This window comes from Paenibacillus barengoltzii NBRC 101215, from assembly GCF_004000745.1.
In the GTDB taxonomy this organism is placed as follows: Bacteria; Bacillota; Bacilli; order Paenibacillales; family Paenibacillaceae; genus Fontibacillus; species Fontibacillus barengoltzii.
In genome coordinates, this window is record NZ_BILV01000007.1 from 1 (window position 1) to 115,343 (window position 115,343).

Annotated in this window: 110 protein-coding genes and 2 pseudogenes (1 of these 112 running past the window's edge); 28 read left to right on the forward strand and 84 right to left on the reverse strand. The window is 51.7% G+C overall.

Annotated elements, in window-relative coordinates; genetic code table 11:
* Positions 1-60: 60 nt before the first annotated feature.
* The 33 genes from xylB to terS all read right to left on the reverse strand — a co-directional run bounded on the left by xylB (position 61) and on the right by terS (position 26,147).
* Positions 61-1,557 (reverse strand): xylulokinase, encoded by a 1,497-nt coding sequence (gene xylB / locus PBA01S_RS02545; protein WP_127575241.1) that lies wholly within the window; start codon positions 1,555-1,557, stop codon positions 61-63.
* 103 nt (positions 1,558-1,660) lie between these two features.
* Positions 1,661-2,977, reverse strand: coding sequence for a xylose isomerase (gene xylA, locus PBA01S_RS02550; protein WP_028537509.1), 1,317 nt, complete (start codon positions 2,975-2,977; stop codon positions 1,661-1,663).
* Positions 2,978-3,616: 639 nt separating this feature from the next.
* A complete protein-coding gene (locus PBA01S_RS02555; RefSeq protein WP_127575242.1) occupies positions 3,617-4,252 on the reverse strand; it encodes a hypothetical protein in 636 nt (211 codons plus the stop codon).
* Entirely contained in the window at positions 4,252-4,962 is a 711-nt protein-coding gene (locus PBA01S_RS02560) for a DUF3800 domain-containing protein (RefSeq protein WP_127575243.1), read from the reverse strand. Before PBA01S_RS02560 ends, PBA01S_RS02555 begins: the two co-directional genes overlap by 1 nt.
* A gap of 193 nt (positions 4,963-5,155) precedes the next feature.
* Entirely contained in the window at positions 5,156-5,878 is a 723-nt protein-coding gene (locus PBA01S_RS02565) for an N-acetylmuramoyl-L-alanine amidase (RefSeq protein WP_127575244.1), read from the reverse strand.
* Positions 5,875-6,336 carry a phage holin family protein gene (locus PBA01S_RS02570; RefSeq protein WP_127575245.1) on the reverse strand — a complete coding sequence of 154 codons (462 nt, stop codon included), beginning with the start codon at positions 6,334-6,336 and terminating at the stop codon, positions 5,875-5,877. The genes PBA01S_RS02565 and PBA01S_RS02570 overlap by 4 nt, the downstream gene beginning before the upstream one ends.
* A gap of 141 nt (positions 6,337-6,477) precedes the next feature.
* Positions 6,478-7,512 carry a tail fiber protein gene (locus PBA01S_RS02575; protein ID WP_127575246.1) on the reverse strand — a complete coding sequence of 345 codons (1,035 nt, stop codon included), beginning with the start codon at positions 7,510-7,512 and terminating at the stop codon, positions 6,478-6,480.
* Position 7,513: 1 nt separating this feature from the next.
* Complete coding sequence (locus tag PBA01S_RS02580; RefSeq protein ID WP_127575247.1) at positions 7,514-7,798, reverse strand: ketopantoate hydroxymethyltransferase; 285 nt, start codon at positions 7,796-7,798, stop codon at positions 7,514-7,516.
* Positions 7,795-8,379, reverse strand: coding sequence for a putative phage tail protein (locus tag PBA01S_RS02585; protein WP_127575248.1), 585 nt, complete (start codon positions 8,377-8,379; stop codon positions 7,795-7,797). Before PBA01S_RS02585 ends, PBA01S_RS02580 begins: the two co-directional genes overlap by 4 nt.
* A complete protein-coding gene (locus PBA01S_RS02590) occupies positions 8,372-9,451 on the reverse strand; it encodes a baseplate J/gp47 family protein (RefSeq protein ID WP_127575249.1) in 1,080 nt (359 codons plus the stop codon). The genes PBA01S_RS02585 and PBA01S_RS02590 overlap by 8 nt, the downstream gene beginning before the upstream one ends.
* Positions 9,444-9,839: a DUF2634 domain-containing protein gene (locus tag PBA01S_RS02595; protein ID WP_127575250.1), complete on the reverse strand. Its 396-nt coding sequence runs from the start codon at positions 9,837-9,839 to the stop codon at positions 9,444-9,446. The genes PBA01S_RS02590 and PBA01S_RS02595 overlap by 8 nt, the downstream gene beginning before the upstream one ends.
* Positions 9,836-10,177: a DUF2577 domain-containing protein gene (locus PBA01S_RS02600; RefSeq protein ID WP_127575251.1), complete on the reverse strand. Its 342-nt coding sequence runs from the start codon at positions 10,175-10,177 to the stop codon at positions 9,836-9,838. The genes PBA01S_RS02595 and PBA01S_RS02600 overlap by 4 nt, the downstream gene beginning before the upstream one ends.
* The gene (locus tag PBA01S_RS02605; RefSeq protein WP_127575252.1) at positions 10,177-11,130 is read right to left on the reverse strand and encodes an XkdQ/YqbQ family protein; all 954 of its coding nucleotides are present in this window, start codon (positions 11,128-11,130) and stop codon (positions 10,177-10,179) included. The genes PBA01S_RS02600 and PBA01S_RS02605 overlap by 1 nt, the downstream gene beginning before the upstream one ends.
* A 10-nt stretch (positions 11,131-11,140) precedes the next feature.
* A complete protein-coding gene (locus tag PBA01S_RS02610) occupies positions 11,141-11,827 on the reverse strand; it encodes a LysM peptidoglycan-binding domain-containing protein (protein ID WP_127575253.1) in 687 nt (228 codons plus the stop codon).
* Entirely contained in the window at positions 11,824-13,902 is a 2,079-nt protein-coding gene (locus PBA01S_RS02615) for a sensor domain-containing protein (protein WP_127575254.1), read from the reverse strand. The genes PBA01S_RS02610 and PBA01S_RS02615 overlap by 4 nt, the downstream gene beginning before the upstream one ends.
* 56 nt (positions 13,903-13,958) lie before the next feature.
* A complete protein-coding gene (locus PBA01S_RS02620) occupies positions 13,959-14,468 on the reverse strand; it encodes a hypothetical protein (RefSeq protein ID WP_127575255.1) in 510 nt (169 codons plus the stop codon).
* Between the two features lie 231 nt (positions 14,469-14,699).
* Positions 14,700-15,113, reverse strand: coding sequence for a phage tail assembly chaperone (locus tag PBA01S_RS02625; protein ID WP_127575256.1), 414 nt, complete (start codon positions 15,111-15,113; stop codon positions 14,700-14,702).
* A gap of 21 nt (positions 15,114-15,134) precedes the next feature.
* On the reverse strand, positions 15,135-15,602 hold the full coding sequence (locus tag PBA01S_RS02630) for a phage tail tube protein (RefSeq protein ID WP_127575257.1): 468 nt from the start codon (positions 15,600-15,602) through the stop codon (positions 15,135-15,137).
* A gap of 1 nt (position 15,603) precedes the next feature.
* Complete coding sequence (locus PBA01S_RS02635; protein ID WP_127575258.1) at positions 15,604-16,920, reverse strand: phage tail sheath family protein; 1,317 nt, start codon at positions 16,918-16,920, stop codon at positions 15,604-15,606.
* Positions 16,920-17,099, reverse strand: a complete 180-nt coding sequence (locus tag PBA01S_RS02640; RefSeq protein WP_127575259.1) for a YqzN/YkzM domain-containing protein — start codon at positions 17,097-17,099, stop codon at positions 16,920-16,922. The genes PBA01S_RS02635 and PBA01S_RS02640 overlap by 1 nt, the downstream gene beginning before the upstream one ends.
* The gene (locus PBA01S_RS02645) at positions 17,092-17,529 is read right to left on the reverse strand and encodes a phage tail terminator family protein (protein WP_127575260.1); all 438 of its coding nucleotides are present in this window, start codon (positions 17,527-17,529) and stop codon (positions 17,092-17,094) included. The genes PBA01S_RS02640 and PBA01S_RS02645 overlap by 8 nt, the downstream gene beginning before the upstream one ends.
* A gap of 4 nt (positions 17,530-17,533) precedes the next feature.
* Complete coding sequence (locus tag PBA01S_RS02650) at positions 17,534-17,971, reverse strand: HK97 gp10 family phage protein (RefSeq protein ID WP_127575261.1); 438 nt, start codon at positions 17,969-17,971, stop codon at positions 17,534-17,536.
* Positions 17,971-18,324, reverse strand: coding sequence for an ABC transporter ATP-binding protein (locus tag PBA01S_RS02655; protein WP_127575262.1), 354 nt, complete (start codon positions 18,322-18,324; stop codon positions 17,971-17,973). The genes PBA01S_RS02650 and PBA01S_RS02655 overlap by 1 nt, the downstream gene beginning before the upstream one ends.
* Positions 18,321-18,689, reverse strand: a complete 369-nt coding sequence (locus PBA01S_RS02660) for a hypothetical protein (protein ID WP_127575263.1) — start codon at positions 18,687-18,689, stop codon at positions 18,321-18,323. The genes PBA01S_RS02655 and PBA01S_RS02660 overlap by 4 nt, the downstream gene beginning before the upstream one ends.
* 29 nt (positions 18,690-18,718) lie before the next feature.
* Positions 18,719-18,874, reverse strand: coding sequence for a hypothetical protein (locus PBA01S_RS22660; protein WP_164744068.1), 156 nt, complete (start codon positions 18,872-18,874; stop codon positions 18,719-18,721).
* 4 nt (positions 18,875-18,878) lie between these two features.
* On the reverse strand, positions 18,879-19,796 hold the full coding sequence (locus tag PBA01S_RS02665; protein ID WP_127575264.1) for a hypothetical protein: 918 nt from the start codon (positions 19,794-19,796) through the stop codon (positions 18,879-18,881).
* A 25-nt stretch (positions 19,797-19,821) separates the two neighbouring features.
* The gene (locus tag PBA01S_RS02670; RefSeq protein ID WP_127575265.1) at positions 19,822-20,403 is read right to left on the reverse strand and encodes a phage scaffolding protein; all 582 of its coding nucleotides are present in this window, start codon (positions 20,401-20,403) and stop codon (positions 19,822-19,824) included.
* Positions 20,404-20,510: 107 nt separating this feature from the next.
* A complete protein-coding gene (locus PBA01S_RS02675) occupies positions 20,511-20,777 on the reverse strand; it encodes a hypothetical protein (RefSeq protein ID WP_127575266.1) in 267 nt (88 codons plus the stop codon).
* A 57-nt stretch (positions 20,778-20,834) separates the two neighbouring features.
* Entirely contained in the window at positions 20,835-21,035 is a 201-nt protein-coding gene (locus PBA01S_RS02680; RefSeq protein ID WP_127575267.1) for a hypothetical protein, read from the reverse strand.
* A complete protein-coding gene (locus PBA01S_RS02685) occupies positions 21,035-22,789 on the reverse strand; it encodes a minor capsid protein (protein WP_127575268.1) in 1,755 nt (584 codons plus the stop codon). Before PBA01S_RS02685 ends, PBA01S_RS02680 begins: the two co-directional genes overlap by 1 nt.
* A complete protein-coding gene (locus PBA01S_RS02690) occupies positions 22,776-24,200 on the reverse strand; it encodes a phage portal protein (RefSeq protein ID WP_127575269.1) in 1,425 nt (474 codons plus the stop codon). Before PBA01S_RS02690 ends, PBA01S_RS02685 begins: the two co-directional genes overlap by 14 nt.
* 17 nt (positions 24,201-24,217) lie before the next feature.
* Complete coding sequence (locus PBA01S_RS02695) at positions 24,218-25,462, reverse strand: PBSX family phage terminase large subunit (RefSeq protein ID WP_068786628.1); 1,245 nt, start codon at positions 25,460-25,462, stop codon at positions 24,218-24,220.
* The gene (terS, locus tag PBA01S_RS02700; protein WP_127575270.1) at positions 25,455-26,147 is read right to left on the reverse strand and encodes a phage terminase small subunit; all 693 of its coding nucleotides are present in this window, start codon (positions 26,145-26,147) and stop codon (positions 25,455-25,457) included. The genes PBA01S_RS02695 and terS overlap by 8 nt, the downstream gene beginning before the upstream one ends.
* 152 nt (positions 26,148-26,299) lie before the next feature.
* Here terS and PBA01S_RS02705 point away from each other — a divergent pair, with 152 nt between their 5' ends.
* Complete coding sequence (locus PBA01S_RS02705) at positions 26,300-26,575, forward strand: CRISPR-associated protein Cas2 (protein WP_127575271.1); 276 nt, start codon at positions 26,300-26,302, stop codon at positions 26,573-26,575.
* Here the strand turns inward: PBA01S_RS02705 and PBA01S_RS02710 are convergent.
* The 20 genes from PBA01S_RS02710 to PBA01S_RS02800 form a co-directional block, all read right to left on the reverse strand.
* A complete protein-coding gene (locus tag PBA01S_RS02710; protein ID WP_127575272.1) occupies positions 26,547-26,864 on the reverse strand; it encodes a hypothetical protein in 318 nt (105 codons plus the stop codon). The genes PBA01S_RS02705 and PBA01S_RS02710 overlap by 29 nt on opposite strands.
* Positions 26,865-26,991: 127 nt before the next feature.
* A complete protein-coding gene (locus tag PBA01S_RS02715) occupies positions 26,992-27,414 on the reverse strand; it encodes a hypothetical protein (protein WP_127575273.1) in 423 nt (140 codons plus the stop codon).
* A 208-nt stretch (positions 27,415-27,622) separates the two neighbouring features.
* A complete protein-coding gene (locus PBA01S_RS02720; protein WP_127575274.1) occupies positions 27,623-27,889 on the reverse strand; it encodes a hypothetical protein in 267 nt (88 codons plus the stop codon).
* Between the two features lie 7 nt (positions 27,890-27,896).
* Complete coding sequence (locus PBA01S_RS02725) at positions 27,897-29,288, reverse strand: DEAD/DEAH box helicase (RefSeq protein ID WP_127575275.1); 1,392 nt, start codon at positions 29,286-29,288, stop codon at positions 27,897-27,899.
* A complete protein-coding gene (locus PBA01S_RS02730) occupies positions 29,276-29,566 on the reverse strand; it encodes a PDDEXK family nuclease (RefSeq protein WP_068786635.1) in 291 nt (96 codons plus the stop codon). Before PBA01S_RS02730 ends, PBA01S_RS02725 begins: the two co-directional genes overlap by 13 nt.
* A gap of 290 nt (positions 29,567-29,856) precedes the next feature.
* Entirely contained in the window at positions 29,857-32,265 is a 2,409-nt protein-coding gene (locus PBA01S_RS02735) for a virulence-associated E family protein (protein ID WP_127575276.1), read from the reverse strand.
* Positions 32,266-32,288: 23 nt separating this feature from the next.
* Positions 32,289-32,969 (reverse strand): DUF3310 domain-containing protein, encoded by a 681-nt coding sequence (locus tag PBA01S_RS23025; RefSeq protein WP_255315272.1) that lies wholly within the window; start codon positions 32,967-32,969, stop codon positions 32,289-32,291.
* Positions 32,970-33,228: 259 nt separating this feature from the next.
* Positions 33,229-35,211: a DNA polymerase gene (locus tag PBA01S_RS02745; protein ID WP_127575277.1), complete on the reverse strand. Its 1,983-nt coding sequence runs from the start codon at positions 35,209-35,211 to the stop codon at positions 33,229-33,231.
* A 57-nt stretch (positions 35,212-35,268) separates the two neighbouring features.
* Entirely contained in the window at positions 35,269-36,054 is a 786-nt protein-coding gene (locus PBA01S_RS02750) for a DUF2815 family protein (protein ID WP_127575278.1), read from the reverse strand.
* Between the two features lie 29 nt (positions 36,055-36,083).
* The gene (locus PBA01S_RS02755; protein WP_127575279.1) at positions 36,084-37,271 is read right to left on the reverse strand and encodes a DUF2800 domain-containing protein; all 1,188 of its coding nucleotides are present in this window, start codon (positions 37,269-37,271) and stop codon (positions 36,084-36,086) included.
* The gene (locus PBA01S_RS02760; protein ID WP_127575280.1) at positions 37,268-37,753 is read right to left on the reverse strand and encodes a hypothetical protein; all 486 of its coding nucleotides are present in this window, start codon (positions 37,751-37,753) and stop codon (positions 37,268-37,270) included. Before PBA01S_RS02760 ends, PBA01S_RS02755 begins: the two co-directional genes overlap by 4 nt.
* Positions 37,754-37,777: 24 nt before the next feature.
* On the reverse strand, positions 37,778-38,053 hold the full coding sequence (locus PBA01S_RS02765) for an AbrB/MazE/SpoVT family DNA-binding domain-containing protein (protein ID WP_127575281.1): 276 nt from the start codon (positions 38,051-38,053) through the stop codon (positions 37,778-37,780).
* On the reverse strand, positions 38,050-38,955 hold the full coding sequence (locus PBA01S_RS02770; RefSeq protein ID WP_127575282.1) for a hypothetical protein: 906 nt from the start codon (positions 38,953-38,955) through the stop codon (positions 38,050-38,052). Before PBA01S_RS02770 ends, PBA01S_RS02765 begins: the two co-directional genes overlap by 4 nt.
* 65 nt (positions 38,956-39,020) lie before the next feature.
* On the reverse strand, positions 39,021-39,143 hold the full coding sequence (locus tag PBA01S_RS23030; protein WP_255315273.1) for a hypothetical protein: 123 nt from the start codon (positions 39,141-39,143) through the stop codon (positions 39,021-39,023).
* A 15-nt stretch (positions 39,144-39,158) separates the two neighbouring features.
* Entirely contained in the window at positions 39,159-39,416 is a 258-nt protein-coding gene (locus PBA01S_RS02775) for a hypothetical protein (protein ID WP_127575283.1), read from the reverse strand.
* A 289-nt stretch (positions 39,417-39,705) separates the two neighbouring features.
* On the reverse strand, positions 39,706-39,888 hold the full coding sequence (locus PBA01S_RS02780) for a hypothetical protein (protein ID WP_127575284.1): 183 nt from the start codon (positions 39,886-39,888) through the stop codon (positions 39,706-39,708).
* Positions 39,875-40,099: a hypothetical protein gene (locus tag PBA01S_RS02785; protein ID WP_127575285.1), complete on the reverse strand. Its 225-nt coding sequence runs from the start codon at positions 40,097-40,099 to the stop codon at positions 39,875-39,877. Before PBA01S_RS02785 ends, PBA01S_RS02780 begins: the two co-directional genes overlap by 14 nt.
* Positions 40,068-40,268 (reverse strand): hypothetical protein, encoded by a 201-nt coding sequence (locus PBA01S_RS02790; RefSeq protein ID WP_255315274.1) that lies wholly within the window; start codon positions 40,266-40,268, stop codon positions 40,068-40,070. Before PBA01S_RS02790 ends, PBA01S_RS02785 begins: the two co-directional genes overlap by 32 nt.
* A 40-nt stretch (positions 40,269-40,308) precedes the next feature.
* On the reverse strand, positions 40,309-40,563 hold the full coding sequence (locus PBA01S_RS02795) for a helix-turn-helix domain-containing protein (protein ID WP_164744069.1): 255 nt from the start codon (positions 40,561-40,563) through the stop codon (positions 40,309-40,311).
* A 73-nt stretch (positions 40,564-40,636) separates the two neighbouring features.
* The gene (locus PBA01S_RS02800; protein ID WP_127575287.1) at positions 40,637-40,822 is read right to left on the reverse strand and encodes a helix-turn-helix domain-containing protein; all 186 of its coding nucleotides are present in this window, start codon (positions 40,820-40,822) and stop codon (positions 40,637-40,639) included.
* Between the two features lie 219 nt (positions 40,823-41,041).
* Between PBA01S_RS02800 and PBA01S_RS22665 the strand changes: the two genes are divergently transcribed.
* From PBA01S_RS22665 to PBA01S_RS02820, 4 genes are all read left to right on the forward strand, one after another.
* Positions 41,042-41,659: a helix-turn-helix domain-containing protein gene (locus PBA01S_RS22665; protein ID WP_164744070.1), complete on the forward strand. Its 618-nt coding sequence runs from the start codon at positions 41,042-41,044 to the stop codon at positions 41,657-41,659.
* The gene (locus PBA01S_RS02810; protein WP_127575288.1) at positions 41,652-42,041 is read left to right on the forward strand and encodes a hypothetical protein; all 390 of its coding nucleotides are present in this window, start codon (positions 41,652-41,654) and stop codon (positions 42,039-42,041) included. The genes PBA01S_RS22665 and PBA01S_RS02810 overlap by 8 nt, the downstream gene beginning before the upstream one ends.
* An 81-nt stretch (positions 42,042-42,122) precedes the next feature.
* A complete protein-coding gene (locus PBA01S_RS02815) occupies positions 42,123-43,400 on the forward strand; it encodes a tyrosine-type recombinase/integrase (protein WP_127575289.1) in 1,278 nt (425 codons plus the stop codon).
* Between the two features lie 183 nt (positions 43,401-43,583).
* A complete protein-coding gene (locus PBA01S_RS02820; RefSeq protein ID WP_028537508.1) occupies positions 43,584-44,783 on the forward strand; it encodes an ROK family protein in 1,200 nt (399 codons plus the stop codon).
* A 58-nt stretch (positions 44,784-44,841) separates the two neighbouring features.
* Here the strand turns inward: PBA01S_RS02820 and PBA01S_RS02825 are convergent, their stop codons facing one another.
* Both PBA01S_RS02825 and PBA01S_RS02830 read right to left on the reverse strand, forming a co-directional pair.
* Positions 44,842-47,889 carry an EAL domain-containing protein gene (locus PBA01S_RS02825; RefSeq protein WP_085169503.1) on the reverse strand — a complete coding sequence of 1,016 codons (3,048 nt, stop codon included), beginning with the start codon at positions 47,887-47,889 and terminating at the stop codon, positions 44,842-44,844.
* Positions 47,890-48,060: 171 nt separating this feature from the next.
* Complete coding sequence (locus PBA01S_RS02830) at positions 48,061-48,864, reverse strand: formate/nitrite transporter family protein (protein ID WP_028537506.1); 804 nt, start codon at positions 48,862-48,864, stop codon at positions 48,061-48,063.
* Positions 48,865-49,104: 240 nt separating this feature from the next.
* Between PBA01S_RS02830 and PBA01S_RS22670 the strand changes: the two genes are divergently transcribed.
* Positions 49,105-49,260, forward strand: a complete 156-nt coding sequence (locus tag PBA01S_RS22670; protein WP_016313775.1) for a hypothetical protein — start codon at positions 49,105-49,107, stop codon at positions 49,258-49,260.
* A gap of 282 nt (positions 49,261-49,542) precedes the next feature.
* A complete protein-coding gene (locus PBA01S_RS02835) occupies positions 49,543-51,270 on the forward strand; it encodes a putative bifunctional diguanylate cyclase/phosphodiesterase (RefSeq protein WP_127575290.1) in 1,728 nt (575 codons plus the stop codon).
* A 29-nt stretch (positions 51,271-51,299) separates the two neighbouring features.
* Here the strand turns inward: PBA01S_RS02835 and PBA01S_RS02840 are convergent, their stop codons facing one another.
* From PBA01S_RS02840 to PBA01S_RS02870, 7 genes are all read right to left on the reverse strand, one after another.
* Positions 51,300-52,589: an MFS transporter gene (locus tag PBA01S_RS02840; RefSeq protein WP_028537504.1), complete on the reverse strand. Its 1,290-nt coding sequence runs from the start codon at positions 52,587-52,589 to the stop codon at positions 51,300-51,302.
* 36 nt (positions 52,590-52,625) lie between these two features.
* On the reverse strand, positions 52,626-53,537 hold the full coding sequence (locus tag PBA01S_RS02845; protein ID WP_016313778.1) for a polysaccharide deacetylase family protein: 912 nt from the start codon (positions 53,535-53,537) through the stop codon (positions 52,626-52,628).
* Positions 53,538-53,618: 81 nt separating this feature from the next.
* Positions 53,619-54,104 carry an RDD family protein gene (locus PBA01S_RS02850; RefSeq protein ID WP_085169505.1) on the reverse strand — a complete coding sequence of 162 codons (486 nt, stop codon included), beginning with the start codon at positions 54,102-54,104 and terminating at the stop codon, positions 53,619-53,621.
* A 216-nt stretch (positions 54,105-54,320) separates the two neighbouring features.
* On the reverse strand, positions 54,321-55,319 hold the full coding sequence (locus PBA01S_RS02855; RefSeq protein ID WP_028537503.1) for a glycosyltransferase: 999 nt from the start codon (positions 55,317-55,319) through the stop codon (positions 54,321-54,323).
* A gap of 278 nt (positions 55,320-55,597) precedes the next feature.
* Entirely contained in the window at positions 55,598-56,569 is a 972-nt protein-coding gene (locus tag PBA01S_RS02860) for a phosphotransferase family protein (protein WP_085169507.1), read from the reverse strand.
* A 143-nt stretch (positions 56,570-56,712) separates the two neighbouring features.
* Entirely contained in the window at positions 56,713-59,859 is a 3,147-nt protein-coding gene (locus PBA01S_RS02865) for a copper amine oxidase N-terminal domain-containing protein (protein ID WP_254899731.1), read from the reverse strand.
* A 235-nt stretch (positions 59,860-60,094) separates the two neighbouring features.
* Positions 60,095-60,754 carry an MOSC domain-containing protein gene (locus PBA01S_RS02870; protein WP_254899732.1) on the reverse strand — a complete coding sequence of 220 codons (660 nt, stop codon included), beginning with the start codon at positions 60,752-60,754 and terminating at the stop codon, positions 60,095-60,097.
* 213 nt (positions 60,755-60,967) lie between these two features.
* Here PBA01S_RS02870 and PBA01S_RS02875 point away from each other — a divergent pair, with 213 nt between their 5' ends.
* Positions 60,968-61,387: a hypothetical protein gene (locus PBA01S_RS02875; protein ID WP_085169512.1), complete on the forward strand. Its 420-nt coding sequence runs from the start codon at positions 60,968-60,970 to the stop codon at positions 61,385-61,387.
* 68 nt (positions 61,388-61,455) lie between these two features.
* On the opposite strand, the gene PBA01S_RS02880 is transcribed toward PBA01S_RS02875, so the two are convergent.
* Both PBA01S_RS02880 and PBA01S_RS02885 read right to left on the reverse strand, forming a co-directional pair.
* Positions 61,456-63,396, reverse strand: a complete 1,941-nt coding sequence (locus tag PBA01S_RS02880; RefSeq protein WP_085278597.1) for an LTA synthase family protein — start codon at positions 63,394-63,396, stop codon at positions 61,456-61,458.
* Between the two features lie 85 nt (positions 63,397-63,481).
* Positions 63,482-66,037, reverse strand: coding sequence for a beta-mannosidase (locus PBA01S_RS02885; protein WP_164744071.1), 2,556 nt, complete (start codon positions 66,035-66,037; stop codon positions 63,482-63,484).
* 266 nt (positions 66,038-66,303) lie between these two features.
* On the opposite strand from PBA01S_RS02885, the gene PBA01S_RS02890 reads away from it, so the two are divergent.
* The 5 genes from PBA01S_RS02890 (at position 66,304) to PBA01S_RS02910 (ending at position 72,818) form a co-directional block, all read left to right on the forward strand.
* Positions 66,304-67,632, forward strand: coding sequence for an ABC transporter substrate-binding protein (locus PBA01S_RS02890; RefSeq protein WP_009223876.1), 1,329 nt, complete (start codon positions 66,304-66,306; stop codon positions 67,630-67,632).
* A gap of 101 nt (positions 67,633-67,733) precedes the next feature.
* Entirely contained in the window at positions 67,734-68,630 is an 897-nt protein-coding gene (locus tag PBA01S_RS02895; RefSeq protein WP_036644381.1) for a carbohydrate ABC transporter permease, read from the forward strand.
* On the forward strand, positions 68,627-69,457 hold the full coding sequence (locus tag PBA01S_RS02900; RefSeq protein WP_009223874.1) for a carbohydrate ABC transporter permease: 831 nt from the start codon (positions 68,627-68,629) through the stop codon (positions 69,455-69,457). The genes PBA01S_RS02895 and PBA01S_RS02900 overlap by 4 nt, the downstream gene beginning before the upstream one ends.
* Before the next feature lie 35 nt (positions 69,458-69,492).
* Positions 69,493-71,295, forward strand: a complete 1,803-nt coding sequence (locus PBA01S_RS02905) for a cache domain-containing sensor histidine kinase (protein ID WP_009223873.1) — start codon at positions 69,493-69,495, stop codon at positions 71,293-71,295.
* Between the two features lie 17 nt (positions 71,296-71,312).
* Positions 71,313-72,818, forward strand: coding sequence for a response regulator (locus tag PBA01S_RS02910; RefSeq protein WP_009223872.1), 1,506 nt, complete (start codon positions 71,313-71,315; stop codon positions 72,816-72,818).
* Between the two features lie 24 nt (positions 72,819-72,842).
* Here PBA01S_RS02910 and PBA01S_RS02915 read toward each other — a convergent pair whose 3' ends face one another.
* Together PBA01S_RS02915 and PBA01S_RS23035 are read right to left on the reverse strand one after the other, a co-directional pair.
* Complete coding sequence (locus tag PBA01S_RS02915) at positions 72,843-73,523, reverse strand: tellurite resistance/C4-dicarboxylate transporter family protein (protein ID WP_255315275.1); 681 nt, start codon at positions 73,521-73,523, stop codon at positions 72,843-72,845.
* Positions 73,493-73,882, reverse strand: coding sequence for an SLAC1 family transporter (locus PBA01S_RS23035; protein ID WP_255315276.1), 390 nt, complete (start codon positions 73,880-73,882; stop codon positions 73,493-73,495). The genes PBA01S_RS02915 and PBA01S_RS23035 overlap by 31 nt, the downstream gene beginning before the upstream one ends.
* A 218-nt stretch (positions 73,883-74,100) precedes the next feature.
* On the opposite strand from PBA01S_RS23035, the gene PBA01S_RS02920 reads away from it, so the two are divergent.
* The 9 genes from PBA01S_RS02920 (at position 74,101) to PBA01S_RS02960 (ending at position 85,200) form a co-directional block, all read left to right on the forward strand.
* Complete coding sequence (locus tag PBA01S_RS02920) at positions 74,101-75,099, forward strand: substrate-binding domain-containing protein (RefSeq protein WP_016313787.1); 999 nt, start codon at positions 74,101-74,103, stop codon at positions 75,097-75,099.
* Positions 75,089-77,014, forward strand: a complete 1,926-nt coding sequence (locus PBA01S_RS02925) for a cache domain-containing sensor histidine kinase (protein ID WP_028537497.1) — start codon at positions 75,089-75,091, stop codon at positions 77,012-77,014. Before PBA01S_RS02920 ends, PBA01S_RS02925 begins: the two co-directional genes overlap by 11 nt.
* A complete protein-coding gene (locus PBA01S_RS02930; RefSeq protein ID WP_028537496.1) occupies positions 77,011-78,252 on the forward strand; it encodes a response regulator transcription factor in 1,242 nt (413 codons plus the stop codon). Before PBA01S_RS02925 ends, PBA01S_RS02930 begins: the two co-directional genes overlap by 4 nt.
* Positions 78,253-78,463: 211 nt before the next feature.
* Positions 78,464-79,522 carry a multiple monosaccharide ABC transporter substrate-binding protein gene (gene chvE / locus PBA01S_RS02935; protein ID WP_198032009.1) on the forward strand — a complete coding sequence of 353 codons (1,059 nt, stop codon included), beginning with the start codon at positions 78,464-78,466 and terminating at the stop codon, positions 79,520-79,522.
* Between the two features lie 95 nt (positions 79,523-79,617).
* Positions 79,618-81,147, forward strand: coding sequence for a multiple monosaccharide ABC transporter ATP-binding protein (mmsA, locus tag PBA01S_RS02940; RefSeq protein ID WP_028537494.1), 1,530 nt, complete (start codon positions 79,618-79,620; stop codon positions 81,145-81,147).
* Between the two features lie 4 nt (positions 81,148-81,151).
* Positions 81,152-82,315, forward strand: coding sequence for a multiple monosaccharide ABC transporter permease (gene mmsB, locus PBA01S_RS02945; RefSeq protein WP_028537493.1), 1,164 nt, complete (start codon positions 81,152-81,154; stop codon positions 82,313-82,315).
* Positions 82,316-82,435: 120 nt separating this feature from the next.
* Positions 82,436-83,035 carry a TetR-like C-terminal domain-containing protein gene (locus PBA01S_RS02950; protein ID WP_255315277.1) on the forward strand — a complete coding sequence of 200 codons (600 nt, stop codon included), beginning with the start codon at positions 82,436-82,438 and terminating at the stop codon, positions 83,033-83,035.
* 171 nt (positions 83,036-83,206) lie between these two features.
* Positions 83,207-84,787, forward strand: coding sequence for an oleate hydratase (locus PBA01S_RS02955; protein ID WP_127575294.1), 1,581 nt, complete (start codon positions 83,207-83,209; stop codon positions 84,785-84,787).
* A gap of 26 nt (positions 84,788-84,813) precedes the next feature.
* The gene (locus tag PBA01S_RS02960; RefSeq protein WP_127575295.1) at positions 84,814-85,200 is read left to right on the forward strand and encodes an RpnC/YadD family protein; all 387 of its coding nucleotides are present in this window, start codon (positions 84,814-84,816) and stop codon (positions 85,198-85,200) included.
* Between the two features lie 31 nt (positions 85,201-85,231).
* Here PBA01S_RS02960 and PBA01S_RS02965 read toward each other — a convergent pair whose 3' ends face one another.
* The 5 genes from PBA01S_RS02965 to PBA01S_RS02985 form a co-directional block, all read right to left on the reverse strand.
* Positions 85,232-85,417, reverse strand: coding sequence for an aspartyl-phosphate phosphatase Spo0E family protein (locus tag PBA01S_RS02965; RefSeq protein WP_127575296.1), 186 nt, complete (start codon positions 85,415-85,417; stop codon positions 85,232-85,234).
* 269 nt (positions 85,418-85,686) lie between these two features.
* Complete coding sequence (locus tag PBA01S_RS02970; RefSeq protein WP_255315278.1) at positions 85,687-87,096, reverse strand: XRE family transcriptional regulator; 1,410 nt, start codon at positions 87,094-87,096, stop codon at positions 85,687-85,689.
* A gap of 196 nt (positions 87,097-87,292) precedes the next feature.
* Positions 87,293-88,186: an aldo/keto reductase gene (locus PBA01S_RS02975; protein ID WP_036644378.1), complete on the reverse strand. Its 894-nt coding sequence runs from the start codon at positions 88,184-88,186 to the stop codon at positions 87,293-87,295.
* Between the two features lie 25 nt (positions 88,187-88,211).
* Complete coding sequence (locus PBA01S_RS02980) at positions 88,212-88,544, reverse strand: L-rhamnose mutarotase (RefSeq protein ID WP_232228253.1); 333 nt, start codon at positions 88,542-88,544, stop codon at positions 88,212-88,214.
* 52 nt (positions 88,545-88,596) lie between these two features.
* Positions 88,597-90,030 (reverse strand): aldehyde dehydrogenase, encoded by a 1,434-nt coding sequence (locus PBA01S_RS02985; protein ID WP_084628779.1) that lies wholly within the window; start codon positions 90,028-90,030, stop codon positions 88,597-88,599.
* Positions 90,031-90,573: 543 nt separating this feature from the next.
* Between PBA01S_RS02985 and PBA01S_RS02990 the strand changes: the two genes are divergently transcribed.
* Both PBA01S_RS02990 and PBA01S_RS02995 read left to right on the forward strand, forming a co-directional pair.
* A complete protein-coding gene (locus PBA01S_RS02990; RefSeq protein WP_028537486.1) occupies positions 90,574-91,806 on the forward strand; it encodes a nitrate/nitrite transporter in 1,233 nt (410 codons plus the stop codon).
* Complete coding sequence (locus PBA01S_RS02995; RefSeq protein ID WP_255315279.1) at positions 91,778-94,057, forward strand: molybdopterin oxidoreductase family protein; 2,280 nt, start codon at positions 91,778-91,780, stop codon at positions 94,055-94,057. The genes PBA01S_RS02990 and PBA01S_RS02995 overlap by 29 nt, the downstream gene beginning before the upstream one ends.
* Before the next feature lie 67 nt (positions 94,058-94,124).
* Here the strand turns inward: PBA01S_RS02995 and PBA01S_RS03000 are convergent, their stop codons facing one another.
* Both PBA01S_RS03000 and PBA01S_RS03010 read right to left on the reverse strand, forming a co-directional pair.
* On the reverse strand, positions 94,125-94,571 hold the full coding sequence (locus tag PBA01S_RS03000) for an Hsp20/alpha crystallin family protein (RefSeq protein WP_028537485.1): 447 nt from the start codon (positions 94,569-94,571) through the stop codon (positions 94,125-94,127).
* A gap of 531 nt (positions 94,572-95,102) precedes the next feature.
* Complete coding sequence (locus PBA01S_RS03010; RefSeq protein WP_255315280.1) at positions 95,103-95,786, reverse strand: DsbA family protein; 684 nt, start codon at positions 95,784-95,786, stop codon at positions 95,103-95,105.
* A 484-nt stretch (positions 95,787-96,270) separates the two neighbouring features.
* On the opposite strand from PBA01S_RS03010, the pseudogene PBA01S_RS03015 reads away from it, so the two are divergent.
* The 3 genes and pseudogenes from PBA01S_RS03015 (at position 96,271) to PBA01S_RS03025 (ending at position 100,046) form a co-directional block, all read left to right on the forward strand.
* Positions 96,271-97,928 (forward strand): annotated as a pseudogene (locus PBA01S_RS03015) (LytS/YhcK type 5TM receptor domain-containing protein).
* A gap of 6 nt (positions 97,929-97,934) precedes the next feature.
* Positions 97,935-98,702 (forward strand): LytR/AlgR family response regulator transcription factor, encoded by a 768-nt coding sequence (locus tag PBA01S_RS03020; RefSeq protein ID WP_085169540.1) that lies wholly within the window; start codon positions 97,935-97,937, stop codon positions 98,700-98,702.
* A gap of 120 nt (positions 98,703-98,822) precedes the next feature.
* Positions 98,823-100,046: an L-lactate MFS transporter gene (locus tag PBA01S_RS03025; protein WP_028537481.1), complete on the forward strand. Its 1,224-nt coding sequence runs from the start codon at positions 98,823-98,825 to the stop codon at positions 100,044-100,046.
* Between the two features lie 29 nt (positions 100,047-100,075).
* Here PBA01S_RS03025 and PBA01S_RS03030 read toward each other — a convergent pair whose 3' ends face one another.
* Together PBA01S_RS03030 and PBA01S_RS03035 are read right to left on the reverse strand one after the other, a co-directional pair.
* Entirely contained in the window at positions 100,076-101,029 is a 954-nt protein-coding gene (locus PBA01S_RS03030) for an aldose epimerase family protein (protein WP_085169542.1), read from the reverse strand.
* A 665-nt stretch (positions 101,030-101,694) separates the two neighbouring features.
* Entirely contained in the window at positions 101,695-105,048 is a 3,354-nt protein-coding gene (locus PBA01S_RS03035; protein WP_127575300.1) for a DUF5107 domain-containing protein, read from the reverse strand.
* A gap of 132 nt (positions 105,049-105,180) precedes the next feature.
* Here PBA01S_RS03035 and PBA01S_RS03040 point away from each other — a divergent pair, with 132 nt between their 5' ends.
* Positions 105,181-106,092, forward strand: a complete 912-nt coding sequence (locus tag PBA01S_RS03040) for an AraC family transcriptional regulator (RefSeq protein WP_127575301.1) — start codon at positions 105,181-105,183, stop codon at positions 106,090-106,092.
* Positions 106,093-106,136: 44 nt separating this feature from the next.
* On the opposite strand, the gene PBA01S_RS03045 is transcribed toward PBA01S_RS03040, so the two are convergent.
* The 9 genes and pseudogenes from PBA01S_RS03045 to PBA01S_RS03080 form a co-directional block, all read right to left on the reverse strand.
* Positions 106,137-106,505, reverse strand: coding sequence for an MmcQ/YjbR family DNA-binding protein (locus PBA01S_RS03045; protein ID WP_028537477.1), 369 nt, complete (start codon positions 106,503-106,505; stop codon positions 106,137-106,139).
* Positions 106,495-106,686, reverse strand: coding sequence for a hypothetical protein (locus PBA01S_RS23040; protein ID WP_255315282.1), 192 nt, complete (start codon positions 106,684-106,686; stop codon positions 106,495-106,497). The genes PBA01S_RS03045 and PBA01S_RS23040 overlap by 11 nt, the downstream gene beginning before the upstream one ends.
* 46 nt (positions 106,687-106,732) lie before the next feature.
* Positions 106,733-106,867: pseudogene (locus PBA01S_RS23045) on the reverse strand (glycoside hydrolase N-terminal domain-containing protein); the annotation flags it as partial.
* A complete protein-coding gene (locus PBA01S_RS03055) occupies positions 106,864-109,317 on the reverse strand; it encodes a glycoside hydrolase family 95 protein (protein WP_127575302.1) in 2,454 nt (817 codons plus the stop codon). The pseudogene PBA01S_RS23045 and the gene PBA01S_RS03055, both read right to left, overlap by 4 nt.
* 25 nt (positions 109,318-109,342) lie before the next feature.
* A complete protein-coding gene (locus tag PBA01S_RS03060) occupies positions 109,343-111,061 on the reverse strand; it encodes a right-handed parallel beta-helix repeat-containing protein (protein WP_127575303.1) in 1,719 nt (572 codons plus the stop codon).
* 228 nt (positions 111,062-111,289) lie between these two features.
* Complete coding sequence (locus PBA01S_RS03065) at positions 111,290-112,957, reverse strand: extracellular solute-binding protein (RefSeq protein WP_127575323.1); 1,668 nt, start codon at positions 112,955-112,957, stop codon at positions 111,290-111,292.
* Positions 112,958-113,102: 145 nt separating this feature from the next.
* Positions 113,103-114,008 carry a carbohydrate ABC transporter permease gene (locus PBA01S_RS03070; RefSeq protein ID WP_127575304.1) on the reverse strand — a complete coding sequence of 302 codons (906 nt, stop codon included), beginning with the start codon at positions 114,006-114,008 and terminating at the stop codon, positions 113,103-113,105.
* A gap of 15 nt (positions 114,009-114,023) precedes the next feature.
* On the reverse strand, positions 114,024-114,908 hold the full coding sequence (locus PBA01S_RS03075; protein ID WP_127575305.1) for an ABC transporter permease: 885 nt from the start codon (positions 114,906-114,908) through the stop codon (positions 114,024-114,026).
* A 339-nt stretch (positions 114,909-115,247) separates the two neighbouring features.
* Positions 115,248-115,343, reverse strand: the 3' portion of a protein-coding gene (locus tag PBA01S_RS03080) for a helix-turn-helix domain-containing protein (RefSeq protein WP_127575306.1). It continues 2,019 nt past the right edge of the window; 96 of the gene's 2,115 nt are visible here — the last part of the coding sequence; its start codon lies off the right edge, out of view; its stop codon occupies positions 115,248-115,250.

Genomic DNA, 115,343 nt, shown 5'->3' on the forward strand with positions numbered 1-115,343 from the left:
AATGAAAAAACGCCTATTCCCCAGGGGAACAGGCGTTTATGGACAGATCCTTGTGCAAGCTTATCCGCGGAATTCCTGCAGCCCTTCGTTCAGCGAGCGAGTTGCTGCATAAACTTGCTGATACAGCTTAAATAAGCGAGCATATTTCTCTACATTAGCCGGAATCGGCTCATATGTCTTCGCATACCCGATGAAGGCATCAGCGCATTCCTTCAGGCTGCCGAACCAGCCGCTGCCAACCGCCGCCATCATCGCTGCGCCCATCGCCGGACCTTGCTCGTTCTTGAGTGCCACGACCGGCTTGCCGAAGATATCGGCTTGCATTTGCAGCCAAACTGGATTCTTCGCGCCGCCGCCGATGGAGATGACGCGTTCAACCTCGATACCAGCTGCATGAAATAGATCAAACGATTCTTGCAGCGAGAAGGTGATCCCTTCCATCACAGCGCGGGCCAGATGCTCGCGGCGATGTGTGCCGGACAAGCCGATGAAGCTGCCACGAATGACGCTGTCCGCGTGCGGTGTACGTTCCCCGACCAGATACGGGGTGAACAACAGACCTTCCGAACCCGGTGCGATGTCGCCCACCGGCTTCAGCAGCTCGTCAAAGCTAAGCTCCGGTGCCAGCGAATCCTTGAACCAGCTTAAGGAATACCCTGCAGCCAGCGTCACGCCCATTGCATAAAAAGCGCCCGGATGCGCATGGTTAAAGAAATGCACCTTGCCGGCAAAATCTTTGTTCTTATCTTCTTCGTAAGTCAGCACTACGCCAGACGTTCCCACGCTGCACAGCGCGTCGCCTTTACGGACGATGCCCGCACCAACCGCGCCACAGGCGTTGTCAGCACCGCCGCCGAACACTTTCGTGCCCGCTGCCAGGCCGGACTCAGCGGCAAACTCCGGCAGCAACGTGCCGGTAAACTCGGTGCTGCCCACAATCGGCGGGCAGAAGCCAGTGGGAAGACCGAAGGCGGCAGCGATCTCCTCGCTCCATTTCCCCTCCGGCACATTCAGCAGCAGCGTTCCCGCGGCATCGGAGATTTCCATATGCACTTGGCCGGTCATACGATAACGCAAGTAATCCTTCGGCAATACAAAACGTGCAGCTTTGGCAAACAACTCCGGCTCATGCTCCTGTATCCAAAGGATTTTTGGCAACGTAAACCCTTCCAACGCAGCGTTGCGCGTAATATCGAGCAGCTTGTCGCCCAGCTTCGCTTCAATATCGCGGCATTGCTTGGTCGTACGGGTGTCGTTCCACAGAATCGCGTTGCGCAGCACATTGTTCTGCTCATCCAGCAGCACTAAACCGTGCATTTGACCGGAGAAGGAGACACCTTCGATGTCTTCGGCCGCTACGCCGCTTTCCTTGAGCAATTGCTGCAAGCAAGCAACGGTCCCTTTGACCCATTCCTCCGGATTTTGTTCGCTATACCCCGGACGCTCTTGGATCAGCGGATATGCTGCGGACGCCTCCCCGGCGATATCGCCGTTTTGATTCACAAGCAACGTCTTCACCGAGCTGGTCCCCAGATCGATGCCAATCACATACTTCATTGCGATACTCTCCCTTCGCATGTCCCCTAAGGGGCCTTATACCACAAAAAGGGACGGCAGGCGTCCCCTTTTGGATAGTTGTGAAACAAGTCTCTCTCTAAGCTTATTTCGTGCCGAAAATGTATTCGTTCAGGCGGGCTTTCACCAGCTCGAGGTGGTTCGATTTGTTCACGATGTTGCTGTGTTCCAGAGCATAAGCTTCCAGCGTTTTGAAGTTCGCTTTACCGGACACGATATCCGCACCGATGCCGGATTTGAAGCTTGCATAACGTTCTTCAATCAGGTTTTCAATGAAGTTGTCCTCGATCATTTTGCCGGCTACTTTCAAGCCTTTCGCGAAGGTGTCCATACCAGCGATATGAGCATAGAACAGATCTTCCGGTTCGAAGGAAGTACGTCTTACTTTCGCGTCGAAGTTCACCCCGCCGGAGCCCAAGCCGCCGTTTTTCAGGATTTCATACATCGCGAGCGTTACAGCATACAGGTCTGTTGGGAATTCGTCCGTATCCCAGCCGAGCAGCATGTCGCCTTGGTTCGCGTCGATCGAACCCAGCATGTTGTTGATGCGGGCTACGCGCAGTTCATGTTCGAACGTATGGCCAGCCAGCGTCGCATGGTTTGCTTCCAGGTTCAGCTTGAAGTGATCTTGCAAGCCGTATTTTTGCAGGAATGCAATCGTCGTAGCAGCATCGAAGTCATATTGGTGCTTGGTAGGCTCTTTTGGTTTTGGCTCGATCAAGAATTGACCTTTGAAGCCGATTTCTTTGGCATAGTCGATTGCCATTTGGAAGAATCTTGCCAGGTTGTCGAGTTCCAGAGCCATATCGGTGTTCAGCAAGGACTCGTAACCTTCACGACCGCCCCAGAACACATAGTTTTCAGCGCCCAGCTCAACAGCAGTTTCCAGACCTTTCTTCACTTGTGCTGCAGCATAAGCGAATACGTCAGCGTTGGAGGTTGTTGCCGCACCATGCACGTAACGCGGGTTGGAGAACATGTTAGCTGTGTTCCACAACAGCTTCACGCCGGTTTGCTTCATGCCTTCTTTGATTTTAGCTACGATGACGTCCAAATTTTCATTGGATTCTTTCAGGGTTGCGCCTTCAGGAGCAACGTCTACGTCATGGAAGCAGAAATACGGAGCGCCAAGCTTCTCCAAGAATTCAAAGTTAACTTCAACGCGAGCTTTTGCCAGATCCATGCCGCTTACTGTTTCCCAAGGACGAATCATGTTGCCTTGACCAAATGGGTCGCTGCCGTTCATCGTCAACGTGTGCCAGTAAGCCACGGCGAAACGCAAATGCTCCTTCATTGTTTTGCCGAGTACAACTTCATTCTCGTTATAATGTTTAAATGCTAGCGGATTGTCGGAACCTGCGCCTTCATACTGAATTTTGCTAATGTTCTTGAAATAACTCACCACGTATTCCTCCCACCAGAGATTTAATTAAAGTAAGCCTTTACATCCTGTCGATTTTAAGTAGCATGCCCATTTACTTGTGCGAGCATGCCGTCTACACTAAGATCGTATCACGTTCCACTTAGTTTGTCTAGTAAACTAACAAAGTTTACTCGATAACGCATAATGACGCAGGTCTTGCTATCCAGCATACACCATAAAACATGCCTTTACTCCATATGTTTGTGGGCAAGTTGTGGGCAAAGGCGCTGAAAGGAGTTACTTAGATGGATCTGGAAGACCTTAGACCAGGAATGCTGGTCAGGATCCTGCCGCCTCATCCGTACGCTGGTAGCTGCGGTCGCATCCTCGAAATTGGGATCTCTGCTAAAAAGAAAACGCACCGGCGCCAAAGTTGATATCGGCCAGTCTGGGTTGCTGGTTGTGTCACCGGAACACTGGTAACGAGCCTGGTCGTTTCCGAGCGCAAAAAAAAAGCCAAGAACGGTTCGCTCTCGGTTTTTTGGTTATATATGTAAATTAAGTGAATTGTGTGAAATGAACAATTGACACCCCATGGCGTTTTAGCTAAAATAAATGTAGCTCATCTACCTAGTCGTAGAAGGAGAATCCGGTTTTCGCAAAGCGATTACCGGTTTTTTATTTTTTTTCTAAGGTGTTTATAAAGTTCAGATAGTCCTTATCGTAGAGCCTTTTTTTATTCAAATAAAATACAGGAAAAGCAGTTATAAAGTGATAATTATTCAATTCCCCGTTATCATTATATTTTTCAGCTAAAACTATTAAATAGTCAACTGTTTCGTGTTTGAACCTAATGTAGGTTTTCCCCTCCCTCATTCTTTTTTTAAAATTATATTCTTGTTTTCTCCAATACTGTATATTTGGATCTTGCTTATTCGCCAATTCTATCACTGGAGATATCCAATTAATTCTAGCACCTCTATACAAGCACAAATCTCTTTTTTTAGTATTTAGTTCAATACTAAATTGTTTGATTATGCAGTTCTCAGGACATATCTCTTGAGCAACATCATTATTACAAGGCAATATATTAAAAGATTCTGATTCCCCTTCATCAAAGGCAATCAAATGCCAAAATGTATCAGATTTCTTCTCAATCCAATTTCTACAATTGACATAGATAAATTTTCCAAAGAGTCGAGGCCTTTTATTCTTATCCATAAATCCAACTTTAAAATTTTCATAAAAGTGTTCTATCGAGACATTATAGTCATCATCAATTATTAGTGGAGGGGGAAGTTTAGTCGAATGCATTATCTTACCCTCCTAGGATTCCATATAAAGATGTTAAATTTTTTTTCACTCAATGCTGAACTTCTATTAAATTCAACAGGGTAAAGATCATGGATATGGTCTATCAGTATATTTTTGGCTGCGCTACTCCCCTCTTTATAAAATAGATTTCTATGATAATACGAAAGTGCACCGATAAATATATCCGTAATTTGCATTAATTCAGATTCGTGGGATCTAATTTGCTTTATATCCTTAATAATTTCATTACTGAAATCATATTTACTGTTTGCTAAAACCTCTTGCAGCTTCCTCACCTTTTTCCCACCACAAGTATCTTTAATATCAAGAAAAATTCGATATTGTCCCTTTCGAGTAATAGGCTCCAAAAGTCTATAGTAGATTTTATAGTACCAAGTGTTATAGTCCCCATCATTGTAAATTGAATGGTCAAGTAAAGATTTCTCTTTCGCAACAATAGCTCTAAATTGCAAATCTTTATTTTCAAAAAAATAATTTACCAGAGCCAAATATACTGTAAGTTTTGCAGGGGATATTTTTGTCCACTTTAACTCAGTCCAGCTACTTATCCCATGTTGTTCTTTAATATGCCTAATATCAGAAAAAACTTGTTTTTTCTTCTCCGAAGGACATGTTATTGCACCAAGCACCATAACGTCAGAAGAATCATTCTCTAAATGACAACTTTCATCACAATATATATTAAACAATCTAAAAACCCTCTCAATTGATTAATAGATATTAGGTAGCTAGTGTACCTATAATTATACTATTTTTTCACATTTACGGCGTATTTTCGCATACAAAAAAAAAGCTCTGCTAGCATACAGCTAGCAGAGTTCTCACCGATGCTTCCGGATTTCTATAGCAAGTATAGTTCAAATGGGGAAAATTGTAAATGCCCTATCTTTTGACCGCGGCTGTCTTCGTTTTATTATCCCAAGTAACCTTTGCCCCAAGAGCCTCTCCAACAGCTCGGAGCGGCACCATAGTAACGCCGTCGATCAGTATCCCGTCTTCGACTTTCTTTCCATTCACGATCACAGTCACCTTGTCGCTAACCGGTTCCGCCTCCCTCTTCTTCAATCCCAGGTATTTTGCAATCCCGCTGACATGACCGGCCACGATCGCATCGGTTACGTCAGACCGTTTAAGCTTCGCAGCATCAGCGGTAACGTCGATAAACAAGTTTTCGGTCAGCACAGCCGGCATTTTGCTCTCACGAACCATATGCAGGTTGGCCGCCTTTTGCCCCCGATCTGTCACGCCAAACGGCTTGAGTGCAGCCATGATCTCGGTGTGCAAGACGTTTTGGAATGCCCTAGATGCAGCTGAGGCATTCGTATACCTGAACGATTCGAAGCCCCCCGCTCCGCCTCCGGCGTTACAGTGGACGGATACGAGCAGATCCGCTCCGGCTGCGTTCGCTTTGTCTGTTCGCTCCTTAAGTTCAAGAAAAACATCCGTGTTGCGGGAGAGCAGTACCTGTACTTCTTCATACGCGCTTTCCAATCTTGCTTTGATGGCCAAGGATACCGCAAGCGCGATGTCCTTCTCCTTCAATCCATTCGCCGCTGCGCCCGGGTCCTTTCCGCCGTGGCCAGCATCGATCCATACCTTTTTCATTGCGATACACCATCCTTTCTTGATTCCGCCCGCTGAATCTTCTTATCCAGCTCACTCTTAACCCAGTCTATTAATGCGTTAAGCACCGGCAGGGGCAGCCAATCCCCCCAGCCAGCACGAATACTATTTGCCGTCATGCTCTGCAGCACATGGTAAAGGAGACCAAAAGCAAAAGCGCCAAAGATGATCCCTGGGAGATTAAATACAACATCAAGAAGATGACCTCCGGCAGGGAGAAGGAGCATGAAGAGCGTACGAACCACCCCGTCGATGCCGTACCGGCTAGCGTAAGTATCATCCTTTTTTGCCGCTCGGATGCCTGAAATCCAATCCATGATAATGAAGAAAATAACTGCTGCCATAATTGCTCTCACTGGCTCACCGCTTCCGTAGAGAAATTCAAAAGCCGGAACCAAAAAGGCCCCGGCCGTCGATACTGCATATTTTGTTTTATCCATGCTCTTTTCATCCTCTCAAATGTAATATCCCCCGGATCGGCTCCGAGGGCAAAATAAAAACGCCTATTCGGCGGTAATGTGTACAGTATCTTTGCTCTTAAACATCCTGATCATTGTCAGCACCCTTCATCTAAACATTTGTTATGCGTAAACCAAACGACCGGTTAGATTTATAATGTACTGCGGTAAAGGAGTTGTTGAGTTTCCGATTAAAAAGTACATCTTGTCAGTTGGTTTTCCTACCGGTATGTCAACCGTTCCGTATAATAATTGACCCTGCGAGTTGCTGGCTAAGTAGTAAAATTTTCTCAATTCCAAGTCAATAGTAAACGAATGAATGTACCTAGCTTGGTTTGCAACGGAGTTTGACGATATTAACGCGGTGTAGTTTGAGCTTGAAATTGTTCCATCTCCTAAAGCCAAATAAATTATTGGACCTGTTTCTGATGTACTACCAAAAACCATGGAAGAATTTCCTACTGCTCCCATTGTCATAAACGTAACTTTCTTTGTTCCACTAGGAATTGTAAGAAACGGTTCAGTTGCAAACCACCCGTTAATCATACTACCTGCCTCGTGAACATCAACATCGATAGATCCGCCAGGTTGGAGCGCTCCAACGACTCCGCCGATATTAACATTTTTCTTTACATTCTCCGGCACAAGATTCGCAAAATTCGCCGTCACCTTCCCGCTACCGTTATGGCAGCCGGCTGGAATTGTGTACTGCCCACCTTGCGTTGTAATGGTCTGATTGACGGCTCCACGGTTTGGCATTGAGCCTGCAATATTATTTCCTGATGCATTACTAAAAGTTTTCCCGGCCAAAACATCCGCCGCCGTGGCGTTACCCGTGGCCTTGATGAGAGAAGTCAATTTACTTAGCAGCGAATCCCAACTTTCTGAAGTGGATGCCGAAATCCCTTTGGCAACGAGCGCGGCAACCACTTCTGATTTTCGCTCATTGCCAGCTTGCTTTGCCGCTTGGGCTTCCTGCATGACCAGCCCTACAGCTTTTTCCGACGCCGCTACATCGCTGCGTGTCCCATCCGTTGCGTCGGACAGCGGAAAGTCCATATTATCGACATCCTCGCGGAGTTGATTAATCTCCTGGCCGATGCCATTTAAGTCCGACGGCTGCACAACGTCATTCAGGCCCCAATTTGTTTTGGCCATACTATGATGCCTCCTTAACTTCAACTGTTTGCAAAATTAACGTATCCGAGGTAATCGGTACGTACACGTCATTACTGCTGACCACTTGATCGGAGCTGTTTTTTAACTCGATCTTGGTGACCACCGACACCGCCGAGGCAGGGACGACATATTGCATCCCTACCGTAGACCCGGTCACGGCTTTGACTTCAAACGTATCGATCTCGTACGTCTCATTTAGGACAACCTTAGCAATCTTGCTGTCCACCAGCTCGGCGATTTCCGACAAAAGCGTGCTTGCGATCATTTATAAACCACCTCCATACCAAGGTCCGCAAACGGCTTCTCGCCAAGTTTCCACGAACCATCCAGCTTGTAATTCCAGCTAACCGACCGCGCCTTAATGCGCTCTTTGAGTTCGAGTGTGTCCTGCAGTGAGGTCTTTTGCTGGTAGATCATGTTGGCCGGCTTCGTGACTTTGACTGTGCGCTCAACCTCTTTAAAAATCGCAGCGTTGTCGATATTCGTGGTCACGGTCAGTGTGAAGTTCTGCGGGTCAACCGACACGATCGTCAGGCCGGCGCCAACTAGGAAATCCAAGCGCTGCTGCAGGTATCTGACGGTAAAAGGCGGCTTGGTCGAGTACCGGTTGATCAACCGTTTCCGCCGAAATTCCAACGTCTCCGTCGTCGGATCGGCCTGGATGCCGAGCAGCTTTTCACGCCGCCGGATCGCCTGCTCGGATGCCTCAGTCACAAACTGGTCATCAAACAGTGTCTTGATGGCCTGCTCGGCGGATATGACCTCCTCTGCCCCCGTCTCGGTCAGTTCCACAAAATCGATGACGTCGTGGTAGATGGATGGAAGATATTCCAGCAGCCTATTCATTCAGTGTCACCGTCCCCATGACCGGAATCTGATCATCTCCGAGAACGACATTGCCCGCGCTACCATTCAGCTGCGTCCCGGTAATATCGACCACGCCGGGCACGGCCAAGATGCGCGACTCGATCTGTGCGGTGCGCACGATGAGGGCTGATTCATCCGCCCACGCCTGCCTGAGCGACAACAAATAAGCTCGGATCGCATCCTCGACGTCACTCTGCACTTGGCCGATTGTCGTATCAGCTGATAGCGTCAGCGTAGCCACGACATCGATCGTAACCGGCTGCGCGCCGGTGATGGTGACCTGGTGCCCGATCGGAGCCAAGCCGATGCCCTGACCGCTGTTAACGAGCGGGTCAATTAAGGTCTGTACCTCATCAACCAGCGTCGGCGACGGAGGGTTAAAGTCAGAGGCAATGATCGTGCATTTCACCGTGCCGCCGCCGTTCCAGACCGGAAACACCTTTACGCCGCCCACGCCGTTAATCGCGTTGATCTCCTGCTTGTAGTCCGCAACGTTACCGCCAAAAGCCTGCTCGTTAATGGCCGACGTGTAGCGCTGCCGGAGCGACTCGTCCGTTTCCGCATCCTCCCCGGGCACCAGCACATCGGCCAGTTCCGCCCGTGCCAGCCCCTCGATATAATCGATCGGCAACAACAGCCCAAAATCCTGATTACCGATGACGCCGACCGTCTCACACTCCAGCAGCCACTGCCCCGCAGCGATCCGGCTCACAGCCGTATAATTGAGGTCGCCCAAGGAAAACCGGCTGCCGACCGGCACGTCCATAGGCACGTCACCAGACGCGTAAAATAGGCCTTTGCGCCACGCCTTCGTCGCTGGCTTCCGCTGGACGCCAAACTCGGCCGTCCGGCGCTCCAGGTACTCCCCGGTCGCTGTGTCGGCAAAGGACAAAGCAAGGTTAATGTCCAGCTCCATGTAAAGCTGCGCCAGCTCGGCAGCTGCTGGCGCCAAGGCGTCGTAAATAATACTCCCGGGCCTCTTGTCAACGCTGTCTGGCACCCGGGCCAACATCCGATTAAGGATCACTTCAAAGGTTTGCCCCTCATACACTCGCGGTTACCTCCTCCTTAAAATCTCCGTAGGTAGACACCACAGTAAAGGTTACCAAGGCCTCATCTCCGGTGATATTGATCTGCATATCCGCGACCTCAGATATACGGTCGTCCTGCAGCAGGGCTTCCCGGATCCTTCGTTCAATCTCCGACCGGACATACCCTTGGCTCCTGCCCTGCAGGCTGCTGATCTCGCTGCCATAGTTGGCATCGTAGATCAGGTGAGCAAACCGGTCTGTATGCAGGATCTTGTAGACTGCCTGCCGGACCGCTTCCAGCCCATCCACCATACCGGTCGCCTTGCCCACAGCAAAGTCGATGCCATATGTGCGACTGGTTTGCTGCGTCTCCGCCGCGTCCTGTATAGATCCACCAATCGGTATCATCCGCCCACCACCTTATCCAAGACAACGTACTTCTGGCCACCCTGCACCCGGAGCAGCAGCACGGTATCGCCAGCCTTGAGCCCTTCCCGGATCACGACTTTCTCCGTCAGAGCCTCCCCGGTGTCCTCGCTGCTTGTGGTATGCTTATGCTTCAGATCGACTTCGTAGCGGGTCAACTGCTCCGGGACAATTAAAAAATCCTCGTCGAGAGTAAAACGCTGATCCACGTTTACCTCAAGAGGATTTGTCTTTGTGACCTTGCCAAACATGACTGCTACCGGATTGCCGGCCTCGATTGCCCCGGCCCCCAGCCGCTTGATAGTATCGCTTAACGCCATTAAACCACCTTCAATTCAATTTGGACTGTGTAGTCATCGCCTGCAAAGTTATGAGAACATTCCTCAATCAAAAACAGTTGGTCGATCGCCAGCTCCCCAATCTCGATCTTCAGATAGCTGCCGACCCGGACCGTTGGATCGCCAAGAGCCGTTATTTTTAGACTCTTGGTCTCCCGATTTTTCAGCTTAGAGAGCTGATCCAGGAGCGCTTTGATCTGCGCCTCGTTTTGGTTATCGTCGACCTGTTGGTAATATTGCAGCCGGCCCCATTTGGCAATGTTGTTGCTGTCCTGAGCAATATACACGTCACGCTTGCCGCTCTTCTTGTTGTCCCGTACCAGCTTGATACGGTTATACGTGTCACTGTCGATCGATTGTTGATACGTAAAGTCCGTCATCAGGCTACCGTCACCGATCACGAGCTCCAGCACGCGGTCCTTAACGTTTTGCACGGCCAGCTTGCCGTAGTCGTCGTAAAACACGTAAATACTGCCGGTGTTAATCGTGGTCAGGGCAAAGGCCTTGTCGATGATGTCGAGCAACTTCTGGCCGTCCTCCACCATGGATGGGATTTTATATTTCGTGTCTACGACATGCCCCCATTTGAGCCCGAAGTCATCCGCGATTTGCTTGACGATCGCCGCGGCGGTTTTGTTTTTGAATACATAAGTATCGGTTGCAGCTAGATACCGGATCTGATCATAAGCCTTGATGGTCAGCGTATCTGCTTCGCTGCGGCCAATCGTAAAGACATAACCATAAAACAAAGGGACATCATCCCACTTGAGCGCGATAATGTCCCCATTGCTGACCATGTAATTGGCATCTTGCAGGATAGTGAGGTCTACACTGCCGGGCTTGCCGATCCGGGACGTCTTCCACGTCGCTCCGGTGACGATCTCGGATATGTCAAAGACTCCGCCCTGCTTGTTATCTGTGATGACTTGCAGCATATCGCACCCCCTATGGCAGTTTGATGACTTTCCCGACCGGCAGCCGCTTCAGCTCGCTGTCCTTGATGCCGTTCAGCTTCTGGATCTCCTTGTACCTCGCACCGTTACCGAGAAACTTCTGAGCCACTTTCCAGAGGTTATCTCCGGCAACGAGGGTGTACGTCTTAGGTTGTACCCGCGTATCCGCGCGAGCTGGAGTTTTGGCGCTCAGCAGCTTCGGCATAGCCACGCTAACCGAACCAGATTGCTTAGCGATCTGTACCTTGCGTGCTGCGTAAAAACGATATTCTTTCAATGCGAGTTGAAAAGCGATATCCCCGACGGCGCCGCCGGACTCCGACCAAATAAAGCGCTCGATAGTGACCGGCAGGTTAATATTCATAGTTGACCCAGTGAAGACGAGCCGTACAGGTCGCTTTTCCTCGCGCCATTTCTCGATACGATCAACGATATAATGAGACGGTACGAATAGAGCTGACTGAGCCACATTGCAGCCGGGGAACCAGTTTGCCGGGAAAATCCCCTCAAAAGCAATCTCGGTCAGCTTGGTCGATTTGATTACGTTGACCTCCCCAAGCTGCGAGACGTCATAAGTCTTGTTCCCGCTGGACGTTGATACTTCTATTTTTTCCGGCAGGACGGGGAACTCGATAGCCTCGGATTCGTTGTTAAATGATAGGGTCAATGAGTAGGTCATGCATACACCCCCGCGGCGTTGGCTGCCAGGTCTTCCTCAAGTGTTTGTTCAATTCGAGCCACAACCTCATCAATATCAACATCCTTTGATACGGGTCCTGTAGTGACTTGCACAGTTGGCGTGTAGGTCACAAAGTTCTGGATCGATTTCATTTCGGCCAGCTCGCGCATGAGCTTCAAGTCTTCGCTGGAAATGTCGACCTTATCCTTGATCTTCCCAACTTCACCGACCTTGTCGATGTTTGAAATATTATCAGCAAAATCTGAAAAGCCGTTACTATTAGTCCCAATGCCCTTAAAGGCGTTACTTAACTTGCTGAGGGCCTTATCCGTTACATTAAATCCGGCCTTATACCCGGTATCGAACGAGTCTTTTAGATTCTTCTGCTGCATCCGCTCGATGGATACAATGTTCTTGTTGCTAACCGGCTTTTCAAGTGTATCCATGATTTTCTTCATGCCGTCGCTAACGGCGTGGATGTTATTCTCGTCAAATAAAGCCGCTTTACCGAAATCCGTCCCGAACATATCGTTTACTTTGTCGACTAGCCAGTTAAAACCTTCGAGAGTCTTATTGATCGCTTTAAGAATGGTCTTCATAAAGTTTCCGGCAAAGTCCTCAGCTGATCTCGCCATGTTATACATGTAGTTGCCGAAAGTCATTGCAAGATCGTAAAATAATTTCTTTACCGCATACGTCGGGTCGATAAATACGTTTATCAAGAACTCCGCATAACTGGCGACCAGATTCCAAAGCAAAGCGAATTGGTTGTATACCACAGCGTACAATGAATAAAACAACCCTATAACAAAGCCTATGGCCTCTTGTGCTGAAACTCCAAAATGCACGAGTGCTGCTATTAATAGCCCTACAGCTGCAACTACGAGGAGGATAGGCCAGTTAGCCATCATCCACGCGCCGGCCTGTGCGAGTATCGGGGGAACCATTAACCATAGCTTTGCTACAAGCAATGGGATCTGTCGTACGCCCAATATAGTCAGATAAGTCAGTAACGCCGCAAAAAGCCCAGAAATAATAGGCCAGTTGTAGCGGACAACCTGCGCAAACCAAGTCGCGCCGTCAACTACTCCACCAAATAGTCCGACTAAAATCGACAAACCAACACTGAGCCCGTCAATAAATTGGTCAAAAGCTTTGCTATTGATTATTGCATATATTTTATCAAAGACTGTACCTAATTTTTTGGCTGCCCCCATACCTGCGTCTCCTAATTTGAACTCGAGAGTCTGAATGATTTTATTCCATTTTGCCGAGGGTGTGTCCAGCATCTTTTCAAAGGCGGCCTGTGTCATGTTCTGCTGATTCAGCAACTTGTCCATCCCTTTAATGAATCCCTCAACGTCCCCTCGTAAACCTGCGGCCCTCGCTTCGCTGTCCTTAAGCATTGACCGAGAAATATTAAACCTTTCTGAGATAGACGTATAGTCTCCGGATAGAAGTTCTTTTAAAGAGAATACAGCACCCTCAAGCCCTTCCGAAGGGTTAAGCTTAGACAAGCGCATTGCCAGCATATTCAATTCAGTGATCGTTTTTGGATTCATTGTAGCTGACATAAACGATTGGGATCCGGCCAATGCAGCATTTACATCTTGTCCGTACTTGAGCGCTTGCTTTGTTACTGCATCAAAAATCGCCTGACCGTGCGGCACGCTCCCCGTTCTAGCTGCTAGTGTATCGAGTATAGTTTGCCGGTTCATAGCTTCCCCGACCGTTCGCTCATAGAGTGTTTTGCCAGCGGAGAAAGTAAGGTATGTTGCCCCTAGAGTCTTAATGGTATTCAGAAGTGATTTCGCACCTTGATTGGATTCTCTGGTGCGTCTATTGAACTGCTCCTGTGCCTTCGTAGCTCTTTCGATCTCGGCATTAATGCTGGCTTCGGCAGACGCGATCTGCTGTTTGGCCAACTTCAGGCTCTTGTCAATATTTACGTTTTTGTTGGTCGCGCTCTGCATCTCGTGCATCGTTGAGATCATAAGATTCATTCCGGAGGTGATATTCTTAAGCGGTTTAGACATCGCATCAAAAATTTTAAGCGTAGAAGCAACCGTGGTCATAAACTCACCTTCTTTCCGGACAAAATAAAAAAGCACCGCTCTAAGGGTGCTTAGATTTATAATATAGTTTCTCTCGTGCCGTCCGAAGAAAATAACCTTTGTACATCAGGACTCTTAGGCACTAGTTTATGGTGTTTTGAAAAAGCCTTATCAAATTTTTCAGTCACGCCAACCATCATCTTGTTCATGCCAAATGTGATGTTTTTGACTTCTTTGTCGGAACCCACATAAGACACGATGTAGATTTTACTTTTCTCCACCTTACTCTTTTTTCCTATCCCCGATAGACCGCCTAGAAACAACCCTGCGGGGCCGAAAACTAGTCCTCCGACAACACCGCGCCCAATGACGCTTTTATTTTTTTCTACTACTTCCTTTTCGGTGGTTAGCAACGTATCTATGACGTTTTCAAGAGGGATCTTAAACAGGTTATCCGTAACCATCTTGAATCCTTGGGGCCTAGTCTCGGCAATAAGTAAAAACTGTTCATCGAAGGTGAGTTCAATATTCGCATCCTGGTTTTTTAACGGCAACCCATCAATTAACTTTACGATTGCTTTAGCCATATACTCCTCCGAGATTTCATCATTTTCACAATTATACTATATGGTTACGGACAATGGGTTACTTTCGCTTCAATTTTGCCGCTTCTTTTTTCTCGTTTTCGAGTTTTACTTTAATTGAGCCTATAATAAAAGCCCGTTCTTCACGAGGAAGCGACAAAAGAGTACCCGGCAAAATGTGAAGCTGATGGAGGGCGTAGTGAGCTATCACGGCCTCACCATCGCCCTCCTTGATCAGTTTTTTGCTTCTTCGGAAAGTTCATTAATGTCCTTATCAAATCCATTGATTTCTTGGACCTTTTGAATAAGTGTAGCGTACTCTCCCGGTAGCAGCATACGTTTGATCAATTGATCGGCTCCTACAACCCCGTAAGATTTTTGGAGTTCAGCATCTTTCAGATCTGGGTATACAACACTAGCAACGGCCAGTTTTGCGAGGTATTCATCAGTATTAGTCTCGGTCGTCACAACACCTTTGTCTTTCACCTTGCGTTGTGCCGATTTACGGATTGCTTCATTTTCTCCTTCAGTCATGCTACGCAACTTCCAAGGAATTGGCTTGCCTTTCTCCTTGAAGCGTTCAGATACTACGACCTCCTCTACAATCTCAGCAGGTGCGTTTTGTGCAAAAAAAGCAGACAAGCTCATATTCTATCCCCTCCAATTATTTTAGCCCAATACAGGCGTTGCAAAGCTATCTGGCATATCGACATCATCAAACGTAAAATCGCAATCCTCATCCAAAAACTCAGCATCGACATCGAGCTTGGCCATAATCACGCTGTCCAGGTTGACGTTGCGCAAGATGACTGTCTGCCGGCCAAGCGAGCTGTTGGGGTCCTCATTGACTACAGTCAAGTCAAAATAGGTGTCCTTGCCTGTTTTGATATAATCCAGCATCATTTGCCGGAAAACCGGGGTAGCATAATAGATCGTCATGCTACCCGTGCCAGTCCATCCAATCGCTTTAGACTGAGTTCCACGCCGACCGAGCGCCTTAAAATCGGACTTATTTTTCTCAGCCCGGGCTTCGATCGATTTAGCGTAAAACAGTTCTTCGACCCTGCCATTGATCGTTGCATAAGCGCGGCCCTCTTGGCCTGAAATCGCGTCGCCCGCTTTAAAAAATCCTGCCATCTTACTTCACCCGCACTTTCAAATAAGTCTTTTCAATCGAATCCACCGACTGCGCCCCGATCTCGCCATAAACGGCATCCGACTCGTTACCGGCCACAATGGTGACATCGCTTTGCGCGTCGAAGTTCTGAATCGCATTGATGGCCTGCAAGGTGTTCATGTAGGCAATCGCCTCACTCTTTAACAGGTTCCGACCATCTGCATTGTTGTCCACTTTCCCCAAGTAGAATGATTCAAAAATCCGCTTAAGATCGTTCGCGATACCATCCAGCACCCGCAGCACGCGATTCTTGCGGAACTGCTTACCCTTTTCCGGCGTAAACGAGTGCAGTGTATTAATGTCCTGCTCGACGATCGCGCGGCCGTTGGACGGCGTGAAAACAAACTCGCCGCTCAGCAGCGCCGCCTCTATCTGGCTGTTGGTGTAACGTGGCGACACGTCCACAGCATCGTCGTAGGCGGTGTAGGTGAGCGCCTGGCTCACGGTAGCCCCGGCGGTAGCTCCGGCCACCCAGGCGACCGCTTGCGCCGCTGTGAGAGTCGTTCCGTCGGACAGTACCACGCCGTTTTTGACGCTGATCACGCCCTCATAATCAGCTGCCGGGTAATTGGGTACGACAGCCTGCACCTTTTTACCCTCGTCCTCCCGCAGACGCCGGACGAACGCCGTATACAGCGGCTTGAGCGTCGCATCGTCAACGGTCAGGCCGACCGTGTTAAAATCAAGCAGCTCCAGCGCCGTCAAAAACGCGGTATGATCGGCATTGGTCACCGCGCCGTCGGTGCCGCCCGTGAGATTGACTCCTGCAGTGGCCGTCAGGTCACCGGTGCCGGACCATGTAACCCAGCCATTGGCCGCCAGCTCCGAGATCGCGGTAACAGTCTGGCTGTCAACCACGACACCCGAAACCAACGTTTTGACGTCAAACTTGTCGGGATCGTCGATATTGGCCTGTACCACAATTGAGATATCATTGCCGCGCGTCCCGGAATACTTTGCCGTTGCCGTCAGGTCCCCGACATTTGCAGTTGCTTTATCGCCGCTATTTAGCCGGTACAGTAGCAGCGTCTTTGCCCGCTTAAGCGATTCTCTTACGAGCAAGAGCGCCGGATCGTTGATATCAAAGCCGAGCACGTCCATCGTGTCCGCTCCGGCCTCGACCGTAACAATCTGCTTTTCAGGTCCCCACGGCAGTGACAGCGCCAATGCTACTACGCCGCGCTCGCCGACCGCCCCAAGTGCCTTCGGCTCCGATACCGTATTGACGTAAACGCCAGGACGGACTTTATTTTGGGATGTCCATGTTCCTCCTGCCATTACCCTTTCACCTGCGCTTTCTTAAATTCTTCGACTAGCCGTTTGGCTTCTGCGATCGTGTATGTTTTGCTTGGCTCCAGCACCACGGACAAAATGTCCTTATCAATCCCTTGCCACTGGCGGGACTGTAAAAACTGCTCCTTGGTAAACCCTGCGGCAATATCCTTTTGTTTAACCATTTTTCAAATATCCCTCCTGATTGAGAGTTTGCATTTTGATTCCCGGCGGCTTCTCGGAATAGACCATAAAGTTAAAATCCACGAAGAAATGTAGCACGCCGTCCACGATCTCGTGGCTCGTGCCGGAAGTTCGGTACAGCTCACCATCAACCTCGATCTGTCTAAGCTTGTCGTATAGCTGTTCGGCCATCCCGTGAGCTTCTTCATTGGGATCAGGGCCTGCCGGGAAATAATGAATGTCGAAAGAATAGGACCGACGATAGCGCCGATCTAGTTCTCGATCCTGTGCCACGATTAGGAGCTTTACAAAAAAGCACGGCGCTTTGAAGTCTTGTTCGATACTCTCCCCGTAGATACCCATCGCCGGGAAGAGTTCCGACAGAGCGATAATAACGCCGCTGCGGATACTGTTAATGGTCACCGTTGTCACGGCGTCACCCCTTCCTGCCGTTCATGAGCTGTTCCAGCAGCTCGACTTGCTTTTTCTCGATAAACTTGGGCAGCTCTCGCTCGATTTCTTTCATCGCGATCGTCATCATAAAGCGGCCCTCAACCCATCGCGTAGAGTTCCTACCGGCGCGGTGCCCAAACTCAACGTAGCCGGCATACTCGGTGCTGTTGTAGATTTCAACTTCGTAGGCGTTGCCCTTTTTGACGACGTTCCCTACCTGCCAATTTCGACGCAGATTACCCGGTGATGCAGTCCCCACACCAACCGGTGTACGCTTCTTGATCTTCCGCTCTGCACGGAATGCCATCTCAAGTAAAAACTCCCGAATCCAGCGGTCGATAATTCGCTGATCGAGAGCCGTTTTAAACGTCTTGGCCAACCGCTCAAACTCACCGAATTCAAAGCTTCCCCACTTCGCCATCAGGCATTTTCCTTCCGCTGGATGCTAATTTCTTGGTGAGACTCATACAGAAACGGTTCGCCAGCGGTGTAGGTACGGTTGAGCTTCCCCCGTGTCACAGTCAACGTGTCACCCTGTCTGATCTCCAACTCCGGAGCGGCAAACAGCTTCGTCTCGTAGGCGATACGGTTCACGGACTCAGTTTGGCCGTTGGTCCCGAGTGCCTTCTGCGAGAGCCGGCACGGCTGCTGCTCATGCACAGTAACAAGCCGCTGCTTCGTCTCACCATTGACCTTTACTTTCTCGATCCTCTGCACCGTAACCCGATCTGTATAGGTGCGCTCCAGCGCTAAGCGGTACCGTCGGATATTCATGAATACCACCTCATCCGGCGGTAACGGTTCAGATCAGATGCGTACAACATCATCAGCGTGGCCATGCCAGCACCACCGCCGCCGGCGGACTCCTTAACCGATGTGTCGCCGATTTTTAGATCAACTCCCACTGCAAGGATATCGTCCATTTCTGGCAGATGGGACTGTTCGGCCTTAAAGGCAGACATGGCGATATTGGCCCAGGTAAAAGTCAACGCAGCGGGGATCTCCTCCACCGTGTCCCGGCCAATGTAATTGGCGATATGGGCGCCCGCCTCGTCGATGTAAGAGCGGATCAGTGAGTCAAGGCTATCCGGCAGGTTCCATCGGCGCTTAATGATTGCCGCGACATCTTCCTGCAGCATCGTAACCCCTCCCAACAAAAAGAGAGCGGTTATTCACCGCCCTCCGGTTTCTTAGCCTTACCCTTTGTTTCCTTCTCGAGCTCAGGCTTTGGAGCCACTCTCTTAAACCCCTTGCGCTCAAGGGCCTCTGCCTCGAATTCTTCCGCCACCAGTTTCACCACATTCAACTTTTGCAGCTTAATCATAGGATCATGCCCCCAAGGAAACCTGTACAGTTGCCAGCTTATTGTCAGGCACAATCAGGTCATGATATTTACGATAATCCAGTTTCCAAGCATTCGCTTTTTGGTTGGTTTGCGGGTCAAAAATACGCACAACATCGGTTTTGCTAATGCCAATCGGCGTGTTGCGCGATGAGATAATCCAGTTGATGTCCTTGGCGTCCGCATCTGGTACAAAGCCCCCGGCCGTTTGACCGGCTGTCGATCCATCATTAAACACATAAGCGGATTTCATCCGACTAGCCACAACCGGCACCAGCGGAATCCCTTCCAGCGATTTTACTGTCAGGTTAATTCCGCCTTGTCCGAACTGCGTCACATCCAGCTTTTTCTGGAGTTGCGAATTTTTCGTCAACACCTGGTAAGCCGGATAGCTAATAGAGATAACCATATTGGCCAAGTCTACGCCACGTCCAGCAATAGCAAAGATATCGTCATACAACTTATCCAAGATGTCTGCTTCGTCCGGAGTATAGGTCCCAGAGTTACCTGCATCTGCTGCCAATGCGGCCAGCTTACTGTATCGGTATGCGTCGATCTCCGGGATGACGTGCAGCCGTTGGAACTCCGACATTACATTTGCCGCCGTAGTGCCGAAATTGGTCTCATCTACGTCCATAGCGTCAAGCTGGAAGGTCCGACCGCGATCTTGGGTCAGCGTGTGCGTCTGGTACTTAAACGTCACACTGCCTTGATTAAAGCCGTTGTCGCGGTCATAATCGGCCAAGCCTTGTACCACGATATCCGGAATTTTGATCTCGTCACCGCCGTTGTATTTGACTTGCCCTGCGTTACTCTCCATCCAGCCGGATGTAGCCTGTTGTGCTACCTGCTTATCCAGCTCAGTTTGAAATAGTTTTGCGTACTCCAATGTGTTAATTGGCATTGTTCAAATCCCTCATTTCTAAAGATTATTTTTGTGCAAAAATGCTACTGATTGCTGCGGCATCGGTCAGCGAGCTTGCACCAGATCCCGCCCCTGCTCCAGGATCCGCCGGATTCGCCCCCTTGAACGTGGGCTTATTTTCGGCAAACAAAAAAGCCTTGCTTTCCCGCAGGGCTTTGATCTGGTCATCCAGACCGGCTTTGATGCTGCCGTCCTCGGCAAGCTCGATTTTCGTTTTGTCGATCAGCCCCGTGACCAAATCCGCGTCGTGTACCTGACCAGCTAAGGCAAGCTTCAGCGCATTGCTGAGCCGCAAATCCTTCAGCTCTGCCTCGTATTTCTCCTGGGCCGCCTTGTTGTCCTTCTGAAGCGTTTCGATTTGTTGCTTCAAGGCTTCGGCATCACCGCTGGACTTCTTCAGGTCCTCCAGCTGCTTATCACGCTCCTTTAGGCTATCCTCGGCCTTCTTGCGTGCTTCAGTCACCTCGTTATACTGCGACTTGGGCACAAAGTGCTTCGGCAGCTCCTTATTCACATCGCCGATCAATCCGTCGAGCTTCGATTCATCGATTCCTGCAGCCTTAAGTATTTCTTTCAACCAATCCATTTATCTCGACCTCCATAGATTTTTATAGCTGCTCTCCAGCTAAGGGAGTGGGCCGCTATGCTCCGGCCAAAGCACGCCTAGTTTTACGCCATGCGACAGGGCGGCTATTAGTCAGTCACCATGTCGTAATTTTCGGCCAAGTCGGCCGCGGTCAATACGATTAACGTGCCGTCATCAGCTTTGGCAATGTACTCGCCAACTTTGACGATAATCACGTTGTACGGTGTCCGGACAATCCGCATCTGCACCCCGGTCGATGTATATTCGACCGATACCGGCAAACCAACAAAGCCGATAATCTCCGTGATGCGCTCGTAGGTGTTTTCAAATTGTACAGCGTCGATAAACTTCTTCTCTCGATACCGCTGAATCATCGCTCCCCCTCCTTTCCGGACAAATTAAAAGCACCCTCGCATATCGGAGAGTGCTTATTAATAAATTTGGCTGCCGTCAAACTTCCAGCCGTATTCGGTTTGCAAGATGTCCTCGCCTGACTCCAGGCTCCTGTCAATTTTATCGATTAGCCCTTCGGTGGTCTCGTTGCTTGGAACCATCTCCAAAGGGACGATATCTCCAAACTGGTCAAAGTAGGCCTGCATCTTCGATTTCAACTTTTCCGTAACTTCAACCATCAGATCACCTCCAGTATTTTCTCAAATAAAGCAAATGACTTCGGCAAGTATTCGCGCATCAACTTCGCGCGTTTGCCCGTCGGGTCAAAGCTTGCTTCAAACATATGAGCAAAGGCTTCCTTTTCAAGCGCATTCGGAAGTTGTTCCCAGTATTTAATCGTATGGCCATATAGGCCGCGGATCCGGTGCCTCGTTGCGCCGCCATAAATATCCGAGATAGCCGAATGCAATGCGCCGTTCCCCTGAGATAGATCCAGAGAAATTTGAAGCTGTGCTTCTCTTAACTTCAGCCCTTTCGCTTTGGCGTAATTCTGCATATAATCCTGCACGTCTCGTAGAATCGCCTTCTTGAATTCACTCTTTGTTATTCCATCAAGATCAATATGCGAAACGCCGTCATACGTCGCCTTGCCCAATTTGCGTATAGCAGCCATGTTATCAACATAGTGGCCAAATTCATGGAAAAATGTTGCCGCAGGACCTCTTGGGTTCTTCAGATCCTCATCAAAGTCCATGTTGATGACTTGCTCCACAGGATTATAGTGCGCTCCGCCTTTGAACTGACTATCCTTAACTACATTATCTGAAACGTAATCAAGGTAAACACGCTGAGCCGTACTAGATCCGGCAGCAAACCGATCTTCAAGAGCTTTTTTGTAATCCGGATTTAGGCTCGGGATCTTGCCTATGAGCGACTCGAATTTCCCTTTAATTATAGCATCATCTGAGGATTCAACATACTGTTTTTTCCATTCCTCATAAGTGATGTTCCCAGGTACATAATAGACCTTCCCGTCCAGATCCCGCGCGATCCGCTCACCCAAGTCCTCGTCATCATCAAAATAGGCCACGGTTGTACTGCGACAATTCGCATGCAGCGGCGGCCAGTTGATTCCGACTTCCTTCTCAGACAGATCAAATATGCGGTCATCCATGCTCCGGCAAATCTCACTCGTGCGTAAATCAAGTGTAGCGAGGAATTGATACTGCTTAACCACTCCGCTCGCTTTGTAACCGTCATAGGTTCCTTCAGCGGCAATGTGGGCGCTTTCGGTGCGTACCAAGCGCGCGGCGTTCGACTTGGAAACCTCGAAGCGGTCGCGTAAGGTCTTGACTACCTTGTCTAGGCTATCCCCGCGGATAAATGCTTGCGACAAATTAGTCTGGATCTCCCTCGCCAACTTATCCCGATTACCCCATATTCGTTTACTGAAATTACTTCCGGCCCAATCGGTGTACAGGACTTTCTCAAGCTGCTTGTCATCCACCTTGGCGAATGTCGTTCCGAAACCCGTGCCCCGATGAATGTCAAAGAGGGTACGGTAGTACGAATCCGTATAATTGCCGCTCAGCAGCCCCCGAAAGCCCACTTGCTGCTTTCCCGTTAACATCTCTAACTCATGTTTAATCTGGGTCAGCAGCGCCTCATATCGGCTGATACGGGTCCGATAGTAGACGTTGTTTAGCTGTTGGGTCCACCGGCCATCTGCATTGTCCTTAGCCTTCTCGATAAACTCCTCCAACGTCATTTTAAACTCGGCCAGCTCGCCTTTTTCAAGCTGCTTCTTCGCCTCGGTCATCGAGACCTGATTTTCGCTAGCATACCGAGCGTAAAAGGCTTCAATGTCCCTGACGATGGTATTAACCGATTTGCGGTACTCCTTCGCAAGTTGGCTAATGTACAAGTCCGCTTTGGCATGCTCGGCGCGGGCGTTGATCTCAGCACGTTTACGCCAGTATTCAGCTGGTTTCATCGTCGACCTCGCCTCCGGTCAGCTCTGGGTACTGCTCCATGTCAGCCTCCCGCTCTTTCTCAATTTGCGCCTCCTCATCCTCGACACTCGTAACCCACGGATGGTTGGCCAAGATCGTACGATTGGAAATGACCCCCATACTATTCTTAGCGTTGGTAACGGCCTCGGTCTCGTTGATGGTGATGTCCCGGTTAAAAATAAACTCGACCGGTGTATTGGAATAATCCTTACCCGTCGAGTTATATATGTGCTGATCGATAAACCAAAGCAGCTGTTCAAGAGAGGCCTGGAATTCGGACTCCATGTCGTTTGCATCCAGGTCAAGATCCGCATACAGATGTTTGAGAGCGATCCCGCTCGGCGAATTGCCGAACCGTTCCGACTGCGTATCAACGCCGCGACCGAACTCATAAATGTCTTTTCGCAGCTGCTCGATGTGCGTCTTGTGCGCTTCGGTATCGATGTCAATGCTGATCGAATCGATGCCGCCTGTGCCATTCACGAAGGCCACACGGTAGATCGCCATATTTTTACGGAACTCCGACGCGCTCGTCCCGTCATAGTCCTTGACCACGTAAAGGCTGTTAGGCAGGTCCTCCAAGTTGTTGGCGTTGTCGCTGATCTTGTTGTCGTAGTCGTCCACCTGGCGCTTGATGATATCGATCAGCGGCTGCTCCTCGCCGTTGTACTTGAAACAAATAAACGGCACCCGCTCCCAGTTGTATGGCTGCTCCTCATCTGCGACCAACGAGAAATGAGCAGCAAAATCGACGAATCGGAAATCACCGGCCTCGCTTTCATACCGACGCACCCCGTCTTTGTTCCAGAACTCCACTTTGGTGATGATCTTTTTGTCTTTGGCCACGTAGACAATTTGATCGTAAACCCGGATCACCGCATCAAGCTCCGTATGAGCGGAATCACGCCACAGCGGGATGATCTCCTCACTTGGGATCAGCTGAAACGCCAGTTCCCCAGCCTCGTTATAGTAAACCTGCACCCACGCCTTGCCGCTGTTAATCGCATTTTTGCCGAGGTTCTTGAGCATCCGGCGAAATCCCTGGTCGAAGTAATTGTCAAGCTGCACCTGATAGCCGGCATCGTCTGTACGAGCCAAAAAAGGCTTGGACAGGAGATATCCGACCTTCTGATCCACCAGTTTCCGGACAAACCCGTGCGGGATCCGGTTGTCCGCCAGGTTATGCACCTGCGTCAGCTTACCGTCGGGGCCGATCGCCTTCCGCGTCCGGTTCAGGATGTCATTCTTGACCCGGTAATACGCTTGGCCAGTCAGCATTAGCTTGCGTTCATCGGAGCTCATCCAGGTCTTGACCTCTTCTTGGACGATCTCGTCAATGCTCATCGGAGCATTACGGTCCAGATTCTCAAGTATTTCATGTAAGGTGTTCATGGGCTCCTCCTTTCTCTTTACTCGAACGAAACACCACTTGGTTGCCGGATCTGCTCCATGGCATACCTTAGCGCGTCGATCGTATGGTTAAAATCATCAACCGGCTTGTTCAGGAATTTTCCCGCCTTGTTTTGATCCCAAACATAGCTGGATAACTCAATGCTGACATTCGGGCAGCGGAATTTATGAACAATGATTTCGTATTGCTGAAGGTACTGAATACCGACCTTGACACTGTCTCCGCCTTTCTCGGCCGCCCTAATCCGACCAATACCTAGGCTACGAATCTCGTCGATGGACTTAGGCTCCGAAGAATCGGCGATTATACGTTCTTTGGCGTACCCCTTGGACTTGATCATCGAAGCGATGTCGTTGTTCGTCATACCATGTTCATAGTGCTCATCAAAGATATAAAGCTTCTTCTCGTCCTTATTTACTAGGGCTGCCACCAGGGCTGTTGGGTCGTTGGTATACCCGAAATCTAGGCCGAATACCGCTCGGTAGCCAGGCAGCTTAGCGATCGCGCGATGATCGAAATCCTCCTCACGCCAATCCTCGAATATCGCTCCTTCGGCAATCCCCCAATTTCCTTCCCCTTCAACTCGGTAGCGTTTCGGTTTATATTCCCTCATCCACTCAAACCGTGCGCGATCATCGTCACCCAGGAACTCGTTACACCGATATGTCGTCGTCAGGGCTAACGTATCGGGATCCGGGTTGTCGAAAAAGCGGCTCTTTAACCAGTGCTTTTCATTCCAAGGGTTAAATGTCAGCGTCAATTGTTTGAAGTACCCATCTGGCATCTCGCCCCGAATCGACATATCCACTTTGTCAAAATCGTCCTCGTTCATGATCTGGTAGGCTTCCTCGAACCAGGCCCAACACAAATAGCCGGTGTCCACCGTGATAGAGGTGATCGACATCGGATCATCGAGGCCCCGGAACAATATCTTCTGTCCTGTAGGCTTGTATATAGCCTCCAAGGGGCTCTTTTTGAAGTTCCAGAGGTGCGCGACTCCCAGCCGATTAACAGCCCATTTAAGCTGTGCCCAGGTGCTGTCTTTGTGCGTGTTAAATGTCTTACGGAGAACGAGAGTATTCGCCAGCGGCATCTTCATCATGTTGTATGGGATCCATAATGCACTCGTGACACTCTTCTTGGATCCGCGACCACCCTTAACAACACGGTAACGACCTTTGAAACGCCAAAAGTCGGAATATCCCTTTCCGACGGTCTGCTGCAAGCTAATTTCTTTACTCATGCAGATCATCCCTAAACACAACGACTTCTGGATTCGATTCGTTGTTAATCTTCTCAACCTCGCCTTTAAGCTTCTTAATCCTCAGTTGCTGCTCCTCGGTAGCCATATCTGTTTTTAACAGCTCGTCATATTGCCGAATAAGGCTCTGCAGCGTCCCCATAGCCCGGCTCTGTGCCTGTAGGAAGGTCGCCTGCTTGTCCCAGGCTTGCTGCACTTCCCAGCGCTCACCAATGACGTTCCCACTCTTCTCCTCGACCCGCTCCACCGTCTTGTCGTCCCGATCCCGAACATACATGATCTGCTGAGCCCGTATGATGGCTGTGTACTGGATCATGATGTTATCCCAAACGATATCGAGCGGGGAGCGGGTCTGCAACTGCTCCATGATCTCCAAAGACTCAGGCGGCAGGTATTTTCGAAACAGACCGTGCTTAACCGCCTTACTGTTCCTAGGTGGTCCGCCTGGGCCGCCTCGGTTACCTACGGCGTTTTTGTTGCCCGGCGGGGCACCACCTTTATTTGTGTGCACCCTTTTCGATTTGTGTGCACCCTTTTTCCGATCCCAGCCATGCCGCTGCTTCCAGCTCTTCACAGTATTTAGGGATACGCCGTATTTATCGGCGATCTCTTTATATTTCATGCCGGACATATAATCCTGTTCGGCCAAAACGTGCGTCTCTGCCATCTACATCATCACCACCCCCGAGTTGTGTTGGTTTTACAAATTAAAAAGCACCCCGAAGGATGCCAAAGTCTACTACTTTTTTACTAGGCAAATACTACCAAATAGGTATAAAATATTCTTGTACTCGACATTACGCGAAGGGAGGGAGAACCTTGAACGATAAGTCGTACTTGATATCTTATGATTTAATTGCTCCGGGTCGAAACTATGATAAGTTATTTGAAGCCATCAAGGCTTATCCAAAATGGGCTAAACTTTTAGAGTCCGTTTGGGTCATCAAATCTTCACGATCCGCTGCTGAAGTCCGAGACAATTTACAAAACTATATCGACAAAAATGATAAACTGATTGTTATGAATTTGTCTCGTGAAGCCGCCTGGTACAACCTCCCAGATACAGTCACGAAATGGTTGCAAGAGAACTTGTGACAATATCATTTTGGCCGGTGCACTCGAAAGTGCCCGGCTTTTTGTTTTTAATTACTACAACCGTAGCCGGGCCTTCGATATTCATACCAGCAACCTCGGCATCAATATGACAAATACTACCTGCCGGTACTTCAAGGATTTCGATTTCGGCATCCTTCATTTTCTTTTCAACTCCTTTCAGGAAAATAAAATACCGGCACCCGAAGGCACCGGCAAGAAACAGGAGGAGGAACCAAAAAGGCGAATTAAATGCCCCAGGTGGATTCGAACCACCGATAGCATCGCCCATTCTGCCGTGAGTCGGAATTGAACCGACGCGATGCTACCCCATAGGGGGCTACGATTGGAGACGCGGCTGCCGAACGACCTTGATCATTGCCAGCCGCGTCTCGATACATTTTCACAATCCCAGTATATCAGGAAAAATCAATCTTTTTGTGCCTTCTTTGTGCCTTAATGCGGCTGCTGACTTTTCGAATCCAATCGTAGGAGTATCCTAACTTGTCAGCGATCTTATATAACGGCAGCCCTTCGACATCCCGCATATATGCGACCTGATACTCGACTCCCTGAAAATCCCGTATGTTCGCCTCGATCTTTTGCAGGATCAGCTTCTTGGCAGCCAATCGGTTTGATGTTTCCCCAATCTTCTCAACCACCGCGTCGTAATATTCCAACGCCTTATCCAGGGGGACGTGCACCGGCAGCGGATCGGAAGGAAGTTGGCCGGAAAAACATAGCTTCCTCGCCTCCTTCAGTTCTGCTTCCAGATCAATCAGTCGCAGTTCCAGGATCTCGATCTCATTGGTGATATCGTTATACGTTTTTACGAAGTCCATCAGTATCACCGTCCCTGTAAAACGCAGTAATGGCCGCGATCTGTTCGATCTCAATATAACTTAGACTAAACTTTTCTTTGTCACTGTTCGTCGTCCACTTCAATGACTTTATCCCACCTAAAGCGTCCTTTTTCATTTCGAATTCTTTGGTTGTAAACTCAACAACCTGTCCTGATTTAAGATAGATTCTCACATCAAACATATCCGTTCACCCCTCTCCTGAATCAAACACTTCCGTCTCTGTTGCCTCCACCGTCACCGCGTGGATCCCGTCCCACAGTTCCCTGATTTCCCTGGCTTTCGCCACGACAGCCGCTTTTTGTTTCAGAGTCAGAACGATGTCCATCGCTTCGCCGTAATGTCGCTCAGCCATGGCGTAGGCCCTGGTGTGAATCTCATTCTGGGCTGCCCAAAAGTCTTTAGGCTTTAGCCGCTTAAGCTCTTTGGCTGCTTTGCGTTTTTCAGCTCTGTTCATGTCCGGATCATCTCCCTTCAGCCTTGATCTTCTCGGCTCGGACTTTCAGGGCTTCCAAAAGTTTATCCTGTGTCGTTGCTTTGGCTTCGAGAGCAGCCATAACGTCCTCATCTGCACCGCCCTGGACAACCAGGTGGTGCAAAATGACCTTTTGTTTCTGACCTTGGCGATGCAGCCGACCGTTTGCCTGCTCGTATAGCTCCAGTGACCAGGTCAGGCCAAACCACACAACGTGATTGCCTCCATCTTGCAGGTTTAGTCCGTAGGCGGCGCTGGCCGGATGCGCAAGCAGGATATCGACTTTCCCGGAGTTCCAGTCCATTTGATCTTGTGGCGTTTTCAGATCCCGGACGCGAAGGCCTGTTTTCTCCAGCGCTTTTTTGATCCGATCACGATCGTGCTGATAGCTATAAAAGACCAGCGCCGGCTTACCGTTAAGCTGCTCGATCAACTCTAAGAAAGCCTCTATCTTGCAGTTATGGATTTCATGGACGTTTCGATCGCCGTCATACAACGCTCCGTTACAAAGCTGTAGCAGCTTACCTGTTAACACAGCTGCACTCGTTGCGGTGATCTCAGTTTCCTCGTCGATCTCCAACAGTAGTTCCTTCTCCATCTGCTTGTACTGTTTTTGTGCCTTGTCGTCCAAGACAACCGGAATCACATTCGTGATAGCGTCCGGCAGCTCCAGGTAATCCTCTGCTTTCATGCTGATGCAAAGGTCTGCGATCTTGCGTTGAATGACTTCGTCAGCTCCTGGCTTGGCGGTATACCCAAATCCGTTATAATTCCGCTCGAAATACTTTTCGCGATAGTGCGTGATCCGTTTTTCCAGCCGCTCTCCTTGATCCAGTAGATTGATCTGCGCCCACAGGTCAAGTAATCCGTTTGGTGCCGGCGTCCCGGTCAGACCGACGATCCGGCGAATGTGAGGCCGTACCCAGGTCAGCACCTTAAACCGCTTCGCCTGATGGTTTTTAAAGCTAGAGAGTTCATCCAGAACTACCATGTCAAACGGCCAAGCGTTCCGGTAATATTCCACCAGCCAAGCCACGTTGTCCCTATTGATGACCCAGATATCACCGGGCGTATTCAGTGCTCGGATCCGCTTCTGCTGGTTTCCCAGCACCGGAATAATCCGAAGATGCTGCAGATGCTGCCACTTGGCCGCCTCGTTGCTCCAGGTGGCCTCTGCCACTTTCTTCGGCGCCACCACCAAAGCCCGGCGGATAGCAAAACGGTTATACTTCAAATCATTGATAGCTGTAAGGGTGATGACGGTCTTGCCCAGGCCCATGTCCAAAAATAACCCTAGGGCCTCGTCAGCCAATAGCCGGTTAATGCAATACCGCTGATAATCATGCGGGACAAACTTCTTTTTCTCGCTCAATGCATCCATAAATCCATACACTCCTGGATCAAAGCATCTACTTGCTCCCGGCTATCGATCACCCGGACATCCTGCTGGTACGACTTGATTCGTTTATGCTGCGCCAGCTGCAGCGGTCGCGGTTTTTCTCCCGGGGCTTTCAGCTCAACGAATACGATACACCCCCCGGGAAAGAACACGATCCTGTCGGGCACTCCGCTGTTCCCAGGGGATGTCCACTTCGGGGCCCAACCTCCCACCGCTTTGACCCTCTCCCGCAAATAAGCTTCTATGTCTCGTTCTCTCACTTGACAAACCTCCTCAAGATGTGTTACGCGTGCGCGCCCGTACACGCGTAACTTTTTTATAAATTAGGCGGATTAGGCGTTATATATAAGTCCCTAAATTCTATATTCTCTTTGTTATTCTTATTTAGTTAATTAAGTGTCAACAGTGTCAATTAAGTAATGTAAATATAGATTTTATAAGGCCTATTGGCTTTGACACTTAAGTTGACACTGATGTTGTCACTTATCGGAACTGTCACATTGCCTTTGTTGCCACTTCTCAAAGTGTCACGCCCTGCTTGTCAACATTGTCAACTCGATTTCCGTTTAAATCCCCGCTGGAATTCATAAGGCCCAAACCTTCCTCGGTACTCTTCCCACCCGGGTATCGAGGCCAAAATACCATTTATCTCCCGGGTGTCCGTCTGCTTCATAAATTTAATGTCCGATCGGAAGCATTCACACCAAATCTCTGCGGCGCATATCCGGTCCCGGGGCCCTGCCTCCCCTTCATGGGGCTTCCCAAACTCTCCGCTCCAGTACATCAGTCTCGAAGGGATATCACGTTTTTGCCAGTCGTCCGGAACTGGCCGCTCTACGAATGCCCGGATGATCCCCTCTTTAGCGCTGCTTTCCCTGTGAGCCTCCTGCTGATGTTTGCTGAGCTCTTCAGCCTCTCCGGTCAAATATAGAGCCTCGCCAAGTTGCCAACGTACAAAGGCCTCCGCATAAATTTGGTCAACTTCGCACTCCAGATCCCGAAAGACGCTCTTTGTCGGCTTCAAGATCCCGACGTCCACCGGCCAAAAGCGCCGGTTCCCGGTCCGGTCTCGCAGGAATTCGCTGTCGTTCGTTGTCCCAAAGAATACACAGCGCCGTGGGTACGGCATGGTGCGCTTCCCGTAGGCTTCCCGGTAAATGTCCTCCGTCCGGCTGAGGAACTGCTTAACGGCGTTACTCTCGGATTTACTCATCCCCGTCAGCTCGCCGACCTCGTTGATCCAGATGCCCTGTATCATCTCACAGGCCTCTTTCCCTTCGAATGTCGTCAGGCTGTCGCTGTACCAGTTCTTTCCCAGCAGCCGCAGGAAGGTCGACTTCCCGAGCCCCTGCGGACCGGCCAAGATCGGCATATAGTCATATTTGATTCCGGGCTGCATGGCACGAGCGACAGCAGCCGTCAGCGATTTGCGGGCCACTGCCCGGGTGTAAACGTTGTCCTCTGCGCCTAGATAGTCTGTTAATACCGTATCAAGACGAGGCACTCCATCCCATTTCAGGCCTTCTAGGTATTGCCGCACGTCGTTGAAGCGGTTTTTATGGGAAACGAGCGTCAGGGCGTTATTGATTTTTGTCTCAACGGCAATACCATAAACTTTCTCAATGTAGTGATAAATGCCAGCGTCGTCGCTGGTACCCCATGGCCTCCGCTCTGTTCGTGCATCCCACGGGAGTGGGCCGAGCACAAGCCCCCGGTTTGCGAACTCATCAAAAGCGATTTTGCCCTTCAGCGCGGGATCATTCTCCAGTATGATCAGCACGTTGTCGACCGTTTTGAGGTACATGCCGTTGCTGTTGATCTCCAGTCGCTTCATCCAGTCCAGATCATCTGGCGGCACCAATGCCTCCGCCGCAGCGGCATCCTGGAACCCCGCGACGGCCTTTTCGTATCGCTCGGCCATCAGCAGCCCGGCAACCGCCTCCTGCTCCATCGCAAACGCCGTCATGGCTGCGTAGCTGGGGAGCTTATTCGTCGGCGTCCCGGGCTTCGCTTCGTCGTCCTGGTCGCCAAATTTATGCAGCCGGACCAGGTCAAAGGCATTGACAAGGCGACCGCTGCACGGATCCGTCGCATGGTGACTGTACAAAAATTGCCCGTCATCGTACACGATCGCGCCGCCCGTGGTCGAGCCGCCGACGTACGTATAACGGCCGCTGCCGTCATCAGTCGGGATGTAGATACCAGGAAGAAAAGTTTCCATGGCCCCATAGATGTCGTAGACTCGACAGAACGCGCCGACGACACCAGGCTTTGTTGTTGGGTCGCCTTGCTTCGCAGCCATCCGGACATGTGCCTGGTTGGTCCCGGGGACCTGCGGCCACTCCGCGATGTTGCGCCAGTCCGCATACATAGCAAGCACGCCATCAGCGGATAGGAACGGCTTATCCCCGTAAGTAAAGACGTATTGGCTATCGGCACAGCAGCTCGGCCAGTACATCAGGCGGGCCACCTGAAACGTCGTCGGGTCGCACAGCTCAATCCCGATGATTGCCGCAAGCTTGCGGGCTAGCGGCTCGTATTCGTCTGCTGTGACGGTCCGGTCGAGCGGCGCTAGTACCCGCAGCCGCGGCTTCGCCTCCTCGTGCTTGCGCGTCGAGTACACCGCGTAGGCGCAGCCCAGGGCGTCCAGCCGGCGCAGCACGTCCGCCGTACCGCCGGCAGGGATGTTGTCCAGGTCGAGTGTAATCACGTCGCGCCCGGTCACCGCCCCGGCCTTCCGCCGGCCGCCGGCGAGGGCCCCGGCGACGAATCCCCCGACGTCCTTAAGGTCGTCCTGCTGGCTCTTTGGCATCGCCAGGTACTGCGCCAGCGTCTCGGTGCCGCGTGTCGCCGTCCGCAGGCGCTCCACCAGCTCGGACCAGTAGATCATCTGCGGCTGCCAATTCGTGCTGTGCCGGCTGCCGGCGGCGGATATGGTTAGTTGTCTGTTAAATTGCATGACGCCTGCCTCCTGCGAATGAATTAGCTGTGTGCTCCACCAATCAGCCGGTCCAGATACCACCGCGCCTTTTTTAGATCCTCGACGCCGTTCTTCCATTTCCAACGCCAAAGGTATTTGATTGCCGCGCCCGTACTGTACGCCTCCGGCCCTTCAAGTCCGGACGTCGCCGCTTCGATCGCTTCGATGCACTCAATACTGCCACGCGTATAGTGCGGAGGATGATTAACGGGATCGCCCTCAATCGTCGCTGTGACGGGAGCTTTGATATCGGGCAGTTCAGCCTTCAGATCCTCAATCAACCGGAGAAGGGTTTCCTCTTGTTCTTTCCAGGATGCTTGGTTCGTTAGTAGTTGGTCACGCTCGCGGGTCAGCTTCTCCACTTCCCCGGTAAGCCGCTCGATCTCCCGTTCAGCTTTATTAAGCATCTCCACCTCAGCTGTTGGACGTGTAGCCGTATTTTTCTCCCGGAGCAGTTCCGGCTCGGGTTCCATTGGAGCGGGCTGTTTAGTTTGGTCAAGAAGAGCCTGCGCCTTTTCCGCCGTGATTCCTTTCAGCCCCCATTTTCTCACCCAGTTGTGGATCGTGTTGTATTTCATACCCCAAGCCCGTTCGATGCTGGATAAGGTTTCTCCCTTTGCTACTTGTTCAATCAGGATTTCCCTTGTCAGTCCGCATTTTGGTCCTTCTTTTATTGGTGCCATGAACTTAGCCTCCTTTGGCTTTTCTCGGTTTCGCAACTCCTGAGCTGCTATGCGAACCCCTACAGGTCGCTTCTCAGTTTTGTCCGGGGCTGGCAATGCCTGATATTTAGCCCTTTCTTCCGGTGTCATTGTGTAGCTGGTGTATACTTGCATGATCGCGCCACATTCACACTTGGTACGGTCCTTTGGCGGTTCTTTTATCTCGAATTTCTGGTTACATCGGGGGCATTGAGCGAAATGCTTCACGCTTTTCACCACCTTAATCCTTCATATAGAACTCAGTCGCAAACCCTGCAGCCTTTAGCGGTAGTCCCGGCGCCCATTCGATCGGCTGGGCCATCAAATCCAGCACGCGGTCCAGCTCCTCTCCCTTAGCGGACTCAACACCAATCTCGTCGTGTACGTGCAGTACCGTCTCATGCCCCGCCTGATCCGCGCGAAGCAGTGACTCAGCCAGACAGTCCCGGGCGATCGCCTGCACCACGTTCTCGACGAGCTTGCCCCCGTAGGTACTAACCTGTGTCCATTTGCCAGTCTTTTGATGGAGGCCCATGTAGTGCAAAGCCTGCTTGCCAAAATCATTTTGAGCGAGCGTCGGCTGCACATAGTAGAGTTTACGCCCGCTAGGAAGTTGGATCGTGAAGAAGTCTAGGCCGCTTTCGTAATGGCTTTCCCGCGCGAAGATAATTCCGCGAACACCGACCGGTTGCCCGGTTTCCATAACCTCAATTGCTGCAGCTTCAAAGCTGAACCACAGATCGACGATACGCCGGTTCGCGTTTCGCCACCGCATGACGATCTCTGGTAGGTCCTCTTCCTTCAAGCCCATGTCGAGGGCCCCCATTTTGATGAGCGCGGGAACAGCGCCTTGGTACCCCAGCGCCAACTCAGACACTTTGCCCTTTTGCCGCAGCTCACTGTCCTTCCCGATGGACTCAATCGGAACGCCGAACATCTGTGATGCTGATGCCTCGTATATCTTGCCATGGGAAGCGAAAACGTCGAGCCGCCATCGCTCCCCGGCCAACCAAGCAATGACGCGGGCCTCAATCGCGTTAAAGTCGGCCACAAGGAGCTGCTTACCCTCTGGCGCTACAAATGCGGTGCGAATGAGCTGCGAAAGCGTATCGGGCACACTTCCAAAAATCAGCTTGAGCATTTCGACCTTACGCTCACGGACAAGTTGCCGGGCAAGCTTCAGTAGCTCCAAAGCCATTTTGTTTTTGGTCAGGTTGTGAACCTGCACCAACCGTCCAGCCCATCGACCTGTCCGGTTCGCCCCGTAAAATTGGAGCAACCCGCGCACTCTGCCATCTTCACAAGCAACTGTCCGCATAGCCTGATACTTCTTAACGCTGGTCTTGCTGAGCTCCTGGCGAATCTCCAGCATACGTCGAGCCTTACCCACGTCCACCGTCTTAATCAAATTTGAGACGGTGTCCTTTCGTAAGTCCTCAACCTCCTCCCCGATCTCCTCAGTCAGCCATTTTTTGAGCTGCTGAACGGATTTCGGGTTATCAAGACCAGAGAGTTGCACCGCTTCTGTCATCAACTCCGAGGTGATCTGCTCGTCAACGGCCAATGCGCCCTCCACAAGCTCCAAATCACAAGCAATACCTCGTACATTGATCTTTTGATCAAGCTGCCAGAGCCGCCATTCCTTTTCAGGTACCGGGAATACAGACAGCCGCTTAAGGATCTCCATCTCAGCCACGACGTCACCGACACAGTATTGCTTGAATAGCTCCCACTTCTCCGGTTCGTGGTGCGGGAGTGTCCGGGTGCGACCCCCGTTTGCCTTGGTCGGCTTGCACGGCACGCAGAATGTGCGGATCAGCGCGCCGCCGATGCCCATCTTCTTCTTGTCCGACGGCAGGCCCAAGGCTTCCCCCAGAGCGGCCAATCCTGCTGGATAACCGAGATATAGACCGTGGATCTGAGTACAACGCCACTGCGCAAGCCAGCCTAGCGGATCGGCAACAGCGAAATGCTTACTCAAGCAGTACCATTCAAAAGCAGCGTTATAAGCGTGTTTCACTACCCAAGGATCAAACAAAGCCCTGCATACTTCCTCCGGTATGGTCTCTCCGCGCTTCAGATCGACGATCCGCACAGGTTGCCCATCCCAAGAGTAAGCGAATAGCAGTATTTCAAAGTCCGGAGACTGAACGTATTTATAAAGGCCTGATTTCTTGATATCTACGCTGCTGTAAGTTTCAAGGTCAATCGATAAATGCCCCATGGCAACCTCCCTTCTGAGAAAGAGAAAGGGGCTCTAAAAGAACCCCTCTGTCTACTCTTAGATGCCCCATACTCCGCCGTTGATTGGCTTGCCAGTAATAGGATCAATTGGTTGTGGCGGCTGAGCCGGAGGCTGCGGCGTAGCAAAGCCAGGTTGGCCGTAAGGCTGCGGCGCTTGACCATATCCCGCTTGCGGAGGTTGCTGATACGTCGGCGGAGCAACCGGCGGCTGTTGACCAAACTGTTGTGGCGGCGCGGCCTGCTCCCAACCCTGCGGTGCCGGCGCCGGGGCGTACCCTACGCCTCCACCATTTCCACCAAAAGCCTGCTCTGCCGTAACTCGACCGCCGAGCGGCTCTCCGTCGGCCAGCTTCTGTACCGGACCGAGTCCAGCACCGATCCCGCGGTTACCGCTGTTGGAAAACGGGAAGAAATTAATATTCACACGAGCATACATTCCGCTGTACACTTCGGATTGGTTAATGATAGGGTTAAGGTTCACGTCAACAATCGCCTGTTGCTGTTTACTGCTGGCCGTAAGTACCCAATGACCCTTGCACTCTGGCCCAAACGGCTCGCCGTTTTGTCGTACACCGTCACCATCCCAGATTGGCGTCTTCAACTGCGGAGGACGCGCACCGTTCCAAATACCGGCCACGCCCTTCTGGGCCGCCGCCTCGATAGCAGCGTTGATCCGCTGCATCGTTGCTACGTCAGATTTTGGGATCAAGATCGTTGTGCTGTACTTAGGTTCTTGCCCGGGTTTGTTCGCGTACGGTTGAAAGAGATGTACAAAGCTCAGTCTTACCTGCCCCGTCGTTACGTTTGTCGCTTCATTTGCCATTTGTCGTTTCTCCTTTTCACGTTTTGGATTTATTCAATCGGAGCGCTAAAAGCATCTTCCGGCTTAACTTGGTCGGTAATTGCCGGCCGTTTGTCTGATTCAGGCACCAACGTCGGAGCCCCCGACCGGTTGATAACGTGCCCTGGTTCTTCGAGCAGCTTCTTGTAGACCGGCTTGGATAGGGCTTTTTCAAGCTGAGGCGGAGTCAACGGCTTCCTCTCATACAGCACAGCTTCGTCAATACCGTTTTCCTTCAGGTGAGCGAAAGCAGCATCCAAGTCGGCATAATCTCGACTCCCCCGACCCTCGACGGCTTTCCACCCAGCGACCTGGCCACCCTTGAGTACTTCGGCAAGGGCCTGCTTCTTAAGATCGGTATACCAACTGACGATCCCTTCAGCCTGCCGGAGTACGTCGCCCACTTCATCCCACCCGATTAGCGGTGGCTTGAGCGGGGCTCTGCTACCGGCTTCCAGCATGTGCTCAACGCGGGCACGGCAGGTCGCCTTCGCCCGGCAGAAGCCGCAATGTTCGCCGATGGTATATTTCCCCTCACCCTTAAATGCCGCTTGGGCAATCGGCTTAATCGACTCGCCCCAGGCAAGCAGATCGGACGCCGACAATGTCCACTCGGAAGGTTGATCCCATACCTTTGGTTGCACGATTGCAAGGTGGACCGTTTCGATCGGGAACAGCAAGGAAAATTCTTTCACCGCCCCTAACGCGTAAAGTTTCATCTGAGGGTTGTTCTCCGCGCTCACCGGTACGCCTTGTCCGTTTTTGTAATCAATCACATGCAGATGGCCGCCCCCGATCACGATGCAGTCACTGGTACCGGAGCATTCCGGCACATAGTCGGAAATATCTACGCGGCGTTCGATCGCAACGAAAGGCGGCGAAGGGAACGCGTGAACCACCTTCTGGACGTATTCGAGATAGGCGTCAGTGTGATCGTCCATGATCGGCTCATACAGCTCATGAGCCTTGAACTTTTTCAGCGCTGTGTTGTAGCTCCGTGTCGGCATCTTATCCGTGAGCGCCTTCCGCAGCTTCAACTCGGCGATTTCGTGGGCCAACGTTCCGCGCTTTGCCGCTTCGCTCTCGGTATCCGGCAGCGTCTCTTCCAGGCGGGCGCTCGGCGTACAGTGGAGCCAGCGGTGGGCCCCGCTGGGAGACAGCAGGGCGTGAGCTCGCTCGGCGTGTGCGATTTCGATCATATCGACGCCCCCAAGCTCCGGAGGAACGTCGCAAACTCCCCGTATTTCTCTTTAGGAAGCTGAGTCAACGCGGAAACGCCATGTTGTTGCAGCCAGCCCACCAACTCTGGACCTCTACCAGCATCAACCAATGGCTGAGCAGCTACGCCAAGTTGTTCCATCGTATAGCTCGGGGCAGATGTCGGCACAGCTCCTGCCGGGAGCGCAGGTGGCGCGGTCGGGTTTGGCTGAGCAGTAGGCACGGTTGGAGCTGTATATCCTTGCTGCGGGGGGCGCGCCGATGCATTTTGCGGCGTGAACTGCTGTGGCTGTTGTGACACGGTTGCTGGCGCGGCAGGAGTGAGCGTAGAAACCTCAGTCGATGCCGGAATACGGGTGTCAGCCATGCCGAACATAGTGCTGGCTAGATCCTGCACAAGTTGTTTTGCATCAGCTGCCGTGGCAGCCTGCAGGGTGATTTGAATCGGTACGAGATTAGACATGTATGAGTCCTCCTATAAAATGAATTAGGCTTTAATACTGGCTTCAATCTTTTCGCTGTAGCGGGCGACCTGCTTGACGCATTTGGTGCAAATCGCCTTACCAAAGAAGTCGTGCATATGGCCCTCCACGTTCCCGCAAAGATAGCAACCAGGTTGATATTTGCGCAGGATGATCTTTTCACCGTCTACATAGATTTCGAGTGGATCACTTTCGGCGATCCCAAGCGTCCGGCGCAGCTCCATCGGGATGACCACACGGCCCAAATCGTCAATACGACGTACAATTCCGGTAGACTTCATTCCCCCGTACCTCCCCCATATTCATCTTCGATTGCCGACCAATTTCGAGCCACGGCGTATAGAGTTTCCTTAGATGCCCGTTCACGCTTTCGTGCCTCTTCCAGTAATTCCAAGTCGCAAAGACTGGTAACAGCATCTCGGATTAACCCATCGATAACATCAGGCCGAAGTGCATCTAGTTCCCAGCACTCGAATCCAAATTCTGAGATGTACCCGGTCGCACGACTGTCGGATAGCTTTGTGGGGTTTGGCGGTGGTTCGAATTCTTCGATTTGGTCATAATTAAGAGCGATCCGTTGAAAGTTGACTGTCACGCCGAACAACTCCAGCCGTTCCATGATGTCGCGGCTCATATCTTTACCACTTGGGTCATGATCACCAAGGTGAATAATATGGATATCCTTTTGCCCCTCGAAATCCTGTAGACGTTGCGCTGCTGACCACATTTCCGATTGAGAGACATATCCACGACAAGAAAAGTAAGGTACATCCAGCTCACTGCAGACCTGACCGACTATGCCGACTAAGGCGTCCTTTTCCACCCACACCTCGACATAATTGTCCTGATCAGCCCATTTATCGATGGCGTAGCTATAGGCAGCAGAGTGGATAATTGAGCCTGGAGAATCCCAATGGCTGTTTTCTCGTAGGTTGCGTGTCCGGTCCTCAATAGCTGACCAGTCAATTAAACCCGCCATCCGGCCGTCTGAAATGAGATTGCCGAGGTTTTTATAGGACCGCTCGCTGTTTGGAATGACGTCGCGAGCTACGAGCTGGTAATATACTTGCCGGAGGGTCAATGAGTAGCCCATTTGCTGATATTCAGAAATAATTCCGTTGACTTGCTCGATTAATCTAAGGCTCTCCGGTCGGAAGTTAATTTCCCGATAACAGATTTTCATTGCATAATCCTTTCCGGTCAGCTAAACTGACCTCAGAGAGATTGGTTTTGCAGCTTCCCGGGCTCCTACCCCGCGAGAGGCTGCTTTTCTTTTTCCCAGCGCTTTGCTGTCACGCTGGCGGCGTAGCGCAGACACACAAGGCGTTCATCCTTCGTCAGTTCCAACCATACCTGTCCGGTTACGTTCATGCCTTTCACCTCCTTTCAAGGATTTTTACGACGAATTTCGTCTGCTCGCTCAATCAGATCATCTAGTTTTGTGGCTATCTCTCGTGAGCGCGAATCATACTCCTCGTCCGAAATATCATCCGGCAAGGATTCAAGTTCTCTAAAAAGCCGCTCACGTTCTGCCGAGATTTGTGCGAGCATTTTCTTGGCCGTTGCTTTTAATCTGTAATCCCTGCGCCAATGCTGCGGGGTTTTGTCGCGGCGCGTGATACCGATTTCTCCGTAAATACTCATTTCTTTATCACTCCTTCGCTCTTTTTTCGAACTATGCACCAGACTTCTTCAGGCATACTTTGCACATGTGTTTTCGATCGGTACCCTTAGGCATATCAGTTTCAAAAAAATCTGTATCTTGAACGTACTTCCCACAAAGGGATTTATACCCTTCGAAAGCGTGGTATTTAGCCCAAGGATGCACCCAATCATGATCAGTCTTGTTACTTTGAATCACTGGTAACTGCCATTTGATATTTTGGGGATTCATGGTTCCTCCTTCGCTATTTGTGTCGACTAGGCAGGAAGATCATCGGTCCCATAAGACAAAAACCGGATTACCTTCGCCCGTTTCTTCGTGGGTAACGTCCTCAACCTCACTACCGATGAGGTTCGAGCCATCATAACTGGTATAATTGACAAACATAATCTCACGGTCACCGTATTGATCAACAAGATGCTGCAGCATTTCGACTAACTCAGATGCTTTCATGGTCTTCCTCCTCCCCATCATCATCCAACCGAACCCCAATCGTACATTTCTCAGGATGCTTTCTTGCCGCAAGCCTTCTTTTCGCCGTTGGCATCGTGAGCCAATAAATGTATTTTGGAGAGACACCAAGCTTTGCCGCGCATTCTTCTGCTGTGCCCAAGGCCAGCAAATCATCGCCCTTATACACTGCAAACTCCGGTTTTTCTTTCATGATCCTTCTCCCTCCCAGCGATTACCGTTTTGGCGCCAAGCTTTGCCACCAGACAGCGACCACTACATACCAGCTCATGGCCTACTTTATAAACCGGTTGGCCAAAGCGGATCTCCGAGCCACACGCCTCGTTGGCGCAGTAATCGACGATTTCTTTAGCGTCCTCCATGGTCATCCTCCTTTCCGTCATGAACCACTGATGATTGTGATCAAGAGACTCCCCCTCGTTCGTACTCATCGATCCAATCAGCTCGTGTGTACCAACGTCCGTCATTTTGAAAACCTTTGATTTTGCCGTTCGTAATCCACTTACGCGCGGTACGAACATTTACGTTGTACCGCTCAGCCAACTCTTTATCTGAGTAAACGCGAGGAATGTTGTCCTGAATCCCGTACTCTTTGTTGACTTGTTGAATAACGGCTTGTCGATCATAAGCATCAAGCGTATCCAGGATTACTTGCATAAGTCTGGTTGTTTGGTTTACAGGAGCCGCCATATTCCATTGGTTACCTCACTTTCGTTTTGGATTTGAGCGTTCACGACAAGAAGTAATCAACGGTCACGCCGAAATAATCCGCTAAAATTTTCAACTTATCTGTTTTGGGACGATACTTCCCTTTCTTCCAGTTTGTTAGCGTCGCCGTAGAAATCCCCGTATCCTTAGAAACTTGATAAGGGGTTTTCCCTGTCTGCTTTAACAGACCTAGGAATTTTTCGTACATGAATAAACACTCCTTCCTAAAAATGTATTGACTAGTAGCTAAGTTTTCTTATATAATCATAGCGTCACCTAAATTATAAAAGTTTTCTTAGCTACCCTTGATCAATAGCTCAGATTTCTAAGCTATGTTTGTATACTAGCATAGGTTTCTGACATAGTCAACGGGGTTTAGCTTAGTTTTCTATTTTATTTTTTTTAGCCAAACCCTTTGGAGGTTACTATGTACGAAATATTTGAAAGGCTGTTAGCGGAACACAATGTTACTGCGTATCGTGTAGCTAAAGAGACTGGCATAACTACAGCAACTTTCACAAGCTGGAAACAAGGAAAATACACTCCCAAACAAGATAAATTGCAGAAGATTGCAGATTACTTTGGGGTATCCATTGATTATTTAATGGGAAGAACTCAAGATCCCACTCCAATTAAGCTGAATAATGTAATTGAAAATGTAGAGATGGTCAAAATTCCGATTTACGGAGAGATTAGAGCCGGTTATAACAGCCTGGCGCAACAAGACATCATTGGATATGAAATCGTAGCGAAAGACAGCGTTGCTGACGGTGAGTACTTTTTTCTTATCGTTAAAGGAGATTCTATGATCGAAGAGGGAATTCGCGAGGGCATGCGGGTTTTAGTGCGAAAGCAACGTACATGTCAACACGGCAAAATAGGTGTTGTAGTTGTAAACGGTGATGAGGGGACTTTGAAACGAGTTTATTACGAAGATGACAATGTCATCCTGCAGGCTGCTAACCGAAATATTCCTCCTAGGGTATATCCAATCGATGAGGTTATGATCCAGGGACAGGTAACGCAGGTGATTTTCGATGTATAACATTGGAATCATCTACGACTATAACGAAAATGGATCTTGGCCAGCCTGGATGATCGTAAAGCCCGAATCGGGTGAGTTTGACTGGAAACAAGAAACTATCTACTTACCACTGCATCCCCCATTCCAGCGTATATACCGAGAGGATTTAGACGAGTCTGATTTTGGACTGGCTATCGTACAAACAGAGCTTGTAGTAAGTACAGAACGACCTGACCAGATTGGTATTTTCTTACCTCGAGTAAAGGAGAGAATTAGAAAGATCCGCGGTGAAGAGTTTACCCCCTTCTTTCATATGAGCGATATCCGGCATTTTGTACTACAGATGGCCGACATAGAGATTGTAATGCAAATGAACCTAGCCTCAATTATGGATTTCAGATAATACCCTGCGCTTTCCGGCCGCAAGGCCGTTCACTATATACTAAAAACCGAACATACATTCCGTTTAAGGTGGTGAATGTAAGTGCCTAGAAGAAAGAAAGAGGAGTTACCTCCTAATGTCCGTAAGCGCGGCAAGGGTTACACTTATCGCTATGAAGTACCGGTTACGAAACCAGACGGGACGAAGGGAAGAAAACAAAAGGAGACCAAGCAGTACCCAACTCCGTTAGAGGCTTATCAAGCGGGTGTGATCATCGAAGCGAAGCTGCTCGAAGGACTTTATGTTGATGAGCAAAACATTCTGTTCATTGATTGGGCAAAGCAGGCAATCGAGCTGTATGCCGCAGAGAAGGAGCTCAAACCCGGTACTATCGAAGGTAAGTATGCACACTTGAAACAAGCTAAAGAAGCCTTCGCCGGTGTAAAGCTGAAGGACATTACGCCTTTACAGGTTCAAAATTTTTTCCTTTCTCTTCGCGACAAGTACAAACTCGGGCAAAGCGCTATAAACGGCATCTATTCAACGATTTGCATGATATTCCAGCTCGCTAAGAGAATGCAAGTGATTGCTATTGACCCTACTGCAGAATCGGTTAAGCCGGCCGTTAAGCAGTCATTCGACGATCTAGAGGAATTAGCAGTCTCCGGTGATTTGCCAGATTATCTTGAAAAAGGGCAACTCGTCGAATTACTCAAAGCTATTAAAGCTCTGGCCGCATCAGAAAAAGACCCTAAATTAGCCTTCGGAATGCGTCAGCTCTACCGGATCGTCTTTGTGCTGTCCTATACCGGCTTGCGGATCGGCGAGCTGTGTGCGCTGGAAGATGCAAGGGTTGATACTACCAAGCGGACAATGCGAATCATTGCTAACCTGTACATCCCTAAGGGAGGTATACGAAAGTATGAGTTAGTTACACCAAAAAATAAGCCGTCGATCCGGACTGTTGATTTCAGCGATACGGTCTCGACTGTAATTGAAAACCAAAGGACCGATCTTAAGTCGTTCAGGTTGCTTTGCGGCCCTAAATTTCATCAGGACCCAAATCGAAGATTTTTATTTGTAAGTTACAAAGACTACCCTGGATACCCACTGCACCCTGCTACCGTAGAGTATACCTTGAAGAACGTTCTTACTGCTGCGGGGTTGCCAACGACGATCACACCACATAGCTTGAGACACACCTTTACGAGTCTGAGCGCCGAAGCCGGCGCATCGTTGGAGGATATCCAAAAGCAACTCGGACATGCTACGGATGAGATGACAAAACGAGTTTATTATCATGTTACAGAAGCACGCCGTCGGGCTAATGTCGAAAAGCTCGACAACCTCATGCAAGACCTCATATCCACAATAAGTTAGCCCTTTTGTGGGCAAATTGTGGGCAAAACCTCGAATGCACCGCGTCATTATCGCGCTTTTCTATATCTTACTTTGTCTAGTAAACTAACAAAGTTATTGATTTTACCTGGGACGTTTATGTTATGATGCGTATAGACACAATATTGCCATGCTAACAAGCTTGGGTATAACGAGGGAGTTTACATGAAAATCACAGGCGACCAACAGCTGATCAAAAAAATGAATAAAACGATCGTCCTGGATACGATTCGTCAGCGTCAACCCTTGTCTCGTGCGGATATCTCCGCTGCGATTGGCTTGAACAAGGCGACCGTATCGTCCCTCGTCTCCGAGTTGATCGACAGTCATCTGGTTACCGAGATCGGCCCCGGCGAATCCAGCGGCGGGCGCAAGCCGACCTTACTGCTCTTTAACCGCAATGCCGGATATGCCATTGGCATCGACATCCGCGTCAATGATTTACTGGCCGTGCTGGTTGATCTGGAGGGCCACGTGCTTCAGGAAAAATTGGTGCCGCTTCGCGACTTCAGTCCGGAGCACGTACTGGATCAGATTCGTCAGACTATCCATGAGTTTCGCCAGCAATTACCCGAATCCCCGTATGGGATCGTGGGGATCGGCATTGGCGTACCCGGGCTCGTCGACGACAAGAGCCGGGTGATCTCCGCACCCAACCTGGACTGGAACAAGGTTGAATTATTAGAACCGCTGGCCTCCGAATTCGGGGCCAATCTTCATATTGATAACGAGGCCAACGCCGGCGCGATAGGCGAGAAGCTCTTTGGGGCCGGACGCGAGGCCCAAAACTTGATCTACCTCAGCATCGGGATCGGCATCGGTTCCGGCATTATCGTTGGCGGCGAACTGTACCGCGGCACGTCGAATTTCTCCGGCGAAGTTGGTCATATGACCGTCGCCGAGAACGGCCCGCTCTGCCGCTGCGGCAACCGCGGCTGCTGGGAAACGCTCGCCTCGGAGAAGGCGTTGCTTGACCGAGCCGCCAAGGTGTGGGGAGAACAGCACCCCGACCTGGAGGAGATGCTTCAACTGGCCCGCGGCGGTGACTCCCGGGCGACCCAGCTCCTGAATGAAATCGGCGCCCAGCTTGGCGTTGGACTCGCCAATTTGGTCAACATCCTCAATCCGGAGCTGATCGTCATCGGCAACCGTCTGTCGCTAGCCGGGGACCTCATTGAGGATGCGATGCTGCGCACCATCGAAAACCGCAGCTTGTCTTATCACCGGAAGAAATCCGCAGTAGCTTTCGCCAACTTAGGCATCCGATCGACCGCACTCGGCGCCGCCTCCATGCCGATTACTGCGTTCCTCAGCGAACCGGATTCCGTTCCTGTGCAAGTCAGCGGCTCGACAGCCGGCCTTTGATCCAAAAAGAATAACCCGCAGTCTCGTGTTCTATATTCCACGAGACTGCAGGTTATTTTTATGCCATCTCATCCAGCGGGAAGCTTCGCAGCAAATCGCGCAGCTCTACCTCCGGAAGCGGCTTGCTAATATAATACCCTTGAATGACATCGCATTTCGCGCGGCGTACATGCTCCATCTGCTGCTTGGTTTCTACACCTTCGGCGATGACCTGAAGCCCCATTTTGCGTCCGATCAGAACGATTGCTTTCGCGAGCGAACGGCTGTCATCCTGTTCCGGCAAATGCTCAATAAATGATCGATCCACCTTCAATGTTGTAATTGGCATCTGCTTAAGTGACCCCAGCGAGGAATAGCCGGTGCCAAAATCATCTAATGCGATTTGAATGCCGTTGGCCTTCAATTCATTGAGCTTCGGCACCAGTGATTCCAACGTTTCCATAATCATCGACTCGGTAATTTCCAGCTCTAAGTATTCAGGATTCAAGCCGGTCTCCTGAAGGATCTGCAACACCTTGCCAACAAAGTCTTCTTCAAGCAGCTGAACCACGGAAATGTTCACAGCGATTTTATACGTTCCAAACCCGTCGTCCTCAAGACGTTTGGCGAAAGCACACGCTTCTCGCAGCACCCATTCGCCGATTGGGACGATCAGGCGGCTGTCCTCGGCTATTTTGATAAAGGATAAAGGCGATACGAAGCCAAGTTCCGGACTGTTCCAACGGATCAGCGCTTCAAACCCGCAAATTTGGCCGTCGCGAACCGAGATTTGAGGCTGGTAGTGAATGATGAACTCCCCCCGGTCGAGCGCATGCCGCAGGTTCTTTTCCAAGACCACTCGCTCATTAAACGCTTCAAGGAAAGCTGGAGCGAAGACGGCATATTGGCCTTTCCCCGCCTCTTTGGCCGCGTACATCGCGACGTCGGCATTCTTGAGAAGTTCCTCCGGGCTCCGTCCGTCTTCCGGGTAGAACGATATTCCGATGCTAATCGATACATACAGATCGCTGTCGTCTATCCGGAACGGCTCCTTGAATCCCTGGATCAGCTTTTGGGCCAGTCCCGTTGCTTCTTCCTTCCCCGCATCATTCATCAGAATTACAAACTCATCCCCGCCGAGGCGAAAGAGCATCCCGGCCTCTCCAATCAGGGAGGTCAAGCGAGCGCTGGCCTGTATCAGCAGCCGATCCCCAAATTTATGCCCCAACGTATCATTAATAAATTTAAAATTATCCGTATCTACGAAAAATAATGCGGCTTTGGCATCCTCTCGGGAAACCAGTTCATCCATTTTCTCAAGCAAATATAACCGGTTCGGCAAGTCGCTAAGTGTGTCGTAGTAGGCGAGATGCCGCATCCGCTGCTGGTACAATTTCAACTGGTGAATATCGATATTCGATCCCACCATCCGATAGGCCCGCCCTTGATCATCAAACAGCGCTTTCCCTCGTCCTAAAAACCAGCGGTACTCCCCGTTTTTGCACCGCAGCCGATATTCGCACTCGAAGACCTCTTTGACCCCTGCCTGTAAGGACGCAAATTCCTCATGGATTTTCACATTATCTTCCGGATGGACCACCTGTTGCATCATCTCGCTGGTTATTAAATCCTCTTGTTCGTAACCCAGCAGTTCAAACCATCTCGGCGAATAATACCGATGGTTCCGATCCAAATCCCACTCCCAAATGCCGCCGTTGGATGCCTCCGTGACCATGCGATAGCGCTCTTCGCTACGTCTTAGCCGCTCCTGATTATCCAGCAGCATATCGAAGTTCTGTCTTAATTCTTCCTGAGTCGCCGTTAACTCTAAATGCGCAGCCTCCAGCTCCTGATAGCTGTAATGCAACTTATTTTCGAATTGCTTACGCTCTTCGATATCTACACCAGTCATGATGAAAACATCCGGGTCACCTTTCAGTCCAGGAATCACTGTCGTGCGGAACAAGAACGCCTTATCCTTCCCTTGATCCGCGCAAAATAAATGAATCTCGCAATGATCCACAAAGCGATACGCAAGCGCCTGATCCAGCAGCGGAATCAACTCCCGGCATGCGTGCTGCAGCAGAGAATGCTCCGTATATGGCCGTCCAATCGCTTCTCCTTCCCGAATACCGGTAATCATCTCGGCGTACCGATTGAAACGCACCGTTGTCCCGTCACCATGTACCGCCCAAATAAACAGGTTGCTATGATCCAGCACTTCCCTCGAAAATTCCCGTTCGCCGTGAATCGTGCGGCGCAGACGTTTGATGTACGTCCGAAGTAAAGTGTAGCCGATGGCTCCCCCTCCGACCAACAGTCCGCCGATGAGAATCAGTCGGTTCCGTAATGCGTAAGAGTAGGATTCAGAATGGGTGAAGAAATATTTCAGATAGAGCTCCTCATACACCCCTGAGCGCTTCACATCATCAATCCGGCGGTTCACATACTCAACCAACTCCGGCATTTGCTTGCTGATCCCATAAGCCACATCGCAGGGATACAAACCTTCCAGCAACTTGTGAACCTCTCCGGTCATGTCCTGCTTAACAATCAAATAATCGACGACGTTTTCATTCTCAAACAGCAGGTCGATTTCTCCCCGTTTTAATGCGGCAAGGGCCGCTTCGACGGTAGGATATGTACGATAAGACGTTACACCAACTTTAGTCCGTAAAATATCTTCCGTATATTGTCCGGCGCCTACGCCAACGGAATATTGGTGGAGTTCATCCGTCCTTAATGAGCCGCGAAAATGTTCTCCCGCATAGACTCCGATATAAGTCCGCATCACCGGCTTGGAAAATAGCACATCCTGCCTTCGATTCTCTTGGATCGCCATTAATCCGGACGTATCCGCCTCCCCTTCCGTAAGAGCTTGGTACACGTTTTTCCAATCCGAGGTGGAGTAAACCAGCGTATAGTCCTTCTCTTTGAAGAGCATGTGGGTTAATTCCAGATCGAAGCCCATCAGAAATCCGTTTTGACTGAACTTATAAGGAGGATAGTCCAGCTCCGTCTGGTAACGAACCTCTTTCTGCTCCGCTTCGGCTGTTGTCGAGCCTAACCCCGCCGTGACCAAAACCACAAGCAGGAATGCCACCCATAACAGACGGATTTGCTTCATTCGCGATACACCCTTTACGTTAGGATAGTGGAGGTACTATCAAATCACGAAAATTAGCATATTTTGCTTTATCTTATCATAGGAGTACAAGAAGACCTATGCCATATTACATGGTTCTACAAAAAAAAATAGACACCTCCTGATGAGAAGATGTCTGACTGTACCTGTTGGCTATTTCGACGTACCGGAAGCATCCTCCGCATCCAGATACGGCTTGTTGGCGAAATAGTACATAAAGCCCATCAACAGCACCCCGCCAACCAAATTACCTAGGGTGACAGGAATCAAGTTGTGAAGAACACCGCCAAACGATATTGTGGCGGGATGGTCCAGCACCAAAGCGATGGCGAAGGTACACATATTCGCAATACTATGTTCATAACCGGAGATAAAAAAGCAGAAGACAAACAACATCATCGCAAACATCTTCGCCCCATCCCCTTGCAGCGCCATCGGAATGAAAAAAGCCAGGCACACCAGCCAATTACAAAGAATGGCGCGGAAAAACAATTCTGTGGCAGGAGTCGTCATCTTATGCTCAACTACGTTGAGCAAGAAGCTATTCACCGAAGCATCGGCAAATAAGCCCGTTAAGTAAATCAGAAGGGCAAAAGCGGCTGCGCCCAAAATATTGCCGAGGTAGCTAAACACCCATAACTTGGTGACATCCAGCCATTTCAGCCGTTTCCTTAAAGCCGCGTATGTATAATAGAACGTATTTCCGGTAAATAGATCCCCGCCGCCGTAAGCGATAAGAATAATTGCAGCGCCAAAGGTCAAGGCGGCCATCGGATAGGTCAGCGGCGAATGTTCCACGTAGAAGAAGTTCCCGCTCTTAAACGCAACGATGACTCCAAAACCGATAAACATGCTCGCCAGCATTGCTCTGGCAATATACCGGATATGACTTTGCATAAAAATCTTATATTTCTTGATTGCGAGCTCCTCAACTTTTAACAGCGATTCAGTCTCCATAACGCCCCCCGTTAATTCATTTGATGATGTTCTTTGAGGTTAGCTTATCCCTTGTTGGCTGCAGCCATCCCATCACTCACCATTTTCGTTTAAATCTAAAATAAACGGTATTGCTGCTATTTACAAGCGATACAGATTTGTGCATAATAAAAATGAGGATTATATGATAATGATTATCATTATTAATTCAGAGCTGACCTGGTTTATCAACGAACAACAGTGTAAGAGGAGAGAATGCCCATGAGATTGTTAGCCGCCCGTAGAAAGACAAGGCTGAACATCGATGATTACTTGGATCTGCTCAATCTTGCCACCCATTTGGGCGACCGCCAATGGCAAAAGGAGATCATCCGCAAGCTGGAAATGATGCAATCCGAGGTAACTGACGTTCAATAGTCAGCCTATTCAAAATAAGTGCGAGCTTAGGGACCCCCCAGGCTCGCTTTTTTTGCATCTGATCGATATAGTCAACTTTTGTTCTCTATCATACGACTACTGGCATTTAGGTGAAAGGATGCGCGTCTTCTGTCGCACCTTGTCGGAAAAATCGATTGCCATCGGTACCGTGCCACATGTATGATGGAGTCATAAGTGATGACTTTAGTAGATTCTCCCGTATGACATACATCGTCTGTTATTCTACTTCTACAGCGGATCATTTCGAGGAGGCTTTGTATTGTGGAAGACGATCAGATACGCTCCCTATTCCAGCCTGAATCCGTGCTCACCGCTTCGGCCTTGTTTCAGGCCATTGATCGGATGGGCGTTGGCCTGGCGATTACAAATCCGAATCTTCCGGACAATCCATTAGTCTATGTCAATCAAGGATTTGAGAAGATTACCGGATACAAGCGAGAGGAAGTTCTCCATCGGAATCTCCGTTTCCTTCAGGGAAAAGAGACCAACAAAGAACATCTCGCCGTAATTCGGAAAGCGATCAAGGAAATTGGGGCCGCTACAGTAACCATCAAGAACTATAAAAAGGACGGCAGCACCTTCTGGAACCAGTTTGTCATCAGTCCCATTTTGGATTCGGACGGGCATCTGCTCTATTTCATTGGGCTTCAGTTCGACGTAACTCGGGAAATGGAGAAGCAACAAGCTTCAAGGGAACGACTTCGTCAGTTGTCCCATTTCGATCCGGTGACCCACCTGCTGAATTCCAACTATTTTAAGGAGCTGATGTACACCGAGCTCGTTTCGGCCCAAGCCGAGAATACCACGGCCGCTGTCATTTGTATCAATCTCAACCGTTTTCGGCTGATTAATGAAAGCTATGGCGAGAGCAAAGGCAATGAACTGCTGCGCCAAGTCGCAGAAAGACTGCGTCGTTCATTCCCGGATGGAACACCGATATGCCGGAATTTTGCAGATGAATTTTTCGTATTGGTGTCGAATATCACGGATCCCTTATACATACATACACTTGCACTAGATTTGTATAAAGCGCTTAGAGAGCCTTACACAATATCCAACTATGCGTTCCAGGTCAGTTTCGGAATGGGGGTCAGCCTCTACCCGGACGACGGATCTGACATTCATCAACTGCTGCAGCATGCAGAAATGGCGATGAAGGAAGCCAAGAAGGAAGCGCTCGAAGGCCCGCACTACTATGATCAATACCTGATGGATCGGCTGCAGAGCCAAATTACGTTAGAGAAAAAAATGATCCGCGCACTGGCAAGAGGGGAGTTTGAGCTTCACTTCCAGCCCAAGGTAAATGCCTTATCCCAAGAGCTGACCGGCTTTGAAGCGCTGATCCGCTGGAAGGACCCTGTCCAGGGATACATTCCGCCCAACTCTTTCATTCCGATCGCCGAGGAGAATGGGTTTATCGTTGAATTAGGCGAATGGGTCCTGTTGGAGGCGTGCAAAGCCAATAAACGTTGGCAAGAGGCCGGGTATCCGAAGCTGCCGGTATCGGTGAATGTCTCAGCGGTGCAATTCCGACATCCGCAATTCTTGCGTACCGTTGAACAGGTGCTGGACGAGACAGGTCTTGCCCCACAGTATTTGGAGCTGGAGGTCACCGAATCGCTGTTAAACGATCATGTGATGATCAAGGATACTTTAACGGCCTTGCAGCAAAAGGGCATCTCACTCTCGGTAGACGACTTTGGGACAGGCTACTCCTCGATCCATTACTTGAAGTCGCTCCCGGTTCAGGTGCTGAAAATCGATCGAACCTTCGTGCAGGAGACGCCGTGCTCCGAACGTGACAACTCTCTGCTTCGTTCCATCATCCAGTTAGGCAAATCGCTGGGGATGACGGTGCTGGCCGAAGGCGTCGAGACGAAAGCGCAGTTCGAATTTCTGCAGAAGAACGGCTGCGATCAAATTCAAGGTTACTATTACAGCCGTCCGCTGAACGAAGAAGCCGTAGAAGGCTTGCTGAAATCAAGTTAATGGGCGTTACAGCCCCCGATCCTCTCGGGTTATGACGTTCTCTTGCCCAAAGGGAATAAGTAAAAAAATAACCATGCCAGCAGCAACGCTCCAGCCGGTATCCCGCTTAGCATCCATCGGATGCCCATCGCGGCCGATGCCGGCTGCTCATTTAATGCGGCATCGTAACCACTCGCCTCCAGAATGAGCCCCATGCATGCCGCCTGCAGCGAAACGCCCCAGCGCACGATAAATCCGTTCATGCCGAAGTACATGCCCTCCCGTCTTGCCCCAGTACGCCGCTCATCCTCATCGATCACCTCAGACAACAGGACATCAAGCAGCACCAGCAGTCCTGCCAATCCGATGCCGACGGCTGCAGCGGTGCCCATCGCCCCGCCTGCCTGTGTAACCAAGCCGAACGGCAGCAACGCTGCGGCATAGCAGCCCACCGCAATGAGGATGCCCCGCCGAGCTCCATATTTGGCGGTGATCCGTCCCCACAGAAATACGCAAGGAATCGCGGTGATAAAGATGGCCCCTAGCAACAAGGTGTTATAGCTCTCCTCGCGGCCCAGCACGTATTTGGTGTAGAACGGAATCCCGGCAGGCAGCAGTGCAAATGTAAACTGCACCAGAAAGCTGCCAGTCACGTAAAGGACAAACGCTCGGTTCCCCAAAGTATGTCGAACCGCTGTGGATAAACGGAAGGTGGCACGTTCCGGATCATGATGCTCCCGGCTGCCCCAAAGGGATAACGCTAGGAAGATGGCCGACAATCCAGCGAATATAACCCCCATCGCACCCCAACCAATCTGAGAATAAAGGAGCGGCGGAATCGCGACACCTACAATCATGCCCACGATCCCCATCATTTGCCGCCATGAAGAGACATACGCTCGGTCCTTAATACTCTGGAACATCTCCGGGAACAAAGCCGAGTAGTTCAGAACAACCAAGACGAATAATGCATCATACAGAATCACCGTGCCAATAAAATATGGAAAGGCTGCTCCTTCCGCCGCCGGGGGCACCCACAGCAATGCAAACGCTGCCGCCAGCGGAACCATTCCAAACCCGATATAAGGAAGGCGTCTGCCAAACCGGGTGCGGGTCCGGTCAGACAAATGACCAAACAACGGGTTCAGCACAGCATTCAGCACGCCGTGAAAGATCATCGCCAAGCTGATCCAGGCAGGCCGTACGCCCAGCACGTCGACGTAATAATAGACGAGATAGGTTGCAAAAGCTTGCGACATCAAATTGACCGCCAGATTGCCCGAACTGTAGGCTACCTTTTGAAGCTCCGTCCGGTTTCCCGGATTTGCGGTTCGCATCATCCGCCCTGCCTCCTTTATTCAATCAGCCAGCCGGCCCTAAAGCCGCTGCTGTGACTTCTGCAGATCCTGCAAGTCCTTCCAACGGATCATCTCGATGCCTTCCTCCGCAAGAACCGTCTTAATGTCTGGATCTCGGAACAACATGTAGTCCCAATGTCTTTTTTCCCATTCGTGATGGATAGCCTTCAGTTCTTCCGTTGCAAGCGCTGGATGGATGATAATCTCTGAAACGCCGGGGCGGAGCCCTTTAAGAACCGCAATCATATCGCGTTTGTAGCTCTCGTATGTTTCGCCCGGCTGCTTGCCAAAGGGCAGACCGATGAGATCGTCGAGGAGGATCACACCCATCCGGTCAGCTAACTCGGTGACCTGACGCATGAGGGCATTCGCCTCCGGGGGCAATTTCCCTATTTGCGGCAGTGAACGAGGCAACCGGAAGGGCAATCCGTAATCCGCACAGATCTCAAACGTCACGTCTAGGAAATGGTTCCCTGTTGCCAAACCATATAGGCTGCCCATGTGGTTATCGAGATGTGTAGGAGCCAAGCCTAGCGCCAATGCGGTCTCCACCTGATTAATCATTTCAAGGCGCACTTGCGGCCGGGTGGCCTGCAATTCGAAGCGGGCGACGTCCTCGGGAAAATAACCTTCCTCTGTCACCAGAGTTCGCACGTCTCCATCCCGGGTAACCGGCCCCCACTTGTACCCGTTCCATTCACTGGTGAACGTCAAATGGACCCCCACATCGTACTCTGGATTGGCAACGCTCCACGCCACTGCTTCCTTGGCCCAGGAGCAAGGGATCATCACCGTCGCGGAGGATACCGCCCGTTCCTGCAGCAGTTGGGTAATCGCCATATTCTCCGCATGGCACATGCCGAAATCGTCCGCGTTTACAATCAACAGTTTGGCTTCCCGCCCGTACCCCAATCGCTCTGCCAATGTCATTTGCCTTCTCCTCCGTTTCTGCTCTTCTAATTAATTAAAACGCTTTCATAAATATTGAAAATAACCGAAGTGCATCTTCGGTTAAGGATAAAACTCCGAATCCCGGTTAATGACGAACGTGTCACAGATCCAATCGTGCAATCCCCGCTTCTCCCGGGTAAAACCAATCATGATAAAACCGATCAACAGGATCAAAGCGGATAAAATCTGAGCAAAGTACCTGCAGAGCGAACGTAAAAACGAAATTCGTTCTCCTTGACCATCTACAATTTTTGCGCCAATCACCCGCTTCCCGACCGTCCCCTGCCAGGAAGAGCAGGGCATGATCACAAAATACAAGATATCCAGAATCCGCTGGACCAGATCGGGCAAAGGCAGCAACCAATTGACAAGCGTTAAAATGGCAGCATCGATCAAATACGCGAGCAGCCTTCGCCAGAATCCCACGTAGATCTGGTCCGGGTCGCGATACATCATCTCACGGCGTTCCCCCTGATCCTGGTTCTGTGTGGAGGGCGGCTCATAAAAGAAAAACGGTTGCCCATCGGTAAGCATGGGTTGTGACATGTAACTTCAGCCCTTTCTCTGGCCGATGAATTTATATACCAAGTGTATGTTGGAACTTAGGCCTATAGTTCTTGAGTTTGTAATTTGTAATTCCGCTTATATCCTAATAATTCCTGCTCAGGCAAAAAAAATAAGGGCAGTCGTGAATCGACTGTCCTTATCGTGATTAACTATTAATGATATTCCGAGCCGCATTGGTTTCTTCCGTCCGCCCGCTCATTTGAGCCACTCCCCAAAGAACCGCTCGTAGCCTCGCTTCATCACGGTCGCTGAAAACTTCTCAAAGGCGTAATCCCGATTGTCCCTGGAAAACTTCAGCGGTGAAGCTGCCGCCATGTTAACCAGCTCAAACCAGTTGTGCTCGTTGCCGGAAAAGGCGTGCCGAGAGCTGATGTGGCCATAACACGGATGCTCTGGTTTGACGACGATTTTGCCCATCGCCAGCGCTTCGGTCAGCGGCATCGCAAAGGTATCAAACCGGGAACAGCTCCAGTACACCTTGGCCGAGTTCATCAGCGCGAACACCTCGTCCTGGGTTAATGCAAACTTCAGGGTAACGTTACGAGGGATGTTGTATTTTTTCACACTTTCCTTATAACGCTCCCCGCCAAACACCATCACGACATCCTTGTCCGGATTCTGCCGCGCATATTCCAGCACCAGGTCCGGCCGCCGATTCTCCTCGTCCCGTCCGATCCACAATACCCGATTCTCCACAATGGCCGCAGGGTCATAATACCGCTCCGCTAACGTTTCATTAAATCCGATTGGGATCACATCCACATCCGTCACACCAAACACGTCGTTCATTTGCTTCCGCAAAAACTCCGTCTGTACGATCGCCTTGTCCACGATGCCATAGAACGGCTTCATCATTTCGTAACCTGTCAGCGCCGGATCAGGGAAGCTGTGGGGAAACAGTACGCTCTTGGGGAGGAACATTTTCAGAAAAGTAAACCCGGATACCGTATAAATCACGTGCTCGATGTTCTGCGAGTAAATCTGGTCCAGCACGATATCGTAATTGACCAAATCCCCCTTCTCATGTTCATAGCCGGGAAGCCAATCGTGTCCGCTGACATGGCGCTCCGGTGAGATGAACACAACTTCCACGCCTAGTTCCCGGCCGATGTCGCGCAGCCGCTCCGCAAACACGCGCGGGCCTTGGGCTTCCGCAAACTGGATTTTTCGCATGACTAAACCGACTTTCTTCATTTGATCCCGCCTCTAGTTGATATAGTAGTATGTGGCTTGCCACGTCATGTCTTGCTTCGTCAACCGCTAACGGACCTAATGGACGCTAATGGCTATGAATCCGAGGCTACGCGAGTTTAACGGACTTGAGAGACCTTATTGTAGGCAAATCCGGTAGAAACACCTCTTTATAGCCCAAATAGCGGCTTACAGGTCCGTTACTGCAGGAAATATTCGGAAAATGAGCTGATAAGGTCACTACAGTCCGTTAACAGATCGCAATCGCAAGTGTTCATAGGCTACCCATGGTTCTCCAGCAGTTCCAAACATCCAGCCAAGCCTTTCGCCGTCTCTTCCCGCTGCCGCAGCAGCCCTTCCTTCGTCCAAACGCCGCCGCCTCGGCGCAAATCTCCTTCAATCAAGAGGAGCATCCATAGGGAAAAGATCGCAGCAACCCAGGCGTACTCCCGGATCAGCACATCCTTGACCCATGACGTGCCCTGTTTGTCCGCTTCTGCAAGATACGTCTCAAGCAGCTCCATCCGATCCTCTGCCGGCATCACCTTAGGAAAGCGCGGATGGGACATGTCGATCAGATGGTACAAATCCCAATAGGGGAGATTCCGGTGCGCATGCTCCCAATCCAGCAACACCACGCGCCCCGCCCCTGTCACGGCGTAATTGCCCTGATGCAGATCGCCATGCGACAGCACCTGCCGCTTGGCCGTGAAGCCGGGCCCGTCCCGGACCGCCGAGATGACCTCGGAATCCAACCACTGGACCGGCAGCCCCTGTCCGCCTAAGACAGCCAGTGCCTCCTCCCGCCGATTCAACACGTCTGCGGCGATGGCTGCGATGCCGGGCTTCGGGCCTTGGGCGGGCAAGCTCGGCCACTGTTCCACGGGAGCCGCATGCAGGCGAGCCAGCTGTCGCACCGCCGCTCGGGCGTACTCCAGCCGGTAGGTATGGTTCAGCTGCCCCAGATCCTCGAAGATCGCCCAGCTCTTAGCACCGCTCCCCTCCGGCGAAGCGGCAAGCAGCATCGGCGCTGGAATCTCAGGCAGCTCCGCCAACACGTTCCGGTACACCCATGCCTCCCGGTCCGCCGATTCCCCGTTCGTCAGCGGCTTGAAAATATAACTTTGACCCGGAGCGAGGTAGATCCGCTCCACCCATTGTCCATTCATGCCTTGGTACATAGGTTCCCGGCGCCAGATCTTGCTCTCATCCAGCGTTCCGTCTGCTTTGACTACTGCATCGATGTTCCGCATTTGGGTTCCTTCCGCTCCCTAGTTTGACCTTAATGTTACATAAATTTTGAAAAGATTGTCAATCCGCCGCCTGTACTGAGCCAATTACACACAAAAAAAGAGCGGCGCCTTAAGCGCACCGCTCTTGTGAATGCACATCGAATTTATAGTGAAGATGAATCCGTATCCTTCGGCTCCGCACCTTGCCCCTCATCCTCGGGCTCCGATTGTACCACAGGGACTTCTACCGTTATAGAGTTCGAAAGTGCATATCCTTTTGCATTAGTCCCATCCGGCTCTGACAGAATATAGACTCTGTATTTCCCGGCAGCAATCGGATTGTGATAGATATCTTGGCTAACCACAGTACTGAGTGTGCCATTATCGGCTGGTACATTGACACCATTGTTTTTCAAAGCGATAGCCGCATCCAAGTTTAAAGTTTGGTCTTCAGAAATTACGAGAACCTTATAGGATCGAATGTAATTCCTGTTGTCAGGCTGCTCAAAATCAACCTTAATGGAGTTCCCTTCAGCCACCGCATTGAGTCGAGTTACCGGAGCAACCGAAATATTATCCGGCCCCACTGTCGGCTTCACAGCATTAGACGCGGCAGATAGAGCGTTAGCACCGTTCTTGGCTACAGTTAAAACAAAAATTTGATACGAGGTATCTTTGTTGATCTCATTTCCATCAACGTCCTTCGAGTGTGCCAAGGTTTGCTTCACGTTCTTCCCGCTCGGATTTACCGATGTGAATCGCTCTGGATCGTTGACCTTGTTGGCATCCGTAAGTTTATAGTTACCCGCTTTTGATGCTGGAACTACGAGAATCCGGTACTCCACGACATTACTTTCATTTGCCAGCTTATTAAAACCGAAATCGATATCTCGGTAGGTACCGCTTTTCGTGCCATTCAATTGTGCATACAAACCATTAACTGCACTAACAGCGCTATTGTCGCTTAACGTAATTAAGTTCGAGTACGTCGACAATACATTGTTCCCACCGTTATTGGCTACGGACAGGACAAAAACTCGGTAAGCGACGTTGTTTTTAATCCGGTCGCCGTCAACGTCTTTCGCACTTGCGTTGAGAGTAGCAGTCAAAGTACTGCTGCCTTTGCTGACCGACGTATATCTATCGCTGGACAGCGCATTTGCTTTCGATAAGTTGAAGCTGCCAACGTTCGACGATTTCACCACCATGATCCGGTATTGGCTGATGTACGTTTCATTGGAAGCATGTGAGAACGAAACCTGCATATCCCGGCCATCGCCATAATCGTTTACGTCGGAGACTTTAATATTCGAAACCGCATCAATTGTATTTGGCGACAATGTAATCGGCGAGGAGTAAGAAGACAACGCATTGCTCAGGTTATATCCGTTGCTGGCTACCGACAGGACAAACACCCGATAGCTGACGCCGTTGCGGATCGTGGCTCCGTCTACATCTCTCGCCCCCGATTTCAGAACCGTGGAAAGTGTATAGCCGTTCTTGCTCACCGTCGTATAATTGGCGCTGCCAACATTGTTTGCCTTGGCTAACGTAAAGTTATTCGCATCCGAGGTTTTGACCACCAGGATCCGATAATTGCTGATATACGTTTCGTTCGCAGCCCGGGTGAAGGTTACCTTCAGGTCGCGGCCGTCCCCATAATCGCTCACGTCTTCGACCGTGACGTTCGATACCATATCCACCGTGCTGCCATTGGTTAACGTGATCGCAGCCGAAGCGGACGACAGCGTATTGTTTCCTGCGTAAGCCCCGGTACCCACGGCCATAACGAATACCCGATAGCTGACACCGTTGCGAATCGTGGCTCCGTCGACATCCCGGGCATTGGAGGACAAGGCATACGAAGTAATATTCGAACCGGTCTTGTTCACCTGCGTATAGTTCACGCTAGAGACTTGGTTTGCTTTGGCCAGGCTGAAGTTCGCATAGTCACTGGCTTTCACAACGAAGATCCGGTACGAACTGATCCGCGTTTCATCCGAGATCCGGTTGAAGCTCACCCGCAGGTCGCGGCCGTCGCCATAGTCGTTCCAGTCTTCCACCTTCGTGATGACCGGCGCGATAATCGAGCCTTGCGAGAGTGTAATCGCCGAGGAGCCGGACGACAATTTGTTCGCATATCCCGTACTATTGCTCACAGATAACACAAACACTGTGTAGGACACGCCGTTCTTGATCAGATCACCGGACGTATCCCGCGTGGAAGAGGACAACTGACCGGTTAACGTCGATCCGCTCCCTGTTTTGGACACAAGCGTGTAGTAAGAGCTGGACAGGTTGTTCGCCGTGCTCACTGTAAAGCTGCTAGCGTCCTTCGTCTTGACGACGAACACGCGATAGTTCGCGATGTTGCTTTCATTTTGCGCTCTTGTAAAGGTGACGCTCAGGTCGCGGCCATCGCCGTAATCGCTCACGTCACTGACTTTAACGTTCGTTGGAGCCGCAACGGACACGGTGTTGGTCAACGTAAAGGCCGGTGATGGATTCGACAACGTATTGGCGCTGTTGCCCTTGCCGATCACCAATACATAAGCAACGTAGGATTGATCCTCACGAATCGCTGCTCCGTCCACATCCCGTGCGCTGGCTGACAGCGTTAAGGACGGATCGGATCCTGACGGAGACAACGAGGTGTAATTGGCCGAGCCGACTTTCTGGGCGGCTGCCAGATTAAAGCTGGAAGCATTCGCTGCCTTCACGACCATCACGCGATACTGTTCAACGCGCGATTCGTTCGAGGATTTCGAGAAGCTGATTTGCAAATCCCGTCCATCCCCGTAATTTCCTACATCACGGGCCGTGACGTAGGTTACCGGACCAGGATCACTTCCGTTATCCGAGCCGCCCGATCCGCCCGATCCAAAGCCGGATTTAATCGTTACGATTTTGGCGGAATTGTTCCACCCGACTTGCTGCCCTAACGCCTCACTGACGAAGCGGACGGGCACCATTGTTCTGCCTTTCACGCTTTGTGCCGGCACGTCGAGCAAAACCGTCTCATTGTTGATGGTTGCCGAACGCGACATCAGCTTCAGCGTGATCGTGGTACCGTCTTTGTAGGCGGTAACGGTCTTCAACGTCTGGTTGTAGTTCACTTTGGCGTCCAGCGCTTCAAAGATAGCCCGGAGCGGCAGCATCACCCGTCCGCTAATGATAACCGGATCCTGGTCGGTAGTCAGCCGGTTACCATCAATGTAAATGCTGATCGGCGTAGCCGCTTGCGCCGTTGTCTGTTGAAAGATTGGTATTATTAAGAGTGCGGCTAAGAGCGAAGCCCAAATTTTTTTCAAATATCTCGTCCTCCCCTTGCTAATGCACAGCTAAAGAAAAAGTAACTCTTCCCATTTGACGTGCGATACCAGGTAAAAGTTTCTATGTTTCCCGCTTGTAAAAAAATTTTCACTCCTAGATGCCTATCCCCGTACGAGAAATTCTGGATAAACCAGGGACTATCGCCATCTATCTAGGACTAGAAGCATGAAAAAATCCGCCCCCATCACGGGCAGCGGATGTATTGCAAGCTGGTTATTTGCTGGTCAATCGATTCAACCGGGCCGTCAACTGTTCACGCCAACTGGTTGACAACTCCTCCACGGCCAAAATACGCCGGATCCCATCGGCATCCTCTTTGTCGACGTGCATCACGCGGTTCGCGAACGCCAGCGTAACTCCTGCGGGATGCCTCTCGACAAGCTCCAGTTGATCCCCGGGCCGAACCTCTCCTTCCTGGAGCACCCGGAAATAATATCCGGTATATCCCGTTTGCTGGATGGTCAGCGGCAGTTCGGGCAAACCATGCTTCATCCCCAGCTTGAAGCAAGGCTGACGTGGTTGGCTGACCTGAACCATCGTACCGCCCATACGGAACCGGTCACCGATGCAGATCTCATCTTCGAGCATGCCTTCGGTTGTAATATTTTCCCCAAACGCCCCAAGTGCCAAGGTAATCCCCAACTTCTCTTCCCAATAAGCATAGCGCTCATACGGATAGACACAAACCGCCTTGTCAGGTCCCCCGTGATTTTTAAGGTCTGCTTGCTCATCACCGGCAAAATTCACCGACGAGAGATACCTTGCTTCCGTCACCGGCGTTTTGAAGATGCCGGTTCGTACCGTTTTGCCTTGATGTTCCACCTCGACTGGCTTTCCCACGTTGAGCGAATGAACCGTCATAAAATCACCCATTTCTCGCAGCCCCCTCTGTTCCGAAAATCAGCGTGAAATAAATTCCATTATAAGGGACACCCCCCTTGAGCACCACCCTTTCATTCAAGGGATTGGAGCCAATTGAAACTTGCCGGGCACCTGAACCGTATTACTAGTAGACATCCATGATCTCACAACAATGATTTTTTACGATCAATACGATCCCTTGCATCAAAGAGAGGAATGTAATCTATGAAATTCAAACTTAAAAAAGTTGTTATTCTCGGCACGATGGCCCTTGTGATTACGATAAACCCCAGCATGTCCAGTTTTGTAACCAGCCTGAGCTATGCGGCTCACCCCTCCAAGCAATCCAACCAAAGCAATAAGGCGGAGCGTCAGGAGGACGAGCTGAACCGAGTGCTGGGCGCTTCCTCCGACCGGGAGGTTTACGACGCTTTGCTTGAAGGCCAGTCGCTGGCAGAGATTGCCGAATCCCATGGTCAGGATGCAAACCAGGTTATCCAGCTGCAAATTGCCCAACTACAGGAGCAGTTGCAGAAACGGTTGGACGATGGCAGCATCACCCGTGAAGTTTATGAGCTTCAGCTGCAAGAGCTTCCGGAGCTGGTTGCCGAGAGCGCGAAAACAAGGTATACCATCCTTGGTTAATGATTAAAAAATGAAGGCCCTGCTATGAACCGCTATTTCTTGCGGTATCTAGCAGGGCCTTGTTGCGTTTATCTTCCCCGTTTCGGAAGGAGCTTAACATATTCATCGGAGAGCTTCATCAGTTGCAAAATGTAATCGTAATCGCTGCGATACGGCGCAATATCAGCGACAGGCTGCAGCGTGTCCAGAGAAACCGCTGCGCCGTCGTCAAAGCCAGCACCTGGGACGAACATGACTTCATCGTTAAAGAACGAGCCCGTCGGCAGATAATACCGCATCCCCACCACGTTACGATCCAGGTTCAGCAAGTCATGACCAAAGGCGGTGAATCCCTCATGTTCCAACGAAATTCCGAGAAGATTAGCTACCGTCGGCAAAATATCAACCTGGCCTCCGGTGCGCTCGACAACTTGGCCGGGTTGTTGGCCGGGAATGTGAATGATCAGCGGGATGTTGAACCGGCTGATCCGCTCGTCGTAAGCGATCCCCAGCTTCTCGCTGATCTCCTTGGCGGGCACATCCTTCTCCTGAAGGCCAAAGTGGTCCCCGTAGAACACCAGCGTCGTATTTTCCCACAACCCCGTTTGCTTCAATCCATCGATCAGCTTGCCGATCGCATAGTCCGTGTAGTTGACTGCCTCGATATAATTCCCAAGCATCGTGCCTTTCATCTCCGTCGGCAGCTCGATTTGGCGGCGATCCTCCGGTACCACAAACGGATTATGGCTTGAGGTGGTGACAAATTGAGCGTAAAACGGCTTGTCTTGCGCTTTGAGCTCGGCCAGTTTCTCGACGCCAACCCGATACATTTCCTCGTCGGACGCGCCAAAATCGTTAAAATGATCGTTGGCATAATACGGTTTGTCGTAATACTTATCGAAGTTCAGCGCCGGGTACATTTTGTTCCGATCCCAGAAGGTCACCTTGTTAATATGGAACGTATTTGCCGTGTACCCGTATTTTTGCAGCAGACGCGGCAGACTAGGCAGTTCCCGGTCCCCATACCCGGTTGACATCGCCTCCGCAGCAGTTGGATAGATCGACGTATTGGACATAAACTCGGCATCGGACGTATTGCCGGGGCCAATCTGCTGGAACACGCGTGGAAAGTAGAAGCCTTCCTTCGCTAAACCGTTAAGGACGGGCGTAATTTCTTGGCCGTTTATCTCCAGATTCAATGGGAAGTTCTGAAACGACTCCATCTGCACAATGATCAAATTCATCCCCTGGGCAGCGCCAAAATAAGCCGGCACCCCGGGCATATCCACTTTGTAAGGATAGCTGCTCTCAAGCTGACGGACTTTGACTGCCGTCTCCTGCAGATTGCCTTCCGCGATCATCCGCTCTTCCTCCTGGTTGCGGATCGCTGCATCAACCTGGAAGTTAAAGAAACCTACGCTTTCGGCGCGCACCAGCTCATTGTCGATGTCTTTGCCCCAGCGGATATAAAGGCCGGATAGCATGAGGCTGACGATCAAGACGAAAGCCACCCCCACCTTCCACGCGAGCGGGGCACGCGGCCGGTTGTTACGGAAACTGAGGCTCCCCAGCCCCTCCGCAAGATTGAACCCTCGAGAAGCCCGGCGCCTGCGGGCCGCACGAAGAATACGAACGGCAATCAGCACCGGCAGATCCATGAAATATAGAAATTGTTCAGGCCGTAACAGCGAAGCTACGCTGGCTTTGACCTCAGGAACTTGGTTGAGTCCACTGAGCACCGCATACGTTGGTACTGTACCGAAGTAGGCATTATAAACCGTCGCGGCAAACAGAATCACGGAGATGATCAAATTTAATCCTAAGTACACTCCCCATTTGACCTTAGCCGGCGTCAACAGCTCCACCAAACACATCAGCGCCAACACCGACAGCCACTCTCCGGGCAATCCCTGAACCCCAAGGCTGCCATAGAAGAAATAACGCAGCAATAACAGCTTCATGCCAATCAGCACAAACGTGACGACGAAATGAATTCGACTTGAGTTACTTGAGTTACGTATGATCTCCATCTCTTTTCTCCGGAATTTACCGTGTATTTACAAAACACACAATTTCTATTCGTTTATTATAACACGGTAAAATCCGGAGTCGAAATTAGATGAAGTCTGCCATAGAGCGGACCGTCAGCTTGCCGGGATGGCCCGCGACAAAGGGCTCTGCGCTGCCTGTACCGCCCCGCCGCCGGAACTCCACCGTGACCGGAACGCCAGGAATGAGATCGAAGTAATTATCGGAGAAAATCCCTTCTTCTTCCGCCGAAATCCACACTTGACGCGCCAACACGTCGCTGATCAGGGTATATTGGCTGCCGCCGCTGCCGGCCACTTCTTGAAATGTAATATTTGCCTGCGGTAACGAAAGCTCCCTAGCTGAAGCGAAGTAAAAAGGTTTGCTGTCCACGGCCTGTCCCTCGATCTCCAGAACCGCATACAGCACAACCTGATGCGTATCACGGCCTTCCAGCCATTCCGCCCGGGTGAATACTCCTGCTTCGACCACCGCATCGGCAGAGGCGTGAACCTCCAACGTCTGTTCTTTCAACAAGCCCCCCTGGAAGTCATGAAGCGATAACCGCAACCGACCCGTCACCGGCTTCTGCAGATCAGACACGACGCTGATCGAAATTGGGCCATCCTCCGGCTCGTAGATCGCCAGCATGATCTCGCGGAAGCTGCGGCGTACCGCATACTGCAACGCCTTCCAGCGTCCGTAATAGTCCATCCCTGCCCAGGACGCCACCGGCCAGCAATCGTTCATCTGCCAGTACAACGTCCCCATGCAGTAAGGCTTGTTACGGCGATGCGCTTCAATCGCCGTGCGGATCGCCTCGGCCTGCAGCACCTGACTCATGTACAGAAACGAAGGGAAATCCTTCGGCTCCGGCAAATAAAGGTCCATGTACTCCTTGATCAACTGGTTCCCGCGGCCATTCTTCTGATGGGCCAGCATGATTTTAGACTCCAGTGCCAGCTCGGTCTCCGGCGCGTAAGTCAGTACCGATTTCAGTTCCGGAAACGATTGGAAGCCGTATTCGCTCATAAAACGGCCGACCCTCAAGTTATAGTGATCAAACGGCTCAACTGCATGCCAGACGCCCCAGTAATGGACATCCCCCTCACCGGTAACTTGAAGCGCATGTTGATCCGCATCCCCCGTCAATTTACGGATGGGAGAAGAAGGCACGTAGGCAACGCCGCCGCCAAGACGCTCTACTGCTTGCGGCAGAATTCGGTGGAAGATCGCCTCGTAATCCGCCCAGATCTGTTCACGCTGCTTGGCGGTATAATCCTTTTTCCAGCCCCAGCCCCCATCCTCGACATAGTGAGCCCAAGCCGAATCGATTTCGTTGTTCCCGCACCATAGCGCGATACAAGGATGATTCCGCAGCCGCTTGAGGTTGTCCTCCGCTTCGCGCGTCACGCTGTCCAGAAACTTGGGATCCCCTGGGTACATACTGCACGCAAACATGAAGTCTTGCCAAACCATAATGCCGTACTCATCGCACAGCTCGTAGAAAATATCCTGCTCATAGATCCCGCCGCCCCAGACGCGAAGCATATTCATGCCGCTTTCGGCTGCCGTGGCGATTTCATGGCGGTAACGCCCCTGAGTGACTTCCGTCAAAAAGCTGTCGTTCGGGATATGATTTGCCCCTTTGGCGAAAACCGGCACACCGTTTAACTCGAAGCGGAACGAAGCCCCCGCCTCATCCTTCTCCCGAACTAACCGAATGTCGCGCAGCCCGGTTCGAACAGAAGCTTCGGCGACCGCCTCCTGCCCGCCGTCTGCCACAAGCTTAGCATGGAAGTTGTACATCGCTGGTTCCCCCAGCCCCCGGCACCACCACAGCTTCGGCTCCGCAATGACCGCCGGTACTTCTACCACGTTTACCCCCGGCTCTAATCCCACTGAACGCTCCCAGGTCAACTCGCCGTCCGTGAGCTGCATCTGCCCTTCCCAGCGCTCAGCAGTTTCGATTTCTACCACGGCCGTAAGCTCCGCAGCCGAGACGTTGACCCGGTCCTGGCGAATGAACAGGTCACGAATCACCGGGCCGCTCCAGCCCTCAAGCCGCACCTCGCGCCAAATCCCGCTGGTTACGAAGCGCGGCCCCCAATCCCAACCGTAATGATACGGCGCTTTGCGAGCAAATACGCTGACCCGTTGGTCGCCTAACCCGCCCAGCTCTGACTGGTCGTTTGTCGCTGGCAGACCATACCCCAGCTTCTCGAGCTTCGGCAAATCCTCTGCAATAGGAGAGCGGAAGCGGACAGCAACCTTGTTAACCCCCTTGTGCAGCAGCGGCTTCACATCGATGCGCCAAATGCGGAACATATTGTCGGCGGATAAGACGTGCGTCCCGTTCACGGTGACATCGGCGTAGGTGTCCAAACCGTCAAAAACAAGCTCTAAGTGTCGCAAAGCCAACCAAGCCTCATCCACTTCAAAGGAGGCTTCGTACTCCCAATCTTTTCGATCAATCCACTGCAAATCATGCTCGTTGGTTCCATAAAACGGACCAGGGATCAACCCGTTGCGATACAGATCCGTATGCACCGTGCCCGGCACGCTCGCAGACTTCCAGTCCGTCTCGTCACTTGCTTTAAAGCTCCAATTGTTCAGTATAAGTTGTTGTTGTTGACCGCTCATAGATCCTCCCAAGTAAACGTAGTAATACTTTCATTATCTCTGTTTATTCGCAAATAGCAATCATTTTGTTATTATTTTGTTAGTTTTTAATTAGAACAAAAATTTGAAATTTCAGAAACCATGTATGAGTTACAGGTTGGAATTCCCCATAAAACAGCACAATTGAAGACAATAAATAGTAATCGGGAACATTTCAATGCACTAACAAGTGAGATAAAATTAGGCTGTAAGCGCTAACAAATATACTAATAAGGGGCGATGAAAGCATGAAGAAGAAAAGCATCTTGATGGCATTCATGATGATCTTCGCACTATCCGCCGTATTGGCGGGCTGCAGCGGCGGAAATAACGGAAACGGAACAACCGCCGATACCGGGAACTCCGGAGGCACGAACACGGCGACCGCAAATTCCGGAAGCGAAGGATCCGGCGAGACAACGCTCAGCGGCAAAGTGACCTTCCTGACCAACCGCACGGACATGATCGGCAAGGAGTACGACGAATATCTCAAACGATTTAACGAGAAGTATCCCAACATCAAAGTCGAATTCGAAGGCGGCCAGAGCGACTACAACCAGCAATTAAAAGTCCGGATGGCGAGCGGAGAACTGCCTGATCTGATGTTCGTTCCTGACATTCCGAACTCGGATTTGCCGAAATACTTCGCCCCGCTGGATGATATGACGTTCAGCAGCGAGTTGACGTTCAAGGATTTCAAATCTTACGAAGGCAAGTTGTACGGCATTACGACCGGGAACGCAAGCTCCGGAATTGTATATAACAAGAAGGCCTTCGCCGATGCCGGCATCACGGAAACCCCGAAAACCTGGGATGAATTTCTAGCTGCCTGCAAAAAACTGAAGCAAAACGGCATCATTCCTCTGGCCTCCAACTTCAAGGACAAATGGCCGCTGGGCAGTTGGGTTTACGATTTACCGAGGCTGATCGAAAACAATCCCAACTTCCCTAACGAAAAGTTGAATACCGATACTCCCTTCACCATGGACAACGGTTACGGCAAATCGTTAAGCCTGCTGAAGGAGCTAGCCGATAGAGGTTATCTGGAAAAGGACATCAACTCCACCAACTGGGAACAATCGAAAAAGGATGTCGCCAACGGCAAAATGGCTATGTACTACCTCGGCAATTGGGTGATCAATCAAGTTATCGGCGTAGGGGCCGATGCCGACAATATCGGGTTTTTCCCGCTCCCTTACGACAATTCGGGCCAAATCAGAGCCGCATTAAGCCCTGACTTCTTCTATGCCGTCAACAAGGACAGCAAAAACCTTGAGGCAACAAAGGCGTTTCTATCCTGGCTGATCGAGGAATCCGGCTACGAGGACTTCGCAGGTTTTATGTCCCCGCTGGAGGGCCGTGAGTCAAAGCTTCCGCAGCTTGCCGAGTTCCAGGCACAGGCCTTGGAGCTTCAGGAAGGTGTAGCGGATGATCCTCAGGTCATTCAAATCTCGAATAAGGCGCAAATCGATTTGCCGGCGATCGCGCAGGAATTCGTTCTCGCCAAGGACCCGCAAACGGTGTTTGACAAGTGGAATAAGGCCTGGGCCAAAGCGAAGAAAGATCTTGGTTACTAATCCCACCGGAGGCAAAATGGATTATCGGCCTTTTCGATAATCCATTTTGCTTTCGTAACAAGCAGGACCCATACAATTCAGCGGAAAGAAGGGACTCCAGCATGCTCGGCTCCATGTCGTACTTGAAGCAAAAAAGGATCATTATTTTCACATTCCTGCTCATTCCAGTGAGCTTGCTCTTATTGTTTACCTACTATCCTGCGGCCAAGCTCGTCTACTTTAGTTTTACTGCGTGGGATGGTTACAGCCCGGAGAAGCCTTGGGTCGGACTTGATAATTACCGGGAAGTATTCTTAAATCCTGATATTTTCGGGGTATTCGCGCATAACTTTGCTTATTTTGTCGTGGGGCTTGTTCAGAACGTGATCGCCATTTACTTTGCCGTCATCCTGAATTCCCGGCTCCGCGGCAAAAACGTATTCCGGCTGCTGCTTTTTCTCCCGTACATTATGAACGGCGTGGCGGTTGCCTTTATGTTCGGCTATGTCTTCGATACGACGCAAGGCTCGTTAAACCTGTTCCTGAACAGCATCGGGTTGACCAATCTGAGCGAAACCAGCTGGCTCGGCACCCCGGGGCTCGTCAACTACGCTCTGGCCTCCACCGGTCTGTGGCGATTCATGGGATACAACATGGTGATCTATATCGCCTCCCTGCAAGCGATCCCGGCCGATATTTACGAGGCCGCCAAAATCGACGGCGCCAATGCCTGGCAGACTTTTTGGCGCATTACATTGCCGAATATGAGGCCAGTCATCCAGTTGAACTTGTTCCTGACGGTCACCGGCGCACTTGAAGTCTTCGACCTGCCCTTCGTCCTGACCAAGGGCGGCCCGGCCGGAGCGAGCCAGACGTATGTGCAGCGCGTCGTCGAAACCGCGTTTGCCTACAACAACTACGGTCTCGCCTCCGCGATGAGCATCATTTTATTGTTCTTTGTTATCGTTGTTGTCGGATTGCAGCAGTTTGTACTAAGCAGAGGGGGGAGCGGCAAATGATTCGAATCCATACGATTGTCAATACGTTTAAATATATCACGCTGTTGATCGGAGTTTTCGTTGTCCTGTTCCCGCCTTATGTGGTCATTGTCAACTCCTTTAAAGCCGATGAGGAATTCAACACGGGCAGCACGATGGCTTTGCCGGAGAGCTTCTTCAACTTCGACAACTTTAGAGCCGTGTTTGAGCGGGGCGGGCTGATTAACGGCTTTACCAATACGCTGATCATCATTTGCGTCTCTCTGGCCTTCAACATCCTGTTCGGCACGATGGTTGCCTATGTGCTCGGCCGATTCGAGTTTCGGATGAAAAAAGCTGTCTTCGCCCTCTACCTGTTCGCTACCGTCATTCCGGGAATCACCACCCAGGTTGCCACGTTCGGAATTATAAAATCGCTGGGCTTGTACAATACGATAGGAGCGCCAATCATTTTGTACATTGGTGCGGATGTGATACAGATCATCCTGTATTTACAATTTATTCGCAACATCCCGGTCGATCTCGACGAGAACGCCATGGTCGAAGGGGCTTCCTTGTTTCGGATTTACCGGTCGATTCTCTTCCCGCTACTGACGCCGGCGACATCGACCCTGATTATTTTGAAGTCGATCAGCATTTATAACGACATGTACACCCCCTACCTCTATATGCCGAAGCAGACCCTCGGCGTCGTTACTACGGTGCTGATGCGGTTCCAGAGCCTGAACGTCGCCAACTGGAATCTGATTAGCGCAGCGATCCTGCTCATTTTACTGCCTACCGTCATCCTGTACTTTTTCCTGCAAAAATATATCTTTGAAGGCGTGACGAGCGGTGCTGTAAAATAGGAAGAAGTCGATGTGAGAGAGTCAGGGGATAAAAGTTGAAAAGGCTTTGGACTTTATTCGCCAATTTTTCGATGCAAAAAAAGCTGGTTGTCATCTTCGTGTTTCTCATCACGCTTCCGATCATTTATGTCAGCTATTCGTCCTACCGGACCAACTCGAATGCGAAGCTCGCGAGCACGACGGAATCGGCTGGCCAGTTAGCGGACAACGCCATGGATAAAGTGGACCGTTATATCGCAGACCTCAAGCGGTATACGATTTTGCCGTTGTACAATAAAGATGTTCAAAGACTTCTCGACCAGGAAGGAACTGACTGGGAGAAAAATTCCACGGTCCATATGTTTCTTTCGTACTTGACACACATGAAGGATGAAATCTCCGCGGTTTATATGACCGACCGGTATGGAATGATTTTTTACAATAATAAATCGGGGCAACATGAACCGTATCCTTATGAGCGGTTAGCGGAATGGAAGAAGCAAACCGCCGCGGCCGGGGTTGCTCCGGTTCTTGTCGGCACGCATCCGATTCGGGTCAACGGTTCCGAGGAGCTGCAGGTGTTCAGCGTCATGCGCTCCATCCAATCGATCAGTACGCTGGAGTACATCGGAATGATCGTTATCGATGTCGATGCCCGGCTGTTCGAAGGGATCATCCAGCCCTTGAACAACGTGACCCACGGCAATGCCGTCATCGTTGATGAGAACGGCAGGATTGTATACGACAGTGATCCTGCCCGGCTGGGCCAGGACTTGACCGGAAGCCCCCTGCTGGCCGGAGCGACGGAGTCCCGCGGCAGCTTCCGCCTGAATATTGGGGGTGAGCCTTATATCGCCGTATATTCCGTATCCGGGCAGACGGGGTGGAAAACACTGGTGACCATTCCGCTGAAGGAATTGCTCGCCCCCATCAAACAAAGCCGCAATTCCATGATGGTCATGACCTTGTCCATCCTCGGCATTGCCCTGGCGGCGGCCATGTTGATCTCCTATGCGCTGACGAAACCGCTGAAGCAGACGGTGCAGCTGATGAAACAGGTGCAGCGAGGGAAGCTTGACGTGCGGGTTCGCGTTAAATATAACGATGAAATTGGCCTGCTGGGCAGTCACTTCAACCGGATGATATCCCGCATTAGGGAGCTGCTCGACGAGGTGGCCGAGACGGAGAAAAGCAAGCAAAAAGCGGATATGCTGGCACTGCAAAACCAGATCAATCCGCATTTTATATACAACACGCTGGAATCGATCCGCATGCTGGCGGAGCTAAACGACGACGATCAGGTCGCGGAACTCACTTACCTGCTCGGCCTTCTGCTTCGCTACAGCATTACGCGAAGCGCTGATGAAATCGTCACTATTCGCCAGGAGATCGACCATGTCCGGAACTATTTGCTGCTGTTGCAGATCCGTTTTCCGGATAAGTTTAATTTTCGGTTCGAAATTCCGGAGTCTTTTTACGCGCTGCCGATCATAAAGCTGGTCTTCCAACCCATCGTCGAAAACGCTGTATTCCACGGGTTGGAGAAACGCCAAGGCTCGGGGACGATCACCATCCGGGCATGGAGCGACGGCGGGGATGCGGTTTTTACCGTGCACGACGACGGCGTTGGGATGACCGAAGAGCGGTTGGTTACGTTAAATCACAGCCTGACAGACGGCAAAACCGATAAGTTTGGGATCGGCCTGCGCAACGTCCATGAACGGATTCGGCTGCACTACGGCCACGGCTCCCGGCTTACGGTCAGCAGCAGGCTGGGCGAAGGCACTACCGTCACGCTGAGAATTGCCGGCTTGTTGAGCGGCGACGAGAATAATTTCGGTATAAATGCGGGTCCGTAATTCAAGGAGGGGATTCAATGCTGCGCATCGCGATTGTGGACGATGAGGCCTCGATTCGAGAAGGCTTGGGAAAAATGATCGGCAAAGAAAGCGGGAAGTTTGTGGTTGAAGGCTTGTTCCCCCATGGGCAAGACTTGTTGAACCGCCTGCTCCTTCGCCAAATCGAAATCGACGTAATCATTACCGATATTCGCATGCCTGTCGTGGATGGGCTGGAGTTGATCAAACAGGTCAAAGACCTGCGCCCGGACATCCGCTGCATCCTGATGAGCGGTTTTACCGATTTCGAGTACGCCAGACAGGCCCTGCGTTGTTCTGCGGTCGATTATTTGCTGAAGCCAATCAACAAAAAACAATTGTTCGCACTCTTGTACAACCTTGAGCAGGAACAAGCAGCCCGCCGCAGCAAGGAACAGTATCTCCGGATGGGCTTGCTGCTAACCTATCTCCAAAGCTCCCCCAGCTTATGCACCAAACTGCCGAAGCTGACTTTGCCTACCAATTCTTATTTCGTCCTCGTGCTCAAAGGTGTCGATCCCGTCACGCTACGCACCGGTCTCGACCGTCTGGGGACTGGCGATTCGCCAGCCTGGGATCTCGTTGACACGGAGGATCAAGCGCTTGCCCTTGTCTGCTACACCCCAGCGGAGCCGGAGGAAGCCGACATTCGCGGTTTTACCGACAGGCTAAGGGCGGGACTTCCCGCCTCGCGAATATTGGCCGGTTCGAGTTCGGCCTATCGGGACCCGGCCTGCTTAAGCCAAGCATACGCCGAGGCGAAACGCGCCTGTGAGCTTGGAGTCTACGGCGAATCCGCCTGGAATTACCACCCGGTCACGGAACTTCCCGAGCGGGAGCCCAAGGCGGAAATCAGCGAATGGTTTGCCGGGTACCGCGATGAGCTAAGCCAGCAATTGCAGATTTTAGATATCGCCTGGACGACCGCTTGCTTGGAGCGCCTGTTTGAACAGCTCCGACAGAACCGGGCGTCGGTCGAACTCGTGCTGCTTGTTTGCCGACTGATGCTGGAAACGGCTGCGGCCGAACTGCACGAATGGAGCAAACTGCAAAGCCAGGCATCCGTCAAAATGCTGGAAACTAAGCTATCCTCCTGCCTTCGCTTTCACGACATGCAGACGACGTTTATCGCCGAATTCACCGGCGTGCTGAAGCAAATCCGCGATGCCCGCCTGGCGCAGGCCGGGAAATCGGTGGAAACCGTCAAACGCTGGATCGCCGAGCATTACGACCAGCCCGCAGAACTGAGCCATCTGGCAAGCTTGGTGTATCTCACCCCGAGTTATCTCAGCAAACGGTTCAAGTCCGAAACGGGCATGACGATTACCGATTATTTGATCGAGGTACGCATCAAAAAAGCAAAGCAACTGCTTCGCCAGGCGAACGACCTGAAAGTTCATGAAGTCGGCAGCGTCGTTGGTTATCCCGATCCCGCCTACTTCAACAAGCTGTTCAAACGCATTGTTGGCGTGACGCCAAATGAGTATAAGCGGCTTTCGCAGTAGGATTTGAACCCGCCCGGCCTAATCTCATCTCCGCCCTTGGAACGAACGAAGCTGGTGCCGAAGGAACCCGGCCAGCACCACCAACCAGGCGGAGATGGCTATCACCACCATAAAGCGCGGAATCACAACCAAAAATGGCAAATCCAACGCCTGTGACAACTGATAGGTACTGGTTGTATACATGGCCAGCGGGAATACCATTCCCCAAAACTGAGGGTCGTACATTAAAGGGTAACGATGGTAGACGTGTCGCCAAATCATCAGGATAAAAAGCAACGGAATCCACCAGCTGCCGGTAATCCAGAAGAATAAAGTAAATCCCCGCAAAAAGGGAACCAGCTCAGTTAAAAACGACCATTTCGCGGCATGCAGCATCAAGGTGGAGCCTGCCAGAGTTGTAATCGCGACCGCCCCCATATTGATCCAATAGGGTGGTGTCAATGCGGCATACTTCAGGTCGACGAAGGTGAACCGGTAGAAAATTAACGTGATGATGTTCAAGTACAGCATGCATCCCAGCAAATACATACATAACGTAAAAAACAGCACGACCTCACGGCCATCCGTCAGAAAGGAAGAGATCAGCGTGCCCAGAATGGAAACGGATTGGGTGGCGACAGCGGCAATTAACCAAGCGCCGTTAATGCCTTCGGCCAGGGTCGGCTTCTCTTTTCTTACCGTAACTGCCGTAAAGAAGGTGTACATAATGACAACCCAAAGTGAGATGCCAAAACCCATAACCCGGTTGCAACGGTTCCGTTATGCGCGACTATAACCCATTGGCTGCCGTATACACAGGTTGCGGCCGTGCACGTGAAAAAGCCGGGGCCTTGACTATGGCTCGTCAAATCTGCCCGTACCCGCGGGAAATATTTAAATAAGCGAATCAAGGTGAGAATCGACAAGGTGACATAAATGCAGGTGTTCAGGTAGAGCAGAATCTTGGGAGCAAGCGGAATCTTCAGCAGTTCCATCGCAATCGATAAGGCCCCGGTAGCCATCGCCATGGAAAAATACCCCGGAAATAAACTTTCGATCTTCTCCTCCATTACCTTCCACAGCATGAACCATCCCCGCCTCTGCAGACTTAGCCCCTGCCACGGATCGAGCAGCAGGAACCCTAGTCTCAATTTAGCACGATGAGAATCTGCGGCTTTGTGACTCTGCTAACCCCAACCCGAGGAATCCTCTCAAATCCATCATTATCATTTATGGCGAATCATAGTATGATGATGTCGAAGTTCCTCTCTTTTTTGAACCGTTCTTATGAAAGGGGTTTCATATGAAGAAGATTTGGATCGTCTACTTGCTTCTCTTCGCTTGCTTCGCGTTATACGTGCTCGATTACCGCTCCCAGATTCGGATGAACGACGAATGGAGTTCCGGGGGCCTTCGGGGTTCCATTGATGAGAAATACGTGATGGTGACGTTTCAAATGGGCATTGACTATTGGAAAAGCGGGCTGAAAGGCTTCGAAGACGCAGCGCAGGCGCTGAACGTCTCCGTGGAATACCGCGGCTCCACCCAGCGCGATATTCACGAGCAAATTACGGTGCTGGAGCAGGCCATCGCGAAAAAACCGGCCGGCATCGCGATCTCCGCGATTCATCCGACCGAACTCACCGCCACGATTAACAAAGCCGTTGACGCCGGCATTCCGGTCGTCTTGTTTGATTCCGATGCCCCCGGCAGCCGCGCCTTTTCCTTCCTTGGCACCGACAACTATTCCGCCGGCGTGGAGGCCGCCCGAAAAATGGCCGAGCTCACCGGCGGACGCGGGGAGGTCGCCATCGTCACCGTGCCGGATCAGCAAAATCATCAGGAACGCACCGAAGGTTTTACCGACACCATTACGCAGGAATTCCCCAACATGCACATTGTCGCCACCAAAAACGGTAAAGGCGATGAGCTCTACTCCCGGCAAGCGGCGGAGGAAGTCCTGCGCGACTTCCCTGACATCGCCGGTATATTCACCACCGAAGCGAATGGCGGTATCGGTGTTGCGGAGGCCGTCAAGGCCGTTAGCTTGGCGTCCTCCGGCCCGAAGATCATCAGCTTCGACACCGATAAAGGCACCTTGGACTTGGTCAAAAGCGGAGATATCGCCGCCACGATGGCCCAGGGCACCTGGAACATGGGGTATTGGTCGCTGCAGCTGCTCTTTTCGTTGAAGCATGATTCGGAAGAAGCTTCGCATCCCGGCCCTCGCGTTCCCCAACGCGTGGATACCGGCATCACCGTCGTTACACGACAGAATGTGAATGATTACTATGCGAAATAGATATCGTCAGCGATCCTGGGAAATCCGTCGTTTTTCACTGAACAACTTACCTATCCGCTACAAACTCATTGTCCACTTTATGTTGATCAGCATCCTTCCCTCAATCGGGCTAGGCGTGCTGACGAATTGGACCGTCGACCGCATTATCGAACGCCAGATTACGAACAATACGCTGCAGTTAATCGGCAAGGTGAACCGGTCGTTGGAGACGTACGTGGAGAATTTGCAAAACATGACGTTCTTCATCTCCTTTAACTCAGACGTGCTGCAGTTTCTCGAAAACAACAACGAGGCGGAACGTATCTTATCGGCACCTTCAGTCCAAACACCTCCACGAACAACAACACCGCCAGATACCGATCATTACGAAATTCGCAAGTTTCTGCAAGGCTTCACCACCTTGTATTCAGAAGTTGCAGGCATTCTCATCGTCAACAGCCGCGGTGAATATATCAGCAATGAAATGTATGCACGCACCTCAGACAACTTGACCCAGGAGGAATGGTATCAAGAGGCGGTCCGCAATAAAGGCATCTTCAAGATCCTCGGTCATCCGCGAAACCGCAACGTCACGACGCATGTCAACTACAAGGATAGTGAAGTCGTCTCCGCCGTAAGGGCGATTCTCGACCCCGAAACCCAGCAAGTCAAAGGTGTCGTCTTAATCGACCTCAAGCTGCGAGTCATAGCCGAGACCGCTCAGGATGTCCGGTTGGGGAAAACGGGCTATCTCACGGTGGTGGACGGCAACGGGGAACTCATCTATTCCCCGCCAGCCCCCTACATCAATCGCATCCCGCTGGAGCGGCTGGGTCAGGACGGCTCCGGAACTTACGCAGAACGGGTAGGCGGCCGTGATTTGCAGTTCATCTACCGACATTCGCCGTTTACCAACTGGACGACCGTGGGCGTCTTTTCCATGGCGGAGTCTGCTACAGAAATGCGAGAAATTCGTTTTTACGTGGTTAGCTTTGTGTTTATCGTCTGTTTGCTGGGGATGACGGCCTCCTTCTATCTGGCTCACACGATTTCCAGGCCGATCGGGCAGCTGGCCTCCTTTATGCAAAAAGCCCAGTCCGGCGATCTGACGATTCGCCACTGGAGCGACCGTTCCGACGAAATCGGCCTGCTTGGCCGCCGCTTCAACGCCATGCTGCAGCAGATCCATCGCCTGCTCTCGCTGACCGAATTGCAGGAGCGTCAGAAGCGGGAGGCGGAGCTAAGAAGCCTGCAAGCGCATATTAAGCCGCATTTTTTGTACAACACGCTGGATACCATTCATTGGATGGCCCGCCGCAACGGCTCGGAGGATATCGCGGAAATGGCAGAGTCCTTGTCGAAGCTGTTTCGGATCGGCCTGAGCAAGGGGAATGACATCATCCCCCTAAATGATGAAATCGAGCATGTGCGCAGTTACTTGCATATTCAACACGTCCGTTATCAGAGCAAACTCGATTACTCACTGCACATCGCTCCGGAAATTCGCGGCGTCTATGTGTTGAAGCTGATCCTTCAGCCGATCGTGGAAAATGCCATCTACCATGGCATCAAAGAACGCCGGGGGCCGGGCCGCGTGGTCATCGAAGCCGCTGAAGATAGCGGCATGTTGGTAATCACCATCCGGGATGATGGCAAAGGCATTCCACCGGATAAGCTGGCACGCCTGCAAAAAGAACTACAGGCCGCGGGTACCCCGGATGGCCGGGAAAAGAGCGCTGAACCGGCAGGGACATCCGGCACAGGCGAAGGAGGCCAAGGTTACGGGATGCTGAATGTGCAAGCACGGATTGCTTTGACATTCGGCTCGAAATATGGTCTGACAATCCAAAGCGAGGAAGGTCGAGGAACGGTCGTTACGGTCACCCACCCGATCATTCGGGATGAACAAACCCGCCTTAGGAGGATTGAATCATGAGCGGAACCTACTCAGAAACTCATTGGAGAGTACTCATCGCCGACGATGAATGCATTATTCGCGAAGGGATACGCGATAGCGTGGACTGGGAAAGCTTACGCCTTACGGTAGTAGCTGAAGCCGAGGATGGCGAGGAGGCGCTGGAGAAGGCGATTCAGCACGACGTCCATATCATGCTCGTTGATCTCAACATGCCGATCATGGACGGGATTGAACTCATGAAGCAGGTGCGTGAGCGGCTGCCGAACTGTAAAATCGTCATTATCACCGGCCATGACGAGTTTGCATACGCCCAGAAGGCAATTCGCCTTCAAGTCAAAGATTACATCCTGAAGCCGGCCAATCCCGCGCAGTTAGAGAAAGTTCTGCGACAAGTGCGCGGAGAGCTGGAGGAAGAAGCATCCAAACAGCAGCAATGGCAGCAGGCCTCGCAACAGCTGTCCCGCAGTTATCCGCTCCTGAGGGAGCGATTTTGTCAGCAATGGCTGGACGGGGGCATGACCGCAGATGAAATCGCCGAGCAGCTGCGGTTCTTACAGCTGCCGGACGCTTGCCCGGATTGGCTGGGCGTGATCCGGTTGCCTGAACCCGCTGCTTCGCCTGCTTTGTTCAAAGAAGACGAGCGGCAGTTGTATGGATTTGCGGTCGAGAATATCGCCGCGGAAGTGCTCGCTCCCTATCCCAAAACGATCTTCCGAGACCCCTTCGGCCTCATCGTTGTCCTGCTGTGGGGCGTGGAAGCTGAAGCCGATTTTCACCGCATTGAAACCTTGGTGCGAACCCACTTAAAAATCGCTGCCGAGGTGTATTTGGCCGAGGGCGCTGGTGATGTGCTGGAGCTTCCTTCCGTATACCGGAAAGCGAAGTCCGCCGTAAACAAGGAGAACGCCGTTTCCCCGCTGGTGCGCCGGGCCAAACAATATATGCTGGAGTATTTCGGCGACAGCGGGCTGACGCTGGAAGCGATGGCGCAAGCCCTGCAAACTTCCCCGGCTTATTTAAGCCGCATGATTAAGCAGGAGCTGGGCACCACGTTTAACAGCTATTTGACGCAGCTCCGCATCCGTCGGGCGAGCCGCTTGTTAATCTCCACCGAGCTCACAGTAGCTGAAATCGCCGAGCAAGTCGGCTACGAAACTCAGCACTATTTCAGCACGGCGTTCAAGCGCGCGACCGGCCTCTCTCCACTGCAATACCGCAAAGGCGCATTTGAACATGAAGATGCTCAAGGGGAGTAATCTCCCCTTTTTTTGCGCAATCCCCCTCTCTTAGCCCCCTGGTTTAGAGTCAATCCCTCCGATAAAGGTTCGATTTTTATAAAAAGAGTCAAATCACTGTAAATACGTCCTCCCCCTTCGCTTGCTATACTCCGAACTGTAAGCGCATTCATTTCGAGTATAGGGGGAATCGACTTTGAAGAAGGTAACGGCCATTTTACTTGCTTTGGTGATGGTTTTCGCCCTCGCTGCTTGCGCCAACGGCGGAAACGGCAGCAGCAGCGGATCGGGCAACAGCGAGAAAGGAACGATTGGTATTGCGATGCCGACGAAATCGTCCGAACGCTGGGTGAACGACGGGAACAATATGGTCAAGGAGTTTAAGGCTCTTGGCTATGGCACGGACCTGCAATACGGAGAAGACGTCATCGAAAACCAGGTGTCACAAATCGAAAACATGATCACGAAAGGCGTAAAAGTCCTTGTCATTGCGGCGATTGACGGCGGCTCCTTAACTGACGTGCTGCAAAAAGCCCACGATCAAGGCATACAAGTCGTCGCCTACGACCGCTTGATCATGAACAGCGAGTACGTCGACTACTACGCCACCTTCGATAACTTCAAGGTGGGTGTGCAACAAGCCTCCTACATCGAGGAAAAGCTGGGTCTTAAGGAAGGCAAAGGCCCGTTCAATATCGAGCTGTTCGGGGGCTCTCCGGACGACAACAATGCCTACTTCTTCTATGACGGTGCCATGTCCGTGCTGCAGCCGTACATCGATTCCGGCAAGCTCGTCGTACGCAGCGGTCAAACCAAGATGGAGCAAATCGCCACGCTGCGTTGGGATGGCGCAACCGCCCAGGCCCGCATGGATAACTTGCTGAGCGCTCACTATACCACGGAAAATATCGACGCCGTGCTCTCTCCTTATGACGGAATCAGTATCGGTATCCTGTCCTCGCTCAAAGGTGTCGGCTACGGCTCCGGAAGCAAACCGATGCCGATCGTAACCGGCCAGGATGCTGAGCTGGCATCGGTCAAATCGATCCTTGCTGGAGAGCAAACCCAAACCGTCTTTAAGGATACCCGCGAGCTGGCGAAAAAAGCAGTCTCTATGGTTCAAAGCATTCTGGAAGGTACAGAAGCCGAAGTCAACGACACGAAGACCTATGATAACGGCGTGAAGGTTGTTCCTTCTTACCTGCTCGAACCGGTCTCGGTCGACAAGGAGAATGTGGAACAAGCGCTCGTCGACACCGGCTATTACTCCAAGGAAGATCTGGGACTCTAAACATCATTAACTTGTGGTGACCGGCATAGCGGCGGACGCGGATTCGGGCGGCCGTCGCTATGCACGTACCGTGAGTGAAAGGCCAGGTGACGCATGTGAGCAATACAATTTTGGAAATGCGGGGCATTACGAAGACGTTCCCGGGGGTCAAGGCGCTCAGCAATGTCAACCTCAAGGTCAGATCCGGAGAAATCCACGCCCTGTGCGGGGAGAACGGGGCTGGTAAATCGACATTGATGAAGGTGCTGAGCGGGGTTTATCCGCATGGCTCTTATGAAGGCGAGATCTTATTCGAGGGCAAGGTCTGCGAATTCAAAGATATTAAAGAAAGCGAGCAGCTGGGGATCGTCATCATCCATCAGGAGCTGGCGCTGATCCCTTATCTCTCCATCGCGGAGAACATTTTTCTTGGGAATGAACAGAGCAAGCACGGATTGATCGACTGGAACGAAACAACGGTCAAAACCAAAGCGTTGCTGAAGCGGGTCGGCTTAAACGAATCCCCGGCCACGCGCGTTTTGGAGCTGGGTGTCGGCAAGCAGCAGCTGGTGGAAATCGCCAAAGCCTTATCAAAACAGGTCAAACTGTTAATTTTGGACGAACCCACAGCCGCATTGAACGAAAATGACAGCGAAAACCTGCTGGAGTTGATCCTCGAGCTGAAGAAACAAGGCATCACCTCCATCATCATTTCGCACAAATTAAACGAAATCAGTAAGGTTGCCGATTCGATCACCATACTCCGGGATGGCCGGACGATTCAGACCCTGGATATGAAAGCCGATCAGGTGACCGAAGATCTCATCATCAAGGGCATGGTTGGCCGCGATCTCACCCACCGCTATCCGGAACGGGTTCCCCGGATCGGTGAAGTGATCTTTGAAGTCCGGGGTTGGGAGGTCACCCATCCGCAGCAAGAGGATCGTAAAGTACTCGACGATATCAATCTCAATATCCGCCGCGGAGAGATCGTTGGGATCGCCGGCTTGATGGGTGCTGGCCGAACCGAACTGGCGATGAGCTTATTCGGCCGATCCTATGGACGACACATTAAAGGTCAGCTGTTCCTCCACGGCAAAGAGGTCCGATTTAACGACATCAGTCAAGCGATTAAGCATGGCGTCGCTTATGTCACCGAAGACCGCAAACAATACGGTTTAATTTTGATCGACGATATCAAACGCAACATCTCGCTGGCTTCGTTAAAGAAGTTGTCCCGCCGCGGCGTGATCAATGAACGGGAGGAAGTGCTGGTCGCGGAGGAATATCGGAGCAAGCTGAACATTAAAACACCCAGCATTTTGCAAAAAACGGTCAACCTGAGCGGCGGCAATCAGCAGAAAGTCGTCCTCAGCAAGTGGATCTTCGCACAACCGGAAATCTTGATTCTCGATGAGCCAACGCGCGGCATTGATGTCGGAGCCAAATATGAAATTTATTCGATCGTCAATCAATTGGCGGACGAGGGCAAGGGCATTTTGTTCATCTCCTCAGAGCTTCCGGAGATTCTCGGGATGTGCGACCGCATCTACGTCATGAGCGAGGGCCGGATCACCGGAGAAGTGCTGCGCGAGGACGCCACCCAGGAAGTGTTGATGAAATCCATGACTCGAGGCAGGGGGTAGACCGATGCAAGCAGTTAGCGAACTTTTTAGAAAAAACATACGTCAATACGGCATGATTATCGCCTTGATCTTCATCACCATCTTGTTTCAAATTTTAACGGGCGGCATCCTGCTTAAGCCGCTGAACATTACGAATCTAATCCTGCAAAACAGCTACATTTTGGTGCTGGCCATCGGGATGGTGCTGGTGATCATCACTGGACATATCGATTTGTCCGTCGGCTCCATCGCCGCCTTTATCGGAGCTTTGGCTGCGATCATGTTGGTAGATCTTCAGTTACCTACATTCCTGACCATTCTCATTTCACTAGTGATCGGCGGACTGATCGGGGCTTGGCAAGGATTTTGGGTCGCTTATGTGAAAATCCCCGCTTTTATCGTCACGTTAGCCGGGATGCTGCTGTTCCGGGGCTTGACGATGATCGTGCTGGGCGGCCAGTCGATTGCCCCATTCCCGAAATCGTTCCAACGGATCAGTTCTGGCTTCATTCCCGACTGGTTTGGCGGCGGCAGCCTGCATATTCTGACGATTCTGCTTGGTCTGGTGCTCTCCCTTCTCCTCATTTGGCAGGAATGGAAAGAGCGGCGGACCCAGCTCAAATACCAGTTTGAGGTCGCGCCAATTTGGGTGTTCGTCACGAAGCTCCTCCTGCTCGTAGCTATCATTAACATCTTTACTTTTGTGCTCGCCACTTATAACGGGCTGCCGAACATTCTGATCATCCTGTTCTTCCTCATCGTCATTTATTCGTTCGTGATGAATCGCATGGTGGCCGGGCGCCATATCTACGCGCTTGGAGGCAATGAGAAGGCCGCCAAACTATCCGGTGTCAAAACCAAAAAGGTAACGTTCTGGGTCTTTGTCAATATGGGCGCTTTGGCCGCACTATCCGGTCTGATCTTCGCCGCCCGCCTCAATTCGGCAACACCGAAGGCCGGGACGAACTTTGAGCTCGACGCGATCGCGGCTTGCTTTATCGGTGGCGCTTCAGCCTCCGGCGGCATTGGTACCGTTATCGGGGCCATCATCGGCGGCCTGGTGATGGGCGTGATGAACAATGGCATGTCGCTGATCGGGCTTGGGGTCGATTGGCAGCAAGGCATCAAAGGGCTGGTCCTGCTGCTCGCCGTCGCCTTCGATATTTACAATAAGTCGAAGACGAGTTAATCCTAGGACCTTGAGGTTTGTAACCTCCGCTATCGATTTAGCGGGGGTTATTTTTGATAGCTGGCTGGAGCGAGAGTATAATGAAGACAGGATGGCCTACCTATTTTTTCCACAAAGCAGGTGATTCTCTTGTCTAGCTCCCATCTGACCAAGAAGGCGCTCGCCGCCTCGTTAAAGCAACGGATGAGTTCAGTCCCTTTAAACAAAATCACCGTCAAACAGCTTGTGGACGACTGCGGATTAAACCGGCAAACGTTCTATTACCATTTCCAGGATATTTACGAGCTGCTCGGCTGGATTTACCAGACCGAAGCGGTAGATGCCATTGCCGGGGAGCGCAGTTATCGGACCTGGACCCAAGGCTTCTTAAAAATCTTCAAATATATCGAAGACAACCGGGATTTTTGCTTGAACACGCTAAATTCGCTGGCTCGCAGCCATCTGGATGCTTACCTGTATAGCGTCACGAACAACCTGGTTATGGGTGTAGTACAAGAAGTATCCGCAGGGATGCAAGTGGATGCGGAAGATCAACGGTTTTTGGCCAACTTTTACACGCTGGCATTTACCGGGCTGGTCATCGGATGGATGCGGGACGGGATGAGAGAACGCCCGGAGGCCATGATCGAAAAGCTCAGTGAATTGGTAGAGGGTCATTTCGAGCAGGCGCTGCAACGGTATGAACACAAAGCCAAGCGATCGCCCGTTTCACAGAAGTGAGAATAGCAGACTTTCGGCGGCGCGAATCCTGGCTTTTTCCGTCGGAATCCTAGACACTCCTTGGGGAGTGTCGCTTTTTTATACAGTCGCCCTTCCTTGTGGATTTCGCTCGCCTCCAAGACGGATTACATTAGGATTGTTCCATTCATCACATTCTTGGAGGCGAAAGTTATGTTTGCAGATCGTCACACTCATCACGTTTATTTTGTTGGCGGAGGGATCGCTTCCCTGGCGGGGGCTGCGTTCCTGATTCGGGACTGTGATTTTCCCGGTCAGAATATTCATGTGTTGGAGGAAATGAAGGTGCTAGGCGGCAGTAACGACGGTGCCGGAGACCGTGAACGCGGATATGTGATCCGCGGCGGCCGGATGCTGAATGATGAGACTTATGAAAATACATGGGATTTGCTGCGCTCCATCCCTTCGATAGACCACCCGGGACTTTCGGTGCGGGATGAGATCATCGCTTTCGATACCGCCCACCAGACGCATTCCAACGCTCGGTTAGTCAACCGGGACGGCCAGGTTGTGGACGTGACCTCTATGGGCTTTGATATGACGGACCGGATGGCCATGGTTAAGCTGATTATGGCCCCTGAAGAGAGCCTGGGCACTGCGCGGATCAATGACTGGTTTGGCCCGCATTTTTTCAAGACAAATTTCTGGTACATGTGGGCCACCACCTTTGCCTTCCAGCCTTGGCACAGCGCTGTGGAGTTTAAAAGATACATGCTCCGATTTATGCATGAATTCCCACGAATCCACACGTTGGAGGGGGTCACTCGCACACCTTATAACCAATACGATTCCCTCATTCTCCCGCTGCAAAAGTATTTGGAGAAGCACGGCGTAGACTTTTCGCTGAAATGCACCGTTACGGATCTGGACTTCCGAGAAGGCGATGAGATCACCGTGACGCGGATACACTATCTGAAAGACGGCGAGCCGCAAGTCCTCGATTTGGGCGAAGACGATCTGGTGATCGTCACCAACGGCTCGATGACGGAGGGCTACAGCCTCGGCTCCATGCATACAGCGCCGAAGCTGAACGGCAAGGGCAGCTCTTGGCAGTTATGGGAGCGGATAGCCGCCAAGAAACCGGGCCTTGGACGTCCCTCCGTCTTCGCCGACCATATTGAAGAGTCCAAATGGGAATCGTTTACGGTGACTTGTCAGGACTCGCGTTTTTTTGACCGGATGGAAGCTTTCTCTCGCAACAAGGCCGGAACCGGCGCACTTGTCACCTTTAAGGATTCGAGCTGGTTCATGTCCATTGTGCTGGCTCATCAGCCGCATTTTCGCAACCAGCCGGAGCATGTGAAGGTCTTCTGGGGTTATGGATTATTCCCGGATCGCGTTGGGGATTACGTGCCTAAGAAAATGTCCGATTGTACCGGCGAGGAGATTCTCACCGAGTTGCTGCACCATCTCCACTTCGAAGAAGACATGGAGGCGATCATTTCCACTGCCAACTGTATTCCATGTATGATGCCGTTCATCACCTCGCAGTTCATGCCTAGAGCGATTGGCGATCGGCCGAAGGTCATCCCGGACGGCTCCACGAACTTAGCGTTTATTGGTCAATTCTGCGAAATCCCGGACGATGTCGTCTTCACCGAGGAATACTCTGTCCGTACAGCTCGCATGGCGGTATATGGCCTATTGGGATTGAACAAACCGATCGCACCGATCAACCAATACCAGTACGATATACGTACATTACTTCAGAGCTTGGTGACTTCATTCCGGTAAGACCAGGGGAGGAACGGGAGCTCCGGTTGGCTTATCTGCGCATGTTGCTGCAGCTCAGCCAGAGACTGGATCACGCCCGTCTATCGTTAGTGATGTCTATCGCTGATTTATATTTCGAGCCGGATCCTCGGCAGGATGAAGAAATGCTTCGGGAGCTGGCGAAACAATATGAAAAGGAGAGTGAAGTGATCATGGAAATAATGCCTGCATGGATGCGTCAAGGTTACGAGAAAGGGTTGGAAGAAGGCCTAGAGAAAGGGATCGAAAAAGGAATTGAAAAGGGAATCGAACAAGACACCCTCATCGAACGCCGGCAAATCGCGCGCCGGTTGTTACCCAAAGGCTTCACTCTGGAAGAAATCGCGGATACGACCCAATTGCCTGTCGAAGAAATCAAAAAAATCATGAATTAATTGCCCAAAGGACAAAGAAAAAAAGCCGCATCTACGCGATCGGCTTCCTTCTTCGGTAATTGGAATATATGACTTGGCTATATTTATTTAACAAGTGGTCAAGAATAACCGACTGATGGAGTACCCGTGCATGGCGCATCCCGTATCTCTGAGCGAGCCGATTTAATTCTTGTCTTTCCAATTCAATCCGAAATCTGATTTTTTCAGAACTGTTCATCTCGATCACCCTAGGAACATATTAGAAGAGGTTGCCAAATATTGCATAATGAGACCTAATGCAAGAAACAAAAAAAATTCCATTTTTTGAAATGGAACGGCCTGGCATGTTCCTCACTCTGTCTCTGTATACGCTATACAATAAAAATAGGGTCAGTCCCAAGGACTGATCCCTACTTTTTTTGAATGGTTCAAGACGAAATATATTATCCCCAAAAGCCGTGTGCCAATGTTGCAATTAAACCAGCACCACTAGCCAAACCTACCAAACTAAGCATTTTCATAGCCGAAACCGTAAAGGACATTTTCTTTTTCATTTTCCCACACCTCTCTACATAGTTCTCGAAAATTTTTATGTTGCTCTTCTTTAACGAATTTGCGATTCAGTTCAAATAAAGTCATGCAATTCACAATCAAAGATTTATTATTCAAAGATATCGCCATCTTCAAGCTATATAGTAAACTCTTGATACCTTCTTCATAATTCCCTTTTCTCAGATTGTAAATTGCATAATTCTGAAAAAAGACGGAACAACGGTTTCTACTTACTACCGATTCTGAAAACCACTTATCTTTCCCGATCAACCTGTATTTTTCAATTTCTTCGGAAAAACGATCAAGAATATCATCAAGAAAAAATTGATGGCGATTGGCCGACTCTACTAATGTGATCAAGCCTTCTATAAGTTCATCAGGTTCTTCTTCCAAGAATTGAACATACTTAGGAATTTTGGATCGGTCCCCTGCTTTAATATCCAAGCAAAGGTAATTGGCTTGTGCAAACATTCTAAATTGCTCTATTACAGCAGTTTGGTTTTCATCATCGGCATCAAACCAACTTAAATCCGCATATTCTTTAATCCATCGCTTTGATTCCTCAAACATTCCTCTATATTCGTATGAGCCAGCTTTGAGAAGATAGCCCCTACCGTAATAATAAACAAGAGGACGGAGAGGTTTAAAATCACTGTATTTCCATACTTTTTTTTCATATAAAGCTTTCGCTAATGCGCAAAGTTCGTCTGCGTATACTTCGGCTTCAGACCAATTAAAATTGAGCGTATAAACTTCAACCAACATGAGGATGCCATCGAGCGCATACACTTCCGGCAAGCGATGTCTGTAGGGCAAAAACTGCATTGCAGTCTTAAACCCCTTGTCCCTATCCATGCGGTGAATTTTAAACAACCTGTAGTAACTCATGGCCAAGCGTTCAGAATGACTGGACCGCTCACTTTCGATAACGCTTTCATAGAGTATTACCGCAGCTTCTTTCCAGCCTCGCTCATACATCATTTCAGCGGTATCAAAAATGCCCGCGATTTGTTTCAAATCCTCTAACAAACGGTTTAGAACCTGCTTAATACAGTCATGCTTCTGCAACTCGGCGCATCTCATCAGGAAAGGCCGTAGCCTCCTCCAATGAGGAGATGAAGAAGTAAAACATTCATCTGCGTATAAATCGTAAAAGTGTCCCTCAGGCAACCCCATCGCAGCCGTAATTCGATCCAACTGACCGATGGCAATCGGTCGGTTCCCGTTAATAATTCCGCTTAACGTTCCGACGTTCACCCCGGCAGATTCCGAGAAACGGTGCAGGGTTGTCCCTTCGCTCTTGATGTAATCTTCCAGTTCTGCGCGAATCGTGGTTGTAGATATCAAAAAATTATCACCCCCCAATTCCGCGACCTTCTGCGAGCCAAAGGATTCTCGGCTAACAGAGGAGTCAAACGACATCCAATGACATCAAGCAACACCATATCCTACTAAACTTCCAATATATGTTTACATAATAATCCTAAATTTGACAATCGTCAATATGAAAAAAGACCGATTAGCAAACTTTTTGTCTGCTTATCGGTCTTTATGAAGTTTCTTAGATTTCCAGCTCCGCCGCAGCCGCATTAGCCTCCACTTGCGCAGGGTTCTTGCAGCCCGGAATCACCGTGCTGACAACAGGATTCTTCAGGCACCAGGCCAAGGCCCACTGAGCCATGTCCACACCCTCCGGCACTTCATTCCGCCGAATCTCTTCCACTTCCTCCAGCTTGCGCCGGGTGCTTTCCGGATCATGACGATGGCGTACATCGGTTTCGCTGAACACCGCGCCCGGTTTATACTTGCCGCTCAGATAACCGCTCGCCAGAGGAACTCTTGCAAGCACACCGAGTTGCTGGCGCTCGCAGGACGGGAACACCCGATTCTCCGGCACGCGGTCGAGCCGGTTATAAACCACCTGAATCGCCTCCACCCCTACCTTCGTTGAAGCTTCGGTCTGATGCAGGTTGTCGTTGCTGCCGATCGACGTGCCCAGATGGAGGATTTTCCCGGCTTGCTTTTGCTTATCCAGCAGCGTCCAAAGTTCATCATTATCAAACGCCGCATCCGGGCCGGAATGAAACTGATACAGATCGATATAGTCCGTCTTCAACGCTTTCAGCGAAGCATCAAGCTGTTGTAGTACCGCCGCAGCATCAAAGCGGTCCGTCCGCGTAAACCGTTCATGAAATTGATGCCCAAATTTCGTGGCGATCAGCCAGTCCTCCCGGTTGCGCCGGCTCAGATAATCCCCGATAAACGATTCGGACAGATGGTCGCCATAACATTCTGCCGTATCGATCAGATTGATGCCCAGCTCCCGGCCCCGATCCAAGATCGCATCCACTTCCGCTTGCGTGTAGTTTAAACCCCACTCCCCGCCGAATTGCCAAGTTCCAATGCCGACCACGGAAACGTTGAGACCGGTTTTTCCTAATGTCCGATATTTCATGTTCAAGAATCCCTCCGATTCGTCGCTACTTCAAATAAAAAATCTCGCGCATCGGCACGATCGGCTGCGGTTCATTAAAGTCAAATGACCCTTCCACCATGCCTGATGTAATCGCGTTCCACCGCTGGCAAACCTCGCTGGCTGCAATATACTTGAACGCCGCATCCGGATCATCACATTCAAAGCAGTAGAAGAACTGATTTCCCTGCTGAAAAATCGAATAATTCCGAATCCCCGCTTTGCGATGCTCCGCCAGCACCTCGGGCCAAGGGTTCAAATGCATCTCCACATAGGCCTCCAGTTGATCTTCCTTCACCCGCCAGGTCCAGGCAAACTTCCGGCTTGAACTCATTTCCATGATCATCCCTCCCATGAAATTGTCATCCCATTTGACACCTGAGACGGCATCCTTACTTGAAGAAACGTCGAATCAGCTTCAGCTTGCCCGCCGTATAAGGCGGATAGATGAAGCTCAAGTTCACCCGCGTGGACTTCTTCAGCACACTTTTTCGATGAGAGAAGGTTTCATAGCTGTAACGGCCGTGGTAGGCTCCCATCCCCGAAGATCCGACTCCGCCAAAAGGCAAATACGGGCTCACCAGATGCATAACCGTATCATTCACGCACCCGCCGCCAAATGAAACGGACTCCATTACCTTCCGTTCCGTGGCGGCATTGCTCGTAAACAAGTACAGCGCCAGCGGCTTAGGCCGCTCACCAATCTTCCGGAGCGCCGCATCCAGGTCTCGATACTCCAGCACCGGCAAAATCGGTCCAAAAATCTCTTCCTGCATCACGGGGTCCTCCCAGTTGACGCGCTCCATGATCGTCGGCCCTAAATACAGATCCTCACGATCGCCATCCCCGCCAACCACCACTTTAGACGGTTCGAGCAAACCCATCAGCCGGCTCCACTGCCGCTCATTCACAATCCGCCCGTAGTCAGGGCTTCGCCTTGGATCCTCACCATAGAAGACCTTGATCTGCGCCTTCATTTTGGTGATCAGTTCATCTCGCACCGACTCGTGAACGAGCACATAGTCTGGAGCCACACAGGTCTGGCCTGTATTTAGGAATTTCCCCCAGACGATACGCTGTGCTGCCAGATCGAGGTTCGCCTCTTCATCCACAATGCAAGGGCTCTTCCCGCCAAGCTCCAGAACAACGGGCACCAGATGCTCCGCCGCCGCAGCCATAACGATCTTGCCAACCCGAATACTTCCCGTGAAAAAAATAAAATCCAACGGGGCATGAATCAGCGCAGACGTCACCTCCGGCCCTCCCTCGATGACTCGAATGTAATCGGGTTCGAAATATTCGCCAAGCATCTCGGCGATCACCCTAGAGACATGAGGAGTAAACTCGGAAGGCTTCACGATTGCGGCGTTCCCCGCAGAGATCGCTCCGATCAACGGGTCGATCACCAGCATAAACGGATAGTTAAACGGGCCGATGATCAGGGCCGAGCCATAAGGCTCCCGGTAAATGTAGCTGCTGGAGCCGATATGGGTGAGCGGAGTGCGAACCCGCTCCGGCTTGGCCCAACGCTTCAGATGCTTCATCACGTAGCGGATACTATCGTAAGCATAACCCACTTCCGTGCTGTAGCCTTCGAATTCAGGCTTGCGCAAATCTCGCTGCAGCGCTTCCAATATTCGCGTTTCGAAACGTTGAATCGCGGTCTTCAGGCGTTCAAGCTGACGCAGTCTGAAGTCCACCGGTCGCGTCGCACCAGATTGGACGAAATGCTGCTGGGCGCGAACGACCTCCGCAATGGAGCGATCTAGGGATTGCGTAGGTTGCAGTTCAGTTGGAGTTTGGGTAGCATGTTCAGTTTGGCTCAAGGCGGTCCCCTCTTTTTCCCGAATAAATCATCTTCATTCTGTCTGACCCTTCTATTGTAACCCGAAATGGGGGAGCTGGACATCTTTGGTCATTTATCGCTGCCAAGCGGTTAGCGGAAGTCTCATTGTCCTTCTTTAGCCTCTGAGTGCAGCGGAAATTTGTATATTGGCATGAATTTGTGTTAGATTACCTAACATAAAATATTGAATAATTCGAGTAAAACTTCAATTTGTTAATAAAAACCTCGTTTTCACAATCGTCAAGACGGTTTTCAGTTAAATTTATGAACGTTTTTTGTTATTTATATTGACATAATCTTTCTAAAACTCATATAATTTAACTACGTTCACAACGTCGTGGCGCAACCCTATTCATATTCCGGTCTCGCACAACGTAGTGCCGCCGGTCGGCAAAGGAGCCATACGGGCAATCGCAGGATTGCACGGGGCTCCTTTTTGTTTTGCGCCCAGTTTTGGCCGTAGCTATGAAGAACAGAAAACATCCCGGCCTAAGAGGATGGAACCTGGAAAGGAGATGGAAGGATGGAACGTACCGGTTTTTTGAAGAGTGGGCATAAGCCCTCGCTGCTAAGCGCTTTTTTGTACTTCGATGTGAGCTTTATGGTATGGGTTCTGATTGGCCCGCTGGCGGTCATCATGATGCAGGACTACCCGATGAACGCCGCACAAAAAGCTAATCTCGTCGCTCTGCCAGTCCTTGGCGGCTCCTTGCTTCGCCTGGTGCTTGGCGTGTTGGCCGACCGGATTGGTCCTAAGCGGACCGGCCAGATCGGCATGGTCGTCACGATGGTGCCGCTCATTTGGGGCTGGCAGTTCGTGGATTCGCTTGGCGAACTGTATGCAGTGGCTTTGCTGCTGGGCGTTGCCGGCGCTTCCTTCTCGGCGGCGCTGCCCTTGGCCAGCCGTTGGTACCCGCCGCAATACCAGGGATTGGCGATGGGGATCGCCGGAGCCGGCAACAGCGGCACGGTCTTCTCCACCCTGTTCGCCAACCGAATTGCCCAGCATTATGGCGGCTGGGAGGTTGTGTTCGGGCTGGCCCTCATTCCGGTTGCGCTGGTCTTTCTCGTCTTTACGCTGCTGGCGAAAGACAGCCCCAATCAGCCGGAACCGAAAAAGCTGCGGGACTACGCCGCCGTGCTTCGCGAGCGGGATGCGTGGCTGTTTTGCTTGTTGTATATGGTGACGTTTGGCGGTTTTGTCGGCTTGTCGAACTACTTGACAATTTTTTTCAATACCCAATATGAGCTGAGTGCAGTGCGGGCCGCCGACTTCACCACCTTGTGTGTAATTGCCGGCAGCTTCTTTCGTCCTGTAGGCGGCTGGCTGGCCGATAGGCTGGGCGGGGTTCGCATGCTGTTGATTTTGTACGCGGGTGTTTCCCTCATGATGGCTTTCGTCTCGTCGCTGCCGCCGCTGTCCGTCGTGACCATTCTGCTGTTCGTAGGCATGATGTGCCTCGGAATGGGCAACGGCTCCGTGTTCCAGCTCGTCCCCCAACGGTTCCAGCAGGAAATCGGAGTGATTACCGGCATCGTAGGTGCGGCCGGCGGGCTCGGCGGATATTTTCTGCCGAATATTCTCGGTCTCTTGAAGCAATGGACCGGGTCGTATACCCCCGGCTTCCTCATTTTGAGCGCAATAGCGCTGGCTTGTATTGTCACGGTTACTCTTATTCAAGGCCAGTGGAAACGCACGTTCCTGAACCGGAAGGAGGCAGCTTATGATGCTTATTCCTACAGCCGCCCGTCCTGACCAACGTTTGCGATCCCACTGTCCCTTTTGCAGTATGCAATGCAGTCTGGATCTGCACTTGGCTCAAGGTTCCACGGCAGGATATGAAGTGAAGCCCAGTCCGGACTTTCCCGTAGCCACGGGGCGTTTATGTCAAAAGGGCTTCAACGCCTTGGCGCATACGGTTCATCCGGAGCGGGTGCTGCAGCCGCTGCGCAAATCCAAAGCCTCCTCTCCCTTTTGGTCGCCTGCAGCCTGGCCCGAAGCATTGGATGATATCGCCGCTCGAATTCGCCGAATCCAGGATCAATACGGTCCGGACAGCGTCGCCGTATTTGGCGGCGGTTCGCTGACGAACGAAGTGTGTTATTTACTTGGCAAATTTACTCGGGTTGCTCTGCGCTCTCGTTACGTGGATTACAACGGACGATACTGCATGTCCTCCGCAGCGGCGGCGCAGCAGCTGGCGTTTGGGATCGACCGCGGTCTCCCTTTTCCGCTTGAGGATATTCCCCAAACCGATTATCTCATTCTTGCCGGCACCAACATCGCCGAATGCCAGCCCACGTTGATGCCCTACCTGTTAGCTGCTAAGAAAAAAGGCGCCGTTATCGTCACGATCGATCCCCGGCGGACGATGACGTCCAAGATCGCTCAGCATCAGCTAATGATTGAGCCCGGGCAGGACTCGCTGCTGGTCAGCGGGCTGCTGCATGTGATTTTAGAAGAGAAGTTGTATGATGCGGAATTTGTGGCGGCCCATACGGAAGGGGTGGAGGCGGTACAGGAAGCCGTTCAGGATTTCCCGCCCGAACGGGTCGCCGCCCTCACCGGGATCCCCGAGGATACGATTCGTGAAGTGGCTCGGGGATTCGCCGGGGCGAAGCGCGGTATGGTTCTGACCGCGCGGGGCCTGGAGCAGCAGGTGAACGGCGTGGAGCATACGCTGCAGTACATCAACCTGTGCCTGCTGTGCGGGCACATTGGCCAGCCGGGCAGCGGCTTCGGCTCCGTCACCGGGCAGGCCAATGGGCAGGGCGGCCGCGAGCATGGGCTCAAGGCTGACCAGTTGCCGGGTTATCGCTCGATCGAGGACCCGGACGCCCGGGCGCATGTCGCCCAGGTCTGGGGAATCGATCCCCATGAGCTGCCCGGCAAAGGCGTCTCCGCGTATGAGCTGTTCGGGAAGATACTGGACGGCGACATTAAAGCGATGATGATTCTGGGCTCCAATCCGGTCGTGTCCAGCCCCAACAACGCCCGGGTCGCCGAGGCGCTGGCGAAGCTGGACCTGCTCGTCGTCGTCGACCTGTTCGAGACCGAGACGGCCGCCTATGCGGATTGGCTGCTGCCCGGCACGTCCTTCCTTGAAGTGGAAGGGACGATGACGAACCTTGAGGGCCGGGTGTTCTACCGGCCCCGGGTGTTTGAGCCGGCCGGCGCGGCGATGCCGGACGCTTGGCTGCTGTGCGCCCTCGCCGAACAGCTGGGCCGAGGGCGCTATTTCTCCTACTCGTCGATGAGCGAAGTGTTCGACGAGTTGTGCCGCGCTTCTGCCGGGGGCAAAGCCGATTACAGCGGCATCAGCTACTCGCGCCTGCAGGAAGCGCAAGGGCTGTTCTGGCCGTGCCCCGGGCCCGGCCAGGCGCACCCCGGAACGCCGCGCCTCTTCGCAGGCGGCGTCTTCCCCCGTGCAGGCGGCCGCGCCCGCCTGCACGCAGTCACGCCGCAGCCGCCGGCGGAAACCGCAGATACGGAATATCCGTATCTGCTGACGACCGGTCGGCTGGGCGGGCACTACCTGAGCGGCGCGCAGACCCGCCGCACGGACGCGCTGGCGAAGAAGGCGCCGGAGCCGGTGGCGGAGCTCCACCCGGCTCTGGCCGAGCAGCTTCGCCTGCGCGAAGGAGACCGCGTCCGCTTAACCTCGCGGCGCGGGTCGCTGGAGGTCGCCGCCAAGGTGACGAAGGACATCCATCCGCGTACGATGTTTGTCCCGTTCCATTGGGGCGGCGACCTGGCGGTGAATCGGCTGACGAACGATGCCTTACACCCGATCAGCCGGATGCCGGAATTTAAGATCTCCGCCGTTAGGGCAGAGCGCGTGGAACCGGAGATTGCCGATTCCTATAGAAATCTAGGAACTGACGGCGCTTCTTGGAGCAATGCCCGGGACAGCGGTGAGGTCGAGTACACTCCCGTGCAACACACCGCAAGCCGCACCGCAGCGGATCCCGCAGGTCTTGCGGCATCTCGCCCTCAACGAAGCTGAGGAGTTATGTATAAGCAAAGAGGCTATCCTCTCCAGCTTGTGGCTGGAGGGATAGCCTCCGTTTATATTAATCGCCGTCTTGAATTTGGATGCGTTTGGAGCGAGTCGGTTGCCGTTTCGGCACCTCCAGCTTCAGAACGCCATCCTTCAAGGACGCGCGAATATCTTCTTCCGAAATATCCTGCACGTAGAATCTACGAACATATTCACCGTGCCGACGTTCCTTCCGAACGATTTGATGGTTCGTATCCTCCATGTTGTGATCTTCATTACGAACTGCTCTGATCGTCAAGTAAGGAGCGGCATAGTCGATCTCGATGTCTTCTTTTCGGAAACCAGGTAATTCCGCTTCAACCAGATAGGCTTGATCCGTTTCGCGGATGTCAGTTCTGAAAGAGAGCGGCGAATTTTTAAACGGTGCAAAAAAGTCATCATTGAACACATCATTAAACGTTTTAGCCAACTGGCCGAACGCATCTTCTCTGTGTCGACCAAAAGGAATCAAATCAAACATCATGCATTCCCCTTTCTTTGGTTTGACCTTATTTGACCTTACACCCTCATTATATGCCTCCATGACCAAAGTGACAAAAGTGATTAAAGCCCAAACAGCCTGTTCTCGGGCGATTTTCGCGCATTTTTCCTGATCGCCAGAGACTTGACTGTTTATTTGACCTTCTTTGACCTTTCATCTCAATCTAACGCGGTTGAACCTTTTATTTTTCAAAAATCAAACGAACATCACTGATTCTCCCGCAGGTCTTTTTAGACATGGAGGTGTCGCCATCGTTAGGATACCTCAAGACATCTCAACCTATTCATGGTAAAAGTAAGGTTGTATCTTCTTTTCATCGGAATTGGGACCTTTGTCCTTTGGAATGTGGAGGGACTCAAGGAAATCAATCAACTTGGCTTATGGGGATTCGTGTTGTTTCTTCTCCTACTAATAAACTTATGGGGATCGTATCGCATTTGGTCTTGGATGAGGAAGGGGAAAATGTAATCACCCAAACTACGAAAAAAGCGACTTTATCGTCGCTTTTCATCAATCAGTTTCCGCCAACTTCGCCTCAATCGCCGCCGCCAACTCCTCGTACGAAGCGCTCGGCAGCAGCTCCCCGTTCACCATAAATTGAGGGGTTCCGTTGACTCCGTAATATCCGCCGGTTTTGAAGTCTTCCTTGACGGGCAGCATATAGGTATGTTCTTTTAAATCCTTCGCGAACCGATCATAGTCGATCCCCTCGATATTCTTCTTCACGAAGTCCAGCAAAAAGTCAGGTGTCGCCCAAATTTTCGTCTCATCGCCTTGGTGTTCATACAGCTTACGCTTGAACTCCCAGAACTTCTCATTACTCTGCGCCGCGATCGCTTCGCCCGCGCTGGCCGCCATGATCGAATCCCGATCAATAAATGCATAGTTTATGAAAAATAACTCGATTTTCCCGGTATCGATATACTCTTGCTGCAGCTGGTCCATATAGGTTTCTTCCCATTTCTTGCAGGCCGGGCATTTGAAATCAGCGAACTCGATGACTTTAACCTTAGCGTTCGGATCGCCTAAATGCGGCTGCTTCTCATACTTCAAGCCCTTGGCAGTGTAATCCCCTTTGATTTCCGTATAGTTCGGAAGATCCTTTAATTCAGAAGGACCCGTATCTTTCAGGAACACAACAGCCAGGGTGATGACCAGGACTCCAATGAAAATGAGGGAACTTACAAAAATCAAACCGGATTTCCTATTCTCTCGGCCGCTTCCTGACCTGTTGGCCGCGTTTCCCGCCTTGCCCCTGCCGACATTTTTGTGATCAGGGGTTGTCCGGTTGGATCCCGTCTTATAAGTTGAGGCTGGTTTCCCGCTGCTCCGATTACTTCCCTTATTCTGGGCCATCCGCCATCCTACCTCCATCTGGATTCGTTTCGTCCTCATTCTAGCGTATGGCCCACGGCAAGGGAGTAACAAAGGTCACAGTCGAAAGTAAGGGGATAAGCTTCACTGATCAACTCCACTCGAAGCCCCTCAGATTGTTCACCGAAATGATTTAGCTGACACGAAGTAAATTGAGTATCCATAACAAGTGTTGTATGATGGTAAGGAACTTGAGCGTAAGCTGATCGCTTCTATACCAAAATATTGCTTTTGCAACTCTCTGGTTGTGCTTACTGCCAATCAGGGAGTTTTTATATTACTACAGAAGGGAAGCCAAGCCCACATGACCTCATTAGAAATGCTGCTGCAATTGTTGGAACGAACTGCATTGCTGCTGATTTGCTTATTCTTTATGGCTCGTATTCCAAGATTCCGTGAGGTGCTGCAGCGGGATAATCGATCGCCGATCGAGCTGACCGTGATTACCGTCATATTTTGCTCGTTTGCGATTTTCGGTACGTACTCAGGCATTGAGGTTGAAGGATCGCTGGTGAACATTCGCATTATTGCTGTGATGTCCGGGGGGATCCTGTTTGGTCCCTGGGTAGGGATTATCACCGGGGTCGTCTCAGGATTGCATCGGTACTTAATTGATATCGGTGGAATTACATCAATTCCCTGCCTCATCACCAGTATGATTGCGGGTTTAGTTTCCGGAGTCATTAATCATAAAGTGAAAAAATCAGCCCGCTGGATCTACGGCATTATCGCCGGTATGATCTGTGAAATTTTAACCATGCTGCTTATTTTAGCTTTTGCCGAGCCCTTTGAGCTGGGATTGGACATCGTATCCAAAATCGCCTTTCCTATGATAATTGGGGAGATCAGCATTGGGCTGATTGTGCTGATGATTATGGGGGTCGAGGGCGAGAAAGAGATGATTGCCGCCAAGCAAGCCAAGCTGGCCTTGGAAATTGCGAACAAAACGTTACCCTACTTCCGCTCCACCAGCAAGGAATCCTTGAAGACAATCTGTACGATTATTAAAGATGAAATCGAGGCTGATGCCGTTGCGATTACGGATACCCATAATGTGCTGGCCTATGTTGGATTTGGCGAGGAGCACTACACGGTCGGAGAGGCTATTATCAGCGAGATCACAAAAACTGCGATTCGAACCGGTGAGATCACCATTTCCAATCACATCTCTGAGCATAATCTCCCGCAAATTCAGTATTTTCTGATTATGCCTTTAAAAGAACGGGACGTTGTAACAGGGACACTGAAGGTGTATTACCGGAAAGCCTACAAAGTGACCTACCCGCTGCAGACGATGGCGATTGGGTTATCCCAGATTATTTCCACACTGATGGAGGTTTCAAGGGTCGAGCAAATTAAGGAGGAAGCGAATAAGGCCGAACTCAAAGCGCTGCAAACCAAAATCAACCCCCATTTTTTGTTTAATGCCTTAAACGCCATCGCTTCAACGACACGCAAGAATCCGGAAAAGCCAGAGAATTAATCATCAATCTATCCAATTTCATGAGACACAACTTAGAGCTAAGCGATGAGTTCATTGAAATCCATAAAGAGCTTCAGCAAGTGAAGGATTACGTTGAAATTGAAAAAGCACGCTTTGGCTCGCGGTTACAAGTGAATTATGACATTGATGAGGAGGTTTCGGTTAAAATCCCCAGCTTATTGATTCAGCCTCTCGTCGAAAATGCCATTAATCACGGTGTTCTTAAGACGAAAGGACCGGGAACCGTGACCATTTCTGTGCAGGATCTTGGGGATCAAGTCCGGATCAGCGTGAAGGATACTGGGATTGGAATCGATGAAGAGATCATTCGGAATTTGTACCATGATCAGGTTCCAGCCCATAAAATTGGACTCTATAATGTGCATCAGCGAGTGAAGCTAATTTATGGAGAAGGAGTCGTAATCCAACGTTTGGAGCCGGGCACTGAAGTCTATTTTGATGTAAGGAAAGGAATGTAACTCCACATGAAAGCCATTATTGTCGAGGATGAGATCCCTGCTCGGGAAGAGCTTGAATATATCATTAGCACTTACAGCTCGATTGAGGTAACGGATTGTTTTGAGGACGGGTTGGATGTTCTCAAATTTCTGCAGGAGCATGAGACCGATGCGATTTTCCTGGATATCAACATTCCGTCGCTGGATGGAATCTTCGTCGCAAGCAACATCGCCAAATTTGCGAAGAAGCCGTATATCATTTTTACAACTGCTTATAAGGAACATGCCGCCAAGGCGTTCGAGCTGGAGGCTTTTGATTACATTTTGAAGCCTTATGACGAGAAGCGGATTGCACCGATGTTAAAAAAGCTTGAGGCCGCTTATCATCGTGACCATCCCGTCCGGCAAGATACGAATCCATTGCATCCTGTCGTCCATCATAAGGACGATGAAGGCTCTGCAATCGCCAATCGGATTAACTTACGTAAGGATGACAAAATTATCGTCACTGATGCGAACGACATTTATTATGCTGAAGCCAAAGAGAAGGTGACATTGGTGTATACGTTGGAAGGAGAGTATACGATGCCGATGAGCATCAGCGAGTTTCACACGCTGCTGCCGCAGAGTCTCTTCTTCCGCTGTCATCGTTCTTACTCGGTGAATCTATCGAAAATCCGGGAAATTGTACCCTGGTTTAACCAAACCTATATCTTAAGATTATCGGGGATGGATGCAGAAATTCCGGTAAGTCGATCCAAGGTGAAAGAGTTCCGGCACATCATGAGATTTTGACAGCAACTCATTCCTTGATATCGTCATTTCGTTCTGAAAACGGTTGCGTTGACCTTTTTGGTACTATACTTGGCTCATCAAGAAACACTGTATAGCCTACTGAAAAGAGGAGATCATCACATGAGAGATACCAAGGGTCATCGCTGGCTGATCGTTCTTGGGACAATTATTGTACAAATGGGGCTGGGGACCATCTATACTTGGAGTCTATTTAACCAACCTCTTGTCGAACACTATGGATGGGAGCTAAGCTCGGTAGCTGCCACGTTCTCCATCCTTAGCTTTTCGTTAGCCTTTGCAACCTTGTTTTCGAGTAAGATTCAAGAGAAAATCGGACTTCGGCGATTAATTATGTTTGCAGGGATCATGTTAGGACTAGGATTAATCATCAGCTCGCAAGTGACATCCCTATGGGTGCTCTACCTTTTTGCCGGTGTCTTAGTTGGTGCCGCAGACGGGACGGCTTATATGACGACCTTGTCGAATGCGATTAAATGGTTCCCGAAGAAGAAAGGCCTGATCTCAGGGATCTCCGTAGGGGCATATGGTACGGGCAGCTTAGTGTTCAAATATATTAACAGCAGCATGATTGAAACGTTAGGCGTGTCGAAAGCCTTTATGTTCTGGGGAATCATCGTCATGGTTATGATCGTGGGCGGCTCGTTCCTTCTGAAGGAAGCGAAGGTGCAAAATCAAGTCCAAGCCGATTCAAATACGGTACAGAAGGATTACACGGTCAAAGAAATGCTAAAAACCAAAGAAGCGTACTTGTTATTTATTATCTTCTTCACAGCATGTATGAGCGGTTTGTTCCTGATAGGGATCGTCAAGGATATCGGCGTCAGCATGGCAGGATTGAATGCAGCCACAGCAGCGAATGCGGTTGCTCTGGTCGCGATATTTAATACACTGGGTCGCATTGTACTTGGAGCTTTATCCGATCGGGTGGGTCACCTGAATGTCGTATCCGGCACTTTGTTTGTGACAGCTGCCGCCGTGATCATCTTGAGCTATATGCATCTGAGTTATGGGTCCTTCTTTGCTTGTGTAGCGGCGATTGCGTTTTGCTTCGGCGGGAACATTACCGTATTTCCGGCAATTGTGGCGAATTACTTTGGACTGAAAAACTCCGGTCAAAATTACGGTGTGATCTACCAAGGCTTTGGATTTGGCGCCTTGCTGGCAACCATGATCTCCTCGTTCCTTGGCGGATTTGTACCTACGTTTAAACTCATTGCTGCGATGTGCATGATCTCGTTTATCCTCATTATGCTGTTGAAGCTTCCAGCGATGAAGAAAACGGAGAAGAAAAAATGGGCTTTCCAGAAATTGCAGCATGAATAACTGGGCATGAGAACGAATCGCCTAAGGAGTTAACTGCACACGGCCTTGGCCTCCAAATACCAGCGATATCCGCTTCGAGCGGGGACAACGGCGGCTTCCCCTTGGCGGAACGCATGGGCGAGTTCGTCCATGCGGCCCGTGGCCGGCTCCAGAGCAACGTGATAGTTACCGCCAAAGCCGCCGTAGTTGGCCCAAATGGCCAAGTACGGCACTTTGTCTGCGGGGAAGCGGAACATCAGCGCCTCACCGGTTGCGGGATCACTGATTCCGGCGTACCCGGAGCCGGGCCCGAGCCGGCTAGTAAAATAATACTTCTCCGCGAATCGGCCGTTGTTGGACTCCACGGTGCTCAGGTCGACTTGTTCCCCGGTTGCGCCGCTTGCCAGCGGCCAAAGCTGCTTGGATCCGAACGCACCTAGCCGGCCTTCCTCCGAATAGGAGACCTCGATCTCCGTTAATTCAGGCGGAACGTGCAGCTTCATACCTTCTCGTACCTGCAACAACGGATGCGCCGCCCATAGAAAGGCAAAAGGCGCGCCCGACAGATTCGTCACAGTGTACTCGATGTGAAGTGTGTCTGCTGCAGGAAACGTATATCTTTTCTCCAGGACATAGGGGAATTGTACGCCGCCAATGCGGCAGGATAGGGCTGAGCTCGTGGCCTGATGCTCCCAAGCCCGAGACCAGACCTCTCCGTGGTCGGGGATCGCTCGACCTTGCCAAGGCGCCAGCGGATAGGCCCCGGCATTGATGCCTGGGAACATTTCGTCCCATCCACTCCCGTCGCCAGCGGCAAAGGATGAGCCGTAGCCCTCGTTTCCCAGTGGCTTATCGCTCCTCCACAGCCACTCCCGTCCTGTCTTGCGATTCTGCAGCGATACGGCCTTGCCACCTAGCTCCGGTACGATGGTCACCGCTATAAGCTCGGTTTCTCCGACCCAAGCGTCCCAACCATCCACTTCAGTCTTTCGCCATTGGTTCATCCGTCGCCCCCTCCTCCAACATTGATTTGATGTTTGTGCTTACCCTGGAAATCTGCTACTTATTGCGTTGCGTGTGTGGTGTAACTTGCGTAGTGACTGTTGTAGAGTAACGGGTAACTAATTAATAACTAATGATGTACTTTCTTGCTGCTAACTGTTTGATACTGGTGACTTACTTCGTTTGTAATTTGTTTGTTGAGACTTTTGCGACGTGTCTGTTTGTTCATCGCAACTTATGCGACTTGTGATTTGTGACTTATGACTTGTGAATGTAACTTGTGAGTGTGGCTTGTGAGTGCGTTTTGCCATATAACGATCTCTCGCAGGCAGGATGTTTTCTCGCAACAGCACGAACTCTTGCTTCAGGATGCCTTCTCGCTACAGATTCTTTCTGGCTGCGGGACGCTTCTCGCCGCAGACCGCTCTCTTTCCCGCGAGGGCTGGATTGTCTAACGCTTGTGAACAACGCTATTTGGGCAAAAAAGCGGGTGTACGAATTCTAACGCTTACCAGACACCTTATTTGCTCATTTTAGAGCAAAATGGGGGCTCAATCGCCCCCATAAGAACGCTGGTCAGCGTTAGAATTTGAAACTCGCCATTTTAAGCCAAATAAGCACTGTGGCAAGCGTTAGCGCAGGGTTTGTAAAGTCCCTCCGCAATCCATCAGCACATCCGCCGATGGATCATCGCGCCCTGATGGCTGGGCTCCAGGGCCAGCACCTCATCGAACTGCTCGGCGGCTTCCACCGGCCGGCCAAGGCCCAACTTGCCGAGACCCCGCATGAAGCGGCAGTGGATGACGTTACGTCGGTTCAAGTCGTCCTCGAACACGAGGAAGTCAGGAAGCGATACGGCGAAGTAATCGAACTCCACCTCATCAAACAAATGCTTCTCGGCATAGTCCACCAGCTGGTTAAACCGACGTTTCGCTTCCTTCTCCACGCCTAACTTCCGCCAAGCCAGCCCTTGATAAAAAATCATCTCCGGCGGCTGATCGTTATAGTACATCGCTCCGGCCGGCTCCTCCAGCCCTTGCGAAGCCGCCTGCCAATACGGCATCGCCTGCTCCATCAGGCCCAACCCCTCAAATGCACAGCCCAGGTAATACAGGATGTCGTTTTCCTGCGCTCCGGCGAGCTTGCCTTCCCCGAGATTTTCCGGGTAAACGAGCGCCCGCTCCAACCGTTCGATCGCTTGCTCGGCATTCCCGGCCGCGAGTGCCTGCTTCCCAAGCTCGACAAGGGCGAACCTGTACTGCCCGGTCACTTTGCCTTCTCCGCCTTCCCAAGGGTGGAACTTGCGAGCTTCCAACGCCCGCAAAGCTTCGTCGTGGCGGCTTAACGTATTCAGCAGCGTGACGTATTCCAGATACAAATCGTCGCGTTTCTCCACAAGCGCCAAGTGACGTTCCAGCGCCGCAAGCCGCTCCGCCGCCGGACGGCCCAGCTTCTTATAGAGCTGATCCAGCTCGAAAAACACGCGGGCGTCTTCCGGATTCAACGCGAACGCCGTCTCCAGCGCTTCCCGCGCCGCATCGACATCCTGGCGCTTGTTGTAATAAGCCAGCGCCAAATTGCGGTGCACGGTCGGGAACCCGGCGTCCACCTCCCGGGACGCCTCCCAGTGAGCGATCGCATCGTCCGGGCGTTTCTTGTCATACATCCAGTTGCCAAGGTAGTAATGCGCTTTCGCATCGCCCGGGTTCGCCGCGATCGCACTTTGCAGCACGAGCAGGTCCGTCAGGCTGTTCGGGAAGCAGTAGTCCGCCGGCGCGGCGGCGCCTGCCTGCCGATGGCGCGCGGCCAGTTCGACCTGGCCGGTCCGCTCATACGCGTAGGCCAAGGTGTAATGCAGCATCGGGTAAGCCGGCGTGTCTGCGTCCGGCGCAATCCGCTGCATCACCTGCACGGCTTCGTCATACAGGCCGAAGCCGAGATAGTCCGCGGCCAGCTGCAGGACGTTGTGCGCGTCACCGCGCATCAACCGCTGGAGCTCGGCCAGGACTTCATCCGCCGCTGCCGCATCGCCCAAGGCCCGCAGCGCGGCCCAGCGCTCGTTGGCGGCGCCGAAGTCGGCCGGGTCCAGCGCCAGCGTCTCGCCCGTGTAGGCGAGCGCTTCCTCCGGCCGACCGAGCTTCCGCAACAGCGCTGCCTTCAAATGCCGCGCCTTATAGTTGCGGCTATTGCGGATTAGCGAGCGCTCGGCCAACTCGAGCGCCTCCGCATAGCTGCCGCGGCCGCAGGCGATCGCGGCCAGCGAATAGTAGCCGCTGTCCTGCCAGGCAGCGGACCAGACGGCTTTGTAGAAGGCGGCGAACGCCTCTTCGTCTCGCCCTTGCAGCTGCAGAGCCAGCCCGAGCTGGTACAGCGCTTCGCTGTCGTACGGGTTCGGGTTGCGCCAGGTCAGCGACTTCACGGCCGTGCGGAAATGCGCCTCCGCCTCGGCGAACCGGCCCCGGCGCAGCAGCAACGTGCCGTAAGCGACATTAATGCGGATATCTCTGGCGTCGCGCTTCAGGCCTTCCAAGTAATACGCCTCCGGCTCAAACGTAGCATGGCGGTATTGCTCCAGATGAAGGCCCGCCAAATACAGCTGCTCGTTCGTCTTCAGCTCCTCCGGCTTCGGCAGCGGTTTGGCGGCTTCCGGCACCTGTTCGATCGACGGTTTCGCCGGGCGATACGAGATCAGCAGCCGTCCTTCGCGGTCGCACACCGTCACCCGCAAGTCATGTGGCTGATCGCCTTCATCCAGCGAGACAACGGTTTTGAATGTCTCCACCGGCGACAGCCGCACGGTATCCGATACATAGGTTCGGCGTACGCCTTTGAGCTCCACGACCGCCCCTTCATAATCGGATGTTGCATACGCCAGCACCGTTGCCGTCCGCGCCTTCTCGTCGACTTCAAGGTTAACGGCCGCTTCGATGGAAGCATTTTTGACAACACCGATGTCTTTGTAAGGCATAAAATACTGCTTAAACGACTTCTCCTCATACGGCTGGAGCCAGGTGAAGTCCGGCTGGTTGTCGGTATACACCCCGGTCATCAGCTCGATGTACGGACCGTCCTCATCCGTCAGATTGCGGTCCCACGCCTGGCCAAATTCTCCGTTCCCCCAAGTCCATTGCTTCTTCCCCGGGGAAATGTGGTGATTGGCGACATGCAGCAGACCGGCTTGCACGCCATGGTCGTAGCCGCCGACAAAGTTGAAGTCGGATTTGTAAGCCATGTAGGACGTAGGGACCGGAATATTTTTGTAGCGAGAAATATCGACGCCCTCCGAGTAATCCATCTTGTAGTACGTGCCGGTGGCAATCGGGAACCGTGAGACATCGCGCTTGCCATGGTCAAAGACGGCAGTAACGTCCGGCGGGAACACGGACTGCGTATGATCGTTCACCGCCACAGCCGGGTTCGCCCACCACAGGAACGTTTGCGGCTCCGGCGTCCGATTGTAGAGCTGCGCAGAGATCTCCAAATAGGCCTTCCCCGGATAAAGCGTAAACCCGGCCGTCATCTTGGTGCCGTACATACGGTCGATTTCGCTGACCCAAACGGTAGCGCTGCCGTCCTCCCTTTGCTCCAGTCGATATTCGACCGGGCCAAACGTGTTCGGCCGATGATGCTGCGGCCAGTTGAACTCGATGCCGCCGGAAATCCACGGCCCGGCCAGGCCAACCAGCGCCGGCTTGATCACGCGATTGTAGTAAACGAAGTCGTAGTTATTCGTCTTGTCTAGCGCGCGATAAATCCGTCCTCCGAGTTCCGGCATGATTTCGATCCGCACGTACTCATTTTCCAAAATCGCCAGCCGATAGCTGACCTCCCGCTTCTCGTCGTAAATCTTATCGATGACCGGATAGGGATACACACGTCCGGAGCTGCCTTGATACACGCGTTTTTCCAAAAACATCGGGTTCTTGTCCGGCTCCCCAACCCCATACGTCGGAATGAGCTTATCCTCTTCCCAGACCCGAACGGCCGCCTTGGCAGACGCCTCCCGGTGTTGAACGTTCATCTCAAAAATCCTCCCCTTCTCCCCGTCATTGGTTGAATCGGTTGTAACCCCAATGTAACCCGGTGCCGAAGGAATTCCAATTGACGAAATACGGGGAATGATGGACTATATTCTTATATGGGGGTGACTTGCATGGATCAACAAATTCGTAAGCCGGACGGTTTTGAGTCGCAAAAACTGTTTGTGCAACCGGACTATATGCTGAAGGAACTGAAAAACTCCGCATTGACGTGCCCGCTGTTTGTTAGCGATATCGGGTTTTTCCCGAACGCCCTGCACCATTATCGGGAACGGCCCGAGGGGGCGGACGCTCATATCTTCATCTACTGTGTGGAAGGCGAAGGATGGGTGGAATGGAGCGAGGAGGCGGGCAACAGGCAGCAAAGCTACCCGCTGACAGAGCGTCAGCTGGCGGTAATCCCCGCACATACGCCGCACCGATATGGGGCTTCGGCCGATAAACCCTGGAGTATCTACTGGTTTCACCTGCAAGGCGAGGATACCCAGGCATTAATTCACACCTACGGCCTGAACCAGGGCGGCCCGGTCCGGCTGCCGCTGAGCGTACATGCCCAGCTGTTGGAGCATTTTGAACAGTGCTACCGTCTGCTTCATGACAAGTACTACGCCCTGCCCGTGCAGATTCATGTCGCGCAGACGATGCGCCACCTGCTTAGCAGCATTGGGCTCAGCGCCGAGCGGTCGTCGCAGGACCGCAAACGCGAGCGCTATTTCGATGAAGCGGTTCGCTACATGACCGAGCGGCTGACAGAGAGCCTCACGCTGTCCGAACTGGCGAAGCAGGTGGGGCTCTCCAAACAGCATCTCGTCTACTTGTTTAACCGGGAGGCGGGGCTTCCGCCGATCGAATATTTTCTGCGGCTGAAAATGCAACGGGCCGGACAGTTCCTGGACCTCACCGGCTTAAGCGTCAAAGAGATCGCCGGTGCGGTCGGCTTGTCCGACCCGTATTATTTTTCGCGAATATTTAAGAAGATTATGGGGTACTCCCCCACCGAATACCGCCGTATTCCAAAGGGATAATGATGCCCGAAAGCAGCCTCCCACACGCCAGAGCAAGCCGGGCCTTATCCACCGATGCGCATCAGGATTGCCTCACGGGCGGCTTTCGTCATTCCACGGAGCACCAGATCGTACGAGTGGTCGATCATCGCCTGCAATTCGTCCATCGACAAGCTGCCATCTGCGGTGACTGTATTCCAGTGCTTTTTGTTCAAATGATACCCCGGCTTCACGCATTCGTGCTGTTCCCGGAGATTGGCAGCGATCATGGGGTCACATTTCAGCGAGATGCTTGCTGTTTCATCATCGGCGGTAACAGGCAGCAGAGCGAACATTTTGCCCCCGACCTTGATGACCGTCGTATCCGGGCCAAAAGGATACTCCTCGACCGCCCCTTTTTTGGACAAACAATATTCAACCAACTTACGGTACACGACCCTTCCCCCTCATTGGCTTGCTTATGTTGTAACTATACGTCAGATGGGTGCCGAAGTTTCGCTTCGGCGGTTGCAGCGTTTGCTTCGCCAGCTGTTCGCCGCCCGCGTAGTCGCCGACAAACAGCCGCTCGCGAATCGCGGCCAGCGCCGCCTGTGCCTCCGAGCCCGGCGGTGCCAACCTCCTCCGCTTGGCCGGACCAATAGGTCGATTCGGTCAGGTTCCAGACCTCGCGCTCCGGTGCGGCCATCACGACGGCGCCGATCCGCCCGATGCCCGCGGGCAGCCCCTCTGACCAGCCTGCAGCCGGCTTGTCATACCAGAGCTTGGTTGCGCCATGCTCCGCCGCATTCACCTTCATGGCCGAGCCACCGCCTCGCCGGCAGCCATCCGGTCGTCCGGGATCAGTCGATATGTTGCCCCGGCTTCCGTCTCAAATCGGAGGTCGCCATCCTCCATCGTTTCCACGGCCACCTTCACACCGCCGTGGTATACGGTCAGCGGCGTCCCTCCGTCGAGGCCGACCCGAACGCGGCAGGCATGGCCCAGCGTCGACACGATCTTGGCCTCAGCCAGCTTGCCGTTCGCCCAGCGCAGGCTAACCTCGAAGCCGCCGCGGGCGCGAAGGCCGCGGATCTCGCCGTCCGGCCAGGCCTTCGGCAGAGCGGGCAGCAGTACCAGCGCGGGGCGGTGCGACTGCAGCAACATTTCGGCGATGCCCGCCGAAGCGGCAAAGTTGCCGTCAATCTGGAACGGCGGATGCGCGCCCAACAGGCTGGCGTAAACGCCGCCGTGGTTATAGCGCTCCGTTTCGCCGTCCTTCACCAGCCGCAGCATATTGCCGAGCAGCCGCAGCGCCCGATCGCCGTCGCCGAACCGGCTCCATAGGGCAACTCGCCAGCCCAGGCTCCATCCGGTGCTTTCATCGCCCCGCCGCTCCAGCACTTGCCGCGCAGCGGCGAACAGCTCCGGCGTCTCCTCGACCGAGAGCTGGCGGCCGGGATAGACACCCACCAGGTGGGAGGTGTGCCGATGATGGACATCCTCATCCTCGAAATCCCGGCTCCACTCCTGCAGTTGCCCATACTTCCCAACCTGCAGCGGCAAGAGCCGCTCCCGGGTCTGCCGCAGTTCCTCGCGGAACGCTTCATCGATGCCAAGCACACCCGCCGCCTCAATGCAGTTCGTAAACAGCTCCCAGATGAGTGACAAGTCCATGGTGGCTCCCTCACTAATCCCCGCTGCACCGCTTGCCGTGCGGAATTTATGCTCTGGCGAGGTCGACGGCGAAGTGACGAGATAGCCGGACTCGTCTTCGATCAGCCAGTCGAGGGCAAACATCGCAGCGTCCCTCATGATGGGATAAGCAAAATCATGTAAATATGCGACGTCCCCGCCAAAGACGTAATGCTCCCATAAATGCTGGGTTAACCAGACACCACCCATCGGCCACAGCGCCCAGACCGGATCGCCATCGCCGAAATCGCCCACCGGGGCGGTGTGCCCCCAAATGTCCGAGTTGTGATGGGCCACCCACCCCCGAGTACCGTAGTTGACGGAGGCCGTTTTCGCCCCATTCTCAGCCAGGTTGCCGATCATCTCCAGCAGCGGCCAGTGGCACTCTGCCAGGTTGCATACCTCGGCCGGCCAATAGTTCATTTCCGCATTGATATTTAGCGTCCAGTTGCTGCTCCACGGCGGCCGAGTCATCGCGTTCCAGATTCCTTGCAGGTTGGCCGCCTGCGTCCCAGGTCGGGAGCTGGAGATCAGCAAATATCTGCCGTAATGGAACAGCAGCTCAACCAGCCCCGGATCAGCGGCTCCGTACTCTACGATCCGCCGCTCCGTGTCCAGTCCTTCCGGAGCTGCTGTCTCCCCTAACCGCAGGCTGACTCGGTTAAACAGGGCTTGGTAGTCCTCGATATGCCGGGCTTGAATCTCCCGATAACGGCTGCCCAATGCACCAGCCAAGTCCGCCTTGGCCCGAGATGCAGCCACTTCCGCCGGAATCGATTCCGGTCGCCCCGCACCGGGAATTTGATCGAATCGATCAAAGCTTGTCGCGGCGCTGAAATACAATACCGCCTCTGTAGCATCGAGCACGCGAATCCCGTCCCCGTGGGCGCTGACCCGGCCGTCGGTTTCTGCAACCGCCAGTCGTCCCTCAAAAGCCATTGCCGGTGAGATTTCCGGATCGCCGTAGCGGATCGGGCGATCTGCGTTCACGTAGTTCGGCTCCACCCGTTCCGGAGCTGTCCCCCGCAGCACGAATGCCCCATCTTCCACAGCAGTATCGTGGCGGAGCGGGCTGTCGAGTCGCGCATGAAAAGCAAGCGCTCCCGGTTGGCTGCACGTCAGCCGCATGGCGATGATCCGATCGGGATGGGAAGCGAAGACTTCACGCTTATAGCTTACTTCCCCAACGTTGTATTCCGTCACGTGGACAGCGTTTGCCAAATCCAGCGTGCGCCGGTAATTCCGACAGGCGGCTCCGTGCTCGAACGTCAGCTGTAAATCGCCAAACGGCAAATAGGATTCCGTGTATGGCCCCAGCATCTGGCGCCCCAGTTGATCCGCCTCCTCGTAGCGGCCTTCCCGGACCAGCTTCCTTACCTCAGGCAGTACCTGCCGGGCGGAAGGATTGTTCCAATCGCGCGGATATCCGGACCACAACGTATCTTCATTCAGACTGAGCGTTTCCCGTTCCACCCCGCCGTAAATCATCGCGCCAAGGCGTCCGTTTCCGATCGGCAATGCTTCGGTCCAGACCGCAGCCGGTCTGTCGTACTGTAGCCTAGTGTTTTGCTCCATCTTGTTTTCCTCCCCTACCAGATCTTTAGTTACTCTTCACCTGCTCTTCATCGCCAAGAAACACATTGTCTGCGATCACCGCATCCGGGCATGCCTCCAAGATGACGGCACTTCCCTGGTCAAATTCCCCAGCGAACGCCAGCGATATCTCGTTCCCTCGAAACACCAAGTCCTGTACGCAACGTGCGGACAGCAGCAAGCCGCACACCGATTCGAAACGATTGTGCACGATGGCAATTCCGCGATGAACCGCTATCTCCGGATGTACCTCCCGATTCTCCGGCGCAATGGTGATCACTGCATGCGTTTCGCCGCCGCAGTCGAAGAATTGATTATCCTCGATAACCATCTCCTCAACTGTACCTGACTCAAACCAGGAGCGCGCATCAGCCGCAACAAGAATGGCGCTCATCTGTATCCTTTCAAATACGTTACCATGGATCACGGTTCGCCGCCGCGTGGAAGCCAGCACCCCGCGCGTCGGAATACGGGCGAAGTGGTTGCCCGTAATTTCCACCTCCGGGGACCAGGTGACGTTCTCGATCACATCTTGCGGCCTCATCTCCCTTGGGGTTGGCTGCTCCAGCGTAAGCAGCAGCTCGCGAGGGTTTAACCGCAGAACCTCACTCACCCTGCCGCTTCCGTAGGTCACCAGCGTATCCGTATGAACGAAGCCGATCTCGTCCCCGGCACGGAAAGCCGGGATCCCATAAGTTTGAGGATGCATGAACCTTACCAACAGCTGATTAGGCGCCGGACGGCCAACAATTTGCAGGTAGGTCCCATGGACGTTAATCGCGTCGTCATGTGCCCCGGCAAACCGGCAATCCCGAATCACCGCTTGCCCCCGGCAGCCAGACAGATGGATGAAATCCGCGAAGCCGGCCACCGTCCGGCCGCTTTCGGCCCTTGGCGACAGGTCCAAGCGCTCGAAAACGAGGTTTTCGCTGAATTGTCCCACCAGCCCTAGCCCATGCATAAAATGAAACCCGCAGCCTGTGAACGTGATATTCGCACTTTCATGGACAAGGACGCCTACTTGATCACGGATTCCATCCCGCATCTGAACTACGCGACCGGGGGCCAATCCCTCAGGTATACCGCGGTCAAAATAAAACCTGATCCGACCAGGACCAACTTCCTCCACCAGGGTCGTCTTCCGCTCCAGCCAATTGTCCACCCGCCAGGTTGTATTTTCCGCCGGTTCACATAGCTGCATCGGCCCAGACTGAAAGCGCCAGCCCTCACCAACCCATGTCAGTCGGCCTTCCTGAATAGCATACCTCGAATCGGGATGCACCACCGCCTCCATCCAACACGCCTCAGGCTCGCAATGCACCACGGTCATTTCTGCCACTGTCGGTTGGGCGTAATCGAAGTGAAGGTCCTGGATGACGATGTCCTTGCTGCCGTCGATCAGCAGCATTGTCTGCTTGCCGTGGAACATGAACAGAGACCCGTTCCCCTTAATGGTCAACTGCTTTTGTCCTTTCAGCAGCATCCCAATTGTTTTCGTAATATCGAAATGCTCCTCTTCACTTGCGGTATTGGTGACATGATAAGGAGCCCGAATCGCCGATTGCGGATAAAAATGATACCGGCCCAAAGGCACCTCCAGCACAACAGGCCCTTCTGTTTGCATAGCGGCTTCCAGCGCCATCTGCATCGCGGGCTGCGTATCCTCTTGCGTATCCGGCCGAGCCCCATAATCACTTAAGGAGATCACAATCACAGGTAGGTTCATCCTCCTCGGGCACCTCCATTCGGAGCGTATCCCACATGTGTTCAGAAGCTAGTTCTGGCGTTATCCTATCTTCGCTCAACATACCACATCTGCTCCTCTCCATCTATCACTGTTTTGGAAAAATAATGCCGGAAAATGTCCCTTTTGGGGGCTGAGAAAAAGGGAATGCCGGCCCAAAGGCCGGCTTCCTTGATTCAAGCCGCGATCATGCGACCAGAGAGGATCTAATTATTTCGCCAATTGATCATAAGCCTTCTGCAGGATCTCCAGATAACGATCCAGCTTCAGAGCCTTCAGCCCTTTCACATAAGCGTCCCAATCCTTGTTCAGATCCTTGTTGCCCGTGATGAACTGCAGTTGGCTCTGCTCAATATAATTTTTCAGGTTCGTTTGCAGCATGCTGGCTTCGTCAATTTCGCTCGGATCGATCCAGATCGCCCAGATAGGGAAAATCTCACTCGGCTCATGCCCCTGATAGAGGAGCGTAGCGTTGTACAATCTGCGTTCATAGCCGTCCGAAGCATAAATATCTTCACCTTGAACCCAAGTGTCGCGATACTCCTTCGGCATATAGAAATGCCCCATGCCGCTCCAGCCTGCATTACGCGGTGCTTCGCCTTCCTTCATCGGGATTTGCTTGACCATCGGCGTTGCATTTTCGCCCAGCGCTTTATCCCCAGGCTCCGGATCGGTCCAGTCGATGCCCTTCAAGCCGCTGGCGGCATTCGTTTGGCCTTCCGGCGTGTACATGTAGTCAATCGCTTTAATCAAAGCGATTTGCGCTTCCTCGCTGGCCTTATTCGTAATGACGAATTTCGCCCCAGAGGTGACGCCGCCGTTGTCATGCGTCGCATACGAAACCCCATTTGGCCCGCTCAAAGGCGCCAGCGGGTTATAATGGGCGGAACGCGAGTTGCCCGGATCGATGTTGATGAAGATCGCAGGATGCATACCTGCCCCGGCACCGAGAATTTCCGCATCTGCGTTTTCCCCGATTTTCTTGTAGGCTTCCGCGTTTTGCGTAAAGGCCCCCGGGTCAATCAACCCTTCATCATACAGCGATTTGATATAAGCCAAACCTTCTCTCCATTCCGGCTTGATCGCTGCCGAGACGACCTTCCCATTCTCCAGATTTAAGTAGTTGCGGTCGTCGTCATATACGAAGGCATTCATCAGATACGGCACGATACGTACGCCAAAGTCTTCAATGGAACCGCTGAGCGGCACTTCGTCGGCTTTGCCGTTACCGTTTGGATCTTGAGTTTTGAACGCCTGCAGCATCGCTTTGAACTCTTCCGTTGTTTTAGGCTCTTCCATATTCAGCTTCTTCAGCCACTCGGTATTCACCCACATTTTGTTCGGATAAGAGCAGTGGAAGCACTCCGTATAAGCGCCAAGCCCGTAAATATTACCGTCCGGAGCTGTGTACAGCGCTTTCATTTCTGGCGTTTCTTCCATGGCCTTTTTAATGTTAGGGGCATATTTATCGATCAGGTCGTTCAGCGGAATCAACACCCCTTGCTGGCCGTATTTAAGTACATCCGCTTGAGAGAACTCATCGATATATGCCGTCAACAGGTAAGCCTCCGGGTAATCGCCGCTCGCCAATGAAATTTGGCGTTTCTCCTTCGCGCCGTCAGACGGGTTAATCTGCCAATTAAATTTAATGTTAAACTTCTCTTCCAAAAACTTCGTAAACTTGTTGGTCGGAATGTCGATGCCCGATTCCTGAACTGCGAACACGCTGATTTCCACCGGTTTCGTGGATTCGGCGCCGCCGGACGAGCCGTTGCCCTGGGCGCTGTTCGAGCTCTCTGTATTTTTCCCCGAACAGCCGCTGAGGACCAGCGTAACCGCTAGAACCAGCATGAACATACTAAGCAGGGTTTTTTTCAAATTCAAATTTGATCGCTCCCTTTTTGTATAGATGTCATTCGTTTCCCTTCTGCAACTCTCATGGTGCCAATCGAGAGCATCACCTCCTTCTATCATGAAGTCCGCCGCCTTTTGGCGCAACCGCTACTTTATGGAGGAGCAGGAATCAGCCTTTCACTGAACCAACCAACATCCCTTGAACAAAATAGCGCTGCACAAACGGATAGATGATCAGCACCGGCAGCGTGGCCACCACAATTAACGAGTATTTCAGCAATTCAGCCAACTGCTGCTTCTCGACCATGGCGATCGCATCCATGTTGCTGCCGCTGTTGTTCTGGATAATGATGCTTCGCAAGATCAGCTGCAGCGGGAACAGATCCGCCGACTTCAAGTAAATCAACGCATCGAAATAAGCGTTCCACTGCCCAACTGCATACATCAGCACGAGTACGGCAATGATGGGTTTCGACAACGGCAGCACTACGCTCCAGATGAACCTCAGATCGCTGCAGCCGTCGATTTCACTTGCTTCCAGCAGCTCCTCGGGAATCGAGGTCTGGAAGAAGGAGCGGGCGATGATCACCTGCCAGACCCAGATCGCATTGGGGATCAGAAGGGCCCAGCGCGTATCGATTAGATCCAGCCCCTTCACCACCATATAAGTCGGAATCAAGCCCCCGCTAAAAATCATCGTGAAGGTAATAAACATCATTAACGCGTTTCGTCCGAAGAACGAACGGCGTGACAGCGGATAGGCAATCATGATGGTCAACGTGACACTGATCAGGGTTCCGGCGGTTGTATAAAAGATCGAGTTCAGGTAGCCGGTGATCACCTCACCTCTGCGAAACAATTCTTCAAAGCCTTTAAACGACAGGTCCACCGGCCACAACCAGACCCGGCCCGATGTAACCGCCGCCGGAGAGCTGATGGAGCTGCTGATGATATAGATGAGCGGATAAAGCACAATGATGACGAGCAGGGTCAGGATCACGTAGATGAAGCCAAGAAATATCCGGTCTCCTGCTGATTCTTTGATTCTTCGCTTTGGGGTTGCTATAGCTGCCATATCCTAACTCCTTTCCTACCAGATGCTGCTCTTCGTCAGCCGCTTGGCCAATCCGTTAACAGTCAGCAGCAGAACGAGATTGATGATGGAATTAAACAAACCAACCGCAGTGGCGAAGCTGTAGTTCGCATTCAGCAGGCCGATTCGATAAACGTAGGTTGCGATAATTTCGGAATTCACCAGGTTTAGCGGATTTTGCAGCAGGTACACCTTCTCGAAGCCGAGCGCCATGACGTTGCCGACGTTCAGGATCAGGATGATGACGATGGTTGGTACGATACCTGGCAAATCGACGTGGCGAATTTTTTGAAACCGCGAAGCGCCGTCCACCTTCGCCGCTTCATACAAGGTTGGATCAACTCCCGCCAAAGCAGCCAGATAGATCACAGCGTTATAACCGGCGGTTTGCCAAATGTCCGAACAGACGTAAATCGAGCGGAACATCCCCGGTTCCCCCAGGAAATTGATGGACTCAAACCCGAAGTAATTGAGAGCGACATTGGCAAAGCCGAGCCGAGGGGCAAGAAACAGCATAATAATCGACACCATAACCACCGTCGAAATGAAATACGGTGCAAAGGAAACCAGCTGCACGAATTTCTTGAAGCGGCCGGCGCGAATTTCATTGATCATTAACGCCAAAATGATCGGAATCGGAAATCCGGCAAGAATGAGATAACCGCTGAGAAAAATTGTGTTCTTCACCAACGTCCAAAACTGTGGATTTTCAAAGAACAGCTGGAAATGCTTGAACCCTACCCACGGACTTCCCCAGATCCCTTTGATCACGTTGTAGTCCTTAAACGCCAGCACCGCATTCAGCATCGGGTAATATTTAAAAATTAGAAAAAACAAAATGGGAGGAATGACCAGCAGATGCAGCTGCCAGTGCTTCTTGATATTTCTGCGTGCGGTCCGCCAGTAGCTGGCCTTGCGCTTGGCGTCCGGGACGTAATCCGGTTTGAAAGCAAGTTGTTTTTCCAGGACAATTCCCCCTATACGTTTGGTAAGTACCTTGATGGATATGATAGCGTTTTCTCGTTGAGTCGATCATAGGTCATGTTTGGCGGCATTGAACAGGTACACTTCCGTCTTTTGGCGTACAGTTCTCCCGTTTTTGAGGGAACATTCTTCGGTACGGGAGCCATGATTCCGCAAATAAAAAACAGCGACCGCCCCCTTCCCATTGGAAGGTACAGTCGCTGTGAAAGCCGGGATGAATCGTGAGGCCGCTTGGGATCAGTCCTGAAAGGACTGCCTGTAAGCGCTAGGGGAAACTCCCGTTAATCGTTTAAAAGCCCGCCGGAATGAGTGGGGACTGTTATACCCCACCCG

Bases quoted from the DNA above. Each gene is read 5' to 3' on its own strand.
- xylB (WP_127575241.1), bottom strand. From the start codon at position 1,557: ATGAAGTATGTGATTGGCATCGATCTGGGGACCAGCTCGGTGAAGACG.
- PBA01S_RS02555 (WP_127575242.1), bottom strand. From the start codon at position 4,252: ATGCATTCGACTAAACTTCCCCCTCCACTAATAATTGATGATGACTAT.
- PBA01S_RS02565 (WP_127575244.1), bottom strand. From the start codon at position 5,878: ATGAAAAAGGTATGGATCGATGCTGGCCACGGCGGAAAGGACCCGGGC.
- PBA01S_RS02570 (WP_127575245.1), bottom strand. From the start codon at position 6,336: ATGGATAAAACAAAATATGCAGTATCGACGGCCGGGGCCTTTTTGGTT.
- PBA01S_RS02575 (WP_127575246.1), bottom strand. From the start codon at position 7,512: ATGGCCAAAACAAATTGGGGCCTGAATGACGTTGTGCAGCCGTCGGAC.
- PBA01S_RS02580 (WP_127575247.1), bottom strand. From the start codon at position 7,798: ATGATCGCAAGCACGCTTTTGTCGGAAATCGCCGAGCTGGTGGACAGC.
- PBA01S_RS02585 (WP_127575248.1), bottom strand. From the start codon at position 8,379: ATGAATAGGCTGCTGGAATATCTTCCATCCATCTACCACGACGTCATC.
- PBA01S_RS02595 (WP_127575250.1), bottom strand. From the start codon at position 9,839: ATGATACCGATTGGTGGATCTATACAGGACGCGGCGGAGACGCAGCAA.
- PBA01S_RS02600 (WP_127575251.1), bottom strand. From the start codon at position 10,177: ATGGCGTTAAGCGATACTATCAAGCGGCTGGGGGCCGGGGCAATCGAG.
- PBA01S_RS02605 (WP_127575252.1), bottom strand. From the start codon at position 11,130: ATGCTGCAAGTCATCACAGATAACAAGCAGGGCGGAGTCTTTGACATA.
- PBA01S_RS02610 (WP_127575253.1), bottom strand. From the start codon at position 11,827: ATGACCTACTCATTGACCCTATCATTTAACAACGAATCCGAGGCTATC.
- PBA01S_RS02615 (WP_127575254.1), bottom strand. From the start codon at position 13,902: ATGACCACGGTTGCTTCTACGCTTAAAATTTTTGATGCGATGTCTAAA.
- PBA01S_RS02620 (WP_127575255.1), bottom strand. From the start codon at position 14,468: ATGGCTAAAGCAATCGTAAAGTTAATTGATGGGTTGCCGTTAAAAAAC.
- PBA01S_RS02625 (WP_127575256.1), bottom strand. From the start codon at position 15,113: ATGAGCTTGTCTGCTTTTTTTGCACAAAACGCACCTGCTGAGATTGTA.
- PBA01S_RS02630 (WP_127575257.1), bottom strand. From the start codon at position 15,602: ATGGCAGGATTTTTTAAAGCGGGCGACGCGATTTCAGGCCAAGAGGGC.
- PBA01S_RS02635 (WP_127575258.1), bottom strand. From the start codon at position 16,920: ATGGCAGGAGGAACATGGACATCCCAAAATAAAGTCCGTCCTGGCGTT.
- PBA01S_RS02640 (WP_127575259.1), bottom strand. From the start codon at position 17,099: ATGGTTAAACAAAAGGATATTGCCGCAGGGTTTACCAAGGAGCAGTTT.
- PBA01S_RS02650 (WP_127575261.1), bottom strand. From the start codon at position 17,971: ATGGCGAAGTGGGGAAGCTTTGAATTCGGTGAGTTTGAGCGGTTGGCC.
- PBA01S_RS02655 (WP_127575262.1), bottom strand. From the start codon at position 18,324: ATGAATATCCGACGGTACCGCTTAGCGCTGGAGCGCACCTATACAGAT.
- PBA01S_RS02660 (WP_127575263.1), bottom strand. From the start codon at position 18,689: ATGCTGCAGGAAGATGTCGCGGCAATCATTAAGCGCCGATGGAACCTG.
- PBA01S_RS22660 (WP_164744068.1), bottom strand. From the start codon at position 18,874: ATGATTAAGCTGCAAAAGTTGAATGTGGTGAAACTGGTGGCGGAAGAA.
- PBA01S_RS02665 (WP_127575264.1), bottom strand. From the start codon at position 19,796: ATGCCAATTAACACATTGGAGTACGCAAAACTATTTCAAACTGAGCTG.
- PBA01S_RS02670 (WP_127575265.1), bottom strand. From the start codon at position 20,403: ATGGATTGGTTGAAAGAAATACTTAAGGCTGCAGGAATCGATGAATCG.
- PBA01S_RS02675 (WP_127575266.1), bottom strand. From the start codon at position 20,777: ATGATTCAGCGGTATCGAGAGAAGAAGTTTATCGACGCTGTACAATTT.
- PBA01S_RS02680 (WP_127575267.1), bottom strand. From the start codon at position 21,035: ATGGTTGAAGTTACGGAAAAGTTGAAATCGAAGATGCAGGCCTACTTT.
- PBA01S_RS02685 (WP_127575268.1), bottom strand. From the start codon at position 22,789: ATGAAACCAGCTGAATACTGGCGTAAACGTGCTGAGATCAACGCCCGC.
- PBA01S_RS02690 (WP_127575269.1), bottom strand. From the start codon at position 24,200: ATGAACACCTTACATGAAATACTTGAGAATCTGGACCGTAATGCTCCG.
- PBA01S_RS02695 (WP_068786628.1), bottom strand. From the start codon at position 25,462: ATGAGTAAAGAAATTAGCTTGCAGCAGACCGTCGGAAAGGGATATTCC.
- terS (WP_127575270.1), bottom strand. From the start codon at position 26,147: ATGGCAGAGACGCACGTTTTGGCCGAACAGGATTATATGTCCGGCATG.
- PBA01S_RS02710 (WP_127575272.1), bottom strand. From the start codon at position 26,864: ATGGGCGATGCTATCGGTGGTTCGAATCCACCTGGGGCATTTAATTCG.
- PBA01S_RS02715 (WP_127575273.1), bottom strand. From the start codon at position 27,414: ATGGACTTCGTAAAAACGTATAACGATATCACCAATGAGATCGAGATC.
- PBA01S_RS02720 (WP_127575274.1), bottom strand. From the start codon at position 27,889: ATGAACAGAGCTGAAAAACGCAAAGCAGCCAAAGAGCTTAAGCGGCTA.
- PBA01S_RS02725 (WP_127575275.1), bottom strand. From the start codon at position 29,288: ATGGATGCATTGAGCGAGAAAAAGAAGTTTGTCCCGCATGATTATCAG.
- PBA01S_RS02735 (WP_127575276.1), bottom strand. From the start codon at position 32,265: ATGCAATTTAACAGACAACTAACCATATCCGCCGCCGGCAGCCGGCAC.
- PBA01S_RS23025 (WP_255315272.1), bottom strand. From the start codon at position 32,969: ATGGCACCAATAAAAGAAGGACCAAAATGCGGACTGACAAGGGAAATC.
- PBA01S_RS02745 (WP_127575277.1), bottom strand. From the start codon at position 35,211: ATGGGGCATTTATCGATTGACCTTGAAACTTACAGCAGCGTAGATATC.
- PBA01S_RS02750 (WP_127575278.1), bottom strand. From the start codon at position 36,054: ATGGCAAATGAAGCGACAAACGTAACGACGGGGCAGGTAAGACTGAGC.
- PBA01S_RS02755 (WP_127575279.1), bottom strand. From the start codon at position 37,271: ATGATCGAAATCGCACACGCCGAGCGAGCTCACGCCCTGCTGTCTCCC.
- PBA01S_RS02760 (WP_127575280.1), bottom strand. From the start codon at position 37,753: ATGTCTAATCTCGTACCGATTCAAATCACCCTGCAGGCTGCCACGGCA.
- PBA01S_RS02765 (WP_127575281.1), bottom strand. From the start codon at position 38,053: ATGAAGTCTACCGGAATTGTACGTCGTATTGACGATTTGGGCCGTGTG.
- PBA01S_RS02770 (WP_127575282.1), bottom strand. From the start codon at position 38,955: ATGAAAATCTGTTATCGGGAAATTAACTTCCGACCGGAGAGCCTTAGA.
- PBA01S_RS23030 (WP_255315273.1), bottom strand. From the start codon at position 39,143: ATGAACGTAACCGGACAGGTATGGTTGGAACTGACGAAGGATGAACGC.
- PBA01S_RS02775 (WP_127575283.1), bottom strand. From the start codon at position 39,416: ATGAGTATTTACGGAGAAATCGGTATCACGCGCCGCGACAAAACCCCG.
- PBA01S_RS02780 (WP_127575284.1), bottom strand. From the start codon at position 39,888: ATGAAAGCATCTGAGTTAGTCGAAATGCTGCAGCATCTTGTTGATCAA.
- PBA01S_RS02785 (WP_127575285.1), bottom strand. From the start codon at position 40,099: ATGAAAGAAAAACCGGAGTTTGCAGTGTATAAGGGCGATGATTTGCTG.
- PBA01S_RS02790 (WP_255315274.1), bottom strand. From the start codon at position 40,268: ATGGAGGACGCTAAAGAAATCGTCGATTACTGCGCCAACGAGGCGTGT.
- PBA01S_RS02795 (WP_164744069.1), bottom strand. From the start codon at position 40,563: ATGCAAGTAATCCTGGATACGCTTGATGCTTATGATCGACAAGCCGTT.
- PBA01S_RS02800 (WP_127575287.1), bottom strand. From the start codon at position 40,822: ATGTACGAAAAATTCCTAGGTCTGTTAAAGCAGACAGGGAAAACCCCT.
- PBA01S_RS22665 (WP_164744070.1), top strand. From the start codon at position 41,042: ATGTACGAAATATTTGAAAGGCTGTTAGCGGAACACAATGTTACTGCG.
- PBA01S_RS02810 (WP_127575288.1), top strand. From the start codon at position 41,652: ATGTATAACATTGGAATCATCTACGACTATAACGAAAATGGATCTTGG.
- PBA01S_RS02820 (WP_028537508.1), top strand. From the start codon at position 43,584: ATGAAAATCACAGGCGACCAACAGCTGATCAAAAAAATGAATAAAACG.
- PBA01S_RS02825 (WP_085169503.1), bottom strand. From the start codon at position 47,889: ATGAAGCAAATCCGTCTGTTATGGGTGGCATTCCTGCTTGTGGTTTTG.
- PBA01S_RS02830 (WP_028537506.1), bottom strand. From the start codon at position 48,864: ATGGAGACTGAATCGCTGTTAAAAGTTGAGGAGCTCGCAATCAAGAAA.
- PBA01S_RS22670 (WP_016313775.1), top strand. From the start codon at position 49,105: ATGAGATTGTTAGCCGCCCGTAGAAAGACAAGGCTGAACATCGATGAT.
- PBA01S_RS02840 (WP_028537504.1), bottom strand. From the start codon at position 52,589: ATGATGCGAACCGCAAATCCGGGAAACCGGACGGAGCTTCAAAAGGTA.
- PBA01S_RS02845 (WP_016313778.1), bottom strand. From the start codon at position 53,537: ATGACATTGGCAGAGCGATTGGGGTACGGGCGGGAAGCCAAACTGTTG.
- PBA01S_RS02850 (WP_085169505.1), bottom strand. From the start codon at position 54,104: ATGTCACAACCCATGCTTACCGATGGGCAACCGTTTTTCTTTTATGAG.
- PBA01S_RS02855 (WP_028537503.1), bottom strand. From the start codon at position 55,319: ATGAAGAAAGTCGGTTTAGTCATGCGAAAAATCCAGTTTGCGGAAGCC.
- PBA01S_RS02860 (WP_085169507.1), bottom strand. From the start codon at position 56,569: ATGCGGAACATCGATGCAGTAGTCAAAGCAGACGGAACGCTGGATGAG.
- PBA01S_RS02870 (WP_254899732.1), bottom strand. From the start codon at position 60,754: ATGGGTGATTTTATGACGGTTCATTCGCTCAACGTGGGAAAGCCAGTC.
- PBA01S_RS02875 (WP_085169512.1), top strand. From the start codon at position 60,968: ATGAAATTCAAACTTAAAAAAGTTGTTATTCTCGGCACGATGGCCCTT.
- PBA01S_RS02880 (WP_085278597.1), bottom strand. From the start codon at position 63,396: ATGGAGATCATACGTAACTCAAGTAACTCAAGTCGAATTCATTTCGTC.
- PBA01S_RS02885 (WP_164744071.1), bottom strand. From the start codon at position 66,037: ATGAGCGGTCAACAACAACAACTTATACTGAACAATTGGAGCTTTAAA.
- PBA01S_RS02890 (WP_009223876.1), top strand. From the start codon at position 66,304: ATGAAGAAGAAAAGCATCTTGATGGCATTCATGATGATCTTCGCACTA.
- PBA01S_RS02895 (WP_036644381.1), top strand. From the start codon at position 67,734: ATGCTCGGCTCCATGTCGTACTTGAAGCAAAAAAGGATCATTATTTTC.
- PBA01S_RS02900 (WP_009223874.1), top strand. From the start codon at position 68,627: ATGATTCGAATCCATACGATTGTCAATACGTTTAAATATATCACGCTG.
- PBA01S_RS02910 (WP_009223872.1), top strand. From the start codon at position 71,313: ATGCTGCGCATCGCGATTGTGGACGATGAGGCCTCGATTCGAGAAGGC.
- PBA01S_RS02915 (WP_255315275.1), bottom strand. From the start codon at position 73,523: ATGTACACCTTCTTTACGGCAGTTACGGTAAGAAAAGAGAAGCCGACC.
- PBA01S_RS23035 (WP_255315276.1), bottom strand. From the start codon at position 73,882: ATGCTGTGGAAGGTAATGGAGGAGAAGATCGAAAGTTTATTTCCGGGG.
- PBA01S_RS02920 (WP_016313787.1), top strand. From the start codon at position 74,101: ATGAAGAAGATTTGGATCGTCTACTTGCTTCTCTTCGCTTGCTTCGCG.
- PBA01S_RS02925 (WP_028537497.1), top strand. From the start codon at position 75,089: ATGCGAAATAGATATCGTCAGCGATCCTGGGAAATCCGTCGTTTTTCA.
- PBA01S_RS02930 (WP_028537496.1), top strand. From the start codon at position 77,011: ATGAGCGGAACCTACTCAGAAACTCATTGGAGAGTACTCATCGCCGAC.
- chvE (WP_198032009.1), top strand. From the start codon at position 78,464: ATGGTTTTCGCCCTCGCTGCTTGCGCCAACGGCGGAAACGGCAGCAGC.
- mmsB (WP_028537493.1), top strand. From the start codon at position 81,152: ATGCAAGCAGTTAGCGAACTTTTTAGAAAAAACATACGTCAATACGGC.
- PBA01S_RS02955 (WP_127575294.1), top strand. From the start codon at position 83,207: ATGTTTGCAGATCGTCACACTCATCACGTTTATTTTGTTGGCGGAGGG.
- PBA01S_RS02965 (WP_127575296.1), bottom strand. From the start codon at position 85,417: ATGAACAGTTCTGAAAAAATCAGATTTCGGATTGAATTGGAAAGACAA.
- PBA01S_RS02975 (WP_036644378.1), bottom strand. From the start codon at position 88,186: ATGAAATATCGGACATTAGGAAAAACCGGTCTCAACGTTTCCGTGGTC.
- PBA01S_RS02980 (WP_232228253.1), bottom strand. From the start codon at position 88,544: ATGGAAATGAGTTCAAGCCGGAAGTTTGCCTGGACCTGGCGGGTGAAG.
- PBA01S_RS02990 (WP_028537486.1), top strand. From the start codon at position 90,574: ATGGAACGTACCGGTTTTTTGAAGAGTGGGCATAAGCCCTCGCTGCTA.
- PBA01S_RS02995 (WP_255315279.1), top strand. From the start codon at position 91,778: ATGCTTATTCCTACAGCCGCCCGTCCTGACCAACGTTTGCGATCCCAC.
- PBA01S_RS03000 (WP_028537485.1), bottom strand. From the start codon at position 94,571: ATGTTTGATTTGATTCCTTTTGGTCGACACAGAGAAGATGCGTTCGGC.
- PBA01S_RS03020 (WP_085169540.1), top strand. From the start codon at position 97,935: ATGAAAGCCATTATTGTCGAGGATGAGATCCCTGCTCGGGAAGAGCTT.
- PBA01S_RS03025 (WP_028537481.1), top strand. From the start codon at position 98,823: ATGAGAGATACCAAGGGTCATCGCTGGCTGATCGTTCTTGGGACAATT.
- PBA01S_RS03030 (WP_085169542.1), bottom strand. From the start codon at position 101,029: ATGAACCAATGGCGAAAGACTGAAGTGGATGGTTGGGACGCTTGGGTC.
- PBA01S_RS03035 (WP_127575300.1), bottom strand. From the start codon at position 105,048: ATGAACGTTCAACACCGGGAGGCGTCTGCCAAGGCGGCCGTTCGGGTC.
- PBA01S_RS03040 (WP_127575301.1), top strand. From the start codon at position 105,181: ATGGATCAACAAATTCGTAAGCCGGACGGTTTTGAGTCGCAAAAACTG.
- PBA01S_RS03055 (WP_127575302.1), bottom strand. From the start codon at position 109,317: ATGGAGCAAAACACTAGGCTACAGTACGACAGACCGGCTGCGGTCTGG.
- PBA01S_RS03060 (WP_127575303.1), bottom strand. From the start codon at position 111,061: ATGAACCTACCTGTGATTGTGATCTCCTTAAGTGATTATGGGGCTCGG.
- PBA01S_RS03070 (WP_127575304.1), bottom strand. From the start codon at position 114,008: ATGGCAGCTATAGCAACCCCAAAGCGAAGAATCAAAGAATCAGCAGGA.